General features: G+C 41.3%; 81 protein-coding genes, 4 tRNA genes, 1 pseudogene and 1 other annotated feature (1 of these 87 cut by a window edge). Of the genes and pseudogenes, 22 read left to right on the plus strand and 64 right to left on the minus strand.

The window, feature by feature from the left end:
* The 19 genes and pseudogenes from M1D81_RS18930 to M1D81_RS19020 all read right to left on the minus strand — a co-directional run.
* Nucleotides 1-19, minus strand: partial view of a hypothetical protein gene (locus M1D81_RS18930; RefSeq protein ID WP_456266011.1) — the 5' end (the start) only. It extends 488 nt beyond the left edge of the window; 19 of the gene's 507 nt are visible here — the first part of the coding sequence; the start codon lies at nucleotides 17-19; the stop codon falls past the left edge of the window.
* 15 nt (nucleotides 20-34) lie between these two features.
* Nucleotides 35-541, minus strand: coding sequence for an LURP-one-related/scramblase family protein (locus tag M1D81_RS18935; RefSeq protein ID WP_456266010.1), 507 nt, complete (start codon nucleotides 539-541; stop codon nucleotides 35-37).
* Between the two features lie 105 nt (nucleotides 542-646).
* Nucleotides 647-988 (minus strand): darcynin family protein, encoded by a 342-nt coding sequence (locus M1D81_RS18940; protein ID WP_456266009.1) that lies wholly within the window; start codon nucleotides 986-988, stop codon nucleotides 647-649.
* Between the two features lie 70 nt (nucleotides 989-1,058).
* Entirely contained in the window at nucleotides 1,059-1,649 is a 591-nt protein-coding gene (locus tag M1D81_RS18945) for a Crp/Fnr family transcriptional regulator (RefSeq protein ID WP_456266008.1), read from the minus strand.
* 150 nt (nucleotides 1,650-1,799) lie between these two features.
* Nucleotides 1,800-2,648, minus strand: a complete 849-nt coding sequence (locus M1D81_RS18950) for an MBL fold metallo-hydrolase (protein WP_456266007.1) — start codon at nucleotides 2,646-2,648, stop codon at nucleotides 1,800-1,802.
* Nucleotides 2,649-2,714: 66 nt separating this feature from the next.
* Complete coding sequence (locus M1D81_RS18955; protein WP_025093702.1) at nucleotides 2,715-3,881, minus strand: MFS transporter; 1,167 nt, start codon at nucleotides 3,879-3,881, stop codon at nucleotides 2,715-2,717.
* 137 nt (nucleotides 3,882-4,018) lie between these two features.
* Entirely contained in the window at nucleotides 4,019-4,321 is a 303-nt protein-coding gene (locus tag M1D81_RS18960) for an ArsR/SmtB family transcription factor (RefSeq protein ID WP_025093701.1), read from the minus strand.
* Between the two features lie 554 nt (nucleotides 4,322-4,875).
* A pseudogene (locus tag M1D81_RS18965) lies at nucleotides 4,876-5,565 on the minus strand (MBL fold metallo-hydrolase).
* A 101-nt stretch (nucleotides 5,566-5,666) separates the two neighbouring features.
* Nucleotides 5,667-7,430: a DNA cytosine methyltransferase gene (locus M1D81_RS18970; RefSeq protein WP_342500993.1), complete on the minus strand. Its 1,764-nt coding sequence runs from the start codon at nucleotides 7,428-7,430 to the stop codon at nucleotides 5,667-5,669.
* A 430-nt stretch (nucleotides 7,431-7,860) separates the two neighbouring features.
* Nucleotides 7,861-9,672 (minus strand): AIPR family protein, encoded by a 1,812-nt coding sequence (locus M1D81_RS18975; protein ID WP_456266006.1) that lies wholly within the window; start codon nucleotides 9,670-9,672, stop codon nucleotides 7,861-7,863.
* A gap of 3 nt (nucleotides 9,673-9,675) precedes the next feature.
* Nucleotides 9,676-10,701: a PD-(D/E)XK motif protein gene (locus tag M1D81_RS18980; protein ID WP_342500995.1), complete on the minus strand. Its 1,026-nt coding sequence runs from the start codon at nucleotides 10,699-10,701 to the stop codon at nucleotides 9,676-9,678.
* A 17-nt stretch (nucleotides 10,702-10,718) separates the two neighbouring features.
* Nucleotides 10,719-13,364, minus strand: coding sequence for a Z1 domain-containing protein (locus M1D81_RS18985; RefSeq protein WP_456266005.1), 2,646 nt, complete (start codon nucleotides 13,362-13,364; stop codon nucleotides 10,719-10,721).
* The gene (locus M1D81_RS18990; RefSeq protein WP_456266004.1) at nucleotides 13,351-14,829 is read right to left on the minus strand and encodes an ATP-binding protein; all 1,479 of its coding nucleotides are present in this window, start codon (nucleotides 14,827-14,829) and stop codon (nucleotides 13,351-13,353) included. Before M1D81_RS18990 ends, M1D81_RS18985 begins: the two co-directional genes overlap by 14 nt.
* Before the next feature lie 148 nt (nucleotides 14,830-14,977).
* The gene (gene rlmH, locus M1D81_RS18995) at nucleotides 14,978-15,457 is read right to left on the minus strand and encodes a 23S rRNA (pseudouridine(1915)-N(3))-methyltransferase RlmH (protein WP_034621943.1); all 480 of its coding nucleotides are present in this window, start codon (nucleotides 15,455-15,457) and stop codon (nucleotides 14,978-14,980) included.
* An 80-nt stretch (nucleotides 15,458-15,537) separates the two neighbouring features.
* Nucleotides 15,538-15,708: a CxxH/CxxC protein gene (locus tag M1D81_RS19000; protein WP_065215011.1), complete on the minus strand. Its 171-nt coding sequence runs from the start codon at nucleotides 15,706-15,708 to the stop codon at nucleotides 15,538-15,540.
* Between the two features lie 158 nt (nucleotides 15,709-15,866).
* Nucleotides 15,867-16,697 carry an energy-coupling factor transporter transmembrane component T family protein gene (locus tag M1D81_RS19005; protein WP_456266003.1) on the minus strand — a complete coding sequence of 277 codons (831 nt, stop codon included), beginning with the start codon at nucleotides 16,695-16,697 and terminating at the stop codon, nucleotides 15,867-15,869.
* Nucleotides 16,688-18,403 carry an ABC transporter ATP-binding protein gene (locus M1D81_RS19010; protein WP_456266002.1) on the minus strand — a complete coding sequence of 572 codons (1,716 nt, stop codon included), beginning with the start codon at nucleotides 18,401-18,403 and terminating at the stop codon, nucleotides 16,688-16,690. The genes M1D81_RS19005 and M1D81_RS19010 overlap by 10 nt, the downstream gene beginning before the upstream one ends.
* 19 nt (nucleotides 18,404-18,422) lie before the next feature.
* Nucleotides 18,423-18,980 carry an ECF-type riboflavin transporter substrate-binding protein gene (locus tag M1D81_RS19015; protein WP_024424020.1) on the minus strand — a complete coding sequence of 186 codons (558 nt, stop codon included), beginning with the start codon at nucleotides 18,978-18,980 and terminating at the stop codon, nucleotides 18,423-18,425.
* 14 nt (nucleotides 18,981-18,994) lie between these two features.
* The gene (locus M1D81_RS19020) at nucleotides 18,995-19,855 is read right to left on the minus strand and encodes an SAM hydrolase/SAM-dependent halogenase family protein (RefSeq protein ID WP_024427616.1); all 861 of its coding nucleotides are present in this window, start codon (nucleotides 19,853-19,855) and stop codon (nucleotides 18,995-18,997) included.
* A gap of 111 nt (nucleotides 19,856-19,966) precedes the next feature.
* Nucleotides 19,967-20,237, minus strand: a binding site (T-box leader).
* A gap of 192 nt (nucleotides 20,238-20,429) precedes the next feature.
* On the opposite strand from M1D81_RS19020, the gene M1D81_RS19025 reads away from it, so the two are divergent.
* Both M1D81_RS19025 and M1D81_RS19030 read left to right on the plus strand, forming a co-directional pair.
* Complete coding sequence (locus M1D81_RS19025) at nucleotides 20,430-21,119, plus strand: ABC transporter permease subunit (protein ID WP_025093692.1); 690 nt, start codon at nucleotides 20,430-20,432, stop codon at nucleotides 21,117-21,119.
* A complete protein-coding gene (locus M1D81_RS19030; protein WP_024427618.1) occupies nucleotides 21,120-22,001 on the plus strand; it encodes an ABC transporter ATP-binding protein in 882 nt (293 codons plus the stop codon).
* A gap of 36 nt (nucleotides 22,002-22,037) precedes the next feature.
* Here M1D81_RS19030 and M1D81_RS19035 read toward each other — a convergent pair whose 3' ends face one another.
* The 11 genes from M1D81_RS19035 to M1D81_RS19085 all read right to left on the minus strand — a co-directional run bounded on the left by M1D81_RS19035 (nucleotide 22,038) and on the right by M1D81_RS19085 (nucleotide 30,173).
* Nucleotides 22,038-22,502, minus strand: coding sequence for a GNAT family N-acetyltransferase (locus tag M1D81_RS19035; protein WP_456266001.1), 465 nt, complete (start codon nucleotides 22,500-22,502; stop codon nucleotides 22,038-22,040).
* A 68-nt stretch (nucleotides 22,503-22,570) separates the two neighbouring features.
* Entirely contained in the window at nucleotides 22,571-23,761 is a 1,191-nt protein-coding gene (locus tag M1D81_RS19040; RefSeq protein WP_369810488.1) for a S1C family serine protease, read from the minus strand.
* A 78-nt stretch (nucleotides 23,762-23,839) separates the two neighbouring features.
* Nucleotides 23,840-24,634 (minus strand): MBL fold metallo-hydrolase, encoded by a 795-nt coding sequence (locus M1D81_RS19045; RefSeq protein ID WP_456266000.1) that lies wholly within the window; start codon nucleotides 24,632-24,634, stop codon nucleotides 23,840-23,842.
* 6 nt (nucleotides 24,635-24,640) lie between these two features.
* A complete protein-coding gene (locus tag M1D81_RS19050) occupies nucleotides 24,641-25,504 on the minus strand; it encodes a two-component system regulatory protein YycI (protein ID WP_456265999.1) in 864 nt (287 codons plus the stop codon).
* The gene (yycH, locus tag M1D81_RS19055) at nucleotides 25,491-26,870 is read right to left on the minus strand and encodes a two-component system activity regulator YycH (RefSeq protein WP_456265998.1); all 1,380 of its coding nucleotides are present in this window, start codon (nucleotides 26,868-26,870) and stop codon (nucleotides 25,491-25,493) included. Before yycH ends, M1D81_RS19050 begins: the two co-directional genes overlap by 14 nt.
* Nucleotides 26,860-28,698 carry a cell wall metabolism sensor histidine kinase WalK gene (gene walK, locus M1D81_RS19060; protein WP_456265997.1) on the minus strand — a complete coding sequence of 613 codons (1,839 nt, stop codon included), beginning with the start codon at nucleotides 28,696-28,698 and terminating at the stop codon, nucleotides 26,860-26,862. Before walK ends, yycH begins: the two co-directional genes overlap by 11 nt.
* A 7-nt stretch (nucleotides 28,699-28,705) precedes the next feature.
* On the minus strand, nucleotides 28,706-29,413 hold the full coding sequence (gene yycF / locus M1D81_RS19065; RefSeq protein ID WP_024424030.1) for a response regulator YycF: 708 nt from the start codon (nucleotides 29,411-29,413) through the stop codon (nucleotides 28,706-28,708).
* Nucleotides 29,414-29,760: 347 nt separating this feature from the next.
* A tRNA-Phe gene (locus M1D81_RS19070) sits at nucleotides 29,761-29,833 on the minus strand.
* 27 nt (nucleotides 29,834-29,860) lie between these two features.
* Nucleotides 29,861-29,937: transfer RNA gene (locus tag M1D81_RS19075), tRNA-Asp, on the minus strand.
* 82 nt (nucleotides 29,938-30,019) lie between these two features.
* Nucleotides 30,020-30,091 (minus strand) — tRNA-Glu (locus tag M1D81_RS19080).
* A 6-nt stretch (nucleotides 30,092-30,097) separates the two neighbouring features.
* A tRNA-Lys gene (locus tag M1D81_RS19085) sits at nucleotides 30,098-30,173 on the minus strand.
* 343 nt (nucleotides 30,174-30,516) lie between these two features.
* On the opposite strand from M1D81_RS19085, the gene M1D81_RS19090 reads away from it, so the two are divergent.
* A complete protein-coding gene (locus M1D81_RS19090; protein ID WP_024424031.1) occupies nucleotides 30,517-31,041 on the plus strand; it encodes a peroxiredoxin family protein in 525 nt (174 codons plus the stop codon).
* Nucleotides 31,042-31,070: 29 nt separating this feature from the next.
* Here M1D81_RS19090 and M1D81_RS19095 read toward each other — a convergent pair whose 3' ends face one another.
* From M1D81_RS19095 to M1D81_RS19125, 7 genes are all read right to left on the minus strand, one after another.
* A complete protein-coding gene (locus M1D81_RS19095) occupies nucleotides 31,071-31,280 on the minus strand; it encodes a hypothetical protein (RefSeq protein WP_456265996.1) in 210 nt (69 codons plus the stop codon).
* Between the two features lie 13 nt (nucleotides 31,281-31,293).
* Nucleotides 31,294-32,427 carry a DUF418 domain-containing protein gene (locus M1D81_RS19100; protein WP_456265995.1) on the minus strand — a complete coding sequence of 378 codons (1,134 nt, stop codon included), beginning with the start codon at nucleotides 32,425-32,427 and terminating at the stop codon, nucleotides 31,294-31,296.
* Nucleotides 32,428-32,564: 137 nt separating this feature from the next.
* On the minus strand, nucleotides 32,565-33,854 hold the full coding sequence (locus M1D81_RS19105; protein ID WP_456265994.1) for an adenylosuccinate synthase: 1,290 nt from the start codon (nucleotides 33,852-33,854) through the stop codon (nucleotides 32,565-32,567).
* A 255-nt stretch (nucleotides 33,855-34,109) separates the two neighbouring features.
* Nucleotides 34,110-34,523, minus strand: coding sequence for a VOC family protein (locus M1D81_RS19110; RefSeq protein WP_217008629.1), 414 nt, complete (start codon nucleotides 34,521-34,523; stop codon nucleotides 34,110-34,112).
* Nucleotides 34,524-34,652: 129 nt separating this feature from the next.
* The gene (dnaB, locus tag M1D81_RS19115; protein ID WP_003214779.1) at nucleotides 34,653-36,017 is read right to left on the minus strand and encodes a replicative DNA helicase; all 1,365 of its coding nucleotides are present in this window, start codon (nucleotides 36,015-36,017) and stop codon (nucleotides 34,653-34,655) included.
* A 252-nt stretch (nucleotides 36,018-36,269) separates the two neighbouring features.
* The gene (locus tag M1D81_RS19120) at nucleotides 36,270-37,226 is read right to left on the minus strand and encodes a DUF4885 family protein (protein ID WP_456265993.1); all 957 of its coding nucleotides are present in this window, start codon (nucleotides 37,224-37,226) and stop codon (nucleotides 36,270-36,272) included.
* On the minus strand, nucleotides 37,223-38,167 hold the full coding sequence (locus M1D81_RS19125; RefSeq protein ID WP_224427219.1) for a DUF4885 family protein: 945 nt from the start codon (nucleotides 38,165-38,167) through the stop codon (nucleotides 37,223-37,225). The genes M1D81_RS19120 and M1D81_RS19125 overlap by 4 nt, the downstream gene beginning before the upstream one ends.
* A gap of 109 nt (nucleotides 38,168-38,276) precedes the next feature.
* On the opposite strand from M1D81_RS19125, the gene M1D81_RS19130 reads away from it, so the two are divergent.
* Entirely contained in the window at nucleotides 38,277-39,134 is an 858-nt protein-coding gene (locus tag M1D81_RS19130; RefSeq protein WP_206534167.1) for a hypothetical protein, read from the plus strand.
* A gap of 144 nt (nucleotides 39,135-39,278) precedes the next feature.
* Here M1D81_RS19130 and M1D81_RS19135 read toward each other — a convergent pair whose 3' ends face one another.
* Nucleotides 39,279-39,497: a hypothetical protein gene (locus M1D81_RS19135; RefSeq protein WP_024424038.1), complete on the minus strand. Its 219-nt coding sequence runs from the start codon at nucleotides 39,495-39,497 to the stop codon at nucleotides 39,279-39,281.
* 534 nt (nucleotides 39,498-40,031) lie between these two features.
* Here M1D81_RS19135 and M1D81_RS19140 point away from each other — a divergent pair.
* From M1D81_RS19140 to M1D81_RS19195, 12 genes are all read left to right on the plus strand, one after another.
* Entirely contained in the window at nucleotides 40,032-40,916 is an 885-nt protein-coding gene (locus tag M1D81_RS19140; protein WP_456265992.1) for an alpha/beta hydrolase, read from the plus strand.
* 4 nt (nucleotides 40,917-40,920) lie between these two features.
* Nucleotides 40,921-41,706: a 2,3-dihydro-2,3-dihydroxybenzoate dehydrogenase gene (locus tag M1D81_RS19145; protein ID WP_456265991.1), complete on the plus strand. Its 786-nt coding sequence runs from the start codon at nucleotides 40,921-40,923 to the stop codon at nucleotides 41,704-41,706.
* A 26-nt stretch (nucleotides 41,707-41,732) separates the two neighbouring features.
* Nucleotides 41,733-42,911 (plus strand): isochorismate synthase DhbC, encoded by a 1,179-nt coding sequence (dhbC, locus tag M1D81_RS19150; RefSeq protein ID WP_456265990.1) that lies wholly within the window; start codon nucleotides 41,733-41,735, stop codon nucleotides 42,909-42,911.
* 27 nt (nucleotides 42,912-42,938) lie between these two features.
* Nucleotides 42,939-44,558 carry a (2,3-dihydroxybenzoyl)adenylate synthase gene (locus M1D81_RS19155; RefSeq protein ID WP_456265989.1) on the plus strand — a complete coding sequence of 540 codons (1,620 nt, stop codon included), beginning with the start codon at nucleotides 42,939-42,941 and terminating at the stop codon, nucleotides 44,556-44,558.
* 18 nt (nucleotides 44,559-44,576) lie between these two features.
* A complete protein-coding gene (locus M1D81_RS19160) occupies nucleotides 44,577-45,485 on the plus strand; it encodes an isochorismatase family protein (RefSeq protein WP_456265988.1) in 909 nt (302 codons plus the stop codon).
* 15 nt (nucleotides 45,486-45,500) lie between these two features.
* A complete protein-coding gene (locus tag M1D81_RS19165; RefSeq protein WP_456265987.1) occupies nucleotides 45,501-52,649 on the plus strand; it encodes an amino acid adenylation domain-containing protein in 7,149 nt (2,382 codons plus the stop codon).
* 20 nt (nucleotides 52,650-52,669) lie between these two features.
* Nucleotides 52,670-52,897 (plus strand): MbtH family protein, encoded by a 228-nt coding sequence (locus M1D81_RS19170; RefSeq protein WP_025093680.1) that lies wholly within the window; start codon nucleotides 52,670-52,672, stop codon nucleotides 52,895-52,897.
* A gap of 326 nt (nucleotides 52,898-53,223) precedes the next feature.
* Entirely contained in the window at nucleotides 53,224-54,849 is a 1,626-nt protein-coding gene (locus tag M1D81_RS19175) for a helix-turn-helix domain-containing protein (protein WP_456265986.1), read from the plus strand.
* A 98-nt stretch (nucleotides 54,850-54,947) separates the two neighbouring features.
* Complete coding sequence (locus M1D81_RS19180) at nucleotides 54,948-55,913, plus strand: iron-hydroxamate ABC transporter substrate-binding protein (RefSeq protein WP_456265985.1); 966 nt, start codon at nucleotides 54,948-54,950, stop codon at nucleotides 55,911-55,913.
* 93 nt (nucleotides 55,914-56,006) lie between these two features.
* On the plus strand, nucleotides 56,007-56,741 hold the full coding sequence (locus M1D81_RS19185) for an alpha/beta hydrolase (protein ID WP_456265984.1): 735 nt from the start codon (nucleotides 56,007-56,009) through the stop codon (nucleotides 56,739-56,741).
* Nucleotides 56,742-56,813: 72 nt separating this feature from the next.
* Nucleotides 56,814-56,960 (plus strand): YycC family protein, encoded by a 147-nt coding sequence (locus tag M1D81_RS19190; protein WP_456265983.1) that lies wholly within the window; start codon nucleotides 56,814-56,816, stop codon nucleotides 56,958-56,960.
* A gap of 22 nt (nucleotides 56,961-56,982) precedes the next feature.
* A complete protein-coding gene (locus M1D81_RS19195) occupies nucleotides 56,983-58,197 on the plus strand; it encodes a CynX/NimT family MFS transporter (RefSeq protein ID WP_456265982.1) in 1,215 nt (404 codons plus the stop codon).
* 39 nt (nucleotides 58,198-58,236) lie between these two features.
* On the opposite strand, the gene rplI is transcribed toward M1D81_RS19195, so the two are convergent.
* The 3 genes from rplI to M1D81_RS19210 are packed head-to-tail and all read right to left on the minus strand — an operon-like array spanning nucleotide 58,237 to nucleotide 61,631.
* A complete protein-coding gene (gene rplI, locus M1D81_RS19200) occupies nucleotides 58,237-58,686 on the minus strand; it encodes a 50S ribosomal protein L9 (RefSeq protein ID WP_008359128.1) in 450 nt (149 codons plus the stop codon).
* The gene (locus tag M1D81_RS19205; RefSeq protein WP_048238316.1) at nucleotides 58,683-60,662 is read right to left on the minus strand and encodes a DHH family phosphoesterase; all 1,980 of its coding nucleotides are present in this window, start codon (nucleotides 60,660-60,662) and stop codon (nucleotides 58,683-58,685) included. Before M1D81_RS19205 ends, rplI begins: the two co-directional genes overlap by 4 nt.
* 30 nt (nucleotides 60,663-60,692) lie before the next feature.
* The gene (locus M1D81_RS19210) at nucleotides 60,693-61,631 is read right to left on the minus strand and encodes a YybS family protein (RefSeq protein WP_456265981.1); all 939 of its coding nucleotides are present in this window, start codon (nucleotides 61,629-61,631) and stop codon (nucleotides 60,693-60,695) included.
* 303 nt (nucleotides 61,632-61,934) lie between these two features.
* On the opposite strand from M1D81_RS19210, the gene M1D81_RS19215 reads away from it, so the two are divergent.
* Nucleotides 61,935-62,861, plus strand: coding sequence for a manganese-dependent inorganic pyrophosphatase (locus tag M1D81_RS19215; protein WP_456265980.1), 927 nt, complete (start codon nucleotides 61,935-61,937; stop codon nucleotides 62,859-62,861).
* 55 nt (nucleotides 62,862-62,916) lie between these two features.
* Here M1D81_RS19215 and M1D81_RS19220 read toward each other — a convergent pair whose 3' ends face one another.
* Together M1D81_RS19220 and M1D81_RS19225 are read right to left on the minus strand one after the other, a co-directional pair.
* On the minus strand, nucleotides 62,917-63,771 hold the full coding sequence (locus M1D81_RS19220) for a DUF3298 and DUF4163 domain-containing protein (RefSeq protein ID WP_456265979.1): 855 nt from the start codon (nucleotides 63,769-63,771) through the stop codon (nucleotides 62,917-62,919).
* Nucleotides 63,772-64,266, minus strand: a complete 495-nt coding sequence (locus tag M1D81_RS19225) for an RNA polymerase sigma factor (RefSeq protein ID WP_075612228.1) — start codon at nucleotides 64,264-64,266, stop codon at nucleotides 63,772-63,774.
* Between the two features lie 259 nt (nucleotides 64,267-64,525).
* On the opposite strand from M1D81_RS19225, the gene katX reads away from it, so the two are divergent.
* Nucleotides 64,526-66,136 carry a catalase KatX gene (katX, locus tag M1D81_RS19230; RefSeq protein WP_456270907.1) on the plus strand — a complete coding sequence of 537 codons (1,611 nt, stop codon included), beginning with the start codon at nucleotides 64,526-64,528 and terminating at the stop codon, nucleotides 66,134-66,136.
* 49 nt (nucleotides 66,137-66,185) lie between these two features.
* Here the strand turns inward: katX and wrbA are convergent, their stop codons facing one another.
* From wrbA to M1D81_RS19280, 10 genes are all read right to left on the minus strand, one after another.
* Nucleotides 66,186-66,800, minus strand: coding sequence for an NAD(P)H:quinone oxidoreductase (gene wrbA / locus M1D81_RS19235; RefSeq protein ID WP_034283654.1), 615 nt, complete (start codon nucleotides 66,798-66,800; stop codon nucleotides 66,186-66,188).
* A gap of 72 nt (nucleotides 66,801-66,872) precedes the next feature.
* Nucleotides 66,873-67,481, minus strand: a complete 609-nt coding sequence (locus M1D81_RS19240) for an alpha/beta hydrolase (protein WP_456265978.1) — start codon at nucleotides 67,479-67,481, stop codon at nucleotides 66,873-66,875.
* Nucleotides 67,478-68,449 (minus strand): ring-cleaving dioxygenase, encoded by a 972-nt coding sequence (locus M1D81_RS19245; RefSeq protein WP_456265977.1) that lies wholly within the window; start codon nucleotides 68,447-68,449, stop codon nucleotides 67,478-67,480. The genes M1D81_RS19240 and M1D81_RS19245 overlap by 4 nt, the downstream gene beginning before the upstream one ends.
* A gap of 143 nt (nucleotides 68,450-68,592) precedes the next feature.
* The gene (gene opuFB, locus M1D81_RS19250; protein ID WP_456265976.1) at nucleotides 68,593-70,158 is read right to left on the minus strand and encodes an osmoprotectant update ABC transporter permease/substrate-binding subunit OpuFB; all 1,566 of its coding nucleotides are present in this window, start codon (nucleotides 70,156-70,158) and stop codon (nucleotides 68,593-68,595) included.
* Nucleotides 70,151-71,116, minus strand: a complete 966-nt coding sequence (locus tag M1D81_RS19255) for an ABC transporter ATP-binding protein (protein ID WP_456265975.1) — start codon at nucleotides 71,114-71,116, stop codon at nucleotides 70,151-70,153. The genes opuFB and M1D81_RS19255 overlap by 8 nt, the downstream gene beginning before the upstream one ends.
* A gap of 203 nt (nucleotides 71,117-71,319) precedes the next feature.
* On the minus strand, nucleotides 71,320-71,559 hold the full coding sequence (gene rpsR / locus M1D81_RS19260; RefSeq protein ID WP_008359105.1) for a 30S ribosomal protein S18: 240 nt from the start codon (nucleotides 71,557-71,559) through the stop codon (nucleotides 71,320-71,322).
* A 40-nt stretch (nucleotides 71,560-71,599) separates the two neighbouring features.
* Entirely contained in the window at nucleotides 71,600-72,142 is a 543-nt protein-coding gene (gene ssbA / locus M1D81_RS19265; RefSeq protein WP_007497456.1) for a single-stranded DNA-binding protein SsbA, read from the minus strand.
* Nucleotides 72,143-72,178: 36 nt separating this feature from the next.
* Nucleotides 72,179-72,466 carry a 30S ribosomal protein S6 gene (gene rpsF / locus M1D81_RS19270; protein WP_024424058.1) on the minus strand — a complete coding sequence of 96 codons (288 nt, stop codon included), beginning with the start codon at nucleotides 72,464-72,466 and terminating at the stop codon, nucleotides 72,179-72,181.
* 108 nt (nucleotides 72,467-72,574) lie between these two features.
* Nucleotides 72,575-73,675 carry a redox-regulated ATPase YchF gene (gene ychF / locus M1D81_RS19275; protein ID WP_456265974.1) on the minus strand — a complete coding sequence of 367 codons (1,101 nt, stop codon included), beginning with the start codon at nucleotides 73,673-73,675 and terminating at the stop codon, nucleotides 72,575-72,577.
* Between the two features lie 216 nt (nucleotides 73,676-73,891).
* On the minus strand, nucleotides 73,892-74,098 hold the full coding sequence (locus tag M1D81_RS19280) for a DUF951 domain-containing protein (protein ID WP_008347561.1): 207 nt from the start codon (nucleotides 74,096-74,098) through the stop codon (nucleotides 73,892-73,894).
* 297 nt (nucleotides 74,099-74,395) lie between these two features.
* On the opposite strand from M1D81_RS19280, the gene M1D81_RS19285 reads away from it, so the two are divergent.
* Together M1D81_RS19285 and M1D81_RS19290 are read left to right on the plus strand one after the other, a co-directional pair.
* On the plus strand, nucleotides 74,396-75,715 hold the full coding sequence (locus M1D81_RS19285) for a hydrolase (protein ID WP_456265973.1): 1,320 nt from the start codon (nucleotides 74,396-74,398) through the stop codon (nucleotides 75,713-75,715).
* 15 nt (nucleotides 75,716-75,730) lie between these two features.
* Nucleotides 75,731-76,141: a hypothetical protein gene (locus tag M1D81_RS19290; RefSeq protein WP_456265972.1), complete on the plus strand. Its 411-nt coding sequence runs from the start codon at nucleotides 75,731-75,733 to the stop codon at nucleotides 76,139-76,141.
* Between the two features lie 25 nt (nucleotides 76,142-76,166).
* Here the strand turns inward: M1D81_RS19290 and M1D81_RS19295 are convergent, their stop codons facing one another.
* The gene (locus tag M1D81_RS19295; RefSeq protein ID WP_456265971.1) at nucleotides 76,167-77,222 is read right to left on the minus strand and encodes a YkvI family membrane protein; all 1,056 of its coding nucleotides are present in this window, start codon (nucleotides 77,220-77,222) and stop codon (nucleotides 76,167-76,169) included.
* Nucleotides 77,223-77,294: 72 nt separating this feature from the next.
* Between M1D81_RS19295 and yyaC the strand changes: the two genes are divergently transcribed.
* Nucleotides 77,295-77,921 carry a spore protease YyaC gene (yyaC, locus tag M1D81_RS19300; protein ID WP_456265970.1) on the plus strand — a complete coding sequence of 209 codons (627 nt, stop codon included), beginning with the start codon at nucleotides 77,295-77,297 and terminating at the stop codon, nucleotides 77,919-77,921.
* Between the two features lie 25 nt (nucleotides 77,922-77,946).
* Here yyaC and M1D81_RS19305 read toward each other — a convergent pair whose 3' ends face one another.
* The 10 genes from M1D81_RS19305 to rpmH form a co-directional block, all read right to left on the minus strand.
* On the minus strand, nucleotides 77,947-78,801 hold the full coding sequence (locus tag M1D81_RS19305) for a ParB/RepB/Spo0J family partition protein (protein ID WP_456265969.1): 855 nt from the start codon (nucleotides 78,799-78,801) through the stop codon (nucleotides 77,947-77,949).
* Entirely contained in the window at nucleotides 78,794-79,555 is a 762-nt protein-coding gene (gene soj, locus M1D81_RS19310) for a sporulation initiation inhibitor protein Soj (protein WP_008360890.1), read from the minus strand. The genes M1D81_RS19305 and soj overlap by 8 nt, the downstream gene beginning before the upstream one ends.
* A gap of 362 nt (nucleotides 79,556-79,917) precedes the next feature.
* Nucleotides 79,918-80,793, minus strand: a complete 876-nt coding sequence (gene noc, locus M1D81_RS19315) for a nucleoid occlusion protein (protein WP_456265968.1) — start codon at nucleotides 80,791-80,793, stop codon at nucleotides 79,918-79,920.
* A gap of 105 nt (nucleotides 80,794-80,898) precedes the next feature.
* The gene (gene rsmG, locus M1D81_RS19320) at nucleotides 80,899-81,618 is read right to left on the minus strand and encodes a 16S rRNA (guanine(527)-N(7))-methyltransferase RsmG (protein ID WP_024424068.1); all 720 of its coding nucleotides are present in this window, start codon (nucleotides 81,616-81,618) and stop codon (nucleotides 80,899-80,901) included.
* A gap of 13 nt (nucleotides 81,619-81,631) precedes the next feature.
* Nucleotides 81,632-83,518, minus strand: a complete 1,887-nt coding sequence (mnmG, locus tag M1D81_RS19325) for a tRNA uridine-5-carboxymethylaminomethyl(34) synthesis enzyme MnmG (protein ID WP_456265967.1) — start codon at nucleotides 83,516-83,518, stop codon at nucleotides 81,632-81,634.
* A 17-nt stretch (nucleotides 83,519-83,535) separates the two neighbouring features.
* Nucleotides 83,536-84,915, minus strand: coding sequence for a tRNA uridine-5-carboxymethylaminomethyl(34) synthesis GTPase MnmE (gene mnmE / locus M1D81_RS19330; protein ID WP_024424070.1), 1,380 nt, complete (start codon nucleotides 84,913-84,915; stop codon nucleotides 83,536-83,538).
* Nucleotides 84,916-85,316: 401 nt separating this feature from the next.
* Entirely contained in the window at nucleotides 85,317-85,940 is a 624-nt protein-coding gene (gene jag, locus M1D81_RS19335) for an RNA-binding cell elongation regulator Jag/EloR (RefSeq protein WP_456265966.1), read from the minus strand.
* Complete coding sequence (gene spoIIIJ, locus M1D81_RS19340; protein ID WP_456267178.1) at nucleotides 85,937-86,719, minus strand: YidC family membrane integrase SpoIIIJ; 783 nt, start codon at nucleotides 86,717-86,719, stop codon at nucleotides 85,937-85,939. Before spoIIIJ ends, jag begins: the two co-directional genes overlap by 4 nt.
* 158 nt (nucleotides 86,720-86,877) lie before the next feature.
* Nucleotides 86,878-87,237 carry a ribonuclease P protein component gene (gene rnpA / locus M1D81_RS19345; protein ID WP_024427652.1) on the minus strand — a complete coding sequence of 120 codons (360 nt, stop codon included), beginning with the start codon at nucleotides 87,235-87,237 and terminating at the stop codon, nucleotides 86,878-86,880.
* Between the two features lie 78 nt (nucleotides 87,238-87,315).
* A complete protein-coding gene (gene rpmH / locus M1D81_RS19350; protein ID WP_073208224.1) occupies nucleotides 87,316-87,450 on the minus strand; it encodes a 50S ribosomal protein L34 in 135 nt (44 codons plus the stop codon).
* A 620-nt stretch (nucleotides 87,451-88,070) separates the two neighbouring features.
* Here rpmH and dnaA point away from each other — a divergent pair.
* Entirely contained in the window at nucleotides 88,071-89,411 is a 1,341-nt protein-coding gene (dnaA, locus tag M1D81_RS19355; RefSeq protein ID WP_424925133.1) for a chromosomal replication initiator protein DnaA, read from the plus strand.
* Nucleotides 89,412-89,487 lie beyond the last annotated feature (76 nt).

Genomic DNA, 89,487 nt, shown 5'->3' on the forward strand with positions numbered 1-89,487 from the left:
TGCGAGTGAGGTTGTCCAATATTTAAACCTCCAATTAATTCGTCGTTGCCGACGACGAAGACCTAGACGCTGCTTCATCAGCTTTCACACAATCAATCGCAACAACGAGCGCAATCATCACAGGCTCCATTTCTTCTTTCAAGATATCAACCTTATAGCTGTCACCCCAAGTAAACCATTCCTTCTTCACCTGACCGATCACTTCGCCATTCTGCAGCACCTGGAAATTCATATCCCACCAGTTACCTTGCACTTCGATCCCAGCAGCATCAATTGAATATTTTGCTTTAAAGAACGTAAACTCTTTTTTAATCGTCAATACCTCTTGACCAACAACTTCTACTAAAAACTTCGGTAAAAAGGTAAACATTTTCTTCGTAATCACAGCGATTTCATCTCGTTCTGTATTCAAAATGGTAAACGTCTTCGGCATCTTCATAAAGCTGCCCTCAACCACATACACATCGTTCTCCTGTTGATCCTTTACCGTAAACCTGCCGCTCAGGCTAAATACTTTCTGCTTCATGTAAAGCTGTTTCATATGTACCTCCGATTCAATTCAAAAATTTATCCGTTCTTACCTTACCCCTGATTATACCAAAAAATAGAATGTACAAAAAACCACCTGATAGCTGGTGGTTTTTGATTACTGATCCATTTTCAGAGATTCTTTTTCATATGTTTGAAAAGCATCTTCCATTCCCATGATGACCTCTTTAATTTTGACATAACCACTTGTGTAAGGGATAGAATCTCTAATCTCTTCCCATATAAAATGATAGAATTTCAGGTCATCCGTTTCACACATCACAAAATCTGTGTAATCTTTACCTGGAAGAGCTTCAGCATCAAAAAAGCGCACTGTCACATGTTCCTCATATTTCTGCATCAACTCTTGCAGCGAAGCCGCATGGGTTCTTCGCTCCTCTCGTGGTAAAGCAAGCCAAGATGGATAGAACTCTAATAAAACAACCATCATATATTTCATCATCATACCCCCGATTCTTCTATGATGTGATGATTGTACGTCAGATCTAGGGAGTATGCATTAACATAGGTTAATGTTCAGCTGTATGGAGCAGCCTGCTCAGCGAAACCGGAGAAATGCCAATATATGAGGCAATATGATATTGAGCGATACGTTGATGTAACCCGGGATATTTCAATAAAAACGCCTGATATCGCTCAATGGCTGGCAAATATAGCAGTTCCCTCTCACGCTCTTCCTTTCTCGTATACAGCCTTTCTACACTAACCCGAACAAACCGCTCCCACATATGACTTCTATCCATCAACATTTGAAGCAGATCATACGGAATTTCAATCACGATCGAATCCTCCATCGCTTCAATCGAATAAGGAGAAGGCTGCCCGTTGATCATACTTGCATAAGAAGTAGCAAAATCATCTTCCAACGTAAAAGCCACGTTGTACTCCCTTCCATCCGGTAACAAATAGAAGAGACGGAAAAGCCCCGTTATGCAAAAATAAGCATGCTGCACCCGATCGCCAGCCTTGATCATGCATGTACCTGCTTTTAATTGTTTAATCGTTGTTCCTTCTTTGAAGGCTTGCCAATGATTTTGTTCGATTGGATACTTGGACATTTTGGTTTTGAAAGTGTCGTAAGGGTCAGTTATTTTGTCCACCTGTTTTTTTACCTCCTAATAAGGAAAACTCAAGCCTACTTGGGGATTGTTTTTATGATCAATGCCAAAAATAAGTCTGTCACAATACATGATGCAAAAAAAGTCCCGTTTGAGGGAAATCACTCAAATGAGACTTTTTTTAGTGATTATTTAATACCCATTTACAAAGTAATCAATGGTTTCTAATTCATCTTCTTTCAGTTCTCTGTTCACGTAATGTTGATATTCTTTCATGATTTTCTGCTTATCTCCACCACATTGATCAGTGAATTTCGCCATCATCCGAAGTTTGTCTGTTTCCTGACGAAACTCCTTTTTTGTCCACGGTCTTTGGTGTGAAGGAATATACGTATCGGCATCAAAAGCTTCTAACTCATCTAAAAGACGCAATATTTCTTTCACCGTATAATGTACTTTTTCGGCATACATTTTCGGATAAATACAATCACCAAGAAAAAGAATTTTCTCTTCTTTCACATACACGATCACTGAATCAGCCGCATGATCGCCTCCAACATGCTGCACGACACAAGTAACCCCGCCAAGATCAATCTCTATCCGACGGTCAAACGTGACATCCGGTAAAACCACCTGAATGTCTCGATGATCCTGATACTCTTCTTTTATCGCCTTCGCGCAAAACTCAATCTCCGTTCCTTCCATCACCCGCTCATCAATCGCCTCATCTGACCACGAAAACGGAACAAGCTTCTCCATTTCCTTTCTTGTCTTTGCAGAAGCAATTGAAACCATATCAGGCAACGCTGGCAGACCAAAAATATGATCCCAATGCCAATGCGTGAGGACAACCATATCCGGCGAGGCGTTCTCGTGTTCTAAGTTTTTTTGGATGAAATAGTTCGCATGATCTTCTGAATTACCGGCATCGATCATTAATGTTTTGTTAGTGCCTGCGACCATACCTAGGATGGGGCGGTCGGTAAGTGATACTGGTGTGATGTACCAAAAACTCTGACCTATTTTTTTAATTGAGTGCAAAGGTGCTTCCTACTTTCTGTCATTATTTTTTAAATTGAATCACGTTTTTTCCCATCGTTCTACTGTTTAAGTATATCGAATTTCATTACTCGAAGTAGCACGCGAAGCCAATATTGTTACAATGATCGCGATTGCAACGCCTAAAGCACCTGCCCAAGTAACAGAAGATAGAGAAACCCTCTCTACAAAGATACCTCCAATAGCTGCACCTGCAGCCATCGCCAATTGCATCATTGACTGATTGAGACCTAATAGTATACCTGATGACTCTGGCTCCATTGTAGCTAAGTGATATTGTTGAGTCGGGCCAGAAGACCATGCAGCAAATGACCATAATATTAAAATGAGCAATACTCCAACATAAGAATGCGTAACTAGTGAGAGCAATATGAGCATGATGACATGTAATGTCATTCCACTAATCAGAGTAAAATTCACACCCCATCGATCGGTACTAAATCCACCAAACTTTGACCCAACTAGACTAGCAATCCCGAATACGAGGAGAACTCCACTCAGCAATTTGCTGCTTACACCTGATATATTTAAAAGGTAAGGGGATAGGTAGGTATAGGCAATTGAATAACCACCAAGCCAGAAAAAGGTGATGGCTAATCCCAACACTACTTTTGGTTTTTTAAAAAGAGCGAGTTGTTGAATTAAAGGTACAGGTTTATCCCCTTGGATTTTTGGAATCGTAAGAGAAATTATCACCATAGCTAATAATCCGAGTAAGGCTATTCCTCCAAATACAGCCTTCCAACCAAAGAAATCACTAGTCATTCTGCCAAGTGGGACTCCAATGATCAATGATGCTGTAAATCCCATTACTACTGTAGCAATAGCGGTACCTTGCTTACCTTTTGGTGCAATTTTTTCAGCAATTGTTAATGCAGTAACTACGACCATCCCCGCTCCAAGAGCCATAATAATTCTTGACACAATAAATAATTGATACCCAGGGAGGACGAATGCAAGAATATTACCTAGAATAAAAACGCTAAGTGAAAATAACATTAACTTGCGTTTATTCATTCCCGATGTTAAAGCCATTAATACTGGGGTGAAGATGGCATACACAAGAGAAAAAATCGTAATTAACTGGCCGGCTGCAGCTATCGTAATCCCTAATGATTCAGAAATATTATCCAAAATACCAGAGATGATATACTCTGATGTACCAACTAAAAAACTTACAATAGCTAAAATGTAAATCTTTACAGTGTTTGACAATGTAGATCACTCCTTATATATAATACATTTACATATCTAGAATTGTTAATATGTATGGACAAAAAAACATATTACGATAAGTCGATTTGTATTTAATAAATGAAACTGAATTCTGATGTATGAATTCAGTTCATTTATTAAATATTTTTTTCTAGAATCTCAGCAATTTTTTTTATGGCATTTTCATCTCTTTTATAATACGTGTATTTACCTATACGCTCTGTCGTAATTAATCCAGCTCGTAGTAAAATTGAAAGGTATTGAGATGCTGTTGATTGCGTCATTTTCAATTTATCTGTTATTTGACTAACACATACCCCTGTAGTATTCATATCAATCCCTTCATGGGGTGTAAAATGACGATCAGGTTCCTTTAGCCATTGTAAAATTTGCAGTCTTGATTCATTGGATAAGGCTTTGAAAACTTCTATTGGCTCCATACAAACCATTATATCGATAAATAACGATATGTCAACATGTGTTGTTTGAGAGCCCATAAAACTTTCTATTTTACTAGATCACTCCCGCCGCTTTAGGCTTAATCGGTTTTTTGCAGAGTGGTTATATCTTCCATTCTGGTGCAATGGAGATGTTTGATGGAAAAGGATTAGAGTACTTTTTTGCTGCTTGTACAGCTAAATTTAGCCTTCTCACCCCTCACTAACTTATGATAAGGCTCACCGTGATGCCCTTAAATGAGGTTATTATCTACCAAGATTCTTAAAGTATTATTTAATGTTGGCAGATCTCTAATTAGCTCATGAAACACTTCTCAAGTGATAATGAAAGGAGAAACAATGAAAAATTGTCATTTTAGAACCATCAATTGCGTGAAGCGATTTGATTTTTTTGGACGAAAACAACGACCTGAAAATTAAGCCTACTTGGGATTGTTTTTATTATCAATGCCAAAAATAAGTCTGTGACAATCCGTGATGCAAAAAAAGTCTCGTTTGAGGGAAATCACTCAAATGAGACTTTTTTTAGAGATTATTTAATAACCATTTACAAAGTAAACAATGGTTTCCAATTCAACATCTTTCAGTTCTCTGTTCACGTAATTTTAATATTCTTTCTCGGCATCAAAGCATCTAACTCATCTAAAAGACGCAATATTTCTTTCACCGTATAATGAACTTTTTCGGCATACATTTCAGATAAATGCAATCACCAAGAAACAGGATTTTCTCTTCTTTCACATACACGATCACTGAATCAGCAGCATGATCGCCACCAACATGCTGCACGACACAAGTTCCCCCCCCAAGATCGGTCAAACGTCACATCCGGTAAAACCACCTGAATATCTCGATGATCCTGATATTCCTCCTTGATGGCCTTCGCATAGAACTCAATCTCCCTTCCTTCCCTCACCCGCTCATCAATCGCCTCATCTGACCGAAAACGGAACAAGGTTCTCCATTTCCTTTCTTGTTTTTGCAGAAGCAATCGAAAGCGTATTAGGCATCGCCGGCAAACCAAAAATATGATCCCAATGCCAATGTGTGAGGACAACCATATCAGGCTTGGCGTTCTCGTGCTTTAAAGTTCTTTGGATGAAATAGTTCGCATGATCTTCTGAGTTACCCGCATCGATCATTAATGTTTTGTTAGTGCCTGCGACCATGCCTAGGATGGGACGGTCGGTAAGTGATACTGGTGTGATGTACCAAAACCTTATGATTTATCTTGTTTTTTATCCAAAGCTATTTCAAAAGAGTTAATTTAAATTAATTTACTTTAAAATTAAATAGGTTATATAAAGCTTACAGGTTATAGTATTTATCAGACCTTTACCCGCAAGTTTTTCGCTTCAGAAAATGCACATTCTTTTAACGAATTTTCAACAACACGATTAGACAAAAGTATTTCTCTAATATTCTCCTCAACCTCTTCACCTAAAGATTGCAAAATTCCCTCTGCAATAGCCCTAGCAAGCAATGGGGGAACCGCATTTCCAATTTGTTGATACTGTGAGTCCTTTGATCCACAGAATTTATATGAATCCTGGAATGATTGTAGCCTAGCCGCTTCTCTAATACTGATAGCTCTGTCTATAACAGGATGAACCCACATTGATTTTCTGGCATTAAGTACAGTATCTGAAGGCTCATTATATGCAAGTCTTCTGTAAATCGTATTTTGTGTTCTGCTATGATCTGTGTAGGTTGTCTTCAATGAATCATCCAAATTATGGAAATTCTGACCTTCTTTAAGGGCCTTAAACCTTTTTAGAGCTACTTCACCAGTTTCAGTTCTAACATGGTTGTAAATCTTATCTATATTATTAAGATAATTATTAAGAGGACTATTAAGTAGCGGTTGATGGGACGACTTATCTAGTTCATCATCTTTAACATTTACACCTGGTGAAATGTTTTCTAAATCACCTATAGCATCATAGATTTTATTATACTCTTTCTTTTTATGAAATAATGGCTCAGGCGTTTTAACTGTTTTCGTTTTTAAACAAGTACCTTTGATTCCCATTAAAACTAATCGGCTTCTTTCTTGCGCTACTCCATAATGAGCAGCATTAAAAATATACTTATTTTCATTTAATACATAACCCAAGCTGGTAAACTTTCTTTTAATATAATTAAACACATTAAATGATTTAATGATAATCTCAATATCGTCATGATTTTCTTCTATATCGAATAACAAAACTTTATTTTCAATTACTTCTGATATCTTGCGTATTATCTTCTGAGCCTCAATGATGTTTTCAAGAGTATCTGTATATGAAGCGAAATCTTCAGTTGTTTTGTATAAAAGATTCTTCAGCTTTTCTCCCAGGTCAGTCCAATCTAATTGGTATAGGCTATTCCAGTATTCACAATGCTGACTAAGCCATTGCTTGTTTATTACCTTCATAAAAAATTTATAGTTTGCCTCTTTTTCTATAAAACGCAATAAATCAATGGGCGATTTCTTTTTAGCATGTTTTAAAAGTGTATTTAATTTAGAAAAGAGTTCATTACTTATCATAAAAGGTGTTAAATCTGTCCTCTGTTCGTACGCATTCATAAGAAAATTTCTCAAATTAACAGAATAAGATGTCCTTCTGCCAATCTTAATATGTTCTTCCACAGGCTCGATTTCCAGCTTAACAAGTTCGACTTCGTCACCTTCACTCAAAAAAAACTTATGCTTTTCTGACTCCATACTTTTCACGTTTTCCATCACAAAAGCTAAAGGACGAATTTCTTCAATCGCCCGCAAATACTCCTTAACAAGATTATTATTCGAAGAAATTAAGGTATTCTGCTGCCGATTCGCATTGGAAAATCCTTGACATGGCGGTCCTCCGATCACAACATCAATATCACAGAATTCACCAATCTTTTTTCCATTTTCGTCTGCATATTGAAGTTTTGTAATATCCTCATGTAAAATGACATCATTATGGTGGTTTATTTTGAAGGTTTTACGTGCGTTCTCATTAATTTCGACAGCGACTTTCACTTCGAACCTGCCTGTCTGTTCAAAGCCGTTGCTGAGACCGCCTGCCCCTGCAAAGAGATCCATTACTTTAAATTTTTTCATTATAAAACCTCACTTCATTAAGAAGTAGTCTTTCATACTATATTTTCGATAAGAACATAAGTTCCTGAATTTGTTTTTTAATTAACTTTTCAATTATATCATAATTATATTTATATCAAGTGGTTTAATGTTGGGTACTCGAGTAAGATTCCTGAATATACACTAGACAATTTGTTCTCACAAAGAATAACAAAACCACAGCGCTCCTATCCATGTCAGAAAATGCTCTCTAAAGTTCTCTGGCAATTTCTTCAGATATCAGGAAGTGAATCAAAAAGACTGCTATGTAATGAAGTTAATATGCATTTGGGAGCATGAACTCATGCAGGACTTCAACACTCCGTTAATCATATTGCATCGTATATAAAACACTATATGCCCTTAAATTAAAAACACCCTGAATCTCTGTCAAAGGATTAGGGTGATAAGATTAAATTAAGTTTTTTAATTCCTGTGCGCAGGTTTCTTTGTACTGAATCCAGCATGCTTCTTGCTTCGCCCATTGTGTAACGTTTCGCTCTCCCGCAGATTCCCTAAGGTAGGACAATGTCTTTTCTGCGATTATTCGAATAATATCATCCCATTTTTCGGAAAGGGATTGCTTTTCCCATACTTCAACTAAATCTATCTGTTCACTATATATTTGATGAAGCATTGCAGTTGTATAATAAAGGACGTTTGCTTTGTAACCTCTTAGCTTCATTTCATCAACAATTTTCTTTACCCTAAGATTAATTATAGCTCGGGCAATTAGTTTTTGATAGACAGATAATGTTATCTTATCTAGGGTATTTCCGCTCCAGAAGCTCTTATTCAACTCCATGAATTTTTTAAAAGCTTCTTCCCCTCCTTTACTAGAAACGTGAGGATAGCCTTCCCATGACATGAAATATTTAGCCAAATCAACTTTTGTGAGGACTTTATTTTTCGGATATTGCTTCTTAAAGTCGGTCTGTTCTTTGCCTCTATTGCGTCTATTTATATCAACCATATACTGCCCTCTGGCACGTTCAAAGTACCATTTGCTTTCGGATCTTCTGCCCTCTATTCCAGGAATCCAGATATTTCTTGAAAATTTTTCGAGGTCAGACATGAAACGTGTATTGGCTAATAAATCTGATTTATTAATCTTGTTTTGTGTATTAGCATACTGTGATATGCGTGAAATCATCTCATCTTCGATCTGGTGCTGATCCCTTTCAACAAATTCATTCACCTGTAGGATTGTAAGTTTTGCCTGAACATAGACATCCTTCAGGCTGATACCATCCTTGTAGGCTTTATGAATAGAAGCTGTCGTTTGACCTCCGTTGACAATCTGCCATCCACTTAATCCCTTAATCTTAAATTGGTTTACCCCGTCTTTTACTGGTTCAAAGTCACCAGTACGAGCAACTGTTGATATACCATTGTTATATGCAACAAACATTTTACGCTGAAAAGGATCCTTTAATGTATCGCGAATGCCTTTGTTGGTTCCGCCCCTCGCTTGAAGGAATGAACGTACATTTCGCTCAACAAGCTTTTGCCCCCATTCATCATAAGCTTTAGCTAGTAACTCAGCTGAAATATAACCTATATAACATTCAAAATCCTTCACACCACTTGAAGGGCCAGGGACAAACATCATTTCAAATGTTTCACCGTAATCCTGTTCAAAATTAATGTAGTCTGTTTCAATAGCTTGCTCAGAAGTGATCAGTTGCTGAACTCGATCGATATCCCATACTTGAACATTAACCGTCTCAATTCCAGGGATGGTTATTTCTACAGGCTTATTGGAAGTATAATACATGTTTGTGATAACAAAAATATTAATCTCATTTAAACTATTCAATACTTCATCAATGATTTTAGCAAGATCATGAGCTTCCAAAGAATGATCAATCGTCTGAAGGAGATTCTTTGAATTTGTAATAAAGCGTTTTGCCCTATTGGCTATTTCAGTAACAGCAGTCATGTTGATGGAAAGCAAATCTTCTTCATTCTGCTCAAAGTTATAATCAACAACGTAAACATCTAATACTTGATTCTCATCATCATAAGAATAGGCATTTACGGCAATGTTTTTTCCAGAATCCTTAAAAGGAGGTAACAGAATTTCAGGTTCATCTGGTCTATCCATAAAAGAAATCATTTTTTCCAGGAAAGGAACCTGGTAACTACCAGATTTTATTGCTTTTTCCTCTAACTCTTCTGTAAAATCGAGCAGGAATTCTTTTTTTTGTCTTGTTTCTCTCATCTTTTATCCTTCCACTCTAAACAATTGATATATGGTTTCCAGCTGCTTCTCATGTGCTGAACAATGAGTCAAATCAATATTATAGCTTACATGTGAAATTCCTTTTGGCAGATGCTCCTTTATTAAGCGGGGAAATTTTTCACCAGCCTCATACACCTCTGTCTTTTCCATAAAATACAGTACATCTTCATATTCTTCTTCTCTAAACCCCAGATCAGTCAATAAATCGCTAAAAATTAGTGCAATTCTTTCAGATCTTTCTGCAAGCTTGACACGAACCTGTCCTGCCAGCTCTTGAAGAGAAAGTCCATGTGTTCGGCTTTGCTCTAGAAAACATACATAGAGATAAATTGAAGATACGGCTTCATTCAGCTTTAGCTGGTTTTCATTTGATATTTTAATCGTTTTTGATAATTTTTCAATAATTGTTTTGATCTCAATTCCGCATCTAGTCCCCTTAAAATCAATGCGACCTTTCGTTGGTCCTTCCCAATGCTCGATTATAAGAGGCGGCTGGCCAGGATGCTTTTCCAGCCATTCATTAATAAACCATAATTCCCCAAACAACCCACGCTGTTGCTCTTCTGAAAGCCGCTTAAATCCTCCGCGCTGAAAGAAAGTCCTCCATCGATCAAGTACCTTATAGACTGTTGAAAAGAGGGAGCCTTCTTCTTCAGCTATTGCCAGATGATCAGCGAGATTCTGCAGAACAAGTTCAAAGATTTCTGGGCTTTGTTCATCCTCTTGTCGGATAACAAGAAAATAATGTTCCTTTAAGAGGGATAGTTTTTCAAAGTATTCCACCTTAACGGACATTCCCCTCCATTTAGGCAATGCTTTTTCCTGGTCTTCGTCCCATCCTCCTGGCCCCAAATCAATGTACAGCTGCCTATGATGATTAGTAGGATCAATTCCTGCAAACATAATTGGATTCTCATAAGTCAAGACATTCAATTTGTAAACTTCACTATCATCCTTGCCCCTAAGTTCTTGTATCAATTCCTCAAATTCTAATTTTAGGTTCAACACAGTACTCTCCTTAAAAATTATATCGTTTTATTTGTCTGGTAGATGCCTTTCTCTTCGATTTCCGTCGCAGGGAAAGAAAACGCAATTCCAATTGGCACTAGTTTCGAGGAGAATTTCACATCTAAACTCTTAAAGATAGGAACTTCTGGATGCAAAGGATATATTAACATTAGGCCATTTTCCTTTGAACGCACTCCTCGTTTATCTTTACGCTCTTTAAGTTCTTTAATTTTATCGAAGTCCAAATCCATGTCCTCATGGTTTGGAGACACAATAGCCCCAATGTCTCTAATTTGATACTTGCTATCAGGCTCTTTGATTTTATTCCCAAGTGCAGAAGCAGATTTCAAACTGATTTTCCCTAATTCAACCGGGTATTCCGATAGACCATTAGCAGATTTAAGCTGACCTTCTACAATTGAAACTGTCCAATTTAATAACTCGCCCTCTTTGTTCACTCTATCAATATAGTCAGCAATTAGTGCAGAATTTACAATATTACTGTCAGCCGTTCGATATTCTGACAGAAATCCCTTTATGTGTTCTGCGTTCACACCAGATGCCGAGTAGAAGTTGGTCTTTTTGTATGTTGTCTTTGTTAGAGGAAGTATATTAACGAGTTTAACAGCCGCATCCATGTTTCCTTTCATTACATCTTCACTTGGATCAAATAGTCTTGTCTGTTGTAGGGTACCAGCATAAATGACATTTGAAGAAACTGCATTTCTCATTTTCAAAGGACTTGTAAGCTTCATTGTTGGATGGCTGAGCATTTTTATTGCATATTCAGAAGGTGTCTTCTTCATTGCAGCCAGACGGTCAAATTCCTGTCGAAGTTGAATCATCGCAATAGACAGATGTTCAAAATTTGAAGCAATCTCATTAGAAGTATAAATGCGGCAGATATCCATATAACCCCTTCTATAGCCAAACCAGCGCCCCATCTGCATGAGAGTATCGTACATAAGCGTATTACGGAAATAATAGGTGATACTTAAGCCTTCTAGTGTTAATCCTCTGGATAATTTGTCTCCACCAACAGCAATGACATTTAACCCTTCTTCTTTATATTGATGGTAGTCTAATGCATCCCGGCTGTTACCATTTATCTCAAAAACTTGGATACTTTCACAGCAATTCATCAATTCTTTATATACTTCATTCCAGCTGAATTCTGGATGATTTTCATTAGGCCAATCTTTACTTGTTGGGAGAATATCATTTTCATAAAGGTCTTGTAGCTCTGCAATCACAGTGCTTTCTGGATTATACTGTAGTTGCTTTGATATAGCATCAAATGCCCGCGCCACTGCGTCTTTTACACTTGACTGGACATCTTTAAAGCGAGAAGTATGTATGAGCATTGAATTATGCTTATTTCTTTGTCCTCTCAGATTGCGGATAGCAATCACAAGGAGGAATTCAAGTATTGCTTCACGCATTTGAGGAGGAACTTCTTCGAATTTATTTGCGTCAGATTTCTTTTTAATTTTTGTAAATACATCAAGGTCTTCTTGACGCAAATGGCGGATCAGACTTGGGCGAGTATCTTCAGCGTCCTCTTCCACATTAAAATATTCCTCAGGTCCGCAATATTCCTTCGGCTTTGGTAGGCCGACAAGGAAATCTTTTGGATACAGGTCATCGCCTTCTTCATTTGTACTTCCTTCATTGCTGATTAGAAGATTTGCAAAAGGTGTTGCAGTATATCCGACAAAAGCCTTCCGACTAAAAATTTCAAGAATTTGCCTAATTAAACGATTGATCGTTTTCGGATCTTCATTTTTATCAGGGTTGGAAGTGTCAACGGATGCCTGATCAGCTTCGTCATCAACAATTAAGACGGGAATATCTAAATTATATATATCCCGATGATAAATTAACTGGTCTCGAAGTGACTCTAGTACAGTTTTATTTTTCTTAACAACCATTAATGTTGGTGAATTTAGGTTACTAGTACCCCTTTGGCTTGATTTGATATCATGGTCTTCTGTTGTCCAAGAAGAAATGATATGATCAGCCGTATTTGCGCTTATTTGGGCAACCCCTATTGGATTTCCATCTTTGTCTGTTCGGTTTCCGATCACCTCTTCATTCAGACGGATCTGTGTCTGAGTTCTTAAATCATTATGAATACCTGACAGCACAATTATTAGCATATAGCCGACATCAAAAGCTTTATTGATTAAGCCAGTGAAATTAGCTGTTTTACCTGACTGAACGTAACCTAATACAAGCCCACGTTTATCGAATGGATCCATCGAGCTTGGATTTCCTATAGATGCCATTATCTGATTCGTTGTTTCATCTATTGCAGTAACTGCCTCAAAAGGCCAGTTTTTCGAACTGGAGAGATATCTACGGTACCTGGACCAGAAAAATCCGCTAGCTACCATCTTAGGCTCAAACCAGCTTTTTTCTTTGGATTCTCTCATTACATAATCCTTTGGAACTTCCAAACCAATTTTGTACTTTATGTACATTTCAAGTGACCATCTTTGAAATGTTGGATCGTCAATATGGCTCTCCGCCGACGCTAATCCTCTTGCTGATTCCAAGGCTTTTTCAGCTGCCTCTTCCTGATTTTTATAAACTGTTTTTAGGTAATAATATGTATTTGAAAAGTTCTGTTCAAAAAAATCTTTCAAATCAATTGCTGACATTCAAATTCGCCTCCAATAAAATTACTTTTAAAGTTGCACGGTTTAATTCATCAAATGCAGGTTGCGTTAACAAAATATTCAAAAGCTGTTCTTCGTTTTCAGCAACATTCAACTGCATCATAGAAGAAGCAAATTGGACTACCAATTCTTTCTTGCTGTCTGAAACCTTTTGCACTTCTTCTTCTGGAACCTTAGGAGCATCAATAATATTGCTTGGCGAGCCAAGCTGTACAAATTTCAAGTATAAGTTTAAGAGTTTTACATGTTCATCATCCAAATTTTTAAGCAACTCAGAAAGAATCGGATGATTCCGATTTAAAATAAATTGAGGACCATCATCTTTTCCTGACTGCTCCCATGTATTTAGACTTCCCTTAACAGAAGGATTTCTAGGACCAGACTGTGTCCGGAAATAAAACATATCCCTTGAAACTTTTCGTGCAATGGATGAAATGGATTCAAGTCTTCTTTTAGCGTCTTCAGGCAAATTAATGCCCGATTTTTTTATATCAACCTGCCAGTCTGAGTCAGCTGAATTCGGAAGATCGATGCGAACCCTGGCCAGCTGTGAAGCTACATCCTTTGGAAACAGCCCCATCCAATCACCAAAATATAGAAGACGATTTTCTCTATAGATATATAACCCCTGGTGATCACGCCAGCCTTTGTAACCGCCAGCCTTCTTATATTCAGATTCTGTTAGATTGGATGCATGAGGCAAAATAAAATACTGTACTTTAATTCTATTATCATTAATTTTAAGAATCTGCATTTCTCCTTCCAGTGTATTTGAATGACTCCTCATAAAGGGATCCCACGGATCTATCACTTTACCGTTAATAAAGAGGCTTACTTCTTTTTCTTCCAGTATAGAGTGAAAGACAAATTCCAGGTGTCTATTAATACGGGAAACTTTATTGTAGAAGCTTGTTTCCTTTAATCTGCGCTTTCGTCCGACTCCCATAAAACGGTCAAGTTTATCAATACAGACGACTGTGCCGTTTTCTTCCTTTATTTCACCCATTTTCAATTTGATTTCTTCAGGAATTCTGGTAAAAAGCTGCCATTCATTACATTCCGATACATGATCAAGATCCCAGCATCTCTCATAATATACTCCATCTTTTTTTGTCAAAACACTCAACCGCTTCCCAAGTGAAAAAGAAGCCGTTTTTAACCCCATTCCAAAACGACCGAGTTCGTTTGCTCTTCTATGCTCTCTTGGGTCTTTAGAACCAATACTCATGGCAATTTGAAGCATATCTTCAGTCATACCGAAACCATTATCTTTTATGGTAATCATTCCATCTGTATCGTTATAAGTAAAATTAATTTTAATAGTTGATGCCTTAGCATCGAGACTGTTATCTACAAGATCAGCAATAGCTGTGCTAGCGTTATATCCAATAGAACGAAGCGCCTGAATCACAGGCGCTGCTGATGGTCTTGTCAGAACTGTATTCATCTATAAAACCTCGTTTCAAAGCACTATTCATCTTAATTATAGCAAATAATTAGTAGAATAAAGTGTAGATAATAGTTTGTACTTAAGTTTACAGATAGATAAAACAAAGATTTCTTATTAGGTTTTATTAAATGGTAAAATACCTCATCTACTTATGATAAGGCTCCCCCCGAACAATCCGAAACGCCCGATAAATCTGCTCCACCAACACCAATCTCATCAACTGATGCGGAAACGTCATCCTCGAAAATGACAGTTTCTCATTCGCACGCTGCATGACAGCATCACTTAGTCCAAGGGATCCGCCTATGACGAAACATACTTTGCTTTTTCCGTATGTTGCCAGCTTATCTATTGTATCGGCTAATTCTTCGGAAGTTTTCATTTTTCCTTCGATGGCGAGGGCGATGACGTGGGCGTCTGGGTTGATTTTGCTTAGGATGCGTTCGCCTTCTTTGTCTTTGATGATTTTCATGTCTTGATCACTGAGATTCTCGGGTGCTTTTTCGTCCGCGAGCTCAATGATCTCGATTTTTGCGTAAGCTTGTAATCGTTTGGTGTATTCGGCTATGCCTTGCTTTAAATATTTCTCTTTTAATTTTCCTACTGTGATAATTGATATATTCACAGGTCATCCCCACCTTAAGAACAAGTTATTCATATAAGTTATCAACAATTGTGGATAAAATTTGTGTATTTTGTGTCCGATCATTCGTTCCCCACTATATATATTGCAGGTTCATCGCACAATTCACAGGTTGTGGATAAACTGTGTGTATGTTCGATTTTTCTGAATTCCGGCGGCGTTTCGTGATCATCTATGTACATGTCTAATACGGTTTCTATGTGTTCTGCACAAGCATAAAATGTTTTATTCATAAGTTTCTTATTCCTCCAATAAGTTCTTTAGTTATACACAAGTGTTTCGCTCATTGTCCAATATAACCGATTTATTCACATGTTAATAGTCTTTTACCATTTCTCACACCTTTTATCCACAAACTAAAAAAAGCCTCCACTTCTGTGAAGGCTTCTTTCTATAAAAATGGATTATAAAATCTCGTTCCTCTAACAAATGTAATCACTAGCGACACGATCAGCACCACACCAACAAACAATAACGCCACATAATCTGCTTTTTGAAAGTCTTTTGCTGTAAACCATGTTCGCTTTTTATGCTTTCCAAACCCTCGCAGCTCCATCGCATTGCTGATCGTTTCAATCCGCTCTAAGCTGGAGAAAATCAACGGCATCACAATCGACAGCGCATTTTTGATCCGTTTTCCCAGCTTTTCATTCTTCGATAAATCAATGCCTCTTGCTTGCTGAGAAATCGCGATCGTGCGAAAATCCCGCTGAATATCTGGAATATAACGAAGAGCAATCGCTACCGCATACGAAATCCGGTAGCTGACCCCAATTCGGCTGAGAGATGAGGCGAATTCACTTGGATTTGTTGTCACAATAAATAAAAGCGCTGCTGGCATCACGGTCACGTATTTTAGCGTAATGTTCAATTGATAGAAAAGCTGTTCAAGTGTGACGTTGTACCAGCCGGCAATATGAAACAGCTCATGCTTTGCTCCGTAGATGGCGACACCTTGCTGGGGCGCAAAGATGTAAATGGCGATGTTATTGATCACTAGGAAAATCGCCAGGACGATCACCACGAAGGAAATATCACGAAATCGTACGTTCGATAGCAGAAAGAACACGATACTAGCAACTAGCATAAACACTAATACGCCTGTATCATACGTGAGCATCGCTGCGGATGACCAGAGGATAAAGCAAATGAGTTTGGTTGCACCTGTCAGCCGGTGAATCGGTGACGGGCGATCGATATAGGACAGCATGTCTACAGCCATGTCATTCGTTCCTTTCTGTCAACCTCAATGAAGCGTTCCACGAGTTCATTTGGATTCGGCCAATCAGCTTTCAGCGCCAGTTCATACAGCGATGTTTCCTTTAAGCTCGCCTTTTGGACAAGCAGCTGATCTGTCAGCACTTTGGCTGGTGTATCATCTGCGATTTTTTCTCCATCTGAAATGACAATGGTTCTTGTTGTGTATTCAAGCATCAAGTGCATATCATGGGTGATCATGAAAATCGTGACACCCTGCTGGTTTAATTGCTCTAAAAACGTCATCATCTCTGTGTAATGTTTAAAGTCCTGTCCTGCGGTTGGTTCGTCTAGGATGAGGATTTCTGGCTCTAAAACAAGAATAGATGCAATGGTGACGCGTTTTTTCTGTCCAAAGCTGAGGGCTGAGACCGGCCAGTTCCGAAATGGATACAGTCCGCACACTTTCAGGACCCGCTCCACCCGTTCTTTGATCTCTTCTTCCTTTATGCCTCTTAAAACGAGACCAAATGCGACTTCATCAAAAATCATTTGTTTAGAAATCATTTGATTTGGGTTTTGCATGACGACGCCGATTCGTTCAGAGCGCTGTTTGATCGTATCTTCTGTGATGTCATCACCATTTAAAAGAATTGTCCCTTTCGTTGGCTTTTCAAACGCACAGAGCACCTTGGACAATGTTGTCTTGCCTGCGCCATTGGCTCCTGCGATGCTGATCATTTCTCCTTTTTTGACGGTAAAAGAGATGTTGCTCAGCGTGTTTGGTCTTGTTGGATAGTCAAAACTCAGTTCGCGCACTTCTAGTAAATCCTGTGCTGCATTCTGTTCGACTGACGGTTCAGACGCTTCCATCCACTGTTCGATTTTCTCTTTTGCCTCGTCGTCTAAGGTGAGACGCTGTAAATCAGCGATCTGATCTCCCGGTGCAACCGGAATACCTGCATATTTCATCGCCTTTACATATAAAGGCTCACGTAAATATGCCGCTTCTAATACGTTTGAGGCGAGCAATTCATCTGGTGTCATATCCGCTGCAATCGTTCCTTCATTGACAACGATAATGCGGTCCACATGACGGAAGAGGACGTCCTCTAATCGGTGCTCAACCATCACGATGGTTTTTTTCGTTTGTTTTTGCAGCCGGTCAATGAGGTCGATGACTTCTTTACCTGTTGCGGGGTCTAGGCTTGCAAGTGGTTCATCAAACAGCAGAATGTCGACATCATTGACAAGTACGCCCGCAATGGCGACACGTTGTTTTTGCCCGCCTGACAGCTCATGCACGGACGATGCCAGCTTGCCGTCTACCTCTGTTAATCTGGCAGCTTCCTCGACACGTGTGTTCATTTCTTCGCGTGTGACTTGATCATTTTCAAGCGTGAACGCGATGTCTTCTCCAACGGTCAGCCCGATGAATTGTCCATCAGGGTCCTGAAGCACCGTTCCGACAAGCTGTGAGAGGGAGAAAATGTTCTCTTTCTCTGCATTTTTCCCGCCGATGTGAAGACTTCCTTCCATAGAACCTTTATAAGACGCAGGAACTAGCCCATTGATACAATGGGCTAGTGTGCTTTTTCCCGATCCAGACGGGCCTGCGATGAGAACTTTTTCTCCTTCATAGATGGTCAGGTTGATATCCTTTAATGTTGGTTCTGCCTGACTGCGATACTTGAATCCGAAATGTTCGAATTGAATCATCGGTTTCTTCATTTATGTGTTCCACCTTGCTTCATGATGTTTCTTTCGATAGACTGCCGCTTTTGCTTCTCGTTTTCGCATAAGCTGCAATGATGATGGTTCCTAGTACACCAACTGTGATGATGTTTGAAATCCCTGCCACGATGCCTTGAACAAACACTTTGTTCGCAGGTTCTGCATAGATCACAATGTCGAGTACAGGAGCAATAATAAACCAGCCTAATGCCTGTGCACCTGCTTGTACGGCATTAAAGAGCGTGATTTTCTTCCAGCCGAAGTCGCCCTCTTCTACTTTTAAACGGTTAGAAATAAAGCCGATCAATAAACCAACGACACCCGATACAATAATCCAGCTCCACCAAGGGCCAAATGTGGTCGCATCTTTAATGAGATGGCCAATAAAACCAATCAGTGCGCCTGCAACAGGACCAAATAGCACGGCCATTAATGCTAGGAATGCGTATGAGGTTTCAATTTGTGTATTCGGAATTCCAGTTGGAATGGAGACAAATCGTCCTAGAATCACAAAGACGGCTGCGCCAATTCCAATGGCAACGACAGTTTTCGTTGAAAGTTGTTTTCCTGCCATGATGTATCCTCCTCTTATTCGTATATAATGCGCGGAGCTTTGCGAATCGAAAGGCGCCAGCCTGTGCCTGTACCGATGTTATAAGCCTTTGCAAATGACCCTTGATTGATCGCCACGCCTAAATGGTCGAGTGAATTGACATATACGAGTGGTTCGCCTACCTTTAAGTCGGCAAAAGATCGTCCATAGGTCATGATATTTTTATACACATTTTTCGGCCCGTTGGCAATGGTAACTTCTATTGCATCCCCATAATTAATTGAAAGCTGTTCAAATAGCGTGTGATGAATGTTTGTCCATAGGTTTCCGAATCTCACATCTAAAATATCAATCGTCCCTGTGATCACATCTTCTTCCGCATAAGCCTGTACGACTGGAAGATGGATAATATCATCAATATTCGCCTTTGGCCCAACCTCTTCAAAAGAAATCACACCTGATGCAATTCTCGCCCCTGTATAAGCGTAAATATCTCTCCCATGGAATGTATGTGATTTTCCCGACTTTGGCAGCCGGTTAATGGTTTCATCTAAATAACGGGCTTCCACAATGCCAATATCCTGGGCAACGTGCGTGAGTGTCCCGTTATCTGGAGTAATGATATAGTGTGAGCTTGTCGTTTTGACGACAAGACTTTTTCTCTCTGATCCAACGCCCGGGTCAACGACGGAAACGAATACCGTCTCTTCCGGCCAGTATGTGACGGTTTGAAGCAGGCGATAAGATGCCTCCCAAATGTCATACTGCGGAATATTGTGTGTTAAATCGAAAATGCGGATGCTGCTGCTGACCGTATTTGCCACTCCGTACATTGCACTGACAGCTCCATCATCAATGCCGAAATCTGATTGTAAAACCAATGCATGTTCACTCATGTCAATCTCCCTTTCATTTGAAAAAATGGATGTGGTGTTTCACGTGGAACATTTGAACAATTGTATGAAAAAAAGTGGACAATAAAAAATACCCCATCCTTATCTTTGAATCATAAGGACGAGGTATTTGTCTCGTGGTACCACCTTTATTTACTGTTTGCTCGCGCTAAACAGCCTCTACAAGTACAAAGCTCCAATCTGGCTCATATACTGTGGTTTTGATAACGAGTACCAACTCTCGTCGTCACCTACTAATATCATAGATATGTTCAGCACGAGGCTCAGAGACCATTTTTCGAATCATTATTTTTGCTTCTTTTCAGCTGCCGAAGCTCTCTGTGGAAAAATTGATGATTGTACTTTCTCTCGTCATTGCCTGTATAACTATCTTGAATTAAAGCTATCATACATGATGTTTTTTGATAAATCAAGTTATTTTTCTGAACATTTTTAAAAATGAGTCAACTGGTGCTGGAAGAGTCTTCTTTTTATGAAATTTAAACAAATGTTAAAGCGCGAGATATGGTGTCTTTCTTTTCTAGGGGTATAATAAAGGTGAAGGGAGGTACAGCGTGTGTGGACCATCTGTATGAATGAGTTTAAGCAGCTCTTCAAAAGCACAAAATCTATTTTAACAATTGTTATTATTTTCATTTTATCTACTTTTGTTTCAAGTCTTCCGTTTATCGCTGCTCATCAGGAAAAATGGGAACTGGCAAAGGATCCTTATTCTATTGGGAATGAACTGGTGATGTCTTTATTTGGTTTCTTCCTTATTTTTTTGTTGTCTCATGATATTTTAAGCCGCGAAATTCATTTGAAAACCATTCGTTTTCTCGTCAGTAAAACAACCCGTTTGAACATTATCATCGGGAAATATCTAGGACTGATGCTGTTTTGGCTTAGTTGTATTATGACGACATATGTGCTGAATATGGTGATTTCACACCGTTTTCTGTTCTCAGATGCCTTAAAAATCTTAACCTTTATCAGTGTCGGTATCTCATGTGCTTTATTTTTGTCCATGCTCTTTCCAACACCGCAGAAATCAATGTTTGTCGGTATGTTATTTTCCTTTCTTTTCCCAATCGTCAGTATGATTTCTGTTCTTTCTTCAGAACGAATGATTCATTGGTTCCAATATATGACGCCTTATTATTATGCGCGCTGGAGTGAACCGCTGACCTATGTCCTAATGAACACGGCATTGACCGTTATCTTACTCATTGGAACTGCACTGTTGTTTCAAAGGAGGGATGTGTAGATGCTTCATACAAAAGGGCTCACAAAAAAATATCGTACAAAAGTCGCAATAGATCATATTAATCTTGATGTCAATCAAGGCGACATCTTCGGACTCATTGGACCAAAGGGATCTGGTAAGACGACGTTTTTCAATATCATTACCGGCATCTCCCGGCCTACCTCTGGTACGTTTACAGTGATGAATATGCCTTCGCTAAAAAAAGTGAGACAGCATATCGGTGTTCTGCCTGAATATACGGATTTATATGAAGGTCTTACGGCTCTTGAGCATATTGCCTATTTATCAAAAATCACCGGAACACGCCAGAGAACGAGTGATTATGAAGAACTGCTCGAATTTGTCGGTTTACATCATGATCATCAGGAAAAGGTCGGTGCCTTCACACCTGGTATGAAAAAGCGGCTTGGAATGGCGCAGGCCATCGCCCATCAGCCGGAATTTATTTTACTTGACGAACCTTTTGCCGATATTGATGCAGATTCGATCTTGCACATCCAGCGGGTTATTGAAACATTAAAGGATGAAGGGAAAACCGTCTTTTTAACAGCTGACCGCCCAAGGTTCACCAATAGTATTTGTACCAAAACGGCGTTCATTTCTGAAGGAAAATTAGTGTCCCCACATACTCATCCTCAAGAGAAAACCATCACATCCTCAAACATACGTGCAACCTTCAAGCATGCATGGATTGATGATGAGGTGAAACCTGTTCTCACACAGTACCTACAAACTGTCGGAACAGATCTTGTGATCAGTGATGACGAGACCTCATTGTTAATTCGTTCAGAAGCTCAAGTTCCAGCGATCATTCGCGCTTTCGTGAAGTGTAAAGTCGATTTATACAGAGTCACGGCTCAGGATGCCATGATGTCCTCATAAAGTACCGTACGCTTTCTGCACGGTACTTCGTCTTTTTTATAAAGGTTTACTCATATAGATACCGGTTTCTGCAAATCCCGTTTTCTCGTACAGCGAACGGGCGATTTGATTGTGAGCAAAGACATGGAGCGAGAGTTTTTGCACACCTAATGACTTTGCCTGCTCCTCTAATGCAGCAATGGCCTGCTTTGCAAAGCCTTTTCCTCGATAAGCTTCAAACAAAATAAAGTTATAAATAAATCCTTCGTGCTGCGGATGATTCGGGTCATAGCAAAGCCAAACCCAGCCAATCGCTTCTTCCCCATTTAAGAAATTCCACAGCTCATGATGCTCTGTCTGCAATCCTTCTGGAAGCAGTCTGTCAAATTGTTCTTCTGCGTTCGCAAGTGATTCTTCCTTCTTCCATGTTCCTGCGAGTACCTTTTCTTCCGCGTACCGCTCAATGGCCTTCTCCATCAATGCATCGTAATCGGTTTGTGACATCGGTTGTAGTGTAATCAATCGTACCGCCCCCTTTCCTTTATCATATGATGAGCATGCAAAAAAAACCAGTCCCTTGTTGGAACTGGTTAGCCGCCATATCGGTCGGTTTGAGAAAGTTTGATCTCTGCTGATTTTTTCTTCCCGCTTCGGTAAAATTGCACCTTTACCTTGTCGCCGACCTTCCTTTGATATAAGTACTTACGAAGATCCACGATATTTTGAACACTCTTGCCATCAAAGGAGGTCACGACATCCAGCTCTTTTAGTCCCGCTTTTCCTGCTGGAGATAACGGCTCAACACTCATGACAACAACCCCGGATGTAACCTTAGATGGCAGTTTCAACGTTTCCTGCCAGTGGTAACTCGCAATATCTGCTAATGATTTCATGCCGACGCCAAGATACGGACGCTTTACCTCTCCGTAGCGCTCTAAATCCTCTATGACAGGGATAACCAAATTCGCTGGAATAGACAGCCCAATTCCTTCTACCTCTGATTCAGCAATCTTCATTGAGTTGATGCCGATCACCTTTCCGTCCATATTGATCAAGGCACCACCGCTGTTTCCAGGATTGATGGCGGCATCTGTTTGCAGTACCTCTGCATTCCAATCCGTCTGTCCGTCTCCATTTGAGTCCACAGGAATCGCTCGCTCTGTGCCTGAAATGACTCCTTGTGTGACAGAGCCTGCGAATTCAAGCCCTAATGGATTTCCAATGGCGATGACTGGCTCACCCGGTTTCACATGGTCTGAGTTACCGAAGGCTGCCGTTTTCTTGATTTTATCACTTTTGACAGTGAGAACCGCTAAATCCATAAGCTGATCGCTGCCGACAAGATTGGCACTAATTCTTGTCCCGTCATGGAGGCTCACTTCAAGCTGGTTGGCGCCTTTGATGACGTGATGGTTTGTGACAATATAAAACGTGTCACCCTTTTTTTTATAGATCACACCTGACCCGCTGCCTGCTTCTCCGCCTTCCTCCCAAAAGCTCGACTTTTGGATATTAATGACGCCGACCACCGTATCTGACATATTAGACACCACTTTCGTGACAGCATCATTGACGTTCACATTCACAGTTTTTAAAGGGCCCTGAGATGTTTGTCCATCACCGTTCTGCTGCCATCCAAAGGGACTGCCGCTCTGTCCAGATACATAGGGGAAAAAGAATCCCATTAAAAAAGCTCCTACCAATACACCGATCAAACCAGAAAGAAAATATCCTTTTCTGCTTCGTCTCGGCTTCCACTCTACATCGCGATAATCCACTATGTTTCCTTCCTTTCAGTGAATAGATGATGTATATAGTGTTGGTAAGAAGCTCTTATCTTAATCATACGATTATAAAAATCATACGGCGCAAAGCGGGGTTGCTTTTTTCGGGTCCGTATCAAATAAATCAAAACCGTCCCCCACAACAAAACCCTTCATTTCAAGCGTCTGCTGGACCGCCATACGGGCTAAATCCTTCATGTTGTTGTCTTGACTCAAGTGAGCCAAATAAATGCGTGTGGTGGCATCTCCAATGACATCTGTCATTGCAAGAGCAGCATCTTCATTTGATACATGTCCGACATCGCTTAAAATTCTGCGCTTAATGCTCCATGGGTATCGGCCCATTTGCAGCATACCGACATCATGATTGCTCTCAAACACAAACGTATTGGCTGACTTAATAATGCCTTTCATGCGGTCACTCACATAGCCGGTATCTGTCATAAGCGCAAGTTTGCGCCCTCCATAATGGAATACGTAAAACATAGGCTCTGCCGCATCGTGTGAGACGCCAAATGACTCGACATCAAGACCGCCAAAGGATTGAACAGTCTCCATATCAAAATGGAATTTCTGCTCTGTATCAATTTTTCCGATATGAGATTCCATCGCCTTCCATGTTTTCGCATTTGCATAGACAGGAAGCTTGTACTTTCTTGCCATGACACCAAGCCCTTTAATATGATCGGAGTGCTCGTGTGTCACAAAAATGCCGTCCAAGTCTTCAGGCTTGCGGTCGATTTGGCCAAGCAGCTCGACCATCTGTTTGCCGCTTAAACCAGCATCGACCAAAAAGGCATGCTCGTCTGTTTCTAAATAAAAAGCGTTCCCCGTACTTCCGCTCGCTAGTACACTGAACTGCAAGCTCATGTTCTCTCACTCCATTGAAGATTTGTCATCTTTCTCTATATGATCAAGTGTTGAGCCATCGATGGCATTGATCAAATATTCTTCCTCTGTCTTTTTCTTTGAACCTGCTGATACGCCTTCAAGCTCCACACGCCATACAGGAACCATGACTTGCGTGCTTGCCCCCGGGTATTGCGTATAATAACCAAGCTCTACCTTTTTCACGGTCGTGTTTTGGCTCAGCATATTTTGCGTATATAAGTCCTTCACGGTTTCAAGTGCTGGGACAAGGGTTTCTTTTCTCACTTCATTAATAGACGTCACCATTGACTGCTGATATGAGACGACTTCGTTTTGATCGTTGATATCTAAGGTGATTTTCCCGATGGTTTCGGTGTCATCAAGGCCTTCTTGGAAAATGTATTTCCCTTTATACGTTTGGAAAAAGACGATTTTCCCTGTCTCTTCGTCTATATTCCACAGCTTATAATTCTTCCCATCCAGCAATCGCTGGTTCACAAGGTTCGTCGCCGCTGTTTTGATATCCTTTTTCGGCAAGGCAACTGGTTTGTTGAAGGTCATTTCAAGCAGCGTGACAGGATCATCTTTGTCTGATTTCGGGAATGTGCTTTTCGCCTTTTGATCAGCTAATCCGTCGACATCCTTTTTCGTATATTGCTTCTTTTCAGCTGTAATGCGGTATCCAATCTTCGCTTCATCTGATAGATTGCCATATTTAATCCCGTCTGCCTTCATTTCTTCCAGCGTATCCGTTTTTTCGATAATCGCAAAATGATCGGTTGACCGTTTTTCAAAGTATTGAAAACCTAGAAAGATATCGAGAACGAGAAAGGCTAGGATAAAGATCGTTTTGGTCTTATTCCACTCCATGATTCTCGCTCCCCTCTGTCAAAAGATCATTCGATAGAATCACGGTTTTGCCGTTATACTTCATACACCATACAGGCTCCAGCCAGACAAACATCGCTTGATCTTGATCTGATGCAGTTGAAACAGCTTGATATGCAGGGAAAATCTGTTCAATTTTCTCCAGATCATCATATTTCGTCTGCTTAATGATCAAGTCCTTCAGCTCTGTCCCGTTCATCAGCTTGACTTGTTCACTTTGACTCGCTTTATTGCCAAGAATATAGTTTGGACGCTTGTAATTCAAAATGTCCTCATTCGCCCATTGGACTTCAAGGGAGGTCATCCCAAATGGATGCTTTGTACTGTTGACGATCGGCAGACCGTCCATAAACATATTAAAGGACAGCTGCTGGTTGCTGTTAATGCCAAAATATTGATAGTCATCAGTAAAGCTTCCCGTATCATTGAAATATTTCACACTTCGCTTAATCAAATCCCCCGTTTGGAAAACAGTGCTGGAATTGATATTGCGGTGCTGATATTGAATGCGGTGGTCTTTTTGATTGGCTTCAAGGCGGCTTGTGCCATCTGTGTACACCGTCCGGTTTAAATTAGATTCCTCACCGACAAGGCTTGGGTCCGTAAACAAAGCATCTTTGAATTTGTTTGTTTTAATCGTTTCGATAAAGAACATCTTCGCTTCAAGCTGCTTTTGCTTTCTCGGAAGAAGGAAATCTCGTTTAGAATTCGTCGAGAATGTATAAAGATCATAGCGCGGCATCTTGTTTTGAGCGGCTGCGATACTGTTCATTAGATTACGGTAATTGGCGGACTCAATTGTCAGCTCAAGCACCGTCTCCTTGCTGTATGAGACCAAATATACTTTTTTATTCGCCTTATCCTGCTGGGCGAACGGCACGATCATCCGATCAAACGAGTTGTATTCAATGGACTTGTTCGGCCATTTAAAGAGCGCTTGAAAAATATCAATCGGAATCGGATCATTGAACACAAGATCCAATGTCTTCCCTTGTCCTTCGCGTCCATAGAAGAAATTCTTAAATTTCTGCTCGGAATATTGATCTGACACATCATTAATCTCTTTGACATCCCAAAGGCTCACATCATTCCAAAAGTTTTGAAAGAGTTCCTTTTGATCCACTTTAAAATGCTCCCCATTTGAATGGATGAACATCTCGCGCGGCTTCACGACATCAATGAGACTTTTAGGCTCGTCGCTTGAAATCTTCTTCGTTTCCACGACCTTTGTGCCGGTATCTGCCTGATCCTGCATGACGGGCTGGAACATCCAGATATTCCACGTAAATACAAGACTGATCGCAATTAGGATTGTCAATATTATGGTTTTAAAGGTCTCACGCTTCATCCCAATCATCCTCTTGTTCTTCATTGTACGGAAGGGTAAAGGTCACCGTTGTCCCTTTTCCTTCAATGCTTTCAGCCCAAATATCTCCGCCATGAGCTTGAACCATTTCTTTTGCAATCGCAAGACCCAGGCCGGTTCCGCCAAGCTTTCTTGTTCTTGCTTTATCTACCCGATAAAAACGTTCAAAGATTTTATCCATATCCTTTTTCGGAATACCGATTCCTTCATCTTTCACGCTGAATAACACAAGGCCTTTCTCTTCATCCAAATCGACGGTAAACGTGATGTGTCCACCCTCTGGTGAGTATTTCATGGCATTAGAAATGATATTATCGAGCACCTGTGTAATTTTATCTTGATCGATTTCCACATATACTTCACGCTGCGGCAGGTTGCGGATAAAATCGACATGCTGCTCCTTCGTCATTTCAAAACGATCAATGACGAGCGAGATAAACCTGATAAAGTTCGTCCACTCACGGTTGAATTGATAATCCTTGCTGTCGAACTTAGACAGCTGCAGCAGGTCATTGACAAGCCGGATCATGCGCTCCGTTTCATTTTGCGTGACACTGAGGAATCTTGGCGCAAGCTCTTTATCACCAATCGCACCTTCAGCCAGCGCCTCAAGGTAGCTTCGCATCGTCGTCAGCGGTGTGCGCAGCTCATGCGATACGTTCGCGACGAATTCACGGCGTTCCGCATCAATTTTCTCCTGCTCTGTGACGTCATAAATGACCGCAATTAAGCCATCAATTTTCCCATGCTCTTTCTGAATGACGGAGAAATTAACACGCAATACAGACAGCTGATCTTCGCGCTCAATTTCGATCAGCATGGAATCTTGATTTTCGACTAAATCTTCAAATGTATGAGTTTCCTCTAAGCCAAGTAAAGACGTGATCGGCATCTCTAGTGCTGTTTCACGTGAAACATTTAACAGCTCTAATGCAGGGCTGTTTAATAGAATGATTGCACCGTTTTGATTCGTTGCGATGACACCGTCCGTCATATAGGCAATAACAGAAGAAAGCTTTTTCCGCTCACCCTCCGTCATCAGCTGAGCTTCCTCCAGCTCTCTCGTCAGATGATTAAAGGTTGTCGCAAGCTGGCCAATCTCGTCATGCCCATACTTCCGGACCTTTCTGGAGAAGTTCCCTTTGGCAAGCTCGATCGCCTGCTTTCTCATATCTGAAATAGGATGAGTGATCGTTCTAAAGATGAAGATACCAAGTAGAGCAGTCGTCCCAAGTGCAATCAGTGTCCCAGTCGCTAAAATGGTGTTAATGGTTCGCATTTGGTTAAACACACTTTCCATTGAAGACACAACATATATCACACCAACGGTCTCTTGGTTCTCATTTTTTACGGCTGTCGCAGAAATACGCACCCTTTTATTTGACTCAGGGTCATAGAATTTTTTCTCATAGTCTTTGCCAACCGCGAAAATACGGCTAATGATTTGATCAGTGATTTTCTTGCCGGCAATCTCTTGACTGCCGTTATTGACAGAGGCAATGACCTCTCTGCTTTCGTCAATATAGCTGACTTCAGAGATTTCATTAGACTCATCTTTGTTGTTAAAATCGTTTAATATCTTTTGAGCATCCTCTTTTAATTCTGCCTTGCTTTTCGATGAATCTTGTTCTAAGTAATACGATAACGAGTAGATTCGCTGATTCAAGGAATTATCATATGAATTAATTAAGGACTGCTCTAGCTGCTTCACAAAGTACACGCCAATGATCTGCATGGCAACGATGATCAGCAGCACGTAAATCAAGGTCAATTTGAAGTGAATCGAGCGAAAAAAACCTACTTTACTCATAAGAATCTTAGTCCTGTTCTGGGTTTCTTAAATAGTAGCCGACGCCTCGTCTTGTCACGATCCAGCTCGGGTGGCTAGGGTTGTCTTCAATCTTCTCACGAAGACGGCGGACTGTGACGTCTACTGTACGGACATCCCCGAAGTAATCGTAGCCCCATACCGTTTGCAGCAAGTGCTCACGTGTCATGACTTGTCCGATATGTTTCGCTAAGTAATGAAGCAGTTCGAACTCACGGTGCGTTAATTCTATCGTTTCCTCGCGCTTAGATACCACATACGCATCTGGATAAATAACAAGTGATCCAACCTCAATATCATTTGATTCAGATTCTTCCTCCGTCTGCGGAGCAGCGGTTTGTCTTCTCAAATTCGCTTTCACGCGGGCAAGCAGCTCACGTGTGCTGAAAGGCTTTGTCACATAATCATCTGCGCCAAGCTCAAGGCCGATGACTTTATCAATTTCAGAGTCTTTTGCTGTCAGCATGATAATCGGCATGTCATATTTCTTTCTCACTTCACGGCATACTTCAACACCATCTTTATTCGGCAGCATAATGTCGAGCAGAATAATGTCCGGCTTGATTTCTTCTACCATTTCAAGGGCCTCGTTTCCATCATATGCACAATGAACCTCATAGCCCTCTTTCCTTAAATTAAATTCCAATATATCAGCAATCGGTTTTTCATCATCTACGACAAGAATCTTTTTTTCCATTGTGATTTCCTCCTGCATTTTTAGCATCTATGTCATTCCATTTTGCATGTATCATTACGCCTTTTCCGTTTATGAAAAAAAGGCTCACTGTCTATTATAACGTTTTACGGGGCAAAGATAAAAATAATAACGGCTTTCTTTTCTAGTAAACGTTGGATAGGAAGGCGCCGCCCGAAAAAATTGATGACTTTTTCCTTTTTTATTGAAACTTTTCCAATCACCAGCCGTCTATATAGATGTAACGTCTTCTTCTTATGGAGCCGGGCCCTACCTAGGTCCGGCTTCTCCCTTTTTATGCCTTCTTTTCATAATAAAAACGCACCTGCGATTGCAGATGCGTTTGGAAGTGGCTCGGGACGGAATCGAACCGCCGACACACGGATTTTCAGTCCGTTGCTCTACCAACTGAGCTACCGAGCCATCATCAAAAAGATGAATATGTATAAATGGCGGTCCGGACGGGACTCGAACCCGCGACCTCCTGCGTGACAGGCAGGCATTCTAACCAACTGAACTACCGGACCTCAGTAACTTGCCCGAAAAAGCAATCGTGGTGCTCCTTCAAGCAAGTGAGGAAAAAATTAGCTTAACGCTAAAGTAAATCAATGACCCGTACGGGATTCGAACCCGTGTTACCGCCGTGAAAGGGCGGTGTCTTAACCGCTTGACCAACGGGCCAATACATGGTGAGCCATGAAGGACTCGAACCTTCGACCCTCTGATTAAAAGTCAGATGCTCTACCAACTGAGCTAATGGCTCTCGGTTTGTGAAAAGTGAATCTGAAGAAGCTGTATTGCGCCAAACCAATCGCTTTAAAAAAGCTGGAACATCGCATCCTAACAAGTTTCAGAGACCTTTGCAACAACGAGATTTATAATATCATAGAGTAATTACATATGGCAATACGTTTTTCGACATTTTTTTAAAAAAAGTGTCGGATTTAAATATCTCCTATCAAAGCCCCCGCTTCTGCAACCGCCTTCATTAGATACGCCTTTTCGGGTGACCTCTTCCTACTCAAACACATAGGCACGTTTCAGGCCGCTCAAAAATGGCTATACATGAAATAAGTGACATTGTCATTGAAAAAGGAGGAAGCAGTATGAGTTCATTCAAATTAGGAGATAAAATGCCCAACTTTTCACTTCCAACAATACAGGGCGATCACATTGATTTCGACAAACATTTAGAGGAGCATCAAAGCTGGCACCTGATCGTTTTCTTTAGAGGATCTTGGTGCCCGGTATGTGTCGAAGAATTAAAAGAGCTCGAACAGCAGCAGTCATATTTTCAGGACAAGGACATTCACTTGATGGCGATTTCAACGGATAACCCTGATGACTTGAAGGCATTTGCGGATAAAGAGGGACTGTCCTTCCCGATCATGTATGACCATGACCTCACGTCATTAAAAGCATATGAAGTCCACTATCACGGGGAAGATGCCCCATATGAAGACCACGGGGTGCACGGTGAACCCGCCTATTTCTTATTAAATGAAAAAGGACAAGTACTCTATCAGCAAAGACAAACAAGTCCGTTTGGCAGACCGCATGCCAACGAACTACGCAAAATCATTCAGTACATCCGCAAAAATTTAAAAGGCCAATATAAAAGCCTGAAGTAAGAAAAAAGCCCTCGTGATGAGGGCTTTTTTTATGAACGCCTTTTATTATATAGCCAGTCTGCGGAGAAAAAAACAAGGAGTCCCGCCATTAAAATGACAAAAGTAACCGGAGGTCTGTCACCTTGAAAAAACGCGTACAGCGCATGTCCTCCTAATGCCAGAAGATAAAAGACAAATGCCGGCACAGCAGCTTTATGTGCATTCGCTTGTTCTCTTTTCGTCATTTTTTTAAAAAACATTGTGCTCTCCCCTTTATGATGCTTGTTTCATCGTCACCCTGCGAAGCGCCCGTGAACGGATATATTCCATTGGTCCAATTCTCCAAACCTTTAGGCAAACTGCTGAAATCGCGATTTGCAGAAGTGAAATCAACAGCCATGCCAATACAATAAGAGGCGCATTGATTTGACCGCCAAGACCCAATCCCCAGCTATAAAAAAGAATGGAGCAGATGATATTTTGCAGGATGTAGCAGCTAAGCGCCATTTTCCCTACATATTCAAACCAAGTCCACATGAACCATGACTCCGTGCGTGCGAGGAGTTTCGCAATGACAGCTATATAGAAAATAGAGAGGAATGGTGAAAAGGCGTAGCGCACCACAAATTCCACTAAATCGTTCGGTACGAAAACTAGTGCATTCAGCGGCAGACCAATCCACAGTCCGATTCGGAACAATATTTTCCGGAGAGATTGTCCGCGTTCATTTGCATAAAATACACCGGCTCTCATCATCCGCACACCTAACAAAAACAGAAATGTGTTCATTGGCATAATAAAGACCGCTTCTTCTCGGTACATGAAGAAGTATTGTAACCGTTCTTGAACCTGCGAGATCCATGTCTCTGGCAGCTGCTCTTCCAGCGCTGGTTCACCGCTTTGATCATCGGTCGCTGACTCCATTTCAGAGAGGGAGTACAGCATCAGACATGACATCATGAGCAGATGAATCACACCTGAGAACACCATGCCCTTTTTGATGCGCCTGCTTCCTCCCCGTACAATGTAAGCCACAAGCAGCCCCGTAACGGCATAGCTCATGAGCACATCATATTCCATCACAAGCGTAAAATGGACAAAGCCTTCGATAAATAAAAATAAAAGAATCCATAAATAAGTACCCGGCCAAGGCGTGTCCTTCCTTTTTGCCTGCTGGTATTTCAGCTCCAATCCAACACCAAACATGATCGTGAGCAGCGAGAGCATTTTTCCATAAACGAACATGGAGACAAGACTTTCTAGAAAACTGCCATTTTCATATTCATCCGCAATCTGATCTGTCGCAAAAGTATCCCCTGCATACGCAAAAAACCAGACGTTCGTCCCCAAGGTGCCTAGTATGGCAAAACCTCGTAAAATATCTAATAATCGTATTCTTTCTTTCACTAGAACGCTCCTCCCCTTCTATACAGTTATCATATTTTGGTAATGACCGGAAGCCCGCTCTACTGAAATTAAGAAATATTTAAACAAAAAAACACCAGTAAAATGCGAGATTTTACTGGTGCTTCATCAATCTATTCTTATGGACGGTACACGCTGCGGACAACGTTCGTTTGTGAACGATCTGGTCCGACTGAGAAAATGGAAAGTGGAATACCTGTTAATTGTGAAATGCGTTCTAAATAATGGCGGGCATTTGCAGGCAGCTCACTTAAGTTCTTCACGCCTGTAATATCCTCTGTCCACCCTGGCATTTCTTCGTAGACAGGCTCACATTTCGCTAATTCATTTAGGCTTGCTGGGAATTCCTCAGTGATTTCTCCATTCAATTTATAAGCGACACAGATTTTCAATGTTTCAATCCCTGTCAGGACATCAATTGAGTTAAGAGATAAATCTGTAATTCCGCTCACACGGCGTGCATGACGGACAACAACGCTGTCAAACCAGCCGACACGGCGCGGGCGTCCAGTTGTCGTACCGTATTCACGGCCAACCTCACGAATTTGATCGCCAATTTCATCGTGGAGTTCTGTTGGGAATGGGCCATCTCCAACACGTGTTGTGTACGCTTTTGACACGCCGACTACATGTTGAATTTTCGTTGGTCCTACGCCAGAACCAATCGTCACGCCTCCAGCTACCGGGTTAGATGACGTCACAAATGGGTATGTCCCTTGATCGATATCAAGCATGACCCCTTGTGCTCCTTCAAATAGCACGCGGCGGCCTTCATCTAGTGCATCATTCAGGACAACAGATGTGTCTACGACATATTTTTTCACTTGCTGGCCATATTCATAATACTCGTCTAAAATATCTTCAATCTTGAAGCCTTCTGTGTCGTACATTTTCTCTAAAAGACGATTTTTCTCTTCTAGATTGCGTGCAAGCTTCTCTTCAAATACTTCACGATCTAATAGATCTGCGACGCGGATACCGACGCGGGCAGCTTTATCCATATAAGCTGGTCCAATTCCTTTTTTCGTCGTACCGATCTTGTTAGCCCCTTTCCGCTCCTCTTCTACCTCGTCCAATTTTAAATGGTAAGGCAGAATAACATGGGCTCTATTGCTGATTCTGAGGTTATCTGTACTCACATTCCGTTCGTGAAGATACGCAAGCTCAGTGACCAACGCTTTAGGATCAACCACCATTCCATTACCGATGACACAAGTTTTCTCTTTATAAAAAATACCGGATGGAATGAGGTGTAGCTTGTATGTCACTCCATCAAATTTGATCGTGTGACCTGCATTGTTTCCCCCTTGATAACGGGCAATCACCTCTGCATTTTCTGAAAGGAAATCGGTAATTTTCCCTTTCCCTTCGTCACCCCACTGCGTACCTACTACGACTACTGAAGACATATCGTGCACCTCCGTTAACCTTTCAAAACGTTATCTCTTTCAAACACATTTATTTTATCAATGCACACCGAAAAAGTCAACGTGAAATCCGAACATTAATATCTCGAAATCAAATTTTGTTCGTTTTAAATATAAAGAAAAGCGCTTTAATCACTTTTCCAGTGCTTAAAAATGGAGATTTTGAGCAAAAACAACTTTTTATTGTTTCCAGCTGTTCATCAACATAAAAAAGACCCCCAACCATGGGCGTCTTATTTAAACGGGTGTAATACCATCTGTGTTCATCAGCACAACTCGATACCCATCTGGGTCTTCAATGGTTGCTCCTCCCCGGTCCCAGTATGGATTCGTTGAGGTGACATGCCGTCCGCCAAATGAGAGCAATCTCTCTTTCATTTGCTGAAATTCTTCTGCATCTGGAATATAGAAAACAAGCAGCTGTTCTGGATGCGGGACGGGCAGGCTGTCTTCTTCTTCATGTTTGGTGATTTCTAAATGAACATGCTGGTGAGGCAGCCCGAGCATCACACCATCGTACCCTTCATGCTGATCAAATGAGCCTATTCGTTTGAGCCCTAAGCCTTCTTCATAAAAAGAAACAACCTCTTTCATGTTGACGGTTGGGCGTGCGATACGTAATTGAGCGGCTTCAAACTGTTGAAATTTCATCAGTCTTCACTCCTTTTCTCCTTTTAGTATACGCTCTCTCTTTTTCTCCCTCCTCCTCATTTTGATTGGTTTTTCAATCATTCTTTCGATGTAGATCAATCAAAAAAGCCCAGCTTCTTGAGCTGGGCTTTAAGCACCGGGCGGAACACCCGCATCGTCAAATCTTCTTTCCAGATTGACGAATTTGTTATATTCTTTGACGAACGCCAGTGATACTGTACCAACTGGACCGTTACGCTGTTTGGCAATAATGATTTCGATAATGTTCTTATTCTCTGATTCTTTGTCATAGTAATCATCACGATAAAGGAATGCCACGATATCGGCATCCTGCTCGATACTTCCTGATTCACGAATGTCAGACATCATCGGACGTTTGTCCTGACGCTGCTCTACCCCACGTGAAAGCTGAGACAAAGCAATAACCGGAACTTCAAGCTCCCTTGCCAGCGATTTTAGTGCCCTAGAGATTTCAGAAACCTCTTGCTGACGGTTATCGCTTGATCGCCCGCTTCCTTGAATGAGCTGCAAGTAGTCAATCAGGATCATGCCAAGACCATTTTCTTGCTTCAATCGGCGGCATTTCGAGCGAATTTCACTTACTCTGATTCCAGGTGTATCGTCAATGAAAATTCCGCTGTTTGACAGCGAGCCCATCGCCATTGTCAGCTTGCCCCAGTCCTCTTCTGTCAGATTACCGGTTCTTAGGTTTTGTGCATTGATATTCCCCTCTGCACAAAGCATACGCATAACGAGCTGCTCAGCACCCATCTCTAAACTAAAGATAGCAACACTTTCGTCCGTTTTGGTCGCAACATTTTGGGCAATGTTCAATGCGAAGGCGGTTTTCCCTACTGATGGACGAGCCGCTACAATGATTAAATCATTTCGCTGGAATCCAGCTGTCATCCGGTCAAGCTCAGAGAAACCTGTTGGAATCCCTGTGATATCGCCTTTACGGTTATGAAGCTGTTCAATATTATCGTATGTTTGAACAAGAACGTCCTTAATGTTTTGAAAGGCTCCTGAGTTTTTACGCTGCGCCACTTCCATAATGGTCTTTTCAGCATCGCTCAGCAGGTCCTCTACTTCATCCTCACGCGTGTATCCATCTTGTGCAATGGTTGTCGCCGTACGGATCAGACGTCTTAAAATGGATTTCTCTTCTACAATTTTTGCATAGTATTCAATGTTTGCGGCAGTTGGGACAGAGTTCGCAATATCGGTTAAATACGAAATCCCGCCTACCTCTTCTAGTAAATCTGTATTGGCAAGCTCAGATGTCACCGTGACAAGATCGACCGGTTCTCCTCTATCGCCAAGTACAAGCATCGCATTGTAAATCTTTTGATGCGACATTCTATAGAAATCCTCTGGAATTAATACCTCAGAAGCGAGCGTTAGCGCAGATGGTTCTAAAAAAACAGCACCTAATACGGCCTGCTCGGCTTCTATATTTTGCGGCGGCAGCCGGTCATCGAGAAGTTCCGTCATGCCAAGCACCGTCCTTTCATAAAAAAATACGCTACTCATCATTTTAACATTTTCATCAATAAAAAAGTGAAAAACATCGACTATAGTCAAAATTACCATGTTGATATTTTGTGCAAACCAGCGCATTTCAATAGAAAAGACTCTGTAACATCAATTGTTATAGAGTCCTTCGTTATCGCTAATGGAATTTCGATTTGTTGCCGTTCACACATGTAATCGACACTCCAACATGGCATGTTCGGATACGTTTTTCTAATCTATCGCTTTCTTAACCCCATAATTCACTTTTTGCCCAATGTCTTGTAAAGAACCGTTTTGATAACCAATAGATAACACCAAATCTTGAATGGAATCAAACCCGTTTTTCGCTAGGTCAAATAGCTGTGCACCGTAATGTGAAGCGGCGATGCGTGCATTTTCTGCTGTGTATGGATTTTTCAGGAGTTCTTCTTTGTATAGATCAAAAATATTCGTTCCGTTATCCGTTACAAATTGACCATTTACAATGCTTAAATCCTTTAAATTGTAGCCTGTCACCGTTTTGATTTGATTGACAAGATGGAACTTGGCCAGAGAATCCGGTGTGAATTGAGTAGAATCATCATTTCTGCTTTTCATGATATGGAAAAATAATTCTCTTGTATTGTTGGTTGTATTTAATAAGTCTTCTATTTGTTTCATCAGCGATTCGTCTGTTGATCCACTCACCACTAATTTAAAATTGTTCGGGTCAATGGTAAAAGTTAGATTTGTATTTTTAGGAATGGATATCCCGTTTTTAGAGAATAAATCTTGTAATTGTTCGTTGACCTTTTGACGATTGAGTATTTTCTTTTCTACACTTTCTTGGGTAGGGTCATACCGTTTTTCATTACGGAATGCGGCATCATTAGAATTATAATGCCCTCCTGTTCCACTAGTAGCCCATCCAATTTCAATAGAGTAAGCCGCCTCTCTTTCCGGTTTGGTTAAATCATTTCTGAAATAAGGGGAGTTTGGATTTCGATACTTATCAAATATATGACCATGAGGATCTTTGAATCGTTTATTTTGTTCATTTATTTTTTGATATTTTTCATCTAGTATTTTCATTCGTCTATCAGCTTCGGTCATCACCTCATTTGTACTTTTAATAGCTGGATGGCTATTGAAGTCCGGAAGGTTCTGCTTATTTAGAACAGCTGTCGTATTCGATGTATTTATCTTCACTTTGATACTCCGTAATTCACCTTTTGTCCAATGTCATATAAGGAACCGTTTTGATAACCAATAGATAAAACCAAATCTGGAATGGAATCAAACCCGTTTTTCGCTAGATCGAATAGCTGTGCTCCGTAATGTGAAGCGGCAATGCGCGCATTTTCTGCTGTGTATGGATTTTTAAGAAGTTCTTCTTTGTATAGATCAAAAATATTCGTTCCGTTATCCGTTACAAATTGACCATTTACAATGCTTAAATCCTTTAAATTGTAGCCTGTGACCGTTTTGATTTGATTAACAAGATGGAACTTGGCCAGAGAATCCGGTGTGAATTGAGTAGAATCATCATTTCTGCTTTTCATAATATGGAAAAATAATTCTCTTGTATTGTTGGTTGTATTTAATAAGTCTTCTATTTGTTTCATCAGCGATTCGTCTTTTGAACCACCCACCACTAATTTGAAATTATTCGGGTCAATGGTAAAAGTGAGATTTGTGTTTTTAGGAATGGATATCCCGTTTTTAGAGAATAAATCTTGTAATTGTTCGTTGACCTTTTGACGATTGAATATTTTTTTCTCTACGCTTTCTTGGGTTGGATCGTACCGTTTTTCATTACGGAAGATGGCATCATTAAAGTCATATTGTCCACCTTTATTATTCCTTGCCCAACTCATTTCCATAATGTAAGCAGCTTCTCTTTCCGGTTTTGTTAGATCACTTCTGAAATAAGAAGAGTAAGGGTTTCTATACTTATTATATATATGGTCTTGAGGATCATTGAAACGTTTATTTTGTTCATTTATTTTTTCGTATTTTTCATCTAATATTTTCATCCGTCTATCAGATTCGGTCATTACCTCATTTGTACTTTTAATAGTTGATTGGTCTTTAGAGCCTATTCGGTTCTGATTGTTTGAAGCTGCCGTGTATGACGTATTAATATTCATTTTGATTCTCCTTTTTTAAAAAATTAGTGATTATTAAATATATCGGCATTTCAGTTAAAATTTGTTAGTTTTGATCCGATATAGTAATTATTACAAGGAGGGTTAAAATATGACAAATACTATCTTCAAACGTTTTTTATTACCTGCATTGGCATTCGTGCTTGTTACTAGTTTTTTTGCACCTCATTCAGCGGAAGCGGCTATCACGGGGAATAACAGTCCTAACACAGCCAGCTCAATGGGATATTGGAAAAATAGCCGTTCAGATACAACAATCTTACCTGAAGGTGAAAATGAAGCGTATTATCAGTTCACGATCAATAAAGGTGAAAGGGTTTATGTAAGAAGTTCGTATAATAAGCAATATACAGGGATGAAAATCGAAGTGTATAATTCGAAAAACTCTAGGACAGGGTCCGAAGTTATTAATCCTGATTCAATAACGCCATTTATTTTTGCCAACACTGGTGAAGTTACTTCAACTTCAGAAACTTATTTTGTGAAAGTGACCCGTGGTACATATACGGGAAATATGTATTTTACTGTCTCCATCCAAGATCGTATCAAATCTGGAAATGGGACATTCAATTTTACGGGGACTGCTACTAACTTGGGGAATTCTTCTTTAAATTTTTTAGGAGTTGATTCTTCAGTCATTACAATGGATTTAACTAATAATTCCACAGTTCCTAAACGTGCTATCGTTAAATCGATTTCAACGACTAGTACCCAATCGCCTAACCAAGGAAATGTCACACACAAACTGATGGCTAGTGAAAGTAATATTTGGTACACATCACTTGTTTCATCTGCAACAAGTGGGTCCTATCGTATTTCACTGGAAGATGAATTAAAAGTGGCTCAAAAATGGAGCTTTAAGTACAACGCAAAGGCTACTGCGAGATCTACTATGAGCAATGTCAAAGCCGATATTCGTTACGAATATGATGTCACAGATGGATTCTAATTGAATGGTGTTTGCAGAAAAAAAGTAAGGGGACATCCCTTACTTTTTTAATTGCCGCATTTTTGATGCTATATGATATTTGGCCAACTTAAAAACAGCACCGTGCTTCCATAAGAAATACGCTGCTCATAAAAAGTGAAGGTGTTAATGGTGGTTTTGCTTGAGGGCGTGTTGAAAGAGGAGGATGGTGATCATATCGGTGGCTCGCTGGTATAAATCCCATTGTTCATAGGCCGCAAATGTCATCCGTATTTCATGTAATGATTGCTTCATTTCTTGATATTCTTCCACTGTAAACGTATTTTTCAGTTTGAGCTGATGTTCAAGCAGTTTTAGCCTTAGCTTTCCTAATGGAGTTTTCATTCTGCCCTACATTCCCTTCGATCTTGTCTTCCTTAGAAAATTGTATATGAAATTACGCTTGAGATTGAATAAGTTGTGAGATATGCTCACCAGCTTTCCGAAAAATTCTCCTCTTTTTTCCTAAAAATACAAGAAGGTCTATAGACTTATTTTTCCTCGAAATGATTTCAAGAAGAAAAATCTATATATATTCCTGAATCAAACAGAAGAAAATGGTAAATATCCCGTGACGGTCAAGGTCTTTTGGCATTTCTCCTCTTTTTAAATGACTCAGTCCGGCATTCCCTATTTCCATTCATTTGGTAGTTATTTAGTCCTTTATTTTCCGAAAATTTAGATCAAATGATCAATTACACCACTTAATGAACATTTGACTTCATAATTGATAACCATTATCATTTGATTTGCTTGCGTGATAATTGAGAATCATTTTCATTTGAAGGGTCCATTCTTCAATCTCTACACTCATCCTATATCCGCAAGCTGCTTTTATCAGCGTATGAGAGTCAATTTGAGGAAGGGGATTTTTTACACATGTCCAAACGCCCTGAAGGAATGGGTACTGAGAATTCACTTTTCGGAGAAAGCCGGCCTTTTTTTATACCTGGGACGGAGCAGCTGGATATCACAGCACACCCGTACAGACTTTTTATATTTAAACCGAATACTACTCCTCCAGCGGCTGGTTTTCCAGTCATGTACGTGCTTGATGGAAATTCACTTTTTGGCACAATGGTCGAAGCACTTCGTTTACAGTCAAGAAGACCTGAAAAAACGGGTGTCGTACCTGCCATCATTGTTGGAATTGGCTATCAGACAGAAGCTCCCTATCATCCGCTCAGGCATTATGATCTCACTCTTACCGGCCCTGACGCTTCCATTGGCGGCAAAAGAAAGGACTTCTCCAACCATACATATGGCGGGGCCTCTGCGTTCTTTTCTTTTTTAGAAAAGATTGTAAAGCCTTATATCGAGCAGCGCTTTCCGATCAACCAGAGTCGTCAAACACTGTTTGGACACTCTCTTGGCGGTCTTTTTGTATTACACACACTATTTGAGCACCCTGATGCTTATCAGACATATATTGCGGGCAGTCCTTCTATCCACTGGAACAAAGAATTATTTCTAGAAAAGGAACACCAATTCACCAGCCATATACGTCAGATGTCTATGAATGTCAGGCTGCTTGTAGGTGTAGGTGAGTTAGAAAAACATCATCCGTGTCAAATGAATGATCATGCACATGGACTAGCAAATCGTATGCTGCCTTTATCCGCATATGGCTTGCATACGTCCTATCACGAATTCCCTGAAGAAGGACATACGTCCGTTTTACCGGTGCTGATGAATTACGCTTTTCGTTTTGCACTCTATCATAATGATCCTTTCACAACCACAGACATGAAGGAAAGGCAGTGAACACATGAAACACAATGGTCTATCTCAAAAAATTGCCTTGATCACAGGCGCAGGTCAAGGTATTGGACAAGCAATCGCAAAAAGACTAGCCGAAGAAGGTGCGATTATTGCAGCAGTTGACGCAAATGAAGAGCAGCTGCAAAGCACCGTCCAGCAAATGAAGGATGAAGGCATACGTGCCTTTGCTTATCCAGGTGACATCACCGATCAAGCTTCTGTTCAGCACATTGTCGATCAAATTGAAAAGCAGCTTGGCCCCATTTATTTACTGGTCAATGTAGCAGGCATTCTTCGAATCAGTTCTATTGACCAGCTTAGTGCAGATGACTGGCAACAAACTTTTGCTGTCAACACACATGGTGTCTTTTACGTATCTCAAGCTGTCTCCAAATACATGAAGAAAAGATCAGAAGGGGTCATTGTGACTGTCAGCTCTAACGCAGGTGCCATTCCTAGAATAAATATGGCTGCCTATGCCGCTTCAAAAGCAGCAGCTACTTCCTTTACAAAAACACTTGGTTTAGAGCTGGCTGCCTATGGCATTAGATGCAACGTCGTCTCTCCCGGCTCTACCGCAACACCCATGCAATGGGCTTTATGGTCTGATGAACAAGGAGAAAATCAGGTAATTAAAGGCTCATTAGAGACGTATAAAACCGGTATTCCTTTACAAAAAATCGCTGATCCTCAAAACATTGCTGATGCAGTCATTTTCTTTGCATCTGAGCAATCCAGTCATATTACGATGCAGAACCTCACGATTGATGGCGGCGCAACACTCGGAATCTAGCATTTCATTTAAAAGGAGGCCTTTTCATGAAACATTCATTATTGTCGTCAGAAGAAAAAATACAGTTGCTTCAAGACTATCAGCCAGGCGCTTTTTTTCTTGCTTCACCTAAACGCACGATACTTGCCGAAGGGATTTTCCAGCATATTGAAACCAATCAGCTAAATGAACTATCCACAAGGGTAGCGCATGTATTTGACGATGCTAAACAAGCTGGTATCCAAACACCGATTGTGGCTGGTGCTGTCCCATTTGATCCGGCGCAGCCCGTTCGTTTAAATGTACCAGTCCATGTACAGTTTAGTGATCCACTCGAATTTCAACAAGGTGATGAGGAGTCAGAAGCGGCATCGCCATCCTATGAGGTAACACCTGTCCCCTCTCCAGAGGTCTACATGAATGGTGTGAACGAAGGATTAGCTAAAATTGAGAACGGAGAGCTTAGCAAAATCGTACTCTCTCGATCTCTCCATCTCAAAGCAACTCGAGATATTCATACGAAAACAATACTCGAACGACTGGCTCGTCATAATACGACTGGCTATACGTTTGCTGCAAATGTAGCTGACCCGGCATCTTCCCAAAAGCGCACACTTCTTGGGGCAAGCCCTGAACTGCTTCTTTCAAAAACTGGTTCATCTGTGATTTCCAATCCACTCGCTGGTTCTCGGCCGCGCAGTTCAGATCCAGTAGAAGACCAGCGCCGCCGCGATGAACTCCTTACCTCAGCGAAGGATTTACACGAGCACGCAGTGGTTGTTGAAGCTGTCACTAAAGCGCTTACTCCATACTGTCATACACTAGATGTGCCTGCATCACCATCCGTCATTCAAACAGAAACGATGTGGCACTTATCTACTGTCGTAAAAGGTGAATTAGCAGATCCCAATGTGTCCTCAATTGATATAGCACTTAGCCTTCATCCAACACCCGCAGTATGCGGCACACCTACAGCAAATGCACGTGAAGCCATTCAAGCGATTGAACCCTTCGATCGAGGATTTTTCACAGGAATGATCGGTTGGGCAGATACAAATGGTGATGGTGATTGGATTGTCACCATTCGTTGTGCAGAAGCTGAGGGTCATTCTCTCCGTCTCTTTGCTGGTGCAGGAGTGGTCAAAGGATCAAAGGCAGAAGAAGAGCTAGCTGAAACATCTGCAAAATTCAACACGATGCTTCACGCGATGGGCATCCATCAGTGATAAAAATAAATAGGAGATGACAAAAACATGTTTGTTCAACCACCTACATGGCCAGAAGAATTTGCAAAACGCTACCGTGAAAACGGCTGTTGGCGTGGGGAAACCTTTGGCGGTATGCTTCGTGAACGCGCCGCATCGTTAGGAAATAAAACAGCCATTACATACGCTGATACGCACATAAGCTATCAAGAACTTGATCAGCGCGTCAGAAGTCTTGCTGCCGGTTTTCATCAGCTTGGAATTCAAAAAGGAAGTCGAGTTGTCGTGCAGCTTCCTAACATTCCTGCTTTTTTTGAAGTCATTTTCGCTTTATTTCGAATCGGTGCTTTACCCGTGTTCTCTCTGCCATCTCATAGAAGCAGTGAAATCACTTATTTTATTGAGTTTGCCGAAGCAGATGCATATGTCATACCAGATATTGATGGCAGCTTTGATTATCGATCACTCGCACGTCAAGTGAAAGAAAAGCTTCCCTCATTACCTCATGTCATTGTTGCAGGGGAAGCTGAGGAATTCCTTTGCTTGGATGATCTGCGCAAGGACCCAGCACTTGATCCTCAAATTCATGTAGAGGCAAGCGATATTGCGTTTCTTCAGTTATCTGGAGGCAGCACAGGCCTTTCAAAGCTCATTCCTCGCACGCATGATGACTATATTTATAGTCTTTGGAAAAGCAATGAGGTGTGCGAGCTCACACAAGAAAGTGTGTATCTAGCTGCACTTCCAGTTGCGCACAACTATCCATTAAGCTCGCCTGGCGTCCTTGGAACGTTATACGCAGGCGGAAGAGTCGTTCTTGCACCTGGATCAAGCCCTGATGTCGTCTTTCCACTCATTGAAAAAGAACGGGCGACCATTACCGCTGTCGTTCCACCTATCGCATTGATTTGGCTAGAGGCCGCTCCTCATCGATCAGATGACTTATCGAGTCTTGAAGTCTTACAAGTCGGTGGTGCTAAATTCAGTGCTGAGGCAGCAAAACGAGTAAAGCCTGCCCTTGGATGTAAGTTACAGCAAGTTTTTGGCATGGCAGAAGGTCTGGTCAACTATACCAGATTAGATGATCCTGAACATATCGTAATTCATACACAAGGACGCCCGATGTCTGAATATGATGAGGTACTAGTGGTAGATGATGAGGACAAGCCCGTCCCGCATGAAGTGGCTGGACATCTTTTAACAAGAGGGCCTTATACGATTCGCGGCTACTATAAAGCCGATGAACAAAACAAAAAAGCATTTACACCCGATGGTTTTTACAGAACAGGTGACATCGTGCGATTAACCAAAGAAGGAAATGTTGTTGTAGAAGGCAGAGACAAGGATCAAATCAATCGTGGCGGCGAAAAGGTTGCCGCAGAAGAAGTTGAGAACCATTTACTTGCCCATCCTGACATTCATGATGCCGCCATGGTGTCTATGCCAGATCCATTTCTTGGCGAACGCTCATGTGCCTTTGTCATTGCGAAAGGAAACAACAAACCAGCACCGCACGTCTTAAAATCATTTCTAAGAGAACGCGGGCTCGCAGCCTATAAAATTCCTGACCGCATTGAATGGATCGATGCGTTCCCACAAACAGGTGTAGGCAAAGTCAGTAAAAAAGCATTAAGAGAATTAGCTGCAACCCATACTGCCAACGTATAAAAATGAGGAGTGAAAATCATGGCAATCCCTGCTATTCCTGCATATCCAATGCCAAGCACACAAGATTTACCCGAAAATAAAGTGAACTGGATACCTGATCCGAAACGTGCTGTTCTGCTGATACATGACATGCAGCAATATTTTTTAAATGCATTTCAACAAGATACATCACCGATCACAGAGTTAGTTCAGCATATTGAACAATTACGTAATACATGCTATGAACTTGGCATTCCAGTCGTCTACACAGCTCAGCCTGGTAACCAAGACCCGAAGGATCGTGCCTTATTAACAGATTTTTGGGGACCTGGACTCGGTGATGATGAAGCATTGACAAAAATCATTGATCAGCTTGCTCCATCTGAAGCAGATACAATGCTGACAAAATGGCGTTATAGCGCATTCAAGAAATCTAATTTTTTGGATATCCTTCAAGAAGGCGGGCGTGATCAACTGATCATTACTGGCGTATATGCACATATTGGCTGTATGCTGACAGCCGCAGAAGCATTCATGCTCGATATTGAAACCTTTTTTGTCGCCGATGCCGTCGCTGACTTTTCACTGAAACATCACAAAATGGCCATGACCTATGCAGCTGAACGATGTGCAGTCACCACAACGACAAACCAAATCATCAGTCGTTTGACAGGACAAGAAGCAAACAGTGATGATTTATCCTTTGAGTCCATCATTCACCAAGTAGCTGAGTATCTCCAAATCGAGCCAAATGAAATACCACTTGATGAGAATCTCGTCTACCTTGGGCTTGATTCTATTAGAATGATGAGCCTAGCGGAAAAGTGGAGGCAGCAAGGAGCGGCAGTCAATTTCGTTGAGCTTGCAGCAAATCCAACGCTCGCTCATTGGCGGACTCTTCTTTTCCCAGAAAAGCAGCCATCTATCCCAAATATCGATTACTTGTAAAGGAGGTATAGACCCTTGTCGATCCAGTCAGTCGATTCATTCCCACTAACCGGTGCCCAATCAGGCATTTGGTACGCGCAGCAGCTTGATCCAGCTAACCCTATTTTCAATACAGCTGAGTATATAGATATTAAAGGCCCTATTGATCCCATACATTTTGAAGCCGCCATTAGAAAGACTGTCTTAGAAGCAGATTCCTTGTATATGCGCTTCATTGAAGATACTGACGGTCCAAAGCAATGGATGACCTCTAAGAAAGAAATCCCATTTCAATATGTCAATTTACAAAATGAAAAACAGCCGCTTGATGCGGCTAAAGCATGGATGAAGGCAGAACTTTCAACACCAGTCTCTTTAGAGAAAGATGTATTATTCCGTGAAGTACTTTTTCAGCTTGCTGACGACCGATTTATCTGGTATCAGCGCATTCATCACATTGCCATTGATGGATTCGCCTTTTTGCTCATTGCACGTCGTGTTGCTGAGGTCTATTCAGCCTTATCGCAAGGGACACCTGTGCCTCCTCAAACATTTGGAGCCTTACATGACGTAGTTCAAGAGGAGTCCACTTATCGACAGTCCAATCGATATGAAGCTGATCGAGCGTTTTGGAAAAATCGCTTTGCTGATCAACCTGAAATTGTCAGCCTTGCTGAGCTTGCACCAAGAACGTCGGATCATTTTATTCGAAAAATGGCTGGCTTCGATGCCGAAAAGGTAAGCAAAATGAAAAGAAATGCTCAAGCCTTCGGTGGTACGTGGCATGAAATGATCCTTGCAGCATCCGCATTATATATGCATCGTATGACTGGTGCACATGATATTGTTTTAGGGCTTCCTGTGATGATGCGCCTTGGATCGTGCGCCTTACAAACACCCGGAATGGTCATGAACCTGGTACCATTTCGTTTAACATGCAAACCAGAAATGACACTCTCAGCTCTTGTTCGGCAAGTATCTGATGAATTAAAAGCCATTCGCCCTCATCAAAGATATCGTCACGAGGACATGCGGAGAGACTTTAAACTCATCGGAAGAAATCAGCGATTATTTGGCCCACAGATCAATATCATGCCATTTGATTATGATCTCATGTTCGATCAGAGCATTGGTCAAGCACATAACCTTTCAGCAGGACCCGTGGATGATTTATCGATTAACATATACGACCGCGCGGATGGGAACGGATTTCAAATCGACTTTGATGCAAACCCTGCTGTTTACAAAGAGCAAGCAGTTGACGCTCATCAGCAGCGTTTTCTGCAATTGCTGGAGGAAATAACCGGACTAGAGGAAGATCAGACGATCAGTCAATTCAACCTTCTTTTGTCTGAAGAGAAAGAGAACATCCTCAAGCACTGGAATGATACAAAACGAGAATTACCACAGGAATCTTTACGGGAACTATTTGAAAAACAGGTGAGCAAAACACCACAAGCAAAAGCATTACAGTTTGAAGGAATTACTTTGACCTATGAAGAGTTGAATCAGCGGGCTAATCAATTAGCTCATTATTTGAAAAAACATGGCATTGGACCAGAACAATTTGTCGCAATTGCTCTGCCTCGGTCCATCAATATGGTTGTAAGTCTATTAGCCGTCGTCAAAACGGGAGCCGCATATCTGCCACTAGATCCTGATTATCCTAACGATCGTGTCGCCTATATGCTAGAAGATGCCAAACCGGTGTGCTTGCTCACAATTAAAGAGACAGCAGACGGTTTGAACCATCCGCACATCGTTCAACTAGATGATGCAACTGTCCATCAGGAGATAGCAGACAGTCCGCATCTGAATCCGAATTGGAGCGATGGCTCTCCACATCACCCCGCCTACATCCTGTACACATCAGGATCGACAGGCAAACCAAAGGGTGTTGTTGTAACAAAACGAAATGTGATCAACTTTATATTGTCCATGCAAGATTCATTTTTATTAGATCAAAAAGACCAGCTTTTAGCGGTAACGACCATTGCCTTTGATATTTCCGGGCTGGAAATGTTCCTCCCGCTTTTACATGGGGCTGCTATTTTATTGGCAAAAAAAGAAACCATACAAGAACCAGCAAAGCTTTCAGACATGATTCGTTCTCATCATGTCACAATCATGCAGGCAACGCCAACGTTGTGGCATGCGTTGGCAGATGAGTACCCTGACGTGATAACAGGTATGCGTGTTCTTGTTGGAGGAGAAGCACTCCCTGCTTCCCTTTTGCACACATTGCAATCTCTTCAATGCGACATTACTAATTTGTACGGGCCTACAGAAACGACGATCTGGTCTACGATGGAAAATGTCACAGCACACCGGAAGAATAGCGGGCCGGCAATCGGTAAACCCATTTGGAATACGAGCATTTACATTTTAGATGAAGGACTAAACCCAGTCCCAGCAGGATCAATTGGTGAACTTTATATTGCAGGTGAAGGAGTATCCAGAGGATATCTTGGACGATATGATTTAACGGCTGAACGTTTTGTCGCTGATCCATTCAGCACAAAAGGCACGAGAATGTATCGTACCGGTGATTTAGCCAAATGGCGTGAAGATGGTTCGATTGATTATATCAGCCGTGCCGATCATCAAATTAAAATACGCGGCTTCCGTATTGAACTAGGTGAAATCGAAACCGTAATGATGCAGCATCAAGCCATAAAGCATACATCTGTTATCGTTCGTGAGGATCAACCTGGGCAGCAGCTTCTTTGTGCGTATGTTGTGCTGACAGACGGCTCTTCTCTGCACCCTTCAGAGCTCAGGCAGTTTGCGGCTTCATTACTTCCTGACTACATGGTGCCCTCTGCTGTTGTCGTGTTGCCAGAACTCCCACTTACACCAAACGGCAAAATCGACCGCAAAGCATTACCAGCACCAAATATGTCTTTAGTCAGTTCTGAGCGTACACCTAGAACACCACAAGAAGACATGTTATGTAGTTTATTTGCAGAAACCCTTGGCCTATCTCAAATTGGCATAGATGATAGTTTCTTTGACTTAGGAGGACATTCCTTACTCGCCGCTCGCCTGCTTAGACGTATACGCGATACACTTGGTGCAGACCTAAACATGAGTACCCTTTTTGAATCTCCTCGGGTTGCTGAGCTTGCGCAGCACATTGACAAAGCGAAGGACATTCGGCCGCCGCTTCAGGTTGAAGACAAACCAGATGAAATTCCATTATCATTTGCCCAAAAACGGCTCTGGTTCCTTCATTGCCTTGAAGGGCCAAGTCCAACTTACAATATTCCACTTGTCATTCAGCTGACAGGTACACTAGATCAAACAGCTCTCATTGGTGCTTTGGTAGATATCACTGAAAAACACGAAACCCTTAGAACCATTTTTCCAAATAAGAATGGCATGCCAAGACAGGTCATTTTACACCCGAAAAGTGTTCAGCCTGAACTCCATGTCACAGCTTCAAGCGATCAACAAATTGAGAATCAGTTAAACGAAGCCATTCGGTATAGCTTTCAGATTGAAGAAGAACCTGCACTTCGAGCTGAATTATTCACGCTTGATGCAAACCGATCCGTACTGCTTCTATTGCTGCATCACATCGCTGGTGACGGCTGGTCACTTGCACCATTGACACGAGACTTAGCTGCTGCTTACGAAGCCCGTATACAAGGAAAATCCATCTCCTTGCCAGCAGAACCTGTTCAATATGCTGACTATGCTATTTGGCAGCAGAAGCTGTTGGGCAGTGAAGAAGAGACGGATAGTTTATTTGCCAAGCAGCTCAGCTATTGGAAAGGTGCCTTACAGGACCTGCCTGAAGAACTTGAGCTTCCCTATGACTTCCCGCGTCCACAGGAAGGAAGCTTCAACGGTGCGACGATAGACTTTACGATTGAACCCGCTTTACATCAGAACCTCCTTGAGCTTGCAAAGCAGCATCAGGTGAGTTTGTTCATGGTGCTTCAAGCATCTCTTGCAGCATTACTGACACGCCTTGGGGCCGGTACAGATATCCCAATCGGCAGTCCGATTGCTGGACGGAATGATGATGCACTTGACGATATTGTGGGCTTGTTTGTGAACACACTAGTATTACGTACAAATACAGCTGGTAATCCAACCTTTAGTGAGCTATTGAAGCGAGTGCGAGACGTTGACCTAGCAGCCTATGAGCATCAGGATCTGCCATTTGAACGGCTAGTCGAAATCCTAAACCCAACCCGGTCCAGATCAAGAAATCCATTGTTCCAGGTCATGCTAGCCTTCCAAAATACACCGAAGGCGGAAATGAAGCTGACACAGCTTGATTCAGACCTCTACGTGAAACCAGTAGGGTCAGCTAAATTTGATCTGACCATCGAATTAACAGAACAAAGAACGGAAACTGGGTCAGCAGCAGGTTTAACAGGATTGTTTGAATTCAGTACAGATATATTTAAACAAAGCACCATTAGAGCAATCGCTGACAGAATGAAGCGCTTTTTAACAGAGGTAGCTGAGCGCCCACATGTGCCGATTGGTCAAGTGAACATTTTATCAGATAAAGAGCGGCAAACATTTCTCCCTGATAAAAAGACATTCGCTCAGTTAGATCAAGCACATAGTCTCCCGGCCTTATTTGAAAAAACGGCGCAGCAATACCCTGATCGAGTGGCTGTAACGTATGGCAATAGGCAGCTGACCTATGGTGAGTTAAACAACAAAGCCAATTGTCTTGCTCATTTATTAATACAAAGAGGCGTTGGACCAGAACAGTTCGTTGCACTTGCCCTGCCTAGATCAATCGATATGCTCGTAAGCTTATTAGCCGTTCATAAAGCAGGCGCAGCCTATGTTCCGCTTGATCCAGATTACCCAGCAGATAGACTGGCATACATGATACAAGATGCCAAACCCGTTTGCAGCATCACAACAAAAGCAGATGCAGTGCATCTTCCAGCTGACTGCGATTTGATTTTGTTAGACGAAAAGGAAACGAGCGATCAATTGCTGACAATGCCAAATCACAATCCGGCTGATATAGACAGAATTGAGCCGCTATCTTCTCTGCATCCGGCCTATATTATTTATACATCCGGTTCTACAGGGAAACCAAAAGGAGTGGTCATCCCACACCAAAATGTCATCCGTCTTCTGACATCTACTGAACATTGGTTCCAATTTGATGAAGAAGATGTTTGGACAATGTTCCATTCATATGCCTTTGACTTTTCAGTATGGGAAATATGGGGACCACTTTTATATGGCGGCCGGCTTGTCATTGTACCTCATACCATCTCTCGCTCTCCAGAAGAGATGCTGCAGCTTCTAGTCGAGGAAGGTGTGACTGTGCTTAATCAAACACCTTCTGCCTTCTATCAGCTCATGCAGATAGACAAGGAACAACAAACACTAGGCCAAGCATTATCACTCCGCTATGTCATCTTTGGCGGTGAAGCATTAGAGCTTAGCAGATTAGAAGATTGGTACAGCCGTCACTCAGACTGTAAGCCAAAGCTCATTAACATGTACGGCATTACAGAAACCACCGTACACGTTACGTACAATGAACTCAATCGAGATTTGATCACAAAGGACTCCAGCAGTTTAATAGGCGAACCGATTCCTGATTTACATGTGTACGTACTAGATGAATACCTGCAGCCTGTTCCCCCTGGGACGACAGGTGAAATGTATGTAGCTGGAGCTGGCCTTGCAAGAGGTTATCTAGGCAGACCTGACCTGACATCAGATCGATTCCCTGCCGATCCTTATGGCGCACCTGGCACAAGGATGTATCGCACAGGCGACCTTGCGCGCTGGACAGAAGAAGGGGCTCTTGATTACATTGGCAGAGCCGATCATCAAATTAAAATACGCGGCTTCCGCATTGAACTTGGAGAAATCGAAGCCGTTCTGGCACGCCACGATGCAGTTGCACAAGTTGCCGTCATGATGCGAGAGGATCAGCCTGGCGACAAACGCCTAGTCGCCTATATCGTCCCAACTGAAGAAAATCGTTTCGATACAGAGACCCTTCGTCATTTTGCAGCAGCCAGTCTTCCTGATTACATGGTGCCCGCGGCATATGTACAGATTGACGCCATGCCGCTTACAGCAAACGGGAAGCTTGATCAAAAATCACTGCCAGCCCCTCAATTGCATATACAGCAAACGGATGGCCGCGGCCCTAGAAACCCGAAAGAGGAAATCCTATGTCATCTCTTTGAAGAGGTGCTCGATTTGCCTAAAATCAGCATAGACGATCGCTTTTTTGACATTGGCGGGCATTCACTGCTTGCAGTTCGTTTAATCAGCCGCATTCGTGATGCACTTGGTGTCAAACTAAGCATTGGAACATTGTTTGAAGCACCAAATGTGGCAAGTTTGGCAGAGAAACTAGAAACAGGAAGCGATGAAAACGCACTAGACATCTTGCTGCCGCTGCGAACAAATGGAGAAAGATATCCTCTTTTCTGTGTTCACCCAGCAGGTGGTCTGAGCTGGTGCTATGCAGGTCTCTTGAATACATTAGAGAAAGACATCCCTATTTATGGATTACAGGCACGAGGAATCGCAAGAAAAGATGACTACCCGCACACACTAGATGATATGGCTGCGGATTACATCAAGCACATCCAAACGATTCAGCCAAAAGGCCCTTATCATCTTCTTGGCTGGTCACTAGGCGGAAACGTTGTACAGGCAATGGCTACACAGCTCCAGCAGCAAGGTGAAGAAATCGCACTCGTTGCGATGCTGGATGCTTATCCAAACCATTTCTTACCGATTAAAGCAGCACCTGATGAAGAAGAAGCACTAATTGCTCTTCTTGCGCTCGGCGGCTATGATCCAGATACCTTAACAGGTGAGCCGCTCACGATGAAAAGTGCCATCGACATTTTGAAAAAAGATGGCAGTGCACTAGCAAGCTTACGTGAAGATGCCATTAGAAATCTAAAAGAAACCTATGTGAATTCAGTTCGATTGCTCGGAGAATATCAGCCAAAAACTTATCAGGGGGACATATTATTCTTTAGATCTACCATTATCCCAGATTGGTTTACACCAATTGATCCCGAAGCATGGGCACCTTATATCAACGGAACAATTGAACAGCACGACATTCATTGCCGGCACAAAGACATGTGCCAGCCTAAACCCCTAGCAGAAATTGGTGTCATCTTAGACAACGCACTGCATCGGGTCAAACAAAAGCACTAAGAATAAAGGAGAGATGACAAATGACAAATCCCTTTGATCGTGAAGACGGTGTATTTCTTGTGCTGGTCAATGAACAAGGACAGCATTCACTTTGGCCATCATTTGCACCAGTGCCAGATGGATGGGAAAAGGTCTTTGGTGAAGACACTAGAAATGCCTGCATCGATTATATCCAGACACACTGGCAGGACTTGCGGCCATTAAGTTTAACAAAAGAACCAGCGCTAGCTCATGGAAAAACGGAATAAATCATTACACCCTGATCTCACTCTGGGTGCGATGATTGTTGACAAAAGGGCTAAAATGATCTTGATTTTAACCCTTTGTCTTCTTTTCAGCGTGATAGAAAACCTTTGCAGCCCTAGGAAGGGCGAGCACCGGAACGGAGCGAATTTGACATTCGTGAGTACCGGCGCGCAGACCTGCGGGCGAATGCGAGGGTTTGTCTACACGCTGCGCACCCTGATCTCCATCAGGGTGCTTTTTTGACAGAATAAACATCACCATCTTTCAGCTCTTTCTGCTACAATTTAATTGAGAATGTTTATCAACTAAAAAGAGATCAGGTGGTTTTATGGGAAACAATAATCAATTACGTACGTTGGCAAATGCCGAACAATTCATCTACCGATTAACAGATACTGAAAAAATAAATAATGCAGAGCTTCCACATACAGAGCAGCAGCTATCAGATACATTCTGCCTCCTCTTCAGCATAAGCGGCAGCGGTTTACTCACATTGAACGATCAAAAATGGCGATTGAAACATCTGACTCTCTATACGATCATGCCTGGGGAAACATTTATGTTGAAAACAGAGCCTTATCAAAAACACGAGCTCTACCTTTTTCGCTTTCAGCTCTACACGCTGCAAAATCAAAACATAGGAGAAGTATCAACGGAACATGCCCGTTCTTTACTGAATAAATGGCAATTTATCGATATTAGCTCGATTGAACACATTCATTCTTTACTGTCCGATATGACAGAGGAATGGCAAAGACCTGAATCCATTAGCTTTTTTAGAAGCCAAACTCTTTTCCAGCAGCTTATTATGCAGCTTTTTACACTACATAAAGAAGATATTTGTGACACGGCACATGCCCTTTTCAAAACAAAACAATATATCGATCAACATTCCGAAGAACCCCTCAGCCTGACAAGTCTATCTCATATGGCTGGCATCAGCGCCAATCATTACAGCGAGCTATTTAAAAAGCATTTTGATGTGAGTGTCACTGATTATATCACCAAGAAAAGGATGGCCAGAGCCAAACAATTAATGGCAAAAGGCAACGCAAAGCTCAAAGACATTGCACTTGAAATCGGCTATCAAGATCCGTATTACTTCAGCCGCATCTTTAAGAAAAAAACGGGTATGACCCCTTCTACTTATATGAAAAGCCGTCAGCGGAAAATTGCAGCCTATGGCCATTCCATACTCGGCCAGCTCACACCCATTCATATCATCCCATATGCTGCCCCCCTTCATCCTAAATGGACAGCACATGATTTTGAGCATCATGCAGAAGAAATTCCGATTCACCTGAGTGCACATCGGATCAACGAGCACGCTGAAGCCAATTTACAGTTATTAAAGGAAACAAATCCTGAGCTGATCATTGCCAATGATCATGTGACAGAGGAAGAAAAACAAGTGTTAAAAACCATCTGTCCTGTTCACTTTGTTCCATTCACACAATTGGATTGGCGCACTCAATTCAGACAAACGGCTATGATCCTAAACGAAGCGCAAGAAGCAGAAGAATGGTTGATTCATTACGAGGAACTCGTCATTCAAGCGAAAAAGGCATGCCTTTTTGATCATTCACCAAAAACCGTCCTGCCTCTTCGTATCTTTCAAGATCAGCTTTATTTGTCTGTGAATCGCACCATGTCAGAAGTGATTTTTCAAGACATTGGCCTTCTGCCAGCTTTTCAGAATGATGGCCAGCTAATAGAAAAAAAAATCAGCATTCGCTCTATACAACAGCTAGATCCAGACGCCATCTTCCTCTTCCTGCATAAGGAGCCAAAAACCATCGCTTTTTATCAAAAGTTAAAGCAGCAGGAGGCTTGGCAAAATCTCAAGGCTGTGACGAAGCAAGCCGTCTATCCGCTCACTTCTGACCCTTGGCGTGAATACACAGCAGCCAGTCATCAACGAGTCATTCAGGACCTTTTATCTTTTTTTCCGTAAAAAGTCCATCATTTGACAGATCATTGTCTATGGATAAAAGGATAAAAGACTACTACAATCTTTAATTGAGAACAATTATCAGTTAAAGGAGAAAACAAATGAAAAAATGGTTCGCATTGCTTATCCTTTGTATCATGACGGTCACCGCAGCAGGCTGTGGTGCTGCAGAAAATAAACCTGCTTCAAACACAGCCAAAAGCAAGTCAGCTGAAGAAGCAGAAACAAACATCAAATATTTAGATCAAACGTACAAACTCAAAACACCAGTGAAACGAATCGTCATTGCTGGAAGCCTAGAATCAATGGAAGATGCAAAATTACTTGGTATCGAGCCTATTGGTGCTTCTACTGTAGGCGGCACTTTCCCTGAATTATTTCAAGACATCACAGCGAAAACAGAAGGCATCGGTGAAAAAACAGAACCGAACCTAGAGAAAATCTTAAAACTAAAACCAGATGTGATACTCGGATCAACCAAGTTCCCGCCTGCAACAATTAAAAAACTAGATAAAGTTCAAACGACGATCCCAGTATCCCATGTCTCTTCTGACTGGGAAAGCAATCTTTTATTGCTGGCTGAACTGACTGGAAAAAGTGAAGAAGCGAAAAAAATCATAGCTGATTATCAGAAAGATCTCAAACAAGCGAAAGAAACCCTGAAAGACAAAAGCAGCAACAAAACAGCTGTCATTTTGCGCATTAGACAAGGCGACCTGTACGTATATCCTGAAGACGTATACTTCAACTCTACCTTATATGGGGATCTAGGATTTACAGTACCAAGTGATATCAAAAAAGCCAAAGCACAAGCATTGATTTCATTGGAGCGCCTAGGTGAACTCAATCCTGACTATATTTTTGTTCAGTTCTCTAAAGAGGAAAACTCATCGAATCCAAATGCATTGAAGGACTTAGAGAAAAATAAAATTTGGACAAGCCTAAAAGCTGTGAAAAATGGGCACATCAATGAAAATGTCGTTGATCCTATGCTTCAAGGAGGAACAGCACTAAGCAAAACAACCTTCCTTGACAAGGCTGTCAAATGGTTAGATCAAAACAACTAAAAAGATACGTGATCAGATGGTTGACAAAGGGCTAAAATGTTTAGCCCTTTGTCTTCTTTTCAACGTAGTTGAAAACCTTAGGAGAGGATACATATGAACGGAACGTTTCTATATGACGAGCTTAACGGGCGTCAGCTTGATATTTACCTTCCGCAGGACACCTCTGTTGATGTTCCAGCTGTCTTTGTACAAGATGGCTCTTCTTTGTTTAGAACACACCTGCTAGAGATCGAAAGAATGATCGAAACCAAAACCATCTCGCCAATCATCATCGTCGGCATACACCCCTTCAATCGACTTGACGAATATACACCATGGGAGGCGTCTTCACTGCGATCTGGGTTCCCTGACTTTAAAGGCGAGGCACAGACGTATGTGTCATTTTTAGCAAATGACTTGCTCCCATATATCAAAAGAGAATATCCAGTTCAAGAGGCCTGTCATGAACATAGTCACATAGGTGCATCATTAGGCGGGCTGTTTGCTATTTATACCCTATTGATGCACCCTGCCCTTTTTAAAAACATCGCGTCTATCTCTGGGTCATTTTGGTATCATGATTTTTTACCGTTTGCAAAGCAGCAAAGCATTCAGTGTGTGGATCACCTTGTCTATTTGTCTGTAGGCAGTGAAGAAGGGAAAGGAAAAACAACTGTTCAACAGCACATGCCTTTATTCAACAAACAACTGCATGACCTTTTATTACAGAAAGGAATGCAGGAATGGCAGCTGCAATATCACATCGAACAAGGGGAAGGCCATCATCTGAAACAATTTCAAAAAAATTTCTTATCGGCCCTCAAGTGGTTTTATCAAAGAGAACGCTAATTTTTTATCAGCATAACGCAAAGCCGATATGATATATTGGAACGTATAGATTGAAAGAGGAGGAATTTGCGCATGAGACCTTTACAAATCTCAGCCGATACCGCACAAAAGCTTGCTGCATCACTCAATGTACCGTTAGAACAAATTATGCATATGCCGCAGCATATCTTATTAGCTAAATTAGCGGAGCTTGAACAGAAGAAAGATCATTCTTCTTAAAGAAATAAAGGAGTTTACATTCATGGAACAACAACTAGAAAAATCAACATTACAACCTCGCAGTACCGGACAAACCATCCTGCTGATAGCTGGGATTTTGCTCATTGCATTTAATCTGCGGCCTGCCATTACATCCGTTGGCCCTGTGATCGGCGCGATTCGCTCCGATTTACAGCTTTCAAATGGACTGGCGGGTTTTCTTACGACATTACCACTGCTTTCATTCGCATTGCTTTCTCCAATTGCCCCTAAAATCGGAAAACGACTTGGCAATGAACGAACCCTCTGGCTTGGACTTGCTGTCCTTCTCTTTGGGATTGTGATTCGCTCGTTTGGCACCATCACCTTCTTAATGATTGGCACGGCGCTGGTCGGCGTTGGAATTGCGATCTGTAATGTGCTCTTACCGGGGCTTGTGAAGCATAAATTTCCTGCACATGCAGGTTTGATGACAAGTGTATATACGACTTCAATGTCTGTCTTTGCTGCACTTGCATCAGGTGTCAGTGTTCCGCTCAGTCATACGATGCCTGGCGGCTGGAATACATCATTCCTTGTATGGGCTGGACTTGCCCTTCTCGCCATGATGGTTTGGGTGCCGCAGCTTCTTCATCAGAATACAGCGGCCGTCAAAAGCATCTCGCTCACAGAGCAGCCGATATGGCGTTCACGTGTTGCATGGCAGGTGACCTTTTTTATGGGTTTGCAGTCATTCCTTTTCTATAGCAGCATCGCATGGTTTCCTGATATCTTAACATCACATGGAATGAACCTGTCGACAGCTGGCTGGATGCTGTCCATTATGCAGTTTGTTGGGCTGCCATCCACTTTCTTAACGCCCGTTCTTGCAGAAAAATTAAAAACGCAAAGACCGCTTGTCGCCGGCCTTGTCCTTGTGTATTTACTTGGCATGATTGGACTTCTTCTCGGAGGATCAACGCCTATCCTTGTCATCTCCGTTCTATTGATCGGCATTGGACAAGGGGCCAGTATCAGTCTTGCCCTCACATTCATTGGATTACGTACAACCAATATGGAACAAGCAGCTGCCCTCTCTGGAATGGCGCAGTCTCTCGGTTATTTATTAGCTGCTGTTGGGCCGTTCATGATTGGAATCCTTTTTGATTCCACACATACATGGACACCCGCGATTATCATCTTTATTGTCATCCTATTTTTCATGTTTTTATCCGGTATGCGTGCCGGACGCAGCGTCTATATTTCAGATCCTTCATAAAAAAGAACCCGCCTCCTCGTGAGACGGGTTCTTTTCTGCTTATGCCTGCTCTGTCACATGTACCTTTAACGTTGCTTGTACCTCTGGATGAAGCTTTACCGGTACATTTGTATAACCTAACGCACGGATGGCGTCATTCAGCTCGATTTTGCGCTTATCGAGTTTAATTTGATGATCTTTTTGCAATTTATCAGCGATTTGTTTGCTTGTAATTGAGCCAAACAAACGGCCGCCTTCACCTGATTTTGCAGTGAGTTCCACTGTTAACGCCTCAAGTGTTTCTTTTAATTGTTTTGCTTGTTCAAGCTCTTGGATGGCATTCTTTTTCTCTTTGTTTTTCTGCCCTTCCAATGCGCTTAGGTTCGTTGGAGTTGCTTCAACAGCTAACCCTTGTTTGATGAGAAAGTTGTGAGCGTATCCGTCAGCTACATTCTTGACTTCGCCTTTTTTCCCTTTGCCTTTTACGTCTTTTAGAAAGATGACTTTCATCTTTGAACCCCTCCTTCGAAATATTCGTCTATGGCAGCCTTTAACTTCCCTACCGCTTCTTCAATGGTTATACCATAAATCTGGGTAGCAGCGTTAGTCAAATGGCCGCCGCCGTCTAATGCTTCCATAATAATTTGAACGTTGATATCCCCTAATGATCTAGCACTAATACATACTGTGTCGTCATCTCGTCTAGCGACAGCAAATGACGCTTCTACCTCACTCATTGACAACAGGGAATCCGCTGTCTGGGCAATCGTAATTTGATCATAATACTCCGACCTGTCAGATGGCAATGAAGCGATAGCCACCTGATTTTGATACAGCTCTGTATGCTGAATGAGTTTTGCTCGTTTGATGTAATGATCGACTGTCTCTTTTAAGAACTTTTGCACAAGGACAGGATCTGCTCCCTTTGCTCGAAGATAGGATGCTGCATCGAACGTTCTTGACCCCGTTCTCAGAGAGAAACTCTTCGTATCAACAATGATCCCAGCTAGAAGTGCAGTCGCCTCAATCATGTTAATCCGCAATTTCTTCGGCTGATACTCTAAAAGCTCTGTCACAAGCTCTGCTGTAGATGAAGCATACGGCTCCATATAAACAAGTAAAGGATCACGGATAAATTCCTCGCCGCGTCTATGATGGTCAATAACCACGACATTTTCAATCTTATTCAGCAGTCGTTCCTCCATGACGAGAGACGGTTTATGTGTATCCACGACCACAAGCAATGTGTCATCCTTCGCAAGCTCCATTGCTTCCTCTGGGGTGATAAAACGTGACCAAAGCTCTTCATAATTTTTAATTTCACTAATTAAGCGTTGAACACTGTCGCCAATCTGGTTGGCATCAATGACAATATAGCCTTCTTTTCCATTGGCCTGTGCGACCTTTAAAATCCCAATGGATGCACCGATCGAGTCCATGTCTGGGAACTTATGCCCCATGATCATGACATTACCGCTTTCAGATACAATTTCTTTTAAAGCATGAGAAATGACCCGTGCGCGTACGCGTGTCCGTTTCTCCATTGGGTTCGTTTTTCCACCATAGAATTTTACTTTTCCATTCGGCTGTTTAATGGCGACCTGATCCCCGCCTCGTCCGAGGGCAAGGTCAAGACTCGACTGTGCAAGTGCTCCAAGCTCTTTCAAAGAAGGAACGGACGCACCGATCCCGATACTCAGAGTGAGCGTCGCACTATGTGCCCCTGTTTTCTCACGGACCTCGTCTAAAATAGAGAATTTCGACGCTTCAAGCTCAGCTAAAATACTCTCATTGAGAACCGCCATAAATCGTTCAGACGAAATTCTCTTCAGGAAAATACCGTATTCTTGTGCCCAATTGTTGAGCAAAGACGTCACTTCACTATTAATCGCGCTGCGCACTTGATCATCAAGTCCCTGCGTGACATCGTCGTAGTTGTCTAAAAAGATATAAGATAACACCGTTCGTTCATTTTCGTACTGTCGTTCAATCTGCACCTGTTCCGTGACATCAAAGAAATATAAAAGGCGCTCTGACCGTTTAATAATGACTTTGAATTTCCGGTCATTCAGCGTCACATTTTCGGTCTCGACCTCTTGTTTAATAAGAGGCACAATGGACTCGAATGTATCGTACAAGGATCTGCCGACAAGTGTGCTTTCATGAAAGCATGAAGCGAGAAACGGATTCGTCCATTCGATATAATACTGGTCATTAAACAGCATAATACCAATTGGCATCTCCATTAATGCTTCTTCTCCAACCTTTTTGACTCGATAGGATAATGTTGAAATATATGAATCAATCTCTTTCTGCACTTGCGTATCTGCCCACTTTAAGAAGTAGAGCACACCTGCAAGGACGAAAAGACCAACTGCTCCTATGATCCAATTAAAATAAAGGTTGAGGAGGACTGTGATCACCGCAAGAACAATTAACGCGAAGATCGGATACTTGATGACAGGTTTTCTATAGAAGCTTGGCACTGATATCAACTCCTCAACATTCAGAGTGAATTATTTGTTTTTTACTTTTTCTCTTAAATCAAAGCCTATGTCAGCAATCCCTATAATTCGCACAATCACACCGATCGGCGGAAAGAAAACCGTTAACACGACAGCGAAAATGGGTACCGCTTTTGAGATGTTTTTTTCGTGGCAATAATAGAAGAGAAAAGAAAATCCCTGAATAAGCACCAGTATAAATAAAATTTTAAACGCACTCGATTGAACGAGCCATAAAAAGCTGCCTTTTTCCGTCTGAATCAGCATCAAAAGCAATGTGAGTAAATAATACCATACCATGCTTTTTGGCAGCCGCATATCCTTAAATTTCTTCAAGGACGGCATGTCTGAAACAAACCGTTTGAGCAAAGGCCGCATGAACCAATGATTCACAAAAGCCAGCAGCGTGACCAAAATCAATAACGCTACAGGTAAAGCACTTAATGCCGTATCCTGCAACTCTCTGAACTGATTCAGCTGCTTCGCAATGTCCTTCTCAGACACGCCGGATTGCTTTAAAGTACTCTCTACCATCGGCATCATTTGCTCAATCGACTCTTTCGCAATATTCATGATATCGATTTGAAAGAGCTGAACACTGACAACAAAGGATATGAGAATACTGAATAAATAAATTAGCGCACCTGTAATGATGGCATTCCCAGGCTGCCTTCTGCTGTAGAAAACACCCATGCCTAATCCGGCAGCAATCAATATTGGTGCAGTCATAAGACCATTTATAGACCCAATTAAAAAGCTGATCACTATGCCAATAGCGCCAGCAGCAATTCCTTTTTTCAAGCCGTGTCTAATTGTATAGAGGATGATCGGAATCGGAGCAGCTAGAAAGAAAATAATGGATAATAGCGGCACATACAGATAAAACAACGTCATGACTGCGAAAATACTGATCATGATTGCGCCCTCTACTAACGCTTTTGTTTGTTTCACACCTTCACCTCTATCCAATCCTTTTGTTTATATCTTGCTCAATGTGTACTTCTATGTATACGTATGATGTCAGCTCCATCATGTCTTGCCCCAACCTTTATTTTACCATAGCGGTAAATCTCAAGTAAAATACAGGCTGTTCTGGGAGCGTTTCACGTGGAACACCGATATGGAATGGCACATGCAAGTTTTCAAACAGCATGTTACAATTTTTTAGATTATTCTTAGCTATAAACCCTGAATTCAAGGTCAAAAGCTGTTAGAATAGAAACATCATCAATAAATGTAAGAAGGAGAATTCACATGGGAAAAACACTCGTATTCGGACACAAAAATCCTGACACAGACACGATTTGTTCTGCTATTGCTTACGCTCATCTAAAAAACAAAATCGGCGTTCAGGCAGAAGCCGTCAGACTTGGAGAAATCAATGGAGAAACACAATACGCATTAGATTTCTTTAAACAAGAAGCACCTCGTTTCATTGAAACGGCTGCAAATGAAACAAAGCAAGTTATTCTTGTCGATCATAACGAATTTCAGCAAAGTGTAAGCGACATTGATCAAGTACAAGTAACTGAGGTCATTGACCATCACCGTATTGCCAACTTTGAAACAAGTGAACCTCTTTACTATCGTGCTGAGCCTGTAGGCTGTACAGCAACGATCTTAAACAAAATGTATAAAGAAAACCAAGTGACGATTGAAAAGGAAATCGCTGGTTTGCTTTTATCTGCGATCATTTCTGATTCCTTACTATTCAAATCCCCAACATGCACACAGCAAGATATCGATGCTGCACATGAGCTTGCAAAAATCGCAGGGGTAGATCCAGAAGTTTACGGCCTAGACATGCTCAAAGCCGGCGCTGATCTAAGCCAAAAAACGGTTCAAGAATTAATTACACTTGATGCAAAAGAATTCGCACTAGGCAAAAGCAAAGTGGAAATTGCACAAGTCAATACAGTAGATATCGCGGAAGTGACAGCAAGACAGGCTGACATTGAAGCGAAAATCAATGAAGTCATTGCAGCAAAAGGTCTTGACCTATTTGTTCTAGTCATCACAGATATTTTAGAAAATGACTCCCTTGCTCTTGCAATCGGTGCAGAAGCAGCAAAAGTAGAAAAAGCATTTAACGTCACGCTTGAAAACAACACAGCTTTACTAAAAGGTGTTGTATCAAGAAAGAAACAAGTCGTACCTGCACTGACAGACGCACTTTCTTAATAAAACACGACAAGACTGCTGAATCATTCAGCAGTCTTTTTTGTCTGTCTTCTTTTTAATGAATGTACGTATCACTAACGAGAATATCCTTTAGCACGCTTGTTGGAATCGTGAATTCAACAACACCCATGTAGCCAGGCGCCACAGCACCTTCATTAAAGGAAATCACAAGTTTTCCTTTTGAATTGATATAGAAGTTTTGATCCGGCTTCATTTTCTTAAATGGATCTGTTTCTTCCTTGCCAATCCAATACATTTTGTCTGAATCCTCTTTCATCTGTTTCTTCATTTGTTCTTTAATATTTTCACTAATCACATCAATATAACGATCATCTTTAAACAGGCTTGGTAATGTAATGAGGACATGGTTTTTCTTATCAACCGTATCATACGTCATTTCCTCTGCCGCAGAAGCCTGAGTCGTCACCTTGTATCGGCCTAGTGAAAGGATTTGATCAGTGTTCGTTTTCACTTCATAACCGCTCTCAACACTTAAATGACCATTTTTATAACCCTTTGTTTCCTTTTCAAAATCTTGATACAGTTTTTTGTTTTCAGCTAAATATTTTTGATTCAGGCTGTCTTGTAATGACTTGTCCCCAAGTCCTGAAACGTGTGGTGTTTTAAGATCAATATTTGTTCCTTGATCGCTCTTTTTAAATTCTGTAAACGTTACGACTTTCACCAGATCGCCAATGACAGGCACCTCTGAAATCGCTCTTGCTGCCTGTGGACTGACATTAACAGTTGTAACAAAAAGAGCAGCAGCCGCAACAAGTCCGAGGGTCCATTGCTGAAAATGAGGTTTTTTATTTTTTCTTTTTAACGTTCGTTCAACCATCGCATCATATTCCGGTGGAATAGGGATTTCTAAATATTCTTCTTTTAAATGCTCCAAATACTTATCCATTTAAACTTCCTCCTGTGATAATTCTACTTTTAAAAGCCGCAGCGCCTTATATAATCTTGTTTTAATAGTGTTTTCATTTTCATCGAGAATCTGGGCGATATCCTCTAGTTTTAAATCTTCAAAGAATCTCAAAATAATGATGACTCGATACATCTCAGGCAAATCCTCTATAGCCCGTTTGACATCTTGATCCTCGTATACATCTGATTCGCCCTGTGATAAGAATTCAAGCGTATCATCATCTGTCACCTGCACCCGCTTTTTCTTTCGTAAAAAGTCTAGGGCAGTGTTCACCACGATCTTATAAAACCAGCTATGCATCTTGCTCGCATCCTCTAATCGGTGAACAGATTTGAGTGCTTTATGAATGGCGTCCTGAACAACATCCATAGCATCTTCTGGGTTTTTGACATAACTATAGGACAACCGGTAAAAACTGTGTTTATGCTCCATGACGTAATCCGCAAATTGATCATCTATTTTTCGTTTCTTCATTTTACAAAGAGCTCCTTTATCTTAAATGCGCATTTGTTATTTCTTACATTGGATAGACGCGCACCTTTTGGAAATAGTTTGCGCTCGGTCATTTATTTAACATGTCATCACATTTACGTTTCTATACAAAAAGAGCGAACCTGATGGGTTCACTCTTTCCAAGCGGATAGTGTTTGATGGACAAACTGTTTTAAAAGTTTCAATCATTATATCAATCCTTGTATGAAATAGGGAGCAACATGACCATATTGTTAGGGAGATATTAAAGGAGGGATTTGAATTGAAAGAAGATCAACAGCCTAAACCATCTTCAGAGTCAGAAGAAACCTTAACGAATCGGCAAGGTCATCCCGTAACAGATAATCAAAATATGAGAACTGTTGGGAATAGAGGACCAACTACGCTTGAAAACTACGATTTCCTAGAAAAAATCAGTCATTTTGATCGTGAACGCATCCCTGAACGTGTTGTACATGCACGCGGTGCCGGAGCTCACGGTTATTTTGAAGCATACGGCACATTCGGGGATGAACCCATCTCCACCTATACGAGGGCAAAATTGTTTCAGGAAAAAGGGAAAAAGACGCCTGTTTTCGTTCGTTTTTCTTCTGTGATTCACGGCGGTCATTCGCCAGAAACATTACGTGATCCGAGAGGGTTTGCGATTAAATTTTATACAGAGGAAGGCAACTGGGATCTCGTAGGGAACAACCTGAAAATTTTCTTTATCCGAGATGCTTTAAAGTTCCCTGATTTGGTTCATGCCTTTAAGCCTGATCCTGTCACCAATCGTCAGGACGGCGAGCGTATTTTTGATTTTGTCTCACAATCACCTGAGGCGACGCATATGGTGACATTTCTCTTTTCACCATGGGGCATCCCAGCTACATACCGGCACATGCAAGGCTCAGGTGTCCATGCGTACAAATGGGTCAACCATGAAGGAAAAGCGGTGCTGGTTAAATATCATTTTGAACCGAAACAAGGCATTCGCAACCTGACCCAAGAACAGGCGCAAGCGATCCAGGGAGAAAATTTTAACCATGCCACACAGGATTTATATGAAGCGATTGAGCAAGGAGATTATCCTGAATGGGAGGTATATGCACAGATCATGGAAGATGATGTCCACCCTCACCTCGACTTTGACCCGCTAGACCCGACAAAGCTTTGGTACAAGGATGACTATCCATGGAAACCAATCGGACGGATGGTATTAAACAAAAATCCAGAAAACTATTTCGCAGAAGTCGAGCAGGTTGCCTTTGGGACTGGCGTACTCGTAGACGGTTTAGATTTCTCAGATGATAAATTGCTTCAAGGCCGTACCTTCTCCTACTCTGACACGCAGCGATATCGTGTAGGGCCAAACTATTTACAGCTGCCGATCAATGCACCGAAAAAGCATGTCGCCACCAATCAGAGAGACGGTCAAATGGAATACCATGTCGATCAAGGCAAAGGCCAAAATCCCCATGTGAATTATGAGCCATCGATCCTCGGAGGATTAAAAGAAGCCAAACAGGATGGAAAGGATCATACGCCTTTTGTAGAAGGTGAAGTCAAACGAGAAGCCATTGACCGCCCAAACAACTTTGGACAAGCGGGAGAAACATATCGCCGTTTTAATGATTGGGAGCGTGAGGAACTGATTAAGAACTTAGTCAACACCCTTGCGACATGTCAAAAGGACATTCAAGACCAAATGATTGAAAACTTTACAAAAGCAGACCCTGATTACGGAAAGCGTGTTGCTGACGGCTTAAAAGCCTTTAAACAAGAGCAGCCAAGCGGACCTATCGGCTCTACAGGCGCTGCTCAAGCCGTGGACGAAGCCATCAACAACAGCACACCATCAGATCCTTATTAATGAAAAAAAGAATGCAGCGGCGAGGCTGCATTCTTTTTGTATACATCTATTAAGCGTTTTGACCTTTTTTGATCCATTCAGCCACATTGACTGTACGTTTTGCCTGATGTTTCACAGCTGCTTCTGCATCCTCTTGGATTTTTCCATTTTGGTCAACAGTGACACTTACGCCATAAGGGTTGCCCCCTGCACCGTATAAGGAATCATCTGTGTATCCAGGAGCGGCAATAATGGCTCCCCAGTGGAACATCGTCGTATATAAGCTGAGAACCGTCTGCTCCTGTCCGCCATTTGCGTTTTGAGCTGAAGTCATCGCGCTGACTGCTTTGTTTGCCAATTTACCTTGGAACCACAAACCGCCTGTTGTATCTAAGAACTGCTTCATTTGAGCTGGCAGGTTACCGAAACGTGTCGGCATGCTAAAGATGATGGCATCTGCCCACTCTAAATCACTTAATTGAACCTCTGGCACATCCTTTGTTTCGTCTAAATGTGCTTTCCATGCTGGATTTGAAGCGACAACTGCTTCTGGTGCCAATTCAGCAACCTTTAATACTTTGACCTCTGCGCCAGCTTCTTTTGCTCCAGCTTCAGCCCATTTCGCCATCTGATAGTTTGTACCTGTTGAACTATAATAAATAATCGCTAATTTTACGTTTTCCATTTGTTCCAGCTCCTTTTGTTTGTTTTGCCCAAAAAGCTTCTGTAAAAATCCCACCTGTATTCCCCACCTTATTTAAAATTGACGACGATACCATAAAGCCGCAGCATCGACTTCTTCTCTCGTTAGCTGATGTCCGCGATTTTCCCAATGAAGTGTAACCGATGCGCCTGCCCCCTGGAGCAATTGCTCCAGCTCCTGTGATTCCTCTGGACGGCACATTGGGTCATTTTCACCAGCTGCTATAAAGACTTGTTTCCCCGCTAATGAAGGCAATGAAACCCCGTGTCTTGGAACCATTGGATGATGCAGGATAGCTCCTTTTAAAGCATCCCCATAATGGAATAACAAGCTTCCAGCAATGTTTGCCCCATTGGAATATCCGATAGCCACCACATTGTGACGATCAAATCCGTATTCATCAGCTGCTTCGCCGATAAATGTATATAGTTCCTCTGTACGCTCAATCAAATCCTGCTCATCAAATACACCCTCTGCCAAACGTCTGAAAAAACGCGGCATGCCGTTTTCTAATACATTCCCTCTCACACTAAGAACAGATGCATCAGAATCTACTATCTGTGCAAGCGGCAATAAATCTTCTTCCGTCCCGCCAGTTCCATGCAATAATAACAGGACAGGTCTTTGTTCATTCTTTCCTTTTCGAAAAAGATGCTTCATCATGAATCTCCTTTCCCTTTAACTTCTCTCACTTCAATTGGCAGTACAATTTGTTCAATCTGACTGCGCTGTGCCTCATATTGCGCTGGCAGTTTCAATGCTTCACCCATTGTTTCCACTGATTCGTCGTGTGCAAACCCTGGAGGATCAGTAGCAATCTCAAATAATATGCCGCCAAGCTCTCTAAAATAAATAGCATTAAAATAATTTCGATCTTGCACAGGTGTCACTTGATACCCGCTTTGTGCAATATGTCTCTGCCAATCTAATTGATCCTGATCATCTGTTGCTCTCCATGCAATATGGTGCACAACTCCAACACCCATACGTCCTCGTGGAACAGGTGTGATGTTCACATCAATGACATTGCCTATTTCACCGAACGAACGGAATCTCACATAGTATCCTTCTTCTCCGACTCGTTCAAGTCCCATCGTTTGTTCTAGCAGCTGCATTGTTTGCTCCGGCTGCGAAGTTAATAAAACAGCTCCGCCAAATCCTTTAATCGCTACATCTGGTGTGACACCATTAAATGTCCACTCGTTTTGCTTTCCTTCCTCACGCTCTACTAGCTCAATCAATAAGCCGTGTGGATCTTCAAATGAGAGAAAAGCTTCCCCAAAACGTTCAACCATTTCATAAGAGACATTAAACTGCTCAAGACGATCCTTCCAGAAAGAAAAAGCGCCTGTCGGTACGACATATGTCGTCACGCCCACTTGCCCTGCACCAATTTGACCTTTTTGTGCCCCCGGCCAAGGGAAAAACGTAATAATGGTCCCTGGAGAGCCGCCTTCATTTCCAAAATATAAATGGTATGTGCCCGGATCATCAAAATTCACGGTTTTCTTCACGAGCCGAAGTCCTAAAACACCTGCATAAAAATCAACGTTCTCCTGAGGATGACCGACAATAGCTGTAATATGGTGAATTCCTTCTGTTTTTTTCACTTCTAATGACCTCCTAATCATGAAGTAATAAGCCTCTATTCATTATGTCTTTACTGACGTCTTTATATTATCTCGAATTCGAGATATTAGATCAAAAAAATATATTTATCTCGAATTAAGGATATGATGTTTTTAAATAAATGTCAATGATTTTTGTTTTTCTTTTAAAAAAGCAGAGCTGTTTTGCATGAAACAGCTCTGCTTTCCCTTGATGATTGCAGCAATTTTTTCTTTTTTAAATAGGCCTTCGCTACCTGAAATGCATCCTTCTCCTTCACATTGACTTCATAATTCATTTCTCTCATCTCATCGTCTGTGATTTGACCCGCAAGCTTATTGAGAGAGGTCTCAATCTCAGGGAATTCAGTTAATGTCTCCTGCCTGAGCAGCGGTGCTCCTTGATATGGCGGGAAAACATGCTGATCATCATGAAGCACCTTTAATTTGTATTGTCTCAATTCACTGTCTGTCGAATACGCATCGACTAAATTGATATCTCCTTTTTGAATCGCTCGATACCGTAGCTTCGGCTCCATCGTTACAACATCGTCAAAGGAAAATTGATAGGCTTTTTGAATGCCTCGATACCCATCCTGACGATCAGAAAACTCTAAGGTGAATCCAGCTTTTATGCGGTTTTTGATCTTACCTAGATCTGAAATGTTGGACACTTCATATTGATCAGCCAGTGACTGCGGCACGGCTAAAGCATACGTATTGTTGTATGCCATGGGCTCAAGAAAGCGGAGCTGAAAGGACGATTCCAATCCACGCCGCGCTTGCTCATACACTTTTCTTTTATCTGTGCTTTTTGCTGTTTCTTTGAGGAATTCAGAAATCGCTGTACCCGTAAACTCAGGATAAATATCGATATCACCAGAGCGTAAAGCCTGGAAAACAAAGGACGTCTTACCAAGACCAGGCTTCAGGTTCACTTGAATATCGGTATCCTGTTCAATTAAAAGCTTATACATCGAGATCAAAATCTCAGGCTCTGATCCTAACTTTCCGCCAATGGTGATTTCTTTCTTTTCTTGCTGAAACAGCGAGGGGGCAGCGACAACTGCTCCTGCAATCAGAGCAAAAACAGTCACAGAGATCACAGTCTTTTTAAAGGAAATTTTCTCAAAGGTACGCAGCACCACATCAAATAATAGAGCGAGTAAAGCAGCTGGTATCGCACCAATGACAATAAGAGACATATCATTTCGATCAATTCCCAGCAAGATTAAGCTTCCTAATCCCCCAGCCCCGATCAGTGCTGCCAGAGTGGCGGTCCCCACAATGAGTACCATCCCGGTTCGGATACCCGCCATGATGACTGGCATGGCAAGAGGAAGCTCCACCTTTAATAACCGTTTACGATGATTCATCCCCATAGCAAGCGCCGCTTCTTTCAGAGAAGGATCAACCTCCTGAATGCCTGTATATGTATTTCTTAAAATAGGGAGTAGGGCATAGACCACAAGCGCAATAATCGCAGGTACTTGCCCAATCCCCACGAGAGGAATCAACAAGCCAAGAAGGGCAAGCGACGGAATCGTTTGCAAGACAGCCGTCACCCCGATGACCCACTCCGCTAGCTTTGGAACCCTCGTTAAATAGATACCTAATGGAATAGCAATCAAAATCGCTAAAAATAAAGCAATAAAAGAAATTTGAATATGCTCAAGTAAGGCGTGTCCCAATTGTTCTTTGCGTTCCCATAACACACGGGTCCAATCATTCATGTGACTCGCCCCTCTCTTTAGGAGAATCAGCTAAATACTGAATCACTGCTTGACGATTCACTAGTCCAATCCGCTCTCCATTCTTTTCAACAGCCAATTCCTCGTGCTTTGCCAATTGAGACAAGACTTCATCCAGCGGGGCATCTGCTGAGACCGCCTCATAGGGTAAAAGAGCTTCGCGGGCTATCGGTTGTGCCAAGGTTTCCAGCTCAAAAGCTTGATGTCCCACATGACGGGCAGCCCCTGAAACAAACTCCTGTACAAAGGCATTGGCTGGATGTTGAACCAACTCCTCAGGACGTCCGATCTGCACTACTTTTCCTTCATTCATCACACAAATCCGATCACCCAGCTTCATAGCTTCCTGCATATCATGCGTCACAAAAACAATAGTTTTTTGTATACGGCGCTGCAAATCAAGCAGATCATCCTGCAATTTCTCCCTCGTTAGTGGATCTAACGCACTAAAAGGTTCATCCATCAGGACGATCTCAGGATCAGCTGCAAGTGCACGTGCCACACCGACTCGCTGCTGCTGTCCACCAGAGAACTCTGCTGGCTTTCGATGCCGATACATAGCTGGATCAAGCCCGACCATCAACATGAGTTCATCGACACGCTGATTGGTCTCATTCCGGCTCCATTGTTTAAGCTCTGGCACCACAGCAATATTTTCTTCTATGGTCATATGAGGAAAAAGCGCAATTTGCTGCAAAACATAACCGATATCCCAGCGCAGCTCATACATATCATAATCACTTATTTTTTGACCCTTTATGTAAATCTCACCTTCTGTAGAAGAAATGAGGCGATTGATCATTTTCAATGTCGTCGTTTTCCCGCTGCCACTAGGTCCAATCAATACAAAAAACTCACCTTTCTGAATCTCCAAATCAACGGATTGAACGGCATAGCGCTCATCAGAAAATTGCATCGATACCTTTTTAAATTCAATCATCTTCCCACGCCCTGACTGCAATTATTTTCTAGACTATCAATATGACAGATCAACCTCATATTTGTATAGAATAAACTGTCACTTTTACATACTTCCCCTAGGTTGACTGTCAGAAACAACTCTAGCAAAAATAGGCGAGATTCACAGTGAGGAAAATAAAAAAAGCGAAGAGCTCGGGGCTCTCCGCTTTTTAAGTCAACGACTTACTCACCAGTAACGTATGGAAGTAATGCCATTTGACGTGATCTTTTGATCGCTAAAGTCAATTTACGTTGATACTTAGCGCTAGTTCCTGTTACACGACGAGGTAAAATTTTACCACGCTCAGAAACAAACTTTCTAAGAAGATCAACATCTTTGTAATCGATGTGCGTGATACCGTTAGAAGTAAAGAAACATACTTTACGACGTTTCGCACGACCGCCTCTGCGTCCACCTGCCATTTGTTTTCACACCTTTCCTTTAGTCATTTTTTCAGATCAATTAGAATGGCAAATCATCATCGGAGATGTCAATCGGTTTACCATCGTTCGCAAATGGGTCATCATTAAAGCTATTTCCCTGATTACGATTTTGGTTGTTTTGATTGCCATATGGATTTTGACTTGGTTCATTTCCAAATGGATTCTGATCGTTTTGGCTACCGCCATAATACTGGCCTCCGCTATTGCCACCGCCGCTGTATCCACCTGAACCAGCACCGCCGCTTTTAGGCTCAAGAAATTGAACACTTTCAGCTTGAACCTCTGTCACGAAGACACGCTGTCCTTGCTGATTTTCATAGTTTCTTGTCTGCAAACGACCGTCTACACCGGCAAGACTTCCTTTTTTCAAGAAATTAGCCACGTTCTCGGCTTGTCTTCTCCAAGTAACACAGTTAATGAAATCGGCTTCACGCTCTCCAGATTGATTCGTAAACGTACGATTCACAGCTAGAGTAAACGTGGCTACAGCCGCCCCATTAGGCGTGTAGCGAAGCTCAGGGTCTTTTGTTAGTCTTCCGACCAATACAACACGGTTTAGCATATTGAAAGACCACCTTTAAATATATATTTCAATGATTTATACTTCTTCTTTAACAACAATGTGGCGAATGATATCGTCACTGATCTTAGCTAAGCGGTCAAATTCTTGAACTGCTGCAGCGTCAGATTGAACGTTTACGATTTGGTAGAAACCGTCACGGAAATCGTTGATTTCGTATGCAAGACGACGTTTACCCCAATCCTTTGTTCCAGTGATCTCCGCACCGTTAGAAGTTAACACGTTATTGAAACGCTCGATAACTGCTTTTTTAGCCTCATCGTCAACTGTTGGGCGGATGATGTACATAACTTCGTACTTTCTCATCTGATTGCACCTCCTTTTGGTCTAAGCGGCCCTAAACGGGCAAGGAGCAATAAATTATATTACTCACAATTGTATATTATAACAAATCACTTGGCCTATGACAAGAACCTATACATTAAAACGGAAATGAATGACGTCTCCGTCTTTCACTACATATTCTTTACCTTCTAGACGAACTTTCCCTGCTTCTTTAGCAGCAGACATGCTTCCGCCAGCTAGTAAATCCTCATACGCAACCGTTTCAGCACGAATAAATCCACGCTCGAAGTCTGTGTGGATGATTCCAGCACATTCTGGCGCTTTCATTCCTTTTTTAAATGTCCAAGCACGTACCTCTTGCTCACCTGCTGTGAAATACGTAGCTAATCCTAGAAGTGAATAAGATGCTCTAATTAGCTGATCAAGCCCTGACTCATTAATACCAAGCTCTTCAAGGAACATTTGCTTCTCTTCTCCTTCAAGCTCTGCAATTTCAGACTCGATCTTCGCACAAACGACGATAACTTCAGCGTTTTCACCAGAAGCAAACTCACGGATTTGCTGCACATATTCGTTGCCCTCATGATCCGCTACTTCATCCTCACTCACATTTGCTACATAAAGAACTGGTTTAGACGTGAGTAAATGAAGCTGTTTCACAAGCTTTTGCTGCTCATCTGTAAATTCAACCGATCTAGCAGATTTTCCAGCTTCAAATGCGTCCTTCAGCTTTTCCAAAATATCAAATTCAGCTACAGCTTCCTTGTCTTTTTGCTTCGCAAGCTTACTCACACGAGTTAAACGCTTTTCAACCGTTTCTAAATCAGCCAAAATCAATTCTAAATTAATCGTTTCAATATCTGACACTGGGTCAACCTTACCTGATACGTGTGTAATGTTATCATCTGCAAAAGCTCTGACCACGTGACAAATCGCATCTACTTGACGAATATGAGAAAGGAATTTATTCCCTAAACCTTCACCTTTAGATGCACCTTTGACAATACCCGCAATATCAGTGAATTCGAAAGCAGTGGGAACTGTCTTTTTCGGCTGCACCAATTCTGTTAGCTTTTGTAAACGCTCGTCAGGAACTTCTACAATTCCGACGTTTGGATCAATGGTACAAAACGGATAGTTAGCAGACTCCGCTCCAGCCTGTGTAATTGCATTAAATAGCGTTGACTTCCCGACGTTAGGTAAGCCAACAATACCAGCTGTTAAAGCCATTCTTTCATCTCCTCTATATCAAACGTGCTCGTTATACTGCGTAATATGAACCTAGAGCAATTATAAGTAGGTTTACATGAAAAGACAAGCTAACCATCATGCATTTTCAATAGAAGAAACATCGTCAAAAAGAATAAATCAATGCTTCAAAACGAGAAAATGCACCTGGCTTTGCTGTAGAAAAGACAAATTTAATAAAAAAAGCATGAGGCCTACTTAAGCAGTTGGCTCCTCATGCTTGACGAGAATTTTCTTCATTTTTCGTTCAAAATCTCTTCTTGGGATCATCACGCTGTGTCCGCAGCCTTCACATTTAATACGGATATCCATGCCCAAACGAATGACCTTCCACCGATTGGCACCACATGGATGGGGCTTTTTCATTTCTACAACATCATGTAACCCAAACGCTTTGTCTGCCATCAGCCTTCACCTCTCCTTGCTCACTTCATTGAATCTATTGTACAAAAAAACGGCGATGGAGGGCAATGCACAAAACAAAGAGTCTCTTTCAATCGTTCATCCTATTCTTTTTTAGAGAAAAAACCCTTCTTTTAGATCATTTTATTTGTGACCAATAGTTACTTAAACTTCGTTTTTTTTCAATATTGTCACAAACACTGTAGGTCAAAAGGTTTTTATTGGTAGAACGCGGTGGTTTTTCCATATTTTTTGATTTATGATATCTGCATAAATGTTATGTGAGAGGGAGCAGGTACGATGGTCAATCGAAAGGATAGATTAACTGATAAAGAATATAAAATCATATCCGATCATGCTGGAAATATCGACAATTACCAGCAGCACCATACGATAGAAATAGGTCAGCAAACACTCACTGTCCACGATTTTCTAAAGATCGACCAAAAATTATATGGTTTAACAATGCAGCCGGAACAATCAGATGAATTCATCGTCTCTTTTCACTGCCCGCTGCCACATCAAATGACGGTGACATCTAAGCAAGATGTACACAACGCGGCACAGTCATTGCTCAAAACAGACTATGCCTATCCAATTGAAAGAAAGTCCCTTGATGGCAATCAAGACCATGTCTTTTTTAAAGGGAAGGAATACATAGAGAAAGTCTGTCAGAATCATCCGAATGCTGGTATCCATCTCACTGGACAAGCACTTGCCGGTGCTGTTTGTGCTTATATTGCAACAGAACAGCCAGCTGTCAAAAAAGCCGTCACCTTTGACAGCCCAAATATATGGAGCAGCTTGTCGCCTTCGATTCAGCAAAAGGCGCAGCAAGGTCAATATCAACGTATGTTGACTGAATATATTCAGCCTAGTCATTACGTCGGTTTACTCAATCGTCATGATCAAGGAGTTGGACAAGTCAAGTACACTGTACCGCCACGGCAGCAAGACTCAGTCCAAGAATCAGTAAAATACAAAAAAAGAGAAATTGACACCTTTTTAAAATCAGCTTTTGCATCTATGAATATAGAATGGAACGAATCCTTTGATACAAATGCTTTTTTAGCTCTCGTTTCAGGAGAATTCAAAGAAAATGGATATTCATTCCATCCGAATGGATCTGCCCGTATTTTAGATGAACAGCTTGACCATAATACAAGTTTTACAGCCATGCTGCTGCAAGAAATTCATTCTGGACATGCATATGCACAAAGCGGACTTGAAATTATCATAAAATCCCATTTACTGAAAAATTCATCCTATGATCTGCAAAGTATTATTGAACATGAAGTGCACACTGTATTTGAAAAAATCGATGGAATGGATGAAAGTGTAAAAGACGCCGTCCATCATGTAAAACAAGAACTCAAAGGACTCGTCGGCTTTGGCCACTATGATTTATTAAGTCATAGTGATGTGGAAGCACTGGTAGAGGAAGTCAGAATGGAACAGACACATTCCTCCTTTTATTCACATGAAAAACAACTGAATGCCTTGTACACCCTGAGGGATTACGAACAAGAACTTTCTGCCCTTTCAAGACATATGTACACAATGGGTGATGACTACGCCAAGGCAGATAGACGCCTTGCGATGCAAATGGGTATTCATTAAGAAAGGAGTCATCGCATGATCAATCAAAATAAGCCTCCTAGTGACGCCCAGCGTTTCTTGCAAAATGTGAGTGCCCGCCGCTCCATGTCTGTATTCGAGAATCAATCGGCACCACACACACAAACACAGTCTCCTGAAGAAATTGCCGCCATTCAGGCCATGCGAAGAGAAGGACAGCGAAAGGATTTAAAACGGCTGCTCAAAATGCGGCTGCACGACGAATTAGCATATACTCGCGTGCACTTGGAGTATCAATTAGCTAAAACAGAAGACATGATAAACCAGACGACCATTGTCAAACAACACATTTCCCAGCATTTAAAGGGACAGGCGATTTCAGAATTAGAGGAGCGCCTCCAGCGTCTCAAGCAAATGCCTGTCTATGATGATATCAAAGAAGCTATTGATTCAATTCAGATCAAATAAGCACAGCTCTAAAAAAGAGAGGTGCTTATTTTGTTTTATCAATATAATTTTTAGGGCGAGAAAATATCTTTTTACTTAAAATCGGATACAGCATTAAACAGACGAGCAAATAAAGATTCAACAAACTATAAATTGGATACAAGAAAGCAATCAAATCAGCAAATCCAAGAGATGTTAAAGGAGCCATCATAAGAAGCATCACCAATACAACCAGCCAGCGAGGCATCCGTACAAAAGAAAGCATCCGGCTGGATAATCCAAATAAACCTGCTGCCGTCGTCGTATAAATGGCTAGACAAAGGACAACGGTCATAAACACAAACAAAGAAGGCGGCGCCCCTTCTAATACTGTAAACAAAGGAATTCCCTCTGATGAAAGGCTTCCAGAAATATCAACCAGTATTTCGTTATACACATACGAGATGACACCAAAAATAAGGCCGCTTAATATACTCGCCACCTTGGCTTCCCCAAGCCCCTTCATTTCTTTCCCAACCGAAGACAGCACTGCCACAACAGATAATATATTCAAAGAAGCAAAGACAATGCTGGCAGGCCAATTGTACTGCTGCCCAAAATCAATCCGCCACATATGCTCATGGTTCATATAATAAAAAACAAACGCATAGATGAGTCCCGCCACCAAAATTGGTATAATGAAGGCATTCACAGATAAAAGCCCTTTCACATCCCAGAAAAAAATCATAAATGAAAACAAACAAAACGCGCCGATGCCAACCCAAAAAGGCACATGATACATCTCAAGAGTCACCCCGCCGCCGGCAATCATGACCGTCGTTGTCGTGAATAAATAAAGGACAATTAACACGTCATACACCTTAGCCAGCCATGGACCGACAAGCCGTTCCAGCACTGGCACAAAGTGATCGGCTCGCACCTCATAACTGATTTTTAACACCACATAGGTAGACAGCATAAACATCAATGTAAACAGTAGAATGGCTAGTCCGCTATCAATGCCAAAAAACTGCCAAATTTCCTGGCCGGAAGCATATCCCGCTCCTATTAAGCTTCCTAAAATTAAAAGCGTCCACCTTGAACCAGCCTTCCACACAATCATCACCTCATAGGTATAGAATTAAGCTTGTTTCCGTATACTGTTACTAACTACTATGACAAGGAAGTGAGACCTATGAATAGCAAGAACGGTCTTTTTTTTAGAAATAGGGTGAAAGAATACGTGTCCCATACGGATACAAACGCCATTCAACAGCTTAAAAGTATTTTATTCTCGTATCTTCAGAAAGCAGGAAAAAGACCCGTTGCCATCGTCTGTATTGGAACAGACCGCTCAACTGGCGACTCTCTAGGTCCACTTGTTGGTACAAAGCTTTCAGGTCTGGATTTGAAAAAGCTTCATGTATATGGAACACTCTCTGACCCCGTGCATGCGGTCAATTTAAAAGAAAAACTCGCTGAAATTGAACAAGCTCATAAACACCCGTTTATTGTAGCGGTGGATGCCTGTTTAGGAAGAGTGAAAAGTGTCGGTTCTTTCCAAATTGGAGATGGGCCGTTAAAACCTGGAGCTGGTGTCCAAAAGGAGCTGCCAGAGGTAGGAGATATTCATATTAATGGGATCGTCAATGTGAGTGGTTTCATGGAATACTTCGTCCTCCAAAACACACGTCTTCATCTTGTCATGTCTATGGCCAATACACTTTCTGAAAGTCTATCTCACATTGACCAAATGGATTGGACGAGAGAAAAAAGCCGGTCTCTCTTCACCCCTATTCAAAATATCACTGGGAGAATATAAAAAAGACCATCTCATATCAAGATGGTCACTCTGATGATTCCCTCGTAGAAAGCAATTCAAGGATTCTTTCTAAATCTTCATTCGAGAGGAATTCAATCTCTATTTTCCCTTTTTTCTTCTGTTTCTTGATCGTCACTGAAGTACCAAAGTAGTTTTGTAAGAAAGACTCTCTTTCTTTCAACACTCGATCCTTTGGTGCTTCTTTTTTCTTTGTTTCACGTGGAACATTTTCGTTTAACTGCTGAACAAGTTTCTCAACATGTCGTACGTTTAACCCCTCATCCACGATTTTCTTTACCAAAGGCGCCAGCTTCTTTTTGTTCTTTAAGCTGAGCAATGTCCGGCCATGTCCCATTGATAACGTTCCATTTGCAATCAGCTTTTGGATGTCATCCGGTAAAGTCAACAGACGGAGATGGTTCGCAATATGCGGTCTGCTTTTCCCTAATCGCTTCGCTAATTCCTCTTGCGTCACACTTAGATGATCCAGCAAGGAAGCATATGCTTCCGCTTCCTCTAGTGGAGAGAGATCCTCACGCTGCAGGTTTTCTAAAAGAGCAATTTCTCTCATCAGCGTTTCTGAAAAATCTCGAACGATTGCAGGAATGGTTGTCAGACCAGCTTGTTGTGCTGCGCGAAAACGGCGTTCTCCTGCTACTATGTCATATCCTTTAATCGATTTACGAACAATAATCGGCTGTAAAACCCCGTGCTGCTGAATCGACTCTTTCAGATCAGACAATGCATCATCATCAAACGTTTTCCTTGGCTGATACGGATTCGGACGCAAATCCTTTAATTTGATTTCTTCAACCGTTTCTTCATTTGAGTCTACGTTGTTAAATAGTGCATTAATGCCCTTTCCAAGACCTTTAGCCATTCGCATCCACTTCCTTTGCTAAGTCTAAATAGACATCTGCACCTCTTGAACGTGGATCATACAAGATAATCGGCTTTCCATGACTTGGCGCTTCACTCAGCCTCACATTTCTCGGAATGACGGTTTGATAGACTTTATCTCTAAAGTACTTCTTCACTTCTTCGATTACCTGAATCCCAAGATTTGTTCGGGCATCAAGCATTGTCAGCAAGACACCTTCAATGGCAAGATCGGTATTTAAATGTTTCTGCACGAGACGAACTGTGTTTAACAATTGGCTCAATCCTTCAAGCGCATAATATTCGCACTGAACTGGTATTAAAACGGAATCGGATGCAGTTAACGCATTAATCGTCAGCAGTCCAAGTGATGGCGGGCAGTCAATAATCATATAATCATAATTCTGCTTAACAGATTCAAGTGCTCTCTTCAGTCTCACTTCACGCGAGATTGTAGGCACAAGCTCTATTTCAGCCCCTGCAAGCTGTATTGTCGCAGGAATGACATCAAGATTTTCGACCTCTGTCGTCTTAATCACATCAAGAACATCTGCATCATCAACTAAAATATCGTACACACACTTCTCTACGTCGGCCTTCTCAATCCCAATACCACTCGTGGCATTGCCCTGCGGATCAATATCAACTAACAACACTCGTTTGCCTATGTATGCTAAACACGCACCCAAATTAACAGAAGTTGTCGTCTTCCCGACGCCTCCCTTCTGGTTGGTAATCGCTATGATTTTTCCCACGATGTCACCCACTTTCAACTTAACAAGTTTCTCATTCATTCATACTTCCTATTCTATCAAAAAAAGTATGAAACGTTTGCTTTTTTTGTTTCCCTATTATAAATTCGTCGGTGAATGTGCCTTTTCGTACATAAAAGGACGAATGAAAACGCACCGAAAAAATATATTGATATATCTTTTTTGAGTGCCGGAACTTGTACGGCATTTGCTCACAATTGCATCGGGCTGGGTTATTGTGTGTTCACAAGTCATAGTTCTTCGGATCAACTTCAGCTATCATTTCATTTGCAAAAGCAAACAGTAAATAACAAATGATATCAATTTACAAAAAAAGCTGACGAGTGGCGCTCATCAGCTTATTTCTATTTAGGAATTCGAATCGTTAATTGGATATATTCCTCAAACTCTTCTTCCTCGGTATTTATTTTAAGTCCGCTGTCTTCTACCATGTGGAGAGACTGACGAATGGTATTCATCGCAATTCGCGTATCACGGCTAAACGCCTTACGTTTTGGCTTCGGTTTGCGATCCGTTTTTTGTTCAAGCATCTTCACTACACGCTCTTCAGTCTGTTTCACATTCAACTGCTTTTCGATGATTTCCTGCAATAGCGCGATTTGTAATTCTGGAAGCTTTAGGGGCACAAGTGAACGTGCATGCCTTTCAGAGATTTTTTTCTCTAAAATAGCTTGTTGTACCTCTTCAGGCAACTTTAAAAGTCTTAATTTGTTTGCAACAGTTGATTGTCCCTTGCCTAAACGCTGAGCAAGCGCCTCTTGTGTTAAATCATGAAGCTCTAAAAGACGTGCATAAGCATGAGCCTCTTCAATAGAAGACAGCTCTTCTCTTTGCAAATTTTCAATCAATGCCACAGATGCCGTTTCCGTATCAGTAAAATCTTTTATAATAGCGGGGATTTTCCCCCATTGAAGAGTCTGCACCGCTCTCCAACGTCTTTCGCCGGCGATCAGTTCATATTTTCCTTCTTCTTCTGTTGGTCTAACAACAATCGGTTGGATAATGCCATGGGTATGGATCGTCGTGGCCAGCTCTTGTATCTTTTCTTCTGAAAAAATGGTGCGTGGCTGAAAACGGTTTGGCATAATTGTGTCGACCGGGAGCTCCTGTATCTCTTCCTTTAATGTATCATGCTCAGCAATCTCTGCCTCTATTTCGGTTTCACGCTCAGGATGTTCTTTGTCTCCAAGCCCGAAGAAGCGTGAGAGTGAATGCTTCATGAACCTACACCACCTTTAAAAACTACCTTTTTATAATTCTATTTTCTCATGTTTTTTCCTTCTGTAAAATCATAAATATTGAAGAAAAACCGACCTTTTACATGATCAACCTTCTATTGGTGATTTATTAGGTGTTCCTGGTTTTCTAGGATATTTTTTTGGTGTTTGCTTTTTCTTTTCAATGACAATGATGTTCCGTTCGCTTTCTTCTAAAGGAAGAACAAAGGAATGCTTTTCAACAACCTCTCCTCCGAGAACTGTGACAGCTTTTTTCCCTGCTTGCATTTCTTCATCAGCGGCAGATGCTTTTAATGCAACAAACAATCCTTCCTTTTTCACTAGAGGCAGACATAGTTCGCTCAAGACGGATAAACGTGCAACTGCTCTAGCAGTGACAAGATCATAGCTTTCACGCTTTTCCTTACGTTGTCCAAACGTTTCCGCACGATCATGATAAAAAGTAGTATCTTGTAAGTTTAATCCTTTTGCTAACTCATTGAGAAACGTAATTCGTTTCTGAAGAGAATCAACAATGGTCACATGTAGATGAGGGAAACAAATTTTAAGAGGAATGCTTGGAAAACCAGCACCAGCTCCAATATCACAAATCGTCGTCACTTTGTGAAAATCAATAAAAAATGCTGCTGATATTGAATCATAAAAATGCTTTAAATACACTTCTTCCTTTTCAGTAATGGACGTTAAATTCATTTTCTCGTTCCATTCTACAAGCATGCGGAAGTAGGTTTCAAATTGTTCAAGCTGCACAGGAGAAAGAGTGATCCCTTTCTCCTCTAGTGCTGCTGTAAATTGTTCAATGTTCATGCCGACATCCTTTCTATTCTGCTATCTTCGCAATACGCCCCTGCTCTAAATATACTAAAAGGATAGAAATATCAGCAGGGTTAACGCCTGAAATACGAGAAGCCTGTGCAACAGAAAGAGGTCGGACTTCTTTCAGCTTTTGTTTCGCTTCAGTTGCAATCCCTTTGATGGCGTCATAATCAATACGATCAGGAATCTTTTTGTTCTCCATCTTTTTCAGTTTTTCAACTTGCTGGAGTGACTTTTCAATATAACCTTCGTATTTAATTTGAATCTCTACCTGCTCACACACATCAGAAGGAAGCGGTGTTTCGGCAGGAGCTAAGTTCACAACAGATTCATAGTTCATTTCTGGACGCTTCATCAAATCGCTTGCACGAATGCCGTCCTTCAGCTCACTTCCACCGAGTGAACGAATAAATTCTTGAGTCTCTGCTGTAGGTTTAATGATGACAGAATATAAACGTTTTTTCTCTGCTTCAATGGCTTCTTTTTTCTGCTGGAATGCTTGGAATCTTTCTTCAGAAATTAATCCAATTTGATAGCCAAGTTCAGTTAATCTTAAATCTGCATTGTCATGACGTAGAAGTAGACGATACTCAGCACGTGATGTCAAGAGACGGTACGGTTCATTTGTCCCTTTTGTGACAAGGTCATCAATGAGAACACCGATATATGCATCAGATCGGCTTAAAATGACTTCTTCTTTACCTAATGCTTTTCTTCCTGCATTAATACCTGCCATAATCCCTTGACCTGCTGCTTCCTCATAACCAGACGTACCATTAATTTGGCCGGCTGTATATAATCCAGAAATTTTCTTCGTCTCAAGTGTAGGCCACAACTGAGTAGGCACAATCGCGTCATACTCGATAGCATAACCCGCTCTCATCATTTGAACATTCTCGAGTCCTGGGATGGTTGAAAGCATGCGCTGCTGTACATCTTCCGGAAGACTTGTAGACAATCCTTGAACATAAACTTCCTGCGTATTACGACCTTCTGGCTCTAAGAAAATTTGATGTCTCGGTTTATCATTGAAACGAACCACTTTATCTTCTATAGACGGGCAGTATCTAGGACCAGTTCCTTTAATCATACCTGAATACATTGGAGAACGGTGAAGATTCTCATCAATAATTTGATGAGTCTCTAAACTCGTGTATGTTAACCAGCAAGGCAGCTGGTCAGTAATATATTCAACCGTTTCATAGGAGAATGCCCGCGGGACATCATCACCTGGTTGAATTTCTGTTTTACTATAGTCAATCGAGTGGCTATTTACTCGAGGGGGTGTTCCTGTTTTAAAGCGAACCAAATCGAATCCTAGTTCTGCTAAATGATCCGATAATTTAATGGAAGGCTGCTGGTTATTTGGACCACTTGAATACGATAAGTCTCCTAAAATAATGCGGCCTTTTAAGAAAGTCCCTGTCGTTAATACAACAGACTTCGCACGATAATTCGCCCCTGTTTGAGTAACAACACCTTTACATTCATCATCTTCTACAATTAAATGATCTACCATACCTTGCAGCATTGTCAGGTTTGGTTCATTTTCCATTGTTTTTTTCATTTCATGCTGATATTGGAACTTATCTGCTTGCGCTCTTAACGCACGGACAGCAGGTCCTTTCCCCGTATTCAGCATACGCATTTGAATATGCGTCTTATCTATATTTCGTGCCATTTCTCCGCCTAGAGCATCAATTTCTCTGACGACAATCCCTTTTGCGGGGCCGCCTACGGACGGATTACATGGCATAAAAGCAACCATATCGAGGTTGATAGTCAATACAAGTGTTTTGGCGCCCTGTCTTGCAGAAGCAAGAGCAGCCTCAACTCCAGCATGACCGGCACCCACGACGATTACGTCATAATTGCCAGCTTCATAACCCATTTCTTATGTTCCTCCCTTTACTTTCCTAAACAGAATTGAGAGAATAACTGATCAATCAAGCTTTCATGAACAGCATCCCCAATAATTTCACCCAGCTGTTCCCAGCAGCGTGTTAAATCTATTTGAACTATGTCGATCGGTACGTCCATTTCAATTCCTTCAAGAGCATCCTCAATGGATTGTTTTGCTGCCTGAAGGAGGGCAATATGCCTTGTGTTACTTACATACGTTAAATCTCCACTTTCAATTGAACCCGTGAAGAATAATGATTGAATCGCAATTTCGAGCTCATCAATCCCCTTTTCTTGTAATAATGATGTAGTAACCACTGGCCGATCCTTCGCTAACTGCTTGACCTTTTCGATATCAAGCTTAGGCTCAAGATCTGTCTTATTCACGATCACGATGATATCCATGCCTGAGACGGCCTCAAATAGTTTGATATCCTCTTCTGACAATTCCTCGCTATAATTGAGCACAAGTAAAATCAGGTCAGCTTCTTTTAAGACCTGTCTGGATCGTTCAACCCCTATACGCTCAACAATGTCCTCCGTCTCACGTATACCCGCAGTATCGACTAATCGAAGCGGTACACCTCTAACATTTACATATTCCTCAATGACATCTCTCGTTGTGCCAGGAATATCCGTTACAATCGCTTTTGTTTCCTGTACAAGACTATTCAACAAGGAAGACTTTCCAACATTCGGTCTTCCAATAATGACAGTGGATAAGCCCTCGCGAAGTATTTTCCCCTGCTGAGATGTTGTTAGCAGTGACTCAATTTCCTTTTTCACTGATGTTGCCTTTTCAACTAAAACTCGATGCGTCATTTCTTCAACATCGTCATACTCAGGATAGTCAATATTGACTTCAACATGGGCCAGAGTTTCCAATATCTCACCGCGAAGTCGTTTAATCAAACCGGAGAGTCGTCCCTCCATTTGAGTAATCGCTACATTCATCGCACGATCTGTCTTAGCGCGAATCAAATCCATTACCGCTTCAGCCTGTGAAAGATCAATTCTTCCATTTAAGAAAGCTCGTTTTGTAAACTCACCCGGCTCCGCTAATCTTGCTCCTTCTCTTAAAGCAAGCTGCAATACTTTATTGACCGTTACAATTCCGCCATGGCAGTTAATCTCAATAACGTCTTCTCTCGTAAATGTTTTTGGTGCTCTTAATACTGACACCATGACCTCTTCTATGACTTGCTCAGTGCTAGAATCCACAATATGACCATAATGAATTGTATGTGAATCCACCGATACAAGTTTTTTCTCCTTAGGACCTTTATACATCCGATCAGCAATCTGTACCGCATCAGGCCCGCTTAAACGAATAATCGCAATTGCTCCTTCACCCATCGGTGTAGAAATTGCTGCAATTGTATCCATCACTCATTCACCTCTTTCTCTACTTAATAAACACCCTGTTATCTATTAAATGGACATTGTCCATCTCTATATCAAAAACGCTTAATCCAAAATTTAAAGATACCATAAATGAAAGCGAAGTGAAAGTATCCCCTATCTAATTATCCACAGCTTTGCATCTTATCTATTTTAACACTTAACTTATCCACATGTGAATAACGACGTTTGAAACTTGTCTTCACATCTTACACCTAAATCCAATAAATTTAAACGCCCTGATCCCTATACTTACTTGTTAAATTGGCGTTTTGCACTCATATCACACACTCATTTTTTAGAAATAAAGGATGAATCCTCTATAAAAAGCAATTTTTCAATAAAAAAAGACTAAAATCCAGCTTTGCTGAATCTTAGCCTTTCTGCTATTTTTTATACAGCACCACAACATGACGTTTGCTGCCTGTATCTTCAGATGCCGTTGCAAGTTCTTTAGAGAATGAAGCAATCGCATCATGAACAATTTTTCGTTCATTCGAAGGCATTGGTTCTAAATGAACCTTTCTCTTCGTTTTTAAAACCCGATTTGCTGTTTTGACTGCATATTGCTCAAGTGCTTCTTGTCGTTTCTTCCTATAATCGCCAATATCAATTGTTATATGATGATATTGATCAGAATAACGATTAAACACTAGCTGTACCAACGTTTCTAAAGAGTACAATGTTTGGCCTCTTTTTCCAATCATTAATGACGTTTTATCTCCATCAATGTGGAAAGAAATCTTTTTCGGTTCCTGTTTGGAAATAACCTTTGCTTTAGGATCAATAGATTTAACAATTTTATCTAAATACTGTGTAGCTAATTTAAGTGCACTTATCTTTTCTACTAACTTGACCACAGCTTGCCTTTTACCAAATAATCCTAAAAACCCTTTATTTCCTTCATCTACTATTGTGATTTCTACTTCTTCTTTTAGTAGCTGAATTTGTTTAAGTCCGGAATCTACTGCTTCTTCGATTGTGCGACCGACAGCAGTTATTTCCTTCATTTTTTATTCCCGCCAGCTTTTTCTTTTGTATCAACTTTTACTTGAGGTGTTTTAATTACCAATGTTTGTATGATCATGAAAATGTTACCTACAACCCAGTACAATGAAAGTGCTGCTGGGAAACTAATTGCAAACACAATGATCATGATCGGCATCACCCATAGCATGATAGCCATTTGAGGGTTGTCCGAAGGATTTCCAGCCATCATCAGCTTTTGCTGAATGAAAGTAGCTACACCCGCAATAATCGGTAATAGGAACAATGGATCTGGGCTGCCTAAGTCAAACCATAAGAATGTATGCTTTTTAATTTCTGCTGTTCTCATAATTGCATGATAGAAACCAATAAGGATTGGCATTTGAATTAAAATTGGGAAACAGCCTGCTAATGGATTGACGCCATTTTTTTGAAAAAGGGCCATTGTTTCCTGCTGAAGCTGCTGTTGTGTTTTTTGATCTTTAGAGCTATATTTTTCACGTAGCTTATTCAATTCAGGCTGTAATGCTTGCATCGCTTTTGTACTTCTTAACTGTTTAATCATTAATGGTAAAATAAGCAAGCGGATTAACACTGTCACAATAATAATCGCTACACCATAGTTTTCACCAGTTAAGTTTGCCATGTACGTGATTAATTGAGATAGCGGGTAAACAATATAAGAATTCCAGAACCCCTTACTATCTGATGTAATTGGTTCATTGATCTGTGTACATCCTGCCAATAAAACCAATACGCCAATCAAGCTAAATATTAGTAATAATCGCCTTTTCAACAAGATTCCTCCCATTACTTCAAACTTTATTTAAGTTGGAATTGATTAAGAAAGTGACTCACCTAATCAGTATGGTAACATTTTTTCTTTGCAAAGTGGTGGTTTCATTTTAATTCACTAGATGAAGGAAGCGCTTTTAAAAATTGATACAACGAAAGTTTCTATTACGAAGACTTTTTCGGTTGTTGTTGATAAACAGCGGATTTTCTAAATAAATGTTGGAGAGACTTCTTTGTTTCTTCAAAGGTCAATTCACTCGCTGGTTTTCGTGCAATGACAATGTAGTCTTTTTCTTGCTTTAACTTATGACCTTCCTCTAAAAACACCTGACGGATCAGACGTTTAATTCGGTTTCTTATTACTGCATTACCAATCTTCTTACTGACAGACAATCCTAGACGCAGTTCAACTTGATTTGGCTGATCCAGCTGGTAAATAACGAATTGGCGATTTGCCATTGATTGACCTTTTTTGAACACCTTTTGAAACTCTTCATTTTTTTTTAGCCTGTTTCGCTTCTTCATGTTTTCTTCCACTCCGATAAAAACTGACAGTTCATTTACGATTTTATGTAAAAAAGACCACTGACATTATTCAGTGGCCTAAGCTGATAATTTTTTTCTACCTTTGCTGCGGCGTCGCTTTAAAACTAGACGTCCGTTTTTAGTACTCATACGGCTGCGGAAGCCATGAACTTTACTACGCTTACGGTTATTTGGTTGAAACGTTCTTTTCATTTATGACACCTCCCTGAGGAATAGCTGTTTAAGACAGTCTAACTCATTATATTTGTGTAACCCATCGATTGTCAATATCAATGATAAAACTCTTATTATCAACCTTATAAGCATAACATAAGTTATCAAACGAAGAAACCTTCTTTTTTAGTTTCCAGCATTTTATTCTTTTTTTCCTCCTAAAAGACCTTCAAAACAAGAATGTGGATATTTTTCCGGCATATTTAGACTATCCACACCCATTATCGACATTTTTTTCACACAAATAACCGATGTGGATAATTATTTTTCAACAGGATGTAAAGTGTGTGGATAAGTTTGTGACACCCATTGCACCATCTTGTTTATTTTGATATTATATTTGTGTTTTAACTCTTAATTACTTATCTGGCCTATTTATATTATCCACAATTTGTGGATAACCTGTGGAAAGTTATTACACAGCCTGTTGAATTGTTTATCCACAGCTTGTGTAATTTGTCGAAAAGACGTTTTTCTACTATATTAATTGTTTTCAACAATGTATGTGCACGAATGGTGATGACCATTTGCTCTTTTTCGTGTTCTATAACAGTTTGATACTGGTCATTTTAAAAAGAAAAGGAGGGGGGAGAAGCCTTATGGAAAATATTTTGGATCTGTGGAATAAAGCACTTCAAAAAATAGAGACAAAATTGAGCAAACCCAGTTTTGAGACATGGATGAAATCGACAAAAGCCCATTCTCTTCTGGGAGATACGCTTACAATTACGGCACCTAATGAATTTGCTAGAGATTGGCTTGAGTCAAGATATCTTCACTTAATTGCTGATACCATCTATGAACTAACAGGTGAAGAGCTCAGCATTAAATTTATTATTCCTCAAAATCAGGATGAAGAGGAAGCCATGCCAAAGTCTCCTATCAAAAAAATGTCTAAAGAAGAGCCCGTTGACATTCCACAAAATATGCTGAATCCAAAATATACATTTGATACTTTTGTTATTGGTTCAGGCAACCGTTTTGCTCATGCCGCTTCACTTGCAGTTGCGGAAGCACCAGCGAAAGCATATAACCCGCTTTTTATTTATGGGGGCGTTGGTTTAGGAAAGACTCACTTGATGCATGCGATTGGTCACTACGTGATCGACCATAATCCATCAGCCAAAGTGGTCTATCTATCATCTGAAAAATTTACTAATGAATTTATCAACTCAATCCGAGATAACAAAGCTGTCGACTTCCGTAACCGTTATCGGAATGTAGATGTGCTTTTGATAGATGATATTCAATTTTTAGCAGGAAAAGAACAAACACAAGAAGAGTTTTTCCATACATTCAACACACTTCACGAAGAAAGTAAGCAAATCGTCATTTCTAGTGACCGGCCTCCGAAGGAAATTCCGACACTTGAAGACAGATTACGCTCTCGATTTGAATGGGGCTTAATTACAGACATTACCCCGCCAGATCTAGAAACGCGTATCGCGATCCTGCGAAAAAAAGCAAAGGCAGAAGGCTTAGACATTCCAAATGAAGTCATGCTGTACATTGCCAATCAAATCGACAGCAACATTCGTGAGCTGGAGGGTGCTTTAATTCGTGTCGTTGCTTACTCATCTTTAATTAATAAAGACATTAATGCAGATCTAGCAGCTGAGGCGCTAAAGGACATCATTCCTTCATCAAAGCCTAAAGTCATTACAATAAAAGATATTCAAAGAATTGTAGGGCAGCAATTTAATATTCGATTAGAGGATTTCAAAGCAAAGAAACGTACAAAGTCAGTTGCTTATCCAAGACAAATTGCCATGTACCTCTCTAGAGAAATGACCGATTCCTCTCTGCCTAAAATCGGAGAAGAATTTGGCGGTCGTGATCATACGACTGTCATTCATGCTCATGAGAAGATTTCGAAATTAATTGTTGAAGATGAACAGCTTCAGCAGCATGTCAAAGAGATCAAAGAACAATTAAAATAACCAAACTGATATAATGAGTACGGGAAAATGTGAATAACTAGAGCATAGTCATACACAGTCTGTCCACATGTGGATA

It is taken from the genome of Bacillus sp. JZ105 (assembly GCF_053903125.1).

What these genes read in the sequence shown, in the direction of transcription:
- M1D81_RS18935 (WP_456266010.1), bottom strand. Translation starts at nt 541, where the DNA reads ATGAAACAGCTTTACATGAAGCAGAAAGTATTTAGCCTGAGCGGCAGG.
- M1D81_RS18940 (WP_456266009.1), bottom strand. Translation starts at nt 988, where the DNA reads ATGAAATATATGATGGTTGTTTTATTAGAGTTCTATCCATCTTGGCTT.
- M1D81_RS18960 (WP_025093701.1), bottom strand. Translation starts at nt 4,321, where the DNA reads ATGGAGCCAATAGAAGTTTTCAAAGCCTTATCCAATGAATCAAGACTG.
- M1D81_RS18970 (WP_342500993.1), bottom strand. Translation starts at nt 7,430, where the DNA reads ATGAAAAAATTTAAAGTAATGGATCTCTTTGCAGGGGCAGGCGGTCTC.
- M1D81_RS18975 (WP_456266006.1), bottom strand. Translation starts at nt 9,672, where the DNA reads ATGAGAGAAACAAGACAAAAAAAAGAATTCCTGCTCGATTTTACAGAA.
- M1D81_RS18985 (WP_456266005.1), bottom strand. Translation starts at nt 13,364, where the DNA reads ATGTCAGCAATTGATTTGAAAGATTTTTTTGAACAGAACTTTTCAAAT.
- M1D81_RS18990 (WP_456266004.1), bottom strand. Translation starts at nt 14,829, where the DNA reads ATGAATACAGTTCTGACAAGACCATCAGCAGCGCCTGTGATTCAGGCG.
- M1D81_RS19000 (WP_065215011.1), bottom strand. Translation starts at nt 15,708, where the DNA reads ATGAATAAAACATTTTATGCTTGTGCAGAACACATAGAAACCGTATTA.
- M1D81_RS19005 (WP_456266003.1), bottom strand. Translation starts at nt 16,697, where the DNA reads ATGGCTGTAGACATGCTGTCCTATATCGATCGCCCGTCACCGATTCAC.
- M1D81_RS19010 (WP_456266002.1), bottom strand. Translation starts at nt 18,403, where the DNA reads ATGAAGAAACCGATGATTCAATTCGAACATTTCGGATTCAAGTATCGC.
- M1D81_RS19015 (WP_024424020.1), bottom strand. Translation starts at nt 18,980, where the DNA reads ATGGCAGGAAAACAACTTTCAACGAAAACTGTCGTTGCCATTGGAATT.
- M1D81_RS19020 (WP_024427616.1), bottom strand. Translation starts at nt 19,855, where the DNA reads ATGAGTGAACATGCATTGGTTTTACAATCAGATTTCGGCATTGATGAT.
- M1D81_RS19030 (WP_024427618.1), top strand. Translation starts at nt 21,120, where the DNA reads ATGCTTCATACAAAAGGGCTCACAAAAAAATATCGTACAAAAGTCGCA.
- M1D81_RS19045 (WP_456266000.1), bottom strand. Translation starts at nt 24,634, where the DNA reads ATGAGCTTGCAGTTCAGTGTACTAGCGAGCGGAAGTACGGGGAACGCT.
- M1D81_RS19050 (WP_456265999.1), bottom strand. Translation starts at nt 25,504, where the DNA reads ATGGAGTGGAATAAGACCAAAACGATCTTTATCCTAGCCTTTCTCGTT.
- yycH (WP_456265998.1), bottom strand. Translation starts at nt 26,870, where the DNA reads ATGAAGCGTGAGACCTTTAAAACCATAATATTGACAATCCTAATTGCG.
- walK (WP_456265997.1), bottom strand. Translation starts at nt 28,698, where the DNA reads ATGAGTAAAGTAGGTTTTTTTCGCTCGATTCACTTCAAATTGACCTTG.
- yycF (WP_024424030.1), bottom strand. Translation starts at nt 29,413, where the DNA reads ATGGAAAAAAAGATTCTTGTCGTAGATGATGAAAAACCGATTGCTGAT.
- M1D81_RS19090 (WP_024424031.1), top strand. Translation starts at nt 30,517, where the DNA reads ATGAGTTCATTCAAATTAGGAGATAAAATGCCCAACTTTTCACTTCCA.
- M1D81_RS19095 (WP_456265996.1), bottom strand. Translation starts at nt 31,280, where the DNA reads ATGTTTTTTAAAAAAATGACGAAAAGAGAACAAGCGAATGCACATAAA.
- M1D81_RS19105 (WP_456265994.1), bottom strand. Translation starts at nt 33,854, where the DNA reads ATGTCTTCAGTAGTCGTAGTAGGTACGCAGTGGGGTGACGAAGGGAAA.
- M1D81_RS19110 (WP_217008629.1), bottom strand. Translation starts at nt 34,523, where the DNA reads ATGAAATTTCAACAGTTTGAAGCCGCTCAATTACGTATCGCACGCCCA.
- dnaB (WP_003214779.1), bottom strand. Translation starts at nt 36,017, where the DNA reads ATGACGGAACTTCTCGATGACCGGCTGCCGCCGCAAAATATAGAAGCC.
- M1D81_RS19125 (WP_224427219.1), bottom strand. Translation starts at nt 38,167, where the DNA reads ATGAATATTAATACGTCATACACGGCAGCTTCAAACAATCAGAACCGA.
- M1D81_RS19130 (WP_206534167.1), top strand. Translation starts at nt 38,277, where the DNA reads ATGACAAATACTATCTTCAAACGTTTTTTATTACCTGCATTGGCATTC.
- M1D81_RS19135 (WP_024424038.1), bottom strand. Translation starts at nt 39,497, where the DNA reads ATGAAAACTCCATTAGGAAAGCTAAGGCTAAAACTGCTTGAACATCAG.
- M1D81_RS19140 (WP_456265992.1), top strand. Translation starts at nt 40,032, where the DNA reads ATGTCCAAACGCCCTGAAGGAATGGGTACTGAGAATTCACTTTTCGGA.
- M1D81_RS19145 (WP_456265991.1), top strand. Translation starts at nt 40,921, where the DNA reads ATGAAACACAATGGTCTATCTCAAAAAATTGCCTTGATCACAGGCGCA.
- dhbC (WP_456265990.1), top strand. Translation starts at nt 41,733, where the DNA reads ATGAAACATTCATTATTGTCGTCAGAAGAAAAAATACAGTTGCTTCAA.
- M1D81_RS19155 (WP_456265989.1), top strand. Translation starts at nt 42,939, where the DNA reads ATGTTTGTTCAACCACCTACATGGCCAGAAGAATTTGCAAAACGCTAC.
- M1D81_RS19160 (WP_456265988.1), top strand. Translation starts at nt 44,577, where the DNA reads ATGGCAATCCCTGCTATTCCTGCATATCCAATGCCAAGCACACAAGAT.
- M1D81_RS19170 (WP_025093680.1), top strand. Translation starts at nt 52,670, where the DNA reads ATGACAAATCCCTTTGATCGTGAAGACGGTGTATTTCTTGTGCTGGTC.
- M1D81_RS19175 (WP_456265986.1), top strand. Translation starts at nt 53,224, where the DNA reads ATGGGAAACAATAATCAATTACGTACGTTGGCAAATGCCGAACAATTC.
- M1D81_RS19180 (WP_456265985.1), top strand. Translation starts at nt 54,948, where the DNA reads ATGAAAAAATGGTTCGCATTGCTTATCCTTTGTATCATGACGGTCACC.
- M1D81_RS19185 (WP_456265984.1), top strand. Translation starts at nt 56,007, where the DNA reads ATGAACGGAACGTTTCTATATGACGAGCTTAACGGGCGTCAGCTTGAT.
- M1D81_RS19190 (WP_456265983.1), top strand. Translation starts at nt 56,814, where the DNA reads ATGAGACCTTTACAAATCTCAGCCGATACCGCACAAAAGCTTGCTGCA.
- M1D81_RS19195 (WP_456265982.1), top strand. Translation starts at nt 56,983, where the DNA reads ATGGAACAACAACTAGAAAAATCAACATTACAACCTCGCAGTACCGGA.
- rplI (WP_008359128.1), bottom strand. Translation starts at nt 58,686, where the DNA reads ATGAAAGTCATCTTTCTAAAAGACGTAAAAGGCAAAGGGAAAAAAGGC.
- M1D81_RS19215 (WP_456265980.1), top strand. Translation starts at nt 61,935, where the DNA reads ATGGGAAAAACACTCGTATTCGGACACAAAAATCCTGACACAGACACG.
- M1D81_RS19220 (WP_456265979.1), bottom strand. Translation starts at nt 63,771, where the DNA reads ATGGATAAGTATTTGGAGCATTTAAAAGAAGAATATTTAGAAATCCCT.
- M1D81_RS19225 (WP_075612228.1), bottom strand. Translation starts at nt 64,266, where the DNA reads ATGAAGAAACGAAAAATAGATGATCAATTTGCGGATTACGTCATGGAG.
- wrbA (WP_034283654.1), bottom strand. Translation starts at nt 66,800, where the DNA reads ATGGAAAACGTAAAATTAGCGATTATTTATTATAGTTCAACAGGTACA.
- M1D81_RS19240 (WP_456265978.1), bottom strand. Translation starts at nt 67,481, where the DNA reads ATGATGAAGCATCTTTTTCGAAAAGGAAAGAATGAACAAAGACCTGTC.
- M1D81_RS19245 (WP_456265977.1), bottom strand. Translation starts at nt 68,449, where the DNA reads ATGATTAGGAGGTCATTAGAAGTGAAAAAAACAGAAGGAATTCACCAT.
- opuFB (WP_456265976.1), bottom strand. Translation starts at nt 70,158, where the DNA reads ATGAATGATTGGACCCGTGTGTTATGGGAACGCAAAGAACAATTGGGA.
- M1D81_RS19255 (WP_456265975.1), bottom strand. Translation starts at nt 71,116, where the DNA reads ATGATTGAATTTAAAAAGGTATCGATGCAATTTTCTGATGAGCGCTAT.
- rpsR (WP_008359105.1), bottom strand. Translation starts at nt 71,559, where the DNA reads ATGGCAGGTGGACGCAGAGGCGGTCGTGCGAAACGTCGTAAAGTATGT.
- ssbA (WP_007497456.1), bottom strand. Translation starts at nt 72,142, where the DNA reads ATGCTAAACCGTGTTGTATTGGTCGGAAGACTAACAAAAGACCCTGAG.
- rpsF (WP_024424058.1), bottom strand. Translation starts at nt 72,466, where the DNA reads ATGAGAAAGTACGAAGTTATGTACATCATCCGCCCAACAGTTGACGAT.
- ychF (WP_456265974.1), bottom strand. Translation starts at nt 73,675, where the DNA reads ATGGCTTTAACAGCTGGTATTGTTGGCTTACCTAACGTCGGGAAGTCA.
- M1D81_RS19280 (WP_008347561.1), bottom strand. Translation starts at nt 74,098, where the DNA reads ATGGCAGACAAAGCGTTTGGGTTACATGATGTTGTAGAAATGAAAAAG.
- M1D81_RS19285 (WP_456265973.1), top strand. Translation starts at nt 74,396, where the DNA reads ATGGTCAATCGAAAGGATAGATTAACTGATAAAGAATATAAAATCATA.
- M1D81_RS19290 (WP_456265972.1), top strand. Translation starts at nt 75,731, where the DNA reads ATGATCAATCAAAATAAGCCTCCTAGTGACGCCCAGCGTTTCTTGCAA.
- M1D81_RS19295 (WP_456265971.1), bottom strand. Translation starts at nt 77,222, where the DNA reads ATGATTGTGTGGAAGGCTGGTTCAAGGTGGACGCTTTTAATTTTAGGA.
- yyaC (WP_456265970.1), top strand. Translation starts at nt 77,295, where the DNA reads ATGAATAGCAAGAACGGTCTTTTTTTTAGAAATAGGGTGAAAGAATAC.
- M1D81_RS19305 (WP_456265969.1), bottom strand. Translation starts at nt 78,801, where the DNA reads ATGGCTAAAGGTCTTGGAAAGGGCATTAATGCACTATTTAACAACGTA.
- noc (WP_456265968.1), bottom strand. Translation starts at nt 80,793, where the DNA reads ATGAAGCATTCACTCTCACGCTTCTTCGGGCTTGGAGACAAAGAACAT.
- rsmG (WP_024424068.1), bottom strand. Translation starts at nt 81,618, where the DNA reads ATGAACATTGAACAATTTACAGCAGCACTAGAGGAGAAAGGGATCACT.
- mnmG (WP_456265967.1), bottom strand. Translation starts at nt 83,518, where the DNA reads ATGGGTTATGAAGCTGGCAATTATGACGTAATCGTCGTGGGTGCCGGT.
- mnmE (WP_024424070.1), bottom strand. Translation starts at nt 84,915, where the DNA reads ATGGATACAATTGCAGCAATTTCTACACCGATGGGTGAAGGAGCAATT.
- jag (WP_456265966.1), bottom strand. Translation starts at nt 85,940, where the DNA reads ATGAAGGAAATAACTGCTGTCGGTCGCACAATCGAAGAAGCAGTAGAT.
- rnpA (WP_024427652.1), bottom strand. Translation starts at nt 87,237, where the DNA reads ATGAAGAAGCGAAACAGGCTAAAAAAAAATGAAGAGTTTCAAAAGGTG.
- rpmH (WP_073208224.1), bottom strand. Translation starts at nt 87,450, where the DNA reads ATGAAAAGAACGTTTCAACCAAATAACCGTAAGCGTAGTAAAGTTCAT.
- dnaA (WP_424925133.1), top strand. Translation starts at nt 88,071, where the DNA reads ATGGAAAATATTTTGGATCTGTGGAATAAAGCACTTCAAAAAATAGAG.